Origin of the sequence: Sphingobacterium ginsenosidimutans (genome assembly GCF_039536865.1) — a bacterium.
Taxonomy (GTDB): Bacteria; Bacteroidota; Bacteroidia; order Sphingobacteriales; family Sphingobacteriaceae; genus Sphingobacterium; species Sphingobacterium detergens.
Map to the genome: position 1 here is coordinate 570,475 of NZ_BAAAZK010000007.1, position 115,343 is coordinate 685,817.

Annotated in this window: 109 protein-coding genes and 2 pseudogenes (1 of these 111 running past the window's edge); 61 read left to right on the plus strand and 50 right to left on the minus strand. The window is 40.3% G+C overall.

The annotated features are described in order from the left end of the window. The coding region (locus tag ABFX33_RS14730) for a hypothetical protein (protein ID WP_346086630.1) at positions 1-378 on the minus strand (378 nt) is incomplete at its 3' end. Between the two features lie 188 nt (positions 379-566). Here ABFX33_RS14730 and ABFX33_RS14735 point away from each other — a divergent pair. The 6 genes and pseudogenes from ABFX33_RS14735 to ABFX33_RS26745 all read left to right on the plus strand — a co-directional run. Next, positions 567-827, plus strand: coding sequence for a hypothetical protein (locus ABFX33_RS14735; RefSeq protein ID WP_257098097.1), 261 nt, complete (start codon positions 567-569; stop codon positions 825-827). Then, entirely contained in the window at positions 743-1,024 is a 282-nt protein-coding gene (locus ABFX33_RS26740) for an FAD-dependent monooxygenase (protein ID WP_428835656.1), read from the plus strand. Before ABFX33_RS14735 ends, ABFX33_RS26740 begins: the two co-directional genes overlap by 85 nt. A 382-nt stretch (positions 1,025-1,406) precedes the next feature. Further along, entirely contained in the window at positions 1,407-1,979 is a 573-nt protein-coding gene (locus ABFX33_RS14740; RefSeq protein WP_346086631.1) for a Crp/Fnr family transcriptional regulator, read from the plus strand. Between the two features lie 89 nt (positions 1,980-2,068). Then, on the plus strand, positions 2,069-2,590 hold the full coding sequence (locus tag ABFX33_RS14745; RefSeq protein ID WP_077433804.1) for a YceI family protein: 522 nt from the start codon (positions 2,069-2,071) through the stop codon (positions 2,588-2,590). 10 nt (positions 2,591-2,600) lie between these two features. Next, entirely contained in the window at positions 2,601-3,668 is a 1,068-nt protein-coding gene (locus ABFX33_RS14750; protein WP_346086632.1) for an NAD(P)H-dependent flavin oxidoreductase, read from the plus strand. 181 nt (positions 3,669-3,849) lie between these two features. Continuing rightward, a pseudogene (locus tag ABFX33_RS26745) lies at positions 3,850-3,939 on the plus strand (SHOCT domain-containing protein); the annotation flags it as partial. Between the two features lie 499 nt (positions 3,940-4,438). On the opposite strand, the gene ABFX33_RS14755 reads toward ABFX33_RS26745, so the two are convergent. Both ABFX33_RS14755 and ABFX33_RS14760 read right to left on the minus strand, forming a co-directional pair. Further along, positions 4,439-4,894, minus strand: a complete 456-nt coding sequence (locus tag ABFX33_RS14755; RefSeq protein ID WP_346086633.1) for a GNAT family N-acetyltransferase — start codon at positions 4,892-4,894, stop codon at positions 4,439-4,441. 17 nt (positions 4,895-4,911) lie between these two features. Then, positions 4,912-5,490, minus strand: a complete 579-nt coding sequence (locus ABFX33_RS14760) for a hypothetical protein (RefSeq protein WP_346086634.1) — start codon at positions 5,488-5,490, stop codon at positions 4,912-4,914. Between the two features lie 230 nt (positions 5,491-5,720). Here ABFX33_RS14760 and ABFX33_RS14765 point away from each other — a divergent pair, with 230 nt between their 5' ends. Then, positions 5,721-6,950 (plus strand): alpha/beta hydrolase-fold protein, encoded by a 1,230-nt coding sequence (locus ABFX33_RS14765; RefSeq protein WP_346087898.1) that lies wholly within the window; start codon positions 5,721-5,723, stop codon positions 6,948-6,950. A 134-nt stretch (positions 6,951-7,084) separates the two neighbouring features. Here the strand turns inward: ABFX33_RS14765 and ABFX33_RS14770 are convergent, their stop codons facing one another. Further along, the gene (locus ABFX33_RS14770; protein WP_346086635.1) at positions 7,085-7,864 is read right to left on the minus strand and encodes a helix-turn-helix domain-containing protein; all 780 of its coding nucleotides are present in this window, start codon (positions 7,862-7,864) and stop codon (positions 7,085-7,087) included. A gap of 30 nt (positions 7,865-7,894) precedes the next feature. Continuing rightward, positions 7,895-8,866 (minus strand): aldo/keto reductase, encoded by a 972-nt coding sequence (locus ABFX33_RS14775; RefSeq protein ID WP_075993033.1) that lies wholly within the window; start codon positions 8,864-8,866, stop codon positions 7,895-7,897. 641 nt (positions 8,867-9,507) lie between these two features. Here ABFX33_RS14775 and ABFX33_RS14780 point away from each other — a divergent pair. The 5 genes and pseudogenes from ABFX33_RS14780 to ABFX33_RS14800 all read left to right on the plus strand — a co-directional run bounded on the left by ABFX33_RS14780 (position 9,508) and on the right by ABFX33_RS14800 (position 13,952). Next, positions 9,508-9,915, plus strand: a pseudogene (locus ABFX33_RS14780) (serine hydrolase). Beyond that, positions 9,888-10,268, plus strand: a complete 381-nt coding sequence (locus ABFX33_RS14785) for a serine hydrolase (protein WP_346086636.1) — start codon at positions 9,888-9,890, stop codon at positions 10,266-10,268. The pseudogene ABFX33_RS14780 and the gene ABFX33_RS14785 overlap by 28 nt, the downstream one beginning before the upstream one ends. Positions 10,269-10,376: 108 nt before the next feature. Beyond that, the gene (locus ABFX33_RS14790) at positions 10,377-10,844 is read left to right on the plus strand and encodes a hypothetical protein (RefSeq protein ID WP_346086637.1); all 468 of its coding nucleotides are present in this window, start codon (positions 10,377-10,379) and stop codon (positions 10,842-10,844) included. A 485-nt stretch (positions 10,845-11,329) separates the two neighbouring features. Continuing rightward, entirely contained in the window at positions 11,330-13,552 is a 2,223-nt protein-coding gene (locus ABFX33_RS14795; RefSeq protein ID WP_346086638.1) for a glycosyltransferase, read from the plus strand. Between the two features lie 277 nt (positions 13,553-13,829). Then, a complete protein-coding gene (locus tag ABFX33_RS14800) occupies positions 13,830-13,952 on the plus strand; it encodes a hypothetical protein (protein ID WP_257090543.1) in 123 nt (40 codons plus the stop codon). Positions 13,953-14,274: 322 nt separating this feature from the next. Here the strand turns inward: ABFX33_RS14800 and ABFX33_RS14805 are convergent, their stop codons facing one another. Next, the gene (locus tag ABFX33_RS14805) at positions 14,275-15,453 is read right to left on the minus strand and encodes a GAF domain-containing sensor histidine kinase (protein WP_346086639.1); all 1,179 of its coding nucleotides are present in this window, start codon (positions 15,451-15,453) and stop codon (positions 14,275-14,277) included. A 383-nt stretch (positions 15,454-15,836) separates the two neighbouring features. Between ABFX33_RS14805 and ABFX33_RS14810 the strand changes: the two genes are divergently transcribed. Together ABFX33_RS14810 and ABFX33_RS14815 are read left to right on the plus strand one after the other, a co-directional pair. Next, the gene (locus ABFX33_RS14810) at positions 15,837-16,421 is read left to right on the plus strand and encodes a YciE/YciF ferroxidase family protein (RefSeq protein WP_346086640.1); all 585 of its coding nucleotides are present in this window, start codon (positions 15,837-15,839) and stop codon (positions 16,419-16,421) included. Positions 16,422-16,575: 154 nt separating this feature from the next. Continuing rightward, positions 16,576-16,947, plus strand: coding sequence for a response regulator (locus ABFX33_RS14815; protein ID WP_121124830.1), 372 nt, complete (start codon positions 16,576-16,578; stop codon positions 16,945-16,947). Positions 16,948-17,190: 243 nt separating this feature from the next. On the opposite strand, the gene ABFX33_RS14820 is transcribed toward ABFX33_RS14815, so the two are convergent. The 6 genes from ABFX33_RS14820 to ABFX33_RS14845 all read right to left on the minus strand — a co-directional run bounded on the left by ABFX33_RS14820 (position 17,191) and on the right by ABFX33_RS14845 (position 22,489). Continuing rightward, the gene (locus ABFX33_RS14820; RefSeq protein WP_346086641.1) at positions 17,191-19,749 is read right to left on the minus strand and encodes an AAA domain-containing protein; all 2,559 of its coding nucleotides are present in this window, start codon (positions 19,747-19,749) and stop codon (positions 17,191-17,193) included. 44 nt (positions 19,750-19,793) lie between these two features. Beyond that, complete coding sequence (locus tag ABFX33_RS14825; RefSeq protein WP_346086642.1) at positions 19,794-20,324, minus strand: hypothetical protein; 531 nt, start codon at positions 20,322-20,324, stop codon at positions 19,794-19,796. Positions 20,325-20,372: 48 nt separating this feature from the next. Further along, positions 20,373-21,011 carry a hypothetical protein gene (locus ABFX33_RS14830; protein ID WP_346086643.1) on the minus strand — a complete coding sequence of 213 codons (639 nt, stop codon included), beginning with the start codon at positions 21,009-21,011 and terminating at the stop codon, positions 20,373-20,375. 4 nt (positions 21,012-21,015) lie between these two features. Then, positions 21,016-21,321, minus strand: coding sequence for a hypothetical protein (locus tag ABFX33_RS14835; RefSeq protein WP_346086644.1), 306 nt, complete (start codon positions 21,319-21,321; stop codon positions 21,016-21,018). A gap of 270 nt (positions 21,322-21,591) precedes the next feature. Continuing rightward, entirely contained in the window at positions 21,592-21,921 is a 330-nt protein-coding gene (locus ABFX33_RS14840) for a hypothetical protein (protein WP_346086645.1), read from the minus strand. Continuing rightward, positions 21,908-22,489, minus strand: a complete 582-nt coding sequence (locus ABFX33_RS14845) for a hypothetical protein (RefSeq protein ID WP_346086646.1) — start codon at positions 22,487-22,489, stop codon at positions 21,908-21,910. Before ABFX33_RS14845 ends, ABFX33_RS14840 begins: the two co-directional genes overlap by 14 nt. Positions 22,490-22,715: 226 nt before the next feature. On the opposite strand from ABFX33_RS14845, the gene ABFX33_RS14850 reads away from it, so the two are divergent. From ABFX33_RS14850 to ABFX33_RS14865, 5 genes are all read left to right on the plus strand, one after another. Beyond that, positions 22,716-23,216: a hypothetical protein gene (locus ABFX33_RS14850; RefSeq protein WP_346086647.1), complete on the plus strand. Its 501-nt coding sequence runs from the start codon at positions 22,716-22,718 to the stop codon at positions 23,214-23,216. A 21-nt stretch (positions 23,217-23,237) separates the two neighbouring features. After that, positions 23,238-24,002, plus strand: coding sequence for a hypothetical protein (locus ABFX33_RS14855; RefSeq protein WP_346086648.1), 765 nt, complete (start codon positions 23,238-23,240; stop codon positions 24,000-24,002). 108 nt (positions 24,003-24,110) lie between these two features. Next, positions 24,111-24,614, plus strand: coding sequence for a hypothetical protein (locus ABFX33_RS14860; protein ID WP_346086649.1), 504 nt, complete (start codon positions 24,111-24,113; stop codon positions 24,612-24,614). 148 nt (positions 24,615-24,762) lie between these two features. Further along, on the plus strand, positions 24,763-24,855 hold the full coding sequence (locus ABFX33_RS26750; RefSeq protein WP_428835657.1) for a hypothetical protein: 93 nt from the start codon (positions 24,763-24,765) through the stop codon (positions 24,853-24,855). Next, a complete protein-coding gene (locus tag ABFX33_RS14865; RefSeq protein ID WP_346086650.1) occupies positions 24,852-25,475 on the plus strand; it encodes a hypothetical protein in 624 nt (207 codons plus the stop codon). The genes ABFX33_RS26750 and ABFX33_RS14865 overlap by 4 nt, the downstream gene beginning before the upstream one ends. Positions 25,476-25,561: 86 nt before the next feature. Here the strand turns inward: ABFX33_RS14865 and ABFX33_RS14870 are convergent, their stop codons facing one another. After that, positions 25,562-26,071 carry a dihydrofolate reductase family protein gene (locus ABFX33_RS14870; RefSeq protein WP_346086651.1) on the minus strand — a complete coding sequence of 170 codons (510 nt, stop codon included), beginning with the start codon at positions 26,069-26,071 and terminating at the stop codon, positions 25,562-25,564. A gap of 89 nt (positions 26,072-26,160) precedes the next feature. Between ABFX33_RS14870 and ABFX33_RS14875 the strand changes: the two genes are divergently transcribed. Beyond that, positions 26,161-26,502: a winged helix-turn-helix transcriptional regulator gene (locus ABFX33_RS14875; RefSeq protein WP_346086652.1), complete on the plus strand. Its 342-nt coding sequence runs from the start codon at positions 26,161-26,163 to the stop codon at positions 26,500-26,502. A gap of 344 nt (positions 26,503-26,846) precedes the next feature. Here the strand turns inward: ABFX33_RS14875 and ABFX33_RS14880 are convergent, their stop codons facing one another. The 9 genes from ABFX33_RS14880 to ABFX33_RS14920 form a co-directional block, all read right to left on the minus strand. Next, a complete protein-coding gene (locus ABFX33_RS14880; protein ID WP_346086653.1) occupies positions 26,847-27,992 on the minus strand; it encodes a TlpA family protein disulfide reductase in 1,146 nt (381 codons plus the stop codon). Positions 27,993-28,016: 24 nt separating this feature from the next. Then, entirely contained in the window at positions 28,017-30,077 is a 2,061-nt protein-coding gene (locus ABFX33_RS14885; protein WP_346086654.1) for a DPP IV N-terminal domain-containing protein, read from the minus strand. Next, positions 30,068-31,531 (minus strand): RagB/SusD family nutrient uptake outer membrane protein, encoded by a 1,464-nt coding sequence (locus ABFX33_RS14890; protein WP_346086655.1) that lies wholly within the window; start codon positions 31,529-31,531, stop codon positions 30,068-30,070. The genes ABFX33_RS14885 and ABFX33_RS14890 overlap by 10 nt, the downstream gene beginning before the upstream one ends. 11 nt (positions 31,532-31,542) lie before the next feature. After that, entirely contained in the window at positions 31,543-35,283 is a 3,741-nt protein-coding gene (locus ABFX33_RS14895; RefSeq protein ID WP_346086656.1) for a SusC/RagA family TonB-linked outer membrane protein, read from the minus strand. A gap of 121 nt (positions 35,284-35,404) precedes the next feature. After that, on the minus strand, positions 35,405-36,610 hold the full coding sequence (locus ABFX33_RS14900; RefSeq protein WP_346086657.1) for a FecR family protein: 1,206 nt from the start codon (positions 36,608-36,610) through the stop codon (positions 35,405-35,407). A 129-nt stretch (positions 36,611-36,739) separates the two neighbouring features. Continuing rightward, on the minus strand, positions 36,740-37,351 hold the full coding sequence (locus ABFX33_RS14905) for an RNA polymerase sigma factor (protein ID WP_346086658.1): 612 nt from the start codon (positions 37,349-37,351) through the stop codon (positions 36,740-36,742). 538 nt (positions 37,352-37,889) lie between these two features. Then, positions 37,890-38,429 (minus strand): ankyrin repeat domain-containing protein, encoded by a 540-nt coding sequence (locus tag ABFX33_RS14910; protein ID WP_346086659.1) that lies wholly within the window; start codon positions 38,427-38,429, stop codon positions 37,890-37,892. 191 nt (positions 38,430-38,620) lie between these two features. After that, positions 38,621-39,343 (minus strand): MBL fold metallo-hydrolase, encoded by a 723-nt coding sequence (locus ABFX33_RS14915; RefSeq protein ID WP_346086660.1) that lies wholly within the window; start codon positions 39,341-39,343, stop codon positions 38,621-38,623. A 138-nt stretch (positions 39,344-39,481) separates the two neighbouring features. Then, on the minus strand, positions 39,482-39,856 hold the full coding sequence (locus tag ABFX33_RS14920; protein ID WP_346086661.1) for an SMI1/KNR4 family protein: 375 nt from the start codon (positions 39,854-39,856) through the stop codon (positions 39,482-39,484). A 323-nt stretch (positions 39,857-40,179) separates the two neighbouring features. Between ABFX33_RS14920 and ABFX33_RS14925 the strand changes: the two genes are divergently transcribed. Beyond that, positions 40,180-40,647 (plus strand): HAD domain-containing protein, encoded by a 468-nt coding sequence (locus ABFX33_RS14925; protein ID WP_346086662.1) that lies wholly within the window; start codon positions 40,180-40,182, stop codon positions 40,645-40,647. 309 nt (positions 40,648-40,956) lie between these two features. Here the strand turns inward: ABFX33_RS14925 and ABFX33_RS14930 are convergent, their stop codons facing one another. Further along, the gene (locus tag ABFX33_RS14930; RefSeq protein ID WP_346086663.1) at positions 40,957-42,015 is read right to left on the minus strand and encodes a hypothetical protein; all 1,059 of its coding nucleotides are present in this window, start codon (positions 42,013-42,015) and stop codon (positions 40,957-40,959) included. After that, positions 42,012-42,296, minus strand: a complete 285-nt coding sequence (locus ABFX33_RS14935) for a hypothetical protein (RefSeq protein ID WP_346086664.1) — start codon at positions 42,294-42,296, stop codon at positions 42,012-42,014. Before ABFX33_RS14935 ends, ABFX33_RS14930 begins: the two co-directional genes overlap by 4 nt. Before the next feature lie 428 nt (positions 42,297-42,724). Here ABFX33_RS14935 and ABFX33_RS14940 point away from each other — a divergent pair, with 428 nt between their 5' ends. Continuing rightward, entirely contained in the window at positions 42,725-43,762 is a 1,038-nt protein-coding gene (locus ABFX33_RS14940; RefSeq protein WP_346086665.1) for a sensor histidine kinase, read from the plus strand. 19 nt (positions 43,763-43,781) lie between these two features. Next, positions 43,782-44,483 (plus strand): LytR/AlgR family response regulator transcription factor, encoded by a 702-nt coding sequence (locus ABFX33_RS14945; RefSeq protein ID WP_346086666.1) that lies wholly within the window; start codon positions 43,782-43,784, stop codon positions 44,481-44,483. Here the strand turns inward: ABFX33_RS14945 and ABFX33_RS14950 are convergent. Further along, on the minus strand, positions 44,480-47,563 hold the full coding sequence (locus ABFX33_RS14950) for a lantibiotic dehydratase (protein WP_346086667.1): 3,084 nt from the start codon (positions 47,561-47,563) through the stop codon (positions 44,480-44,482). The genes ABFX33_RS14945 and ABFX33_RS14950 overlap by 4 nt on opposite strands. A 9-nt stretch (positions 47,564-47,572) precedes the next feature. Then, positions 47,573-47,941 (minus strand): response regulator, encoded by a 369-nt coding sequence (locus tag ABFX33_RS14955; protein WP_346086668.1) that lies wholly within the window; start codon positions 47,939-47,941, stop codon positions 47,573-47,575. A gap of 852 nt (positions 47,942-48,793) precedes the next feature. Between ABFX33_RS14955 and ABFX33_RS14960 the strand changes: the two genes are divergently transcribed. The 8 genes from ABFX33_RS14960 to ABFX33_RS14995 all read left to right on the plus strand — a co-directional run bounded on the left by ABFX33_RS14960 (position 48,794) and on the right by ABFX33_RS14995 (position 56,954). Further along, on the plus strand, positions 48,794-49,060 hold the full coding sequence (locus ABFX33_RS14960; RefSeq protein WP_346086669.1) for a YbjQ family protein: 267 nt from the start codon (positions 48,794-48,796) through the stop codon (positions 49,058-49,060). 37 nt (positions 49,061-49,097) lie between these two features. Next, the gene (locus tag ABFX33_RS14965; RefSeq protein ID WP_346086670.1) at positions 49,098-50,381 is read left to right on the plus strand and encodes an SIR2 family protein; all 1,284 of its coding nucleotides are present in this window, start codon (positions 49,098-49,100) and stop codon (positions 50,379-50,381) included. Continuing rightward, positions 50,371-52,236 (plus strand): ATP-binding protein, encoded by a 1,866-nt coding sequence (locus tag ABFX33_RS14970; protein ID WP_346086671.1) that lies wholly within the window; start codon positions 50,371-50,373, stop codon positions 52,234-52,236. Before ABFX33_RS14965 ends, ABFX33_RS14970 begins: the two co-directional genes overlap by 11 nt. 8 nt (positions 52,237-52,244) lie before the next feature. Next, the gene (locus ABFX33_RS14975; RefSeq protein WP_346086672.1) at positions 52,245-52,454 is read left to right on the plus strand and encodes a KTSC domain-containing protein; all 210 of its coding nucleotides are present in this window, start codon (positions 52,245-52,247) and stop codon (positions 52,452-52,454) included. A 5-nt stretch (positions 52,455-52,459) separates the two neighbouring features. Next, positions 52,460-53,440, plus strand: coding sequence for a PIN domain-containing protein (locus tag ABFX33_RS14980; protein ID WP_346086673.1), 981 nt, complete (start codon positions 52,460-52,462; stop codon positions 53,438-53,440). Between the two features lie 246 nt (positions 53,441-53,686). Next, entirely contained in the window at positions 53,687-55,594 is a 1,908-nt protein-coding gene (locus ABFX33_RS14985) for an ATP-dependent nuclease (protein WP_346086674.1), read from the plus strand. A gap of 1 nt (position 55,595) precedes the next feature. Beyond that, positions 55,596-56,636 (plus strand): hypothetical protein, encoded by a 1,041-nt coding sequence (locus ABFX33_RS14990; RefSeq protein WP_346086675.1) that lies wholly within the window; start codon positions 55,596-55,598, stop codon positions 56,634-56,636. 129 nt (positions 56,637-56,765) lie between these two features. After that, on the plus strand, positions 56,766-56,954 hold the full coding sequence (locus tag ABFX33_RS14995) for a hypothetical protein (protein ID WP_346086676.1): 189 nt from the start codon (positions 56,766-56,768) through the stop codon (positions 56,952-56,954). A 324-nt stretch (positions 56,955-57,278) separates the two neighbouring features. Here the strand turns inward: ABFX33_RS14995 and ABFX33_RS15000 are convergent, their stop codons facing one another. The 4 genes from ABFX33_RS15000 to ABFX33_RS15010 all read right to left on the minus strand — a co-directional run bounded on the left by ABFX33_RS15000 (position 57,279) and on the right by ABFX33_RS15010 (position 62,637). Further along, positions 57,279-57,545, minus strand: coding sequence for a hypothetical protein (locus ABFX33_RS15000; RefSeq protein WP_346086677.1), 267 nt, complete (start codon positions 57,543-57,545; stop codon positions 57,279-57,281). 152 nt (positions 57,546-57,697) lie between these two features. Then, positions 57,698-57,988: an RNA-binding domain-containing protein gene (locus ABFX33_RS26755; RefSeq protein ID WP_428835658.1), complete on the minus strand. Its 291-nt coding sequence runs from the start codon at positions 57,986-57,988 to the stop codon at positions 57,698-57,700. Between the two features lie 100 nt (positions 57,989-58,088). Continuing rightward, complete coding sequence (locus tag ABFX33_RS15005) at positions 58,089-61,865, minus strand: nSTAND3 domain-containing NTPase (RefSeq protein ID WP_346086678.1); 3,777 nt, start codon at positions 61,863-61,865, stop codon at positions 58,089-58,091. 253 nt (positions 61,866-62,118) lie between these two features. Next, positions 62,119-62,637, minus strand: a complete 519-nt coding sequence (locus tag ABFX33_RS15010; protein ID WP_346086679.1) for a hypothetical protein — start codon at positions 62,635-62,637, stop codon at positions 62,119-62,121. A 585-nt stretch (positions 62,638-63,222) separates the two neighbouring features. On the opposite strand from ABFX33_RS15010, the gene ABFX33_RS15015 reads away from it, so the two are divergent. Genes ABFX33_RS15015 through ABFX33_RS15025 form a run of 3 tightly spaced genes read left to right on the plus strand, consistent with a single transcriptional unit; the run spans position 63,223 to position 69,248 of the window. Next, positions 63,223-66,603, plus strand: a complete 3,381-nt coding sequence (locus tag ABFX33_RS15015; RefSeq protein ID WP_346086680.1) for a SusC/RagA family TonB-linked outer membrane protein — start codon at positions 63,223-63,225, stop codon at positions 66,601-66,603. A gap of 10 nt (positions 66,604-66,613) precedes the next feature. Further along, on the plus strand, positions 66,614-67,972 hold the full coding sequence (locus ABFX33_RS15020) for a RagB/SusD family nutrient uptake outer membrane protein (RefSeq protein ID WP_346086681.1): 1,359 nt from the start codon (positions 66,614-66,616) through the stop codon (positions 67,970-67,972). 19 nt (positions 67,973-67,991) lie between these two features. Continuing rightward, entirely contained in the window at positions 67,992-69,248 is a 1,257-nt protein-coding gene (locus ABFX33_RS15025; RefSeq protein ID WP_346086682.1) for a TlpA family protein disulfide reductase, read from the plus strand. A 75-nt stretch (positions 69,249-69,323) separates the two neighbouring features. On the opposite strand, the gene ABFX33_RS15030 is transcribed toward ABFX33_RS15025, so the two are convergent. From ABFX33_RS15030 to ABFX33_RS15040, 3 genes are all read right to left on the minus strand, one after another. After that, positions 69,324-69,548 (minus strand): hypothetical protein, encoded by a 225-nt coding sequence (locus tag ABFX33_RS15030; protein ID WP_346086683.1) that lies wholly within the window; start codon positions 69,546-69,548, stop codon positions 69,324-69,326. Positions 69,549-69,920: 372 nt separating this feature from the next. Beyond that, entirely contained in the window at positions 69,921-70,481 is a 561-nt protein-coding gene (locus ABFX33_RS15035; RefSeq protein ID WP_346086684.1) for a cyclic nucleotide-binding domain-containing protein, read from the minus strand. A 95-nt stretch (positions 70,482-70,576) separates the two neighbouring features. Then, on the minus strand, positions 70,577-71,008 hold the full coding sequence (locus tag ABFX33_RS15040) for a hypothetical protein (RefSeq protein ID WP_346086685.1): 432 nt from the start codon (positions 71,006-71,008) through the stop codon (positions 70,577-70,579). 353 nt (positions 71,009-71,361) lie between these two features. Here ABFX33_RS15040 and ABFX33_RS15045 point away from each other — a divergent pair, with 353 nt between their 5' ends. Then, positions 71,362-72,390, plus strand: coding sequence for a hypothetical protein (locus tag ABFX33_RS15045; protein WP_346086686.1), 1,029 nt, complete (start codon positions 71,362-71,364; stop codon positions 72,388-72,390). Positions 72,391-72,429: 39 nt separating this feature from the next. On the opposite strand, the gene ABFX33_RS15050 is transcribed toward ABFX33_RS15045, so the two are convergent. Beyond that, positions 72,430-72,624 (minus strand): hypothetical protein, encoded by a 195-nt coding sequence (locus ABFX33_RS15050; RefSeq protein ID WP_346086687.1) that lies wholly within the window; start codon positions 72,622-72,624, stop codon positions 72,430-72,432. 603 nt (positions 72,625-73,227) lie between these two features. Between ABFX33_RS15050 and ABFX33_RS15055 the strand changes: the two genes are divergently transcribed. From ABFX33_RS15055 to ABFX33_RS15095, 9 genes are all read left to right on the plus strand, one after another. After that, entirely contained in the window at positions 73,228-73,983 is a 756-nt protein-coding gene (locus ABFX33_RS15055) for a hypothetical protein (protein ID WP_120257626.1), read from the plus strand. Positions 73,984-73,992: 9 nt separating this feature from the next. After that, the gene (locus ABFX33_RS15060; RefSeq protein ID WP_346086688.1) at positions 73,993-74,397 is read left to right on the plus strand and encodes a DUF5675 family protein; all 405 of its coding nucleotides are present in this window, start codon (positions 73,993-73,995) and stop codon (positions 74,395-74,397) included. A gap of 518 nt (positions 74,398-74,915) precedes the next feature. Then, a complete protein-coding gene (locus ABFX33_RS15065) occupies positions 74,916-75,140 on the plus strand; it encodes a hypothetical protein (protein ID WP_346086689.1) in 225 nt (74 codons plus the stop codon). Then, a complete protein-coding gene (locus ABFX33_RS15070) occupies positions 75,127-75,300 on the plus strand; it encodes a hypothetical protein (protein WP_346086690.1) in 174 nt (57 codons plus the stop codon). Before ABFX33_RS15065 ends, ABFX33_RS15070 begins: the two co-directional genes overlap by 14 nt. 192 nt (positions 75,301-75,492) lie before the next feature. Then, complete coding sequence (locus tag ABFX33_RS15075) at positions 75,493-76,080, plus strand: RNA polymerase sigma factor (RefSeq protein ID WP_346086691.1); 588 nt, start codon at positions 75,493-75,495, stop codon at positions 76,078-76,080. A 42-nt stretch (positions 76,081-76,122) separates the two neighbouring features. After that, on the plus strand, positions 76,123-77,280 hold the full coding sequence (locus ABFX33_RS15080; RefSeq protein ID WP_346086692.1) for a FecR domain-containing protein: 1,158 nt from the start codon (positions 76,123-76,125) through the stop codon (positions 77,278-77,280). Between the two features lie 259 nt (positions 77,281-77,539). Beyond that, positions 77,540-81,040, plus strand: coding sequence for a SusC/RagA family TonB-linked outer membrane protein (locus ABFX33_RS15085; RefSeq protein ID WP_346086693.1), 3,501 nt, complete (start codon positions 77,540-77,542; stop codon positions 81,038-81,040). Positions 81,041-81,071: 31 nt separating this feature from the next. Continuing rightward, positions 81,072-82,490: a RagB/SusD family nutrient uptake outer membrane protein gene (locus tag ABFX33_RS15090; protein WP_346086694.1), complete on the plus strand. Its 1,419-nt coding sequence runs from the start codon at positions 81,072-81,074 to the stop codon at positions 82,488-82,490. 5 nt (positions 82,491-82,495) lie between these two features. Continuing rightward, positions 82,496-83,956, plus strand: coding sequence for a TlpA family protein disulfide reductase (locus ABFX33_RS15095; protein WP_346086695.1), 1,461 nt, complete (start codon positions 82,496-82,498; stop codon positions 83,954-83,956). A gap of 390 nt (positions 83,957-84,346) precedes the next feature. Here ABFX33_RS15095 and ABFX33_RS15100 read toward each other — a convergent pair whose 3' ends face one another. The 3 genes from ABFX33_RS15100 to ABFX33_RS15110 all read right to left on the minus strand — a co-directional run bounded on the left by ABFX33_RS15100 (position 84,347) and on the right by ABFX33_RS15110 (position 87,047). After that, entirely contained in the window at positions 84,347-85,144 is a 798-nt protein-coding gene (locus ABFX33_RS15100) for a helix-turn-helix domain-containing protein (protein ID WP_346086696.1), read from the minus strand. 124 nt (positions 85,145-85,268) lie between these two features. Continuing rightward, positions 85,269-86,261, minus strand: coding sequence for an SDR family NAD(P)-dependent oxidoreductase (locus ABFX33_RS15105; protein WP_346086697.1), 993 nt, complete (start codon positions 86,259-86,261; stop codon positions 85,269-85,271). Between the two features lie 219 nt (positions 86,262-86,480). Continuing rightward, on the minus strand, positions 86,481-87,047 hold the full coding sequence (locus ABFX33_RS15110) for a hypothetical protein (protein WP_346086698.1): 567 nt from the start codon (positions 87,045-87,047) through the stop codon (positions 86,481-86,483). Between the two features lie 250 nt (positions 87,048-87,297). Here ABFX33_RS15110 and ABFX33_RS15115 point away from each other — a divergent pair, with 250 nt between their 5' ends. The 5 genes from ABFX33_RS15115 (at position 87,298) to ABFX33_RS15135 (ending at position 90,545) form a co-directional block, all read left to right on the plus strand. Beyond that, positions 87,298-87,873 carry a Crp/Fnr family transcriptional regulator gene (locus ABFX33_RS15115; RefSeq protein ID WP_346086699.1) on the plus strand — a complete coding sequence of 192 codons (576 nt, stop codon included), beginning with the start codon at positions 87,298-87,300 and terminating at the stop codon, positions 87,871-87,873. A gap of 66 nt (positions 87,874-87,939) precedes the next feature. Further along, the gene (locus ABFX33_RS15120) at positions 87,940-88,383 is read left to right on the plus strand and encodes a carboxymuconolactone decarboxylase family protein (RefSeq protein ID WP_346086700.1); all 444 of its coding nucleotides are present in this window, start codon (positions 87,940-87,942) and stop codon (positions 88,381-88,383) included. Between the two features lie 224 nt (positions 88,384-88,607). Then, the gene (locus tag ABFX33_RS15125; RefSeq protein ID WP_346086701.1) at positions 88,608-89,519 is read left to right on the plus strand and encodes an oxidoreductase; all 912 of its coding nucleotides are present in this window, start codon (positions 88,608-88,610) and stop codon (positions 89,517-89,519) included. Positions 89,520-89,532: 13 nt separating this feature from the next. After that, on the plus strand, positions 89,533-89,712 hold the full coding sequence (locus tag ABFX33_RS15130; RefSeq protein ID WP_346086702.1) for an NAD-dependent epimerase/dehydratase family protein: 180 nt from the start codon (positions 89,533-89,535) through the stop codon (positions 89,710-89,712). 29 nt (positions 89,713-89,741) lie between these two features. Then, positions 89,742-90,545 (plus strand): helix-turn-helix domain-containing protein, encoded by an 804-nt coding sequence (locus ABFX33_RS15135; RefSeq protein ID WP_346086703.1) that lies wholly within the window; start codon positions 89,742-89,744, stop codon positions 90,543-90,545. Positions 90,546-90,798: 253 nt separating this feature from the next. On the opposite strand, the gene ABFX33_RS15140 is transcribed toward ABFX33_RS15135, so the two are convergent. Continuing rightward, the gene (locus ABFX33_RS15140) at positions 90,799-91,137 is read right to left on the minus strand and encodes a winged helix-turn-helix transcriptional regulator (protein ID WP_257090611.1); all 339 of its coding nucleotides are present in this window, start codon (positions 91,135-91,137) and stop codon (positions 90,799-90,801) included. Positions 91,138-91,240: 103 nt separating this feature from the next. Between ABFX33_RS15140 and ABFX33_RS15145 the strand changes: the two genes are divergently transcribed. Next, positions 91,241-91,987 carry an SDR family oxidoreductase gene (locus tag ABFX33_RS15145; protein WP_257090612.1) on the plus strand — a complete coding sequence of 249 codons (747 nt, stop codon included), beginning with the start codon at positions 91,241-91,243 and terminating at the stop codon, positions 91,985-91,987. A gap of 141 nt (positions 91,988-92,128) precedes the next feature. Here the strand turns inward: ABFX33_RS15145 and ABFX33_RS15150 are convergent, their stop codons facing one another. The 5 genes from ABFX33_RS15150 to ABFX33_RS15170 form a co-directional block, all read right to left on the minus strand. Further along, the gene (locus ABFX33_RS15150) at positions 92,129-93,187 is read right to left on the minus strand and encodes a serine hydrolase domain-containing protein (RefSeq protein WP_121123290.1); all 1,059 of its coding nucleotides are present in this window, start codon (positions 93,185-93,187) and stop codon (positions 92,129-92,131) included. A 257-nt stretch (positions 93,188-93,444) separates the two neighbouring features. Further along, complete coding sequence (locus ABFX33_RS15155) at positions 93,445-94,197, minus strand: SDR family oxidoreductase (RefSeq protein WP_346086704.1); 753 nt, start codon at positions 94,195-94,197, stop codon at positions 93,445-93,447. 29 nt (positions 94,198-94,226) lie between these two features. Next, entirely contained in the window at positions 94,227-94,652 is a 426-nt protein-coding gene (locus ABFX33_RS15160; protein WP_346086705.1) for a YybH family protein, read from the minus strand. A 154-nt stretch (positions 94,653-94,806) separates the two neighbouring features. Further along, positions 94,807-95,673 (minus strand): helix-turn-helix domain-containing protein, encoded by an 867-nt coding sequence (locus tag ABFX33_RS15165; protein WP_346086706.1) that lies wholly within the window; start codon positions 95,671-95,673, stop codon positions 94,807-94,809. An 86-nt stretch (positions 95,674-95,759) separates the two neighbouring features. Then, on the minus strand, positions 95,760-96,743 hold the full coding sequence (locus ABFX33_RS15170; RefSeq protein WP_346086707.1) for an aldo/keto reductase: 984 nt from the start codon (positions 96,741-96,743) through the stop codon (positions 95,760-95,762). A 105-nt stretch (positions 96,744-96,848) separates the two neighbouring features. Between ABFX33_RS15170 and ABFX33_RS15175 the strand changes: the two genes are divergently transcribed. The 6 genes from ABFX33_RS15175 to ABFX33_RS15200 all read left to right on the plus strand — a co-directional run bounded on the left by ABFX33_RS15175 (position 96,849) and on the right by ABFX33_RS15200 (position 104,212). Beyond that, positions 96,849-97,190, plus strand: coding sequence for a winged helix-turn-helix transcriptional regulator (locus ABFX33_RS15175; RefSeq protein ID WP_346086708.1), 342 nt, complete (start codon positions 96,849-96,851; stop codon positions 97,188-97,190). Between the two features lie 247 nt (positions 97,191-97,437). Beyond that, positions 97,438-97,806, plus strand: coding sequence for a hypothetical protein (locus ABFX33_RS15180; RefSeq protein ID WP_346086709.1), 369 nt, complete (start codon positions 97,438-97,440; stop codon positions 97,804-97,806). A gap of 100 nt (positions 97,807-97,906) precedes the next feature. Then, a complete protein-coding gene (locus ABFX33_RS15185; RefSeq protein ID WP_346087900.1) occupies positions 97,907-99,274 on the plus strand; it encodes a TolC family protein in 1,368 nt (455 codons plus the stop codon). A gap of 6 nt (positions 99,275-99,280) precedes the next feature. Beyond that, complete coding sequence (locus ABFX33_RS15190; RefSeq protein WP_346086710.1) at positions 99,281-102,454, plus strand: efflux RND transporter permease subunit; 3,174 nt, start codon at positions 99,281-99,283, stop codon at positions 102,452-102,454. Positions 102,455-102,599: 145 nt separating this feature from the next. After that, positions 102,600-103,709: an efflux RND transporter periplasmic adaptor subunit gene (locus tag ABFX33_RS15195; protein WP_346086711.1), complete on the plus strand. Its 1,110-nt coding sequence runs from the start codon at positions 102,600-102,602 to the stop codon at positions 103,707-103,709. Between the two features lie 146 nt (positions 103,710-103,855). After that, the gene (locus ABFX33_RS15200; protein WP_257090625.1) at positions 103,856-104,212 is read left to right on the plus strand and encodes a YidH family protein; all 357 of its coding nucleotides are present in this window, start codon (positions 103,856-103,858) and stop codon (positions 104,210-104,212) included. 50 nt (positions 104,213-104,262) lie between these two features. Here ABFX33_RS15200 and ABFX33_RS15205 read toward each other — a convergent pair whose 3' ends face one another. The 3 genes from ABFX33_RS15205 to ABFX33_RS15215 form a co-directional block, all read right to left on the minus strand. Further along, positions 104,263-105,747 carry a DHA2 family efflux MFS transporter permease subunit gene (locus ABFX33_RS15205; protein ID WP_346086712.1) on the minus strand — a complete coding sequence of 495 codons (1,485 nt, stop codon included), beginning with the start codon at positions 105,745-105,747 and terminating at the stop codon, positions 104,263-104,265. Between the two features lie 76 nt (positions 105,748-105,823). Beyond that, positions 105,824-106,735, minus strand: a complete 912-nt coding sequence (locus tag ABFX33_RS15210) for a helix-turn-helix domain-containing protein (RefSeq protein ID WP_346086713.1) — start codon at positions 106,733-106,735, stop codon at positions 105,824-105,826. Between the two features lie 64 nt (positions 106,736-106,799). Then, positions 106,800-107,603, minus strand: a complete 804-nt coding sequence (locus ABFX33_RS15215; protein ID WP_346086714.1) for an SDR family oxidoreductase — start codon at positions 107,601-107,603, stop codon at positions 106,800-106,802. A 257-nt stretch (positions 107,604-107,860) separates the two neighbouring features. Between ABFX33_RS15215 and ABFX33_RS15220 the strand changes: the two genes are divergently transcribed. Next, the gene (locus ABFX33_RS15220) at positions 107,861-108,121 is read left to right on the plus strand and encodes a hypothetical protein (protein WP_346086715.1); all 261 of its coding nucleotides are present in this window, start codon (positions 107,861-107,863) and stop codon (positions 108,119-108,121) included. Between the two features lie 30 nt (positions 108,122-108,151). On the opposite strand, the gene ABFX33_RS15225 is transcribed toward ABFX33_RS15220, so the two are convergent. The 3 genes from ABFX33_RS15225 to ABFX33_RS15235 form a co-directional block, all read right to left on the minus strand. Further along, positions 108,152-108,763, minus strand: a complete 612-nt coding sequence (locus ABFX33_RS15225) for a flavin reductase family protein (protein WP_346086716.1) — start codon at positions 108,761-108,763, stop codon at positions 108,152-108,154. Positions 108,764-108,779: 16 nt separating this feature from the next. Continuing rightward, positions 108,780-110,198, minus strand: a complete 1,419-nt coding sequence (locus ABFX33_RS15230; protein ID WP_346086717.1) for an SDR family oxidoreductase — start codon at positions 110,196-110,198, stop codon at positions 108,780-108,782. A 145-nt stretch (positions 110,199-110,343) separates the two neighbouring features. Beyond that, complete coding sequence (locus ABFX33_RS15235; RefSeq protein WP_346086718.1) at positions 110,344-110,643, minus strand: hypothetical protein; 300 nt, start codon at positions 110,641-110,643, stop codon at positions 110,344-110,346. Between the two features lie 168 nt (positions 110,644-110,811). Here ABFX33_RS15235 and ABFX33_RS15240 point away from each other — a divergent pair, with 168 nt between their 5' ends. Further along, positions 110,812-111,450, plus strand: a complete 639-nt coding sequence (locus tag ABFX33_RS15240) for a peroxiredoxin-like family protein (protein WP_346086719.1) — start codon at positions 110,812-110,814, stop codon at positions 111,448-111,450. A gap of 53 nt (positions 111,451-111,503) precedes the next feature. On the opposite strand, the gene ABFX33_RS15245 is transcribed toward ABFX33_RS15240, so the two are convergent. Further along, the gene (locus ABFX33_RS15245; protein WP_257090637.1) at positions 111,504-112,208 is read right to left on the minus strand and encodes an NUDIX hydrolase; all 705 of its coding nucleotides are present in this window, start codon (positions 112,206-112,208) and stop codon (positions 111,504-111,506) included. Positions 112,209-112,520: 312 nt separating this feature from the next. Here ABFX33_RS15245 and ABFX33_RS15250 point away from each other — a divergent pair, with 312 nt between their 5' ends. The 3 genes in view from ABFX33_RS15250 to araA are tightly spaced (at most 42 nt apart) and all read left to right on the plus strand, a layout consistent with a single transcriptional unit that may run on beyond the window. Then, entirely contained in the window at positions 112,521-114,209 is a 1,689-nt protein-coding gene (locus ABFX33_RS15250; protein ID WP_346086720.1) for a ribulokinase, read from the plus strand. Positions 114,210-114,225: 16 nt separating this feature from the next. Then, entirely contained in the window at positions 114,226-114,918 is a 693-nt protein-coding gene (locus ABFX33_RS15255; protein ID WP_346086721.1) for an L-ribulose-5-phosphate 4-epimerase, read from the plus strand. A 42-nt stretch (positions 114,919-114,960) separates the two neighbouring features. Beyond that, a protein-coding gene (gene araA, locus ABFX33_RS15260; RefSeq protein WP_346086722.1) for an L-arabinose isomerase crosses the window boundary here: on the plus strand, positions 114,961-115,343 show its start. The gene runs 1,120 nt beyond the window's last position; the window shows 383 of its 1,503 coding nt (coding positions 1-383); its start codon is at positions 114,961-114,963; the stop codon falls past the right edge of the window.

The window sequence follows — 115,343 nt, forward strand, 5'->3', positions numbered from 1 at the left end:
TACCATAAATGATTTCATCTCCAAACCATCGAATTTCATTGTACCTTTAGCCTTGGTTCCATAGAATAAATTGTGCTGATTACCATTTAATTCAAAGCAATTGCTCATTCCGTTCTGTACTATTGAAGTTCTTCCTTGCAAATTAAAGTGCATGGTTACCAGTTCTGAATCTCCTTTCCAATCCAATTCTGTCGGTTTATCAAGATCAGTTTCGGAATATAAGATCTTAATACCATCGAAAAGCCATTGTTTAGCAGTTAATTGTCCAAAGGGAATATTCGTTTTAAAGATATTTTCTTTAAAACCATGACTACCAAAATCATTCTCATCAAAGGCTATTTTAAAAGCCTTTTTATCATTTTTCAGTTCAAATCCCATTGCGCCCTAATTTACCAGTTTAACTCCATTTTTTGCAAGCGCATTTTTTGATCGCGCGCTACTTTTGTCAAGTGAGATAATGTAAGAAATAAATTTAAAAAGTATAGAGAAATGAGAACATTAAAAGTAAGCACACTACGCAGGATTAATATAACAGAAGGCTCAAGGAAGATTATACTCACGGTTCAATGAAGTTTTTCAATTCTAAAGGAAAGCAAATAGCAAAACACGATACGGCCTATCAGAAACAACAATATGGTGTGGAAACAATTCAGATCAAAAGAGCAAACCTCAAAGTCGTCATCAAATTATTGCATATCCTATTTATGATGTGCCTAAGCTTTTGCAATGGTATAAAGGCAGGGTGTGTCTTATTGGAGATGCGGCACACGGTATCTCTCCACATATTGGGCAGGGAGCCTCATTGGCATTGGAAGATACGATTGTAATTGCTGAATTGTTAAAATTAAACATAGGCTATACACAAGCCTTTCAGCTTTTTCAGACCGACCGCCAGCCTAGAGTAGAGCGAGTAATAAGAAGTGCAATGAAAGTAGGGAGTACGAAAACAAAAACCAATCCAATAACAGTTTGGTTTCGTGATCGTTTAATCGTTTTTTTTATTAAAAAATTATGGGTTAGATGATTTGGGAGCTTGTGGTGCAGAATTATCATCATTTATTGAAAATATTAAAGTTGACAATTTAGTTTTATATCAAGAAGAGGATGGAAAATATAATTGGATAGAATCATTTGAATTTGAAAACCTCGATAATTGTAAAATGTTTTCATGGAAGATTAATCGCGACGTCACATCATAGCAGTTTTTTCCCTTCCACCCGAATACATACATTTGAAAAAATAATACGGTTGTCATTATCGAAGAGTGGGTTGATCTGGAGTATTCGTGAGGCTGATAACAATATCTGATGAGCTAACGCATCATCATCATCCTGATTCTTTTTTTCAATAATGGAATATTTCATCATCTTGACAAGACGATGAAAGATATAAATGTAAATTTGGACATGAGTAAAATTTTGCGAGAACAGTTCCGAAAATATATCGATATAACAGATGTCGAGTTTGATTATATCTTGAGCCATTTCAGCTTTAAGAAATTCAAAAAGCATCAATTCCTCATACAGGAAGGTCAGTTCGTATTAAATGATTATTTTTTGCTCTCTGGCTGTGTGAAATCGTATTATACTGACGAGATCGGGAAAATACATATTCTTCTTTTCGCTATTCAGGATTGGTGGATCACAGATTACGAAGCCTATTATTATCAAAAGAACGCAAAAGTAAATATTGATTGTCTGGAAGATACCGAAGTGCTATGCCTTAGCAATGAAAACAGAGAAAAGCTCTGTCGCGAATTCCATCAAGTCGAACATTTTTTCAGAAAGAAAACAAACCGCAGGAATGTGGCGTTGCAAAACAGAATCCTATCGTTATTGAGCAGCTCTGCAAAGCAACGTTATGAAAAGTTTGTACAGGAGTATCCATCGTTGGTGCAAAAGTTGCCAAAGCACATTTTAGCTGCTTATCTTGGTGTAACAAGAGAAACACTGAGTCGCTTAAACTCGCCAAACAATTGATCTACCTCACATTTTTTTTGTGAGGTACGTCCTTTCTATCTTTAAAGAATACCCTGAATTTTGTCTTGTCAAACTAAAAATCAAGCACAATGACAACATTTAACATTCAAACAGAAAGCAGCACTGTCAACTGGACAGGGAAGAAAGTTCTAGGCTTACACACGGGAACTATTCAAATCAAAAATGGTTTTTTGAGTTTTGAAAACGATGAGATCATCGATGGAGAAATACATATTGACATGACTTCAATTGTAATCACCGATATTTCTGACAAATCTATTTACAAGGAGTTTTTTGATCATTTAAACCACGATGATTTTTTCTCGGTCGATCAATTTAAGACAGCATCTTTGAAAATCAACAATGGAAGAAAGGAAAATATGCATTACATCATTAGTGGCGATCTGACCATTAAGAATATTACACAGCCCATTCATTTTACGGCAACTGTAGAAATATTCAGCGATTTCTTGCATGCATTGGGCGAAATCAAAATTGACCGTACGTTGTACAATATTCGGTATGGTTCCGGAAAGTTTATTCCGAATCTAGGTGACAAGTTGATTTACGATGAGTTTGTACTACAGTTCAAATTAGTTGGGCAACGCTAAATTTATTCATATGTGGACAAAAACAAAATTCACCAAACTTCTTGAGATAGATTTACCCATCGTTCAAGGTCCCTTTGGTGGAAAATTATCCTCGGAGGACCTTACAGCACTAGTTTCAAATAAGGGAGGATTAGGGTCTTACGGTGGGCAGCCTTATGGTGCTGCCGAACTTATTTCTATTTCTAGAGGCATCAGAAAATTGACCTCAAAACCATTTAACATTAATCTATGGGTTAATGATCAAGATGCTACGGCAGGAGATTTTGATGAAAGGGATTTTCAGCAAGTTATCAAACTTTTGGAGCCATACTTTGAAGAGGTCGGTGCAGAACCACCCACATTTCCTTTGCCAGGCAGTCCTAAGTTTGCGGAGCAGATTGAAGCTATTTTTGAGATAAAGCCAGCGGTTTTTAGTTTTGTTTATGGCATACCCTCTGAAACAATTTTGGAGAAATGTAGGCGCTTAGGAATCATAACGATAGGAACTGCTACTACGTTAGATGAAGCTATCGCTATAGAACATGCAGGAGTAGATGCCGTGGTAGCCACAGGATTTGATGCAGGTGGGCATCGGGTTTCATTTCTGGATAAACCTGAGGAAAGTTTAATAGGAACGTTTTCATTGATTCCGCAAGTCGCGGATACCGTAAGAATCCCTGTCATAGGCGCTGGCGGTATTGCTGATGCCCGTGGAGTAAAAGCGGCAATGGCATTAGGTGCCGATGCGGTACAAATAGGAACTGCTTTTCTCGCTACACGGCAATCTGGTGCAAGTAAAATACATCGTGAAAAATTATTCTCAAAAGAAGCCCGTTATACAACATTGACCAAAGTTTTTACTGGAAGGTTGTCACGAGGAGTGAAAAATCGCTTGACAGAGGAGTTGAAAGAATTTCAAAATAGTTTTGCCCCTTATCCATTACAAGGAAAAATTGTTGGTAAACTGGGAGCTTATCCTGCAAATTCCGAATCGAATCCTGAATTGAAATCGTTTTGGGCAGGTCAGGCAGCCTCTATTCTCCAATATCATGATGCAGAAAAACTGATTGCAGCTATTATTGCTGAAATGGAAAGATAGTATGCCAACTACGGTCGGGATTTACGTATTCCTATCGCCGTTTATTGGACTCATATTCAAACTGGTGTCTAAATCAGACGATCAGGTTAAATTTGAAACAGAATTGCTATCCAATGCGAAAAAACAAACGCAAGGGTTTTTAAAAGCAAGTGATTAGTCTTTTACAGATGAATTATATAAACTTAAGAGTTTGCTCGATTCAGGTTTGATTACCAGGGAGGAATTTGAAATTGAGAAGGAAAACTTAAAAAGATGTATATATGCCCGTTGATATGAGCCTCGCCCATTAGTTTTGATTTATTATTCTGGTGTTAGATCCAAGCAGTAAATAGAATTTGCCTTGCAAATACATTCGATAAGATCAAAAGAAACAATTTGATTTTGAAACTCATCTATTCTAGGATAGGTGAGTTTATTTTTAAAAAGCTCCAATTGTCAGATCAAGTAGTGGCTATTATATTTATATCCCAATTAGACTGGTTTGGCTTCTTTTCCATTCCTTTGCCTTTTCAGTTAATTTCAATAGAAGACGATATTTTTGGATTAAAAAAAATCCTATTGATTAATTATAGTGTATATGAGCACAACAGTGCATATTTGAATTTTTCTAAAAAGACTTAACTATTTAAATGATTTGCCACAAGAGCTAAAGTCAAGAACCTTCTTATATCGTATTGACGGCAATGGACTTGCCCAATTTGAAAAATATGCTCAACAGGTAAAAACTAATGACGCAAATAATTATCGATACTTTATACATTTTACAATATCTACTGTTTAGACACTCTTTTTTCAAACAACATCAGGTAGGAGTCATCAGTCTCGGCAACAATCTTGAAACCCACGCTTAAATATAGACCCTTAGCTGGATTGGTTTTTAAGACACTTAATGTGATCGTTTTCTCTGATTCAGTAGCTTCCTTTATCAAATCATTCAAGATTCTCGTACCGATTCCTTTGCCTTGATAGGAGGGAGCCACCTGAATTTGTATCAGTTCTATGTTATTTGCTTGTCTGTGAACCTTTAATAGACCTATGGTACATTTACTTATTTCAATTATTGTGGCGTGTACAAATTGATATTCAATCCTTTGTAAATGTGCCTCATCAGAGACCGGTAAGGAGCTTGCAATTAAATGCTGATTCATCGTCTGTATCCTGAGATCAAGCAGAAACTTCAGATCACTTTTTAATGCAGGTCTGTATTTTATTTCCCATACGTCCATAGCTATATAAAATTTAATCAAAAATTAGTAGCGGTCAGATAGCCCGATGATCTTAATCTTTCCAGGATGTGATTTGCCTCAGCTTGATCCATATCATTTGCAAATTTTATGGTTTTAAAACCATATTCAAATCGAATAGTACCTCTATTTCTAAAAATACCTAAACTATTCCCTTGGTTCCAAAAAACAAATTCAAAATGTTCTTCCTCAACATGAAATCTCTTCGCTTCTTGTAGATCATAAATCTTATGCCTGAATAGCATATCGTTTTTTCTGGAAATACTTATTTGATCGCGATCTATTGTAATGATTTCTTTTCCAATAAGGTACCACATTAACGTTTTCATTACGAATAAGCCAGCTGCCGTCGAGAGGATCCACCAAACTATAAAAAATATAACCTCAAAGCTTAAACCTCCGTTTGTATCGTAAAAGTTTTCGAGTGTCGGGGCAAAAAAAATAATTGATTGTATCCAACCAAACAGCCATAAACTAAAAATAATGATAATAGGTAAATGCTTCTTTGCCGGGACGATAATGGAATATCCCGTTGGAGTTTCGTAATGGGTTGCAATACCGCTATATGGCCTTTCCATAGTCAATTTGTTTTATAGGTTGTACCAATTCAAATGGTCTAATTTTCCGCTGGCTAATATGCAATTAAAAAAACGAATTTCAATATGATAAGGTTTAGAACAAACAGAATGCTGCGTTCTTTCCCCAAAATCATGCATGGAGATATTATAAATCTAAAACTTTTCCATAAATTTAAAGCTTACTTGTAATGATAAGATCTATTTAATCCTTTTTAATGGCAACAATACGGATGATTTCCAGCATTAGACTGACGAGCCGAACTATAACCACAATAATCTGTTTCTTTATTTTTAGCCTTAGCAATTCTTTTGCGCAATCACTTGACAATTTTTTAGTGGTTGGACAGCGCTATACGATAAACTCTAAAATACTTAATGAAAGCAGAAATTATTCTGTTTATTTACCGGCTTCCTATAAAAACAATGTCGACAAAAAATACATCGTTGCCTATGTTTTAGATGGGGATAGGAGTAAGTTTTTGGAAGTGTCGGGGATTGCACAATCGATGCATTCAGATGCAAATCTTAAGTTGCAAATCCCTGAACTCATTATTGTTTCAATAGAAAACACCGATAGAACAAAGAATTTTACTCCTACAAATTCATTGAATTATTTGGATAGAGAGGATATTTCTGCATTTAAAAGTAGCGGAAAAGCGGATGATTTCATGCGTTTTATGGAGGATGAATTAATGGTGGAAATAAATAAATCTTTCAGAACCGTCCCACAAAGCATGATTATCGGCCACTCATTGGGTGGACTATTTGCCTTACATTGCCTATTAGAAAAACCGCAGCTGTTTAGTTATTACTTACTCATCGACCCCTCTTGGTTTTGGGATCATAATTATATTGGGAAAAGAAGTAAAGAAGTATTGGCGAATCGAGTCGACCTAAAAGCTAGGATATACATTGCATTAGCCAATAATATGCAGGAGGATAAGAGGCATTATCAATGGGGAAATCAATTTTATAAATTACTGAAAGAGAATAAATCTCCAGATCTGAAGGTAGACTTTAGATATTTTGAAGACGAAAAGCACTTAACAGTAACAATTCCTGCCACATATTATGGCCTTCGATATCTCTTCGAGCCATATACTATTGATATAAATGAAGTAACAAAGGACCCCAGTGTATTGGTAAATTACAGTGCAAAAATAAAAAAGGAACTTTTCTTTGATACTAAACCGGACCAAAGTTTTGTAAATACAATTGGATATGTAGCCCTTTATGATAGGCAACTACCTGATATAGCAATTTCTATTTTTGAGCTGAATACGAAAAATTATCCGCAATCAATCAATGTATGGGATAGCTTAGCCGAGGCCTACACAGTCAGGGGATATATGGATAAAGCAAAAAAGTGTTATGAAAAAATCTTGACACTTTCTCCAGCTAATAATATCGCAAAAACTAAACTTGAAGAATTAAATAACAAAATAAAACAGAGAAACTAAATGCTGGACATCGGGAAGCTAAACCAGCATTTTGTACCACTTCGCCCGCAATATATAGTGTATATTGGGCTTAAGTATCAACATTTCCCGATTGAAAAGTAGCAGTTAATAATTCAATTAAAAGATTGGGAATACTATCCACCTACAGTCGGCGCTTTGCCAAATTTCTTCTTAAAGGCGGAAGAAAAATGGGACAGGGTCTCGAAACCAAGATCGAGATAGATAGCTGATGGTTTTTTGTTTTTTCTTTCAATTAAATGCCGTGCTTCATTCAGCCTTTTATCCTGTAACCACTTACGTGGCGGCATCCCGAAGGTTTTCTGAAAATCTCTTTTATATCCTGAAAGGCTTCTTCCGGTGAGTTGTGCAAACTTTTCAATAGGGACATTGAAATGAAAATTGCTCAGCATAAATTTTTCTAGATCCATCTTATAAGGCGCTGCGAAATCAAACAAAAAGTTACGCAGTGCCGGAACAGCTATCAGTATCAACTTGATTCCCTCTTTCACCTTTAAAAGTCCCATCTCGTCAGTCATTTCATGACCAGCGCTTCGCGCATAGGGAATGACCGACTGGAAATAACCTTTGATAAACGCATTATTGGGGAGGCATATGTTCGGAAGGCCAGTGTATTTACCCTGAGCTTCCATTTTTTCCTCTAGTGCTATCTGACGCATCAGATCTTCTTGCAGTGATATGACGATAGTTTCATAGTGACCACTTGGCCCGGGGGTTTTAGTCAAGGTTCCCAGCTGATTTTTGTGAATGAGCAATACTTCCCCGGCAGATATGTTTACATGCTGCTCAGCTGTTTCCAGAACCATCTGGCCCGAGACCTGTAATACTAGGGTATGGTGGTTCCAGACGCATGCTTTCTCTTTCTTCAGAGAAGAAAGGTAAGAATAGAATATCACGCCGGGAAGTATTTCTGCTGGACTTTCCATTTATCTTTGTAAATAAGTGCCACCTTTGATAGTACCTATTGCAAATGTAGTGTTTAAAATATTCATCTCCTCTGGGGTAAATACAATTTCCATCGCAGCAATATTTTCGGGTAGTCTTGATCTGCGGCTCATACTCACCAATGGCATGATATTGTCGCCCTGTTCTTTTACCCATGCAATCGCAAGTTGTGTAGGGGTGACATTTTTACGTTGAGCAATTTCTTTTAATACTTCCACTTTCTCAAGATTATGGATCAGGTTATTGCCCTGAAAACGGGAAAAGTGATTTCGATGGTCATCCGCAGGAATTGGCGCTTGTAGGTTACCGGTTAACAGTCCTTCTGCCGTATTGGCAAATGCCACGACACCGATCCCTAATTCTTTAGCCGCAGGCAACAGCTCATTTTCGATCTGACGGTCAGCCAAAGAATAACCGATTTCCAGTGCACTGATGGGATAAATGCTGTTGGCTTTACGGAGCTGATCGGCGGTTATTTCCGATACGCCGATATGACGTACTTTTCCTTGATCTATCAGGTCGGCAATCGTTCCGATGATGTCTTCTATTGGCACACTGCCATCCATTCTACAGGGTTGATATAAGTCGATAGTTTCAATGCCCAGACGGGTCAATGAATAGTTGACAAAATTCTTGATCGCTACAGGACGGAGATCCAAACCGATCCATTGGCCGTTGTGGAAGATAGCACCAAATTTTACACTGATGAAAGCATCATCCCGTCTTCCCTTAATGGCTTTGCCAATAAGCATTTCGTTGTGGCCTGCACCATAAAAATCTCCCGTATTCAGGAAGTTGATCCCGCTGTCCAAAGCTTGATGGATGGTTGCAATACCTTCAGTTTCATCGGGAGTTGGGCCACCCCATATTGATGACATCCGCATACATCCCAGACCAAGCTTTGAAACGGTGGGGCCGTTTTGACCCAATTGAATTTTAGTGATTTTTGACATTTGATTGATTTAATTTTATTATCCAAAGGTCTTGATTTAATAACCATATTGCTTTCTTCTACGGCTCAATTTACTTGTCTGTATGGTTCATCTGTTCCTGAATTGAATGGTCATTGGTTTTCGAATCCGGACAGCCCATGTTAATCAAGATCACTGGTCAACAAATTGATCGTGTCAAAATTCCATTTAAAACCCTTCGTTTTTTGGCATATTTTCCCATCTCTGATTAACACCTTCAAAGTTTTCGGCGCTCGGCGCCATAATATAAAAATTAACTGAACTGTTTGCGAATTTGTAATGGTATGTGTACATGAGCAAATCACATAGACCTCTTAGTGGAGGTAAATTAGTTTGGCGAACTATTAGGAATGCTGGAATTATTTACACGGCGACTATCGCACACGGACCAATTTTTTGCCTGCAATTAATGAAAACTTCGAAATTGCTTACTATTTTGTACAGGAAGTGAGAAAAATTGTGAAAGATAGTAATCTTTTAAAATAGATTTATTGATGAACAAACTTTTATTATTTTTCTGCATTTTTTTGTTTTCAGTTCACTCTTTTGCACAACAAAGTAATAGCCTCCGTAAAGAACTTCATCAAATCATTGCAACAAAGAATGCAACAGTCGGTATTTCAATGAAGGGAATTGAAATCAAAGACACATTAAGTATTAATGGACATTTAAATGCACCATTAATGAGTGTGTTTAAATTTCATACCGCCTTGGCGACCTTGAACTTGGTTGATCAGGGTAAACTTTCTTTATCACAGAAATTTTTTATTAAAAAAGAAGATCTGCACGCAAATACCTGGAGCCCAATTCGGGACTAATTTCCGAACGGAAATATGGATTTAACTTTGGACCAACTATTGCGATATACCGTTTCGCACAGCGACAACAATGGTTGTGATATTCTTTTAGACTTGGGGGGAGGTCCGGAACCCGTCCAAAAGTTTATCCATAAACAAGGAATAAAGGATTTTACCATTAAAGTCAATGAACAAGAAATGCGAATTTGGGAGAATCTATATATCACAATATAACAACGCCATTAGCGTCCACCGAATTATTGGAAAAGTTTTATGCAGGACAGGTTCTTGAAAAGAACACTACAAATTACCTCTATCAACTCATGGTAGAATGCTCGAGAGGCCTTACTTGGATGAAAGCAGGGCTTCCCGAAGGAACAGAATTAGTGCACAGAACTGGAATTTCAGATAGAAATGAGAATGATTTAAGAGCAGCGATGAACGATGTAGGTATTTTTAAACTTCCCAATGGAAATCACATCGTTCTTTCTGTTTACTTAAAAGATATCACCGAAGAACGAGAGGTCACTGAAAAAATTATTGCCGACATAACCAAATCTATCTGGAATTACTATACGAAAAAATAAATATTTATCCAATGAGGAAATAAGCGTAAACAGTGAATGGTTGAAAAAAGAAACCCTATAAATCTATATCGCATACAGCATTACTAATATTATTAGTAATGCTGTAAAATGAAACCGCTAGAAATCTTTTGCCGAAATCGGGTAATGTACGCTCAAATTACCGTGCATGATAAAAGCATGGGCATGAAAGATTATCATCTTTACAACAAAAATGGTCTTGCTTTTTATGTTTTCAGGAAATCTCAGGGAGAGTGGCAATTGGCATTCGGTGTACTCGCCGATGACATCAAGGAAGCGTGCATTGACGCTCTTATACTTCGCTTTGATACGGATGTGCCTGCGTTGTTTTATCATCATGGAAAACGCCAGGTAGTGGAAGTTCGGGCCAAGAAATACAGCCTTTGGCATATTTATCTCAATAATGCTTATGTTGGAAGTATGCAATATTACACCTTCACTAAGCAGTTCAATTACCACCTTGAAGATAATGGCTTATTAACCGATGATCACGTGCAAAAGTATATAGCCCTAATACAACGTGGGGAATTAAAGTGGATAAAGGACGATATGCGATGAAAAACAATATAAAAAGAATAAAAAAACCTTGAGTCTGGGAGGATCTCAAGGTTCCTAATTACAACCTATTTTGAAAAGTACTATTAATACAATATTGAATCCTGTTTGGTTTTTAAAAAAAGTTTTCTGTTGGAGGCCTTTTTGTTTACTTTATTGGCTTATTAAAGCGGTTAAGTAAATCGACTACGGTTTCCTGTACCCAATCTCGCTTCCAAACCAATACCTTAGCCTTACAGTTTTTACTTAAGAGATGAGCAAGCCGTTGCTATTTTTTATAACGCTTCGTTAGAAGGCAATTTGACAAATACGGATAAAAAAGTGTTGATATTCAAAGTTTAACATATCATTAATAGTTTTTCAGATATAACATTCCAGTTAGCATTTCTCTCATTTTATTTTTGTAGATTTATAAACCTCCCTACGTGTAGCACCTTGTCAAAGATACAAGAAGATCGTATGCAAGGACTTCACTTAAAAAATCCAACATGATTTCAAAAACAAAAAAAGGAGTTGCGTTCCTTTCCACTTTTCCTCCACGCGTCTGCGGTATTGCAACCTATACAACAGATCTGATAAATGCTATCGCGAGTAAATTTGAAGAGTCGTACCGGCTAATTCCCATACCGATTGTAGATAATAATACATCGCAAGATGATGGCCCATTGGGGAAGCTAGATATTTTAAATCCGCTTTCATTCGATAATATCCTTCAAAATATCCTGTGTGATCTGGATATTAAATTAATTTGTGTCGAACATGAGTTTGGTCTCTTCCTTGGTCAGGAGGCTAAATTCATATCTTTTCTTTCGGATCTCAATGCAGCACAACTTGCTACTGTAGTCACTTTCCATACAGTGTTGCCAGCACCTGATCGCACTATGCTCGAACATGTATCTGCCATTGCTTATCATTGCTCGCAAATCATTGTGATGACCCAGGGATCTGCCGATATCCTTATTCATAATTACAAAATTCCTACCAGTAAAATAACTGTAATTGCGCACGGCACCCATTTAGCCCCAGCTAAGGATAAACATGCCATTCTTGAGTATTTTAACCTAGTGGGCAAGAAAGTCCTCAGTACATTTGGTTTGCTGGGGCCCAGCAAGAGTATAGAAACCACACTTTATGCACTTCCATCTATTATCGAACAAAACCCAAATGTGATATTCCTTGTTTTAGGAATGACACACCCCAACCTGCTGCGAAGTGAAGGAGAGTCGTATAGAAACGAGCTTGAGGCAATAGTTGATGAATTCGGTATTTCAGCTCATGTGCGTTTTATTAACGAATTTCTTTCCACTGAAGACTTATTAGCCTATCTATCTATAACCGACGTGTACCTTTTTACGTCAAAAGATCCGCTACAGGCCGTTAGCGGTACGTTTTCTTATGCGCTGAGCTCCGGATGCCCCATCATCTCTACGCCAATCCCTCATGTGAAGGAGGTTTTAAAGGAAGATATGGGCACCATAATAGATTTTCAAGCTTCTGATCAGCTCGCAGCTGCTGTCAATCATATTTTGGATGATGAACTTCAATTAAGCAAGATTCATCATGTTAACCTTGAGAAGATGGTCAAGACTTCCTGGCAAAACGTTGCTATAGCTCATGTATATCTTTTTGAGCTTCTTATAGATAAGAAAGGGAAAATGATCTACTCCATTCCACCGATCAATCTGGACCATATCTTTCGGATGTCAGAGGAGCGCGGCTTTGTTCAATTTGCTGATATTTCCACGCCGGACCTTTCAAGCGGTTATGCTTTGGATGACAATGCAAGAGCGCTTGTAGCTATGTTACATCACTATAAATTGTATGGATCCTATGAAGACCTTAGTCTGATCCAGAAATATTTAGATTTTATAGCTTATTGTATGCAAGAAGATGACACTTTTCTAAATTATATAGACAGATACGGAAATTTTACAACACAAAACCAAGTAGAGAATCTTGAGGATGCCAACGGTCGAGCAGTCTGGGCCCTGGGCGAAGTGGTGGGCATGGCCAATCTTTTGCCGGAAAGAATAGTTAAGCTTGCAATAGAACTTATGGAGCGAGCCTCCAAACATGCTTTAGTGTATTTTTCGACAAGATCGATGGCCTTCACGATTAAAGGTCTGAGTTTTATGACGGGCAAAAATTATAAAGCTATAATCCAAGTACTTGCAGATCGGTTGGCAGCCATGTTTGAACATGAGAGCACCGCAGATTGGCAATGGTATGAATCATATATGACCTATGGCAATAGTGTAATTCCCGAAGCCATATTGATCGCTTATGAGGCTACTGGAGATAGCAGATATAGCGACATCGCTTATCAATCCTTTGATTTCTTATTGAGCAAGATTATTGTTGACGATGAGATTCACGTGATTTCCAACAAAGGGTGGGCACACCGTGGCCAACCGACAACCAAGGCTAAAGGTGGGGAGCAGCCCATTGATGTTGCCTATACTATTATTGCGCTAGATAGGTTTTATAAGTTCACAAGAGATGAGCAGTATAAGAGAAATATACGAATCGTATTTGAATGGTTTCTGGGACGGAATCATATTCGGCAGATTGTTTATAATCCTGTTACCGGTGGATGTTTTGACGGTCTGGAAGAGCACACGATCAACATCAATCAAGGCGCAGAATCCACTATAAGTTATTTAATGGCCCGGCTTAAGATGGAGGATTACATGAATGAACCTGTGCGTTAGTTTATTTTAAAAACTTGATGCCTGATTGTCAATTATTATGCGTACATTTATTACTGCGATCTGCTATTCATCTTAACCCATTCAGTAGATCCAATATGATAAATACACTTGTTTTATCTTTAAATTCTCCACGATATACCTTTCGGAAATTTTCAGTTCAACAACTAGCAGCTTGCGTACTTCAAAGAGTAAATACGATTCAGCTTAATATTATTCCTTCCGATCAATCATAGCTATTGAAAGTAAAAAGACCATCACTTTATAAAATCCATACATCATGAGTAAAGACATTAAAAAGGAAAAAAGCACCAAAGAGAAAGCACAATCTTCTTATCAAAAGGAAAAAGATGTTGTCTCTAAAGACGTAACGGATAATGTCTTCCGTAAAAAAAAGAAATAGGCGATTGAAACGGTAGCTTATTTTTTGCACTTGCACAAAGGTAGATTAATTTGAAGCGGGTACAAAGTCTGGATTATTAGACCAGGCTTTTGCTCGCTTTTTTAATTTGCAAAGCTGAATTTGATTAACGTCCCTATATACTAAACAATTGTAGAGAATGTATTCCACAAAAAAGCATAACAGTTTCCTGTTATGCTCTTGGAAGACAGCGTAGCCATCTTCCAAAATTGACTATTCTACTTAATTATGCCTTACGTACATTAGTTGCGTTAACGCCTTTTTTAATATCCCCGAAATAATAGATTAATCATGATCAGAGCATTTATTCTATTGGGATCCAAAGGCTAAATACCACTTTTTCATCAAAGCATTTGACATGGATATCACCTTTATGTGCTGTGATTATCTGTTTGGAGATGTAAAGGCCCAACCCCAATCCACCTTCATTCTGATTTTTTCTTCCAACAAAAGGTTTAAATAGATTATTTAATATAGAATCTGCTATCTTATTTCCATCATTTTCTATCTGGAAGATAAATTTCCCACTTTCAATGGAAGAGTTTATAACGATTGTATTTTCTGCAGATCCATGGCGAAATGAATTTCCTATAAGATTTGAAAACACCTGTGCCATACGTTCATGATCACATTTGACCGTAAGTTTTGCACCAAGATGTGTAAATACCTTTCTTTCGAGCGAACTTGTTTGGATCTCACGCAGAGCCTGTAGGATCACCTGATCTAATTGGACCACATTTTTGTTCAGATGAATACCCGTACCTAGCTTACTGCGTGCAAAGTCTAGGATGTTATCGATTAAACCTTTCATTCTGTACGAAGAATCGTATATAAGCTTGGCCGTCTGTTTATGTTTCGCATTTTCGAGTTTGTCGGCGAGATACTGCGACAAGGTAATGACAGCACTCAATGGATTTTTCAGATCGTGCCCCAAAACTGATAATAGGGTATCCCTGCGTTCAGAGTATTCCAATTCCTCACCCAGCAGTGCTTCTGTATTTTTAATCTTGGCGATTGAACCCAAATGGAAACTTATCAGTTCAGATAGAAGTTCGAATAGTGGTGCTATCCGCTCAGTATCGATAGTTACTGGTTTATAATCTATCGTACAGAGCGTTCCAAAGAACAATCCGTCCTTGTCGACTATAGGGAATGCGATATAACTTTTAAAACCTTTTGCATACAATTTTCGTTTCCAATCTTCATTTTCACAATAGTCGATATCCGGAATAATGATAGGCGCGTGTTTACCATGTGCTTCATCTCCTAACGTATAATGTAATTCCAGCTGCTGGCCAACAGATACCCCGACCCCCAGCGAATCACGTACAGCACAGGCTATCCATTGATGGCCATTGTGAGAGGTCACCAACCCTAGATCCATGCCTGTATACAAACATATTGTGTTCAATATATTCTTTACTGCAGGGATATCTTCGATCCGCATAAGCAGATGGGAGATTGAATCATTATTTTCTTTCATAACTATTGCTATCTGGTAAAACGAAATCACATTTAAGACTAAAAATATATGGCTTTGTACCGGCTAATTAGCTAAATACAAATTGTGTGGATAATAATGCTGGATTTTCTGTCGGAATCTTGTTAGCGAATCTTTTGTATAAATATAAGCAAAATTTTATCAGTTTTTCTAAGCTTTTCGCGGGTGATAGGGAGGTGAATCCTAATTGCAGATGCTTTATACTTCTATTTAAGGAGAATTAGAGTTCAATGCAAAAAAGATGTTTTAATACGCCTTCGTCGGAATATACACGTGAAGTACAAGCAATCTCTCTGTTAGTAGAACCAAAACTGTTCGAAGGATGTTCAATTTCAAAAAGCTTTAGAGCAGTAAACTTACTAAACATGGCAACAACAACTAAAAGTAACACAAGTGAAAAGTCTGAAAATGGAACGATGACCAAGCAATCCACAGACAATACAAAAAAACGCGTAGCATCGGATGCCGCAAAAGATTTGGCCGAGCTTTTTGAAGATGGGCTCAAAGACATTTATTGGGCAGAAAAGGCATTGACAAAAGCATTGCCCAAAATGGAAAAAAATGCTACCGCCAATAAGCTAAAAAAGGCAATTTCCAAACACCTTTCGGAGACTGAAAATCATGTGAAACGCTTAGAACAGTGTTTTGAGAGTTTAGAGTTAAAGCCCAAAGCAGAGCGATGTGCAGCGATGGCCGGACTGATCGAAGAGGGCGAACACATTATCGAGGAAACCGAAGAAGGAACTGTTAGAGATGCAGGTATTATCGCCGCTGCCCAAAAAGTTGAGCACTACGAAATTGCTACTTATGGCACACTCGCAGCATTTGCTAAGGTGTTGAAATACAACGAGGCACTGGACCTGCTGCTTGAAACTCTTGCAGAAGAAAAAAAATGTGATACAGATTTAACTGCTTTGGCGGATACTAACCTCAATACGCAAGCTAAATAAAAGAGATTAAAAGAGCCTGAGAGGAGAGCAAAGTTCTGTGCAGCTCCGACAGAAAGACAAAAAATGGATGGATCTTACGTCTGTAAGATCCATTTTTTATAAATGATGATCTTTGACAAGTTATCTCTGATCTATAATAATAGAAAAAATCAAGATGAAAAAGAAAATTGTGGTGTGTGATGATGATAAAGAAATACTAAATGTATTTTCCTTGGTGTTAGAGAATCAGGACACGATTGTTATAACCGTTGTAAACAGTTTGGTTCTGATGGAAGTGTTGGATAATATACATGCTGATATACTCTTTTTGGACATTCATATGGGTGCACGGAATGGTGACCTTATACTGCGTGATCTCAGGAGTTCATTTAAATATGATAAGCTGCCCGTGATTATGATGTCAGGTCATATCGACGGAAGGAACATTTCAATTGAATGTGGAGCCGACGGCTTTTTACCAAAGCCTTTTGAACTTACTGATCTGGAAAACTATATACGAAGATTTGTTTATGAAAGTGAATCGTAATACCGTGTGTGGTTTTAAGCTATACGAAATTTTGGGACAATTACATATACTGGCGAACTCGTTAATTCTGTGGAGGTAAGACAACTCTATTGCAATGGGAAATCGACAAAGGGAACCATCGATTTAAGCAAGTATCGTAGGTAATGGTCTTCCCATAATTGGAGATTTTGGTACTGTTGATTATCAAGTTTCGAAAACTGATGACCATTCAATTCGGAACAAATGAATATTAAGAATCCCTTTCTATTTCATAATCTCCTCCAACTTCCTCACCAACCTTTCCCGTTCACCGCTTCCTGTGGTCGAAAAGCGGAGTAGGGGAAGGCCATATTTTTTCAGAATGGCATCTTTCATCGCGTCGCGTTCCGATTGTTTTCCTTCGACGGCGTGATAAGCATAACCATCCACTTCGATCGCCAGGACCGCGTTCTTGCCAAGTTTATTGTAGATCAAAAAGTCCAGGTGCGTCATGTGATGGCCTGCATATTTTGCTTCAGCAGGCGTCAAGAGTAAGTAGTCGTCAATCAGGCTTCGTACTGGAAAATGGAGGAGCACATCGTATTTTGAAAACCTGTCATCAGATAATACAGAACGCACCAGCGTATACATCAGGTTTTCACTGTCAAATACCGATTTGATACGCTTCTGCAACAAGATCCTGCGACGCTTTTCCTCATAGCCTTTATACAGATAATCAAATATAGAGTGCAGCTTACTCTGTATGATCGTGAAGTTGTTGTATTCGATATAGCGGATCAGGTCGGTGATATTACTTTCGTTTTCGGAGTCATTGCCATGCACCAATAAGATCAGCTGATCTTTGGCCCGTGAAATTGCCACATTTAGTCGGTTGGAGTTATCTGTAAATTCGGAGATTTCATTGTCGACCGTTGAGAGGATAATCACATCATTTTCTCTACCCTGAAATTTATCAACCGTGTCAGCTATAATCTCCGTACCCGCAAATGTACCCTGCATGGCATTTGTCTGATTACGATAGGGCGTCACAATACCCAGATCAACCGAAGCAAGCTGCTGTTGTGGAATGATCTCCTGTAGGATAACATCGATCTGCCGCTGATTCATCCGTGCCCGCGCATGGTTACCGGCCACTGTACGATAGACCAGTAGCGGTTCGCGCTCTGATGTTGGCTCAGATAGGATAATGAGCTGATCATTGTAGAATTTACGGTTACAGAATTCAATGATCTTTGGATGGCAACGGTAATGTTCTTTCAGCAGTGTTTTATGGACATCAGGGAATAACTGTGTGATGGATGCTAGTAAACTGTTTTTCGCATAATGATAAGGTTCAGACAGCTTGAATGCATGAAAGATCGCATCTGTCTTTTGGGCCATTGTCGCATCCACTACATTCGGCAGCTGTTTGAGATCACCGACAATAACGGCACGTTTTGCGCATGATAGGGCCAATGCACCCGTTGCCAGATCCACCTGCGAAGACTCATCAATGATTACATAGTCATAGACCGTATGCTCAGCCAGGCACCTTCGCAGCGAATAGGTGGTACTCATGATGACAGGATAGTCTTCGATGAAACTGACGGACTTACCACGCAGATCAGCCTCCTGATATATCGGACGATCCTTGTGTTGATACCTGTTGTAAAGTACATTTTTAAAAAGCCGCATCGCGATTTCCGTATACTCGCGCATCTTTGCATCGAAGGAGAAGTTATGTAAAGCCTTTTCCAATGACCCGATACGAGATGCCAGTTCCGCAATCTTGGTTCGGTAATAAGCCGATTGAGCGATCCTGATCATGTCCCAATGCGATAGGGTATAAAAGCCCTTATCTTTGATACGGTACCTGAAACGATAGATTAGTTTCTTCCACCAGTTAAACTGTTTGCCAGTATGTTCCTGATCGGTGACGGAATTCCAGAGTGCCAGTAGCCGATCTGATGAGAGGTTACTATTCAGTTTAAATTCTGCTATTGATTTCACAGTATTCAGAAAATGCTGCTGTTCCGTTCTTATGTTTTCAATAAGGAGTTTCAGCCTGGCCAGCTCGTTCTTCTGTGCTAGTTCTTCGGTGAGTTGTAGCAGGAGCGCGTTATTCTGCTGTTGTAACTGAGTCAGTTGCTTCTCCGTTAACTGAAACCTGGATAGGTCAGGAATGTCCGATTGCGATTCTATAAATTCCCTTTTATTCTGGTTGCTTCCCAGCAAAGCAGCGATAAAGGAGAGACCATTCTTATGAAATTTTTCATACACATTTTTCGTTGCCGAGTTATTGCTTGACACCACAGCTACACTTTGACCATGCATGACAGCATTGGCGATTATATTGAGGATCGTCTGTGTTTTACCTGTACCCGGAGGGCCCTCGATAATACTCAGTGGGTTGGCAAAGGCATTATTTACAGCCTCTTTTTGACTGAGGTTGAATCCAAAAGGAAAGATTTCAACAGGAGCGAGGAGATCACAATTTTTGGGTTGTATTTCATTCAGATAGTTGGATAAGATAGCATACTCTGGGATAAATGATATTCTATTATAGCTATCTTCAAGAATGTTTTTTCCATCTTCAGACTTAAGCCCTACAGCATCGGCAATCGCTTTTAGATAGTTGAATGTGGTCAGTGCTTTTTTGCCCTGCAAAGTAGATTTGATAATCTGAACTTTATCTCTGTTGTAGGTATATTTTTTATTACTGCTTTTGAATGTCACAATACATTTCTCGCCTATGAAAGAATAGGACTGGACATCGTTGGTCTTATCCTTTCCATCGATGTAGATGGCTTCTTTCTGCTGAAATGAACTGTTGGCATTATACATGTTGGAAAACTATTCTTTTAGATAGGATATTAAAAACTTTCCATTTAGTAATCTGATTGTTCAAAATCGAATATGACCTTTCTTATGATAGGTTGTAAGAATTCAATCCAATTGTTGATATCTGTTTCGTCAAAATATACAAACCAGATATCACTAGAATTTGTATAGGTGTTATCAACTTTCTCAAATTTTTTCTTGTACCAACGCTGTATGTTTTCATCCATACCAAAAATATCATGAGTGTTAGGTGGCAAACGCAGTTTGTCTTTAACTTTATTTTCGAGCTCGGTTACTCTGGCTAGATCGTCCACTGTTAAAAAGAATGGGATTCTTTCCCTGAAAATAGAAGGAGAACCGATGTCATTGGTCTTGCTAATCTGTACCTCAAAGACAAATTTAGAACCAGCATAAGCGTCAAAACCTTCTTGGGAGCATTGAAACCAGCATACAAGATAATGTTCCTTTAATGCTTTGAAAAATTCCAGCATTCCGCTTTTAGTTTTTTTAAACCCTAAACTTTTTAATTCGGGAAAGATAATTTTATTGATTATTCGATATACTTCTGTTGATTTCATTTTAGCTCAATAAAGTTTTCTAAGTATTTAGCCTCTAATTTAAATAAATTAGTCCTTCTTTTCACCGATAATTGACCTGAGTTCCTCTTCAGAATAATTTTCTATAATACCGTGTTTGGTTTTTAGATAATCAAAGATGGCATGATTGTCGAGCCAATGTGTTTCCCGAAGTCCATCAATAATTGTTTTTAAATAGGCATTGCTGGGTTTAGTCGAGGATTGTGAATCTTGTTCATTTGTTATCGTAAAAATAGGGAAGCCGTTATGCTCACCCAAGTACAATAGGTTACCATACCAAGATGGCTGTTTAAAGATATAAGAGCCATTTTTAATTGCCTTTTCAAATTCAATTTCCAAGCTGGCACTTGTATTCGTCTCCTGTCTAACAATATCTATCAATTGGCCTTTTGTTATCAAATATATTCGTCCATAAGTAGATGCAGTAGGAGTAAATGTAGTTCTGATAAAGGCAATACCTCCGTTCCAATTTCTCGAGACCTTTGCGAAATATAGTTCTGCAGAAATAGACATTTCTTCACTGTCGATCGGCGGCGTCTTATCCTCACATCCACTATAGAATGTGTGTGCACCGGCGGGCTGGCCGCCTTGTATATAGCAAAGAAACCTCTCTTGTAGCAGGTTGGAGCCATAACAAGCATACCAAACTTTTTCGTTTAAATTTTCCATTTCTTTAATGTTTTCTGACCCCTTTCAGATGCCAGCGCAATTCCTCAGGAACTAATGCAAAGGAGAAGCTAGAGATTCCAAAATCTTTTGAGAATAGTTCCCTATCATTTTGCCAAACAGTTATTTGATCCCAATAAGCGAGGAAGAAATCTCCTTCCTGAATAAAGTCCATCCAACCATCGGCTTTAATTGATGCTTGTTTGTTGATCAATATGATACCCGAGTAATTCTCCAGGCTACCATCCAGAAACATTCCATCATGCCCTTCTATACAGGATTCTGACCAGTCAAAATCAAATTTAAAACTCATACCCAACAAATTATTTAATTCGTTAGCAAGCTGGCTTTGTACTAGTTCCCTTAATTTTGGTCCCATAACCCTTGAAAGGCCATATTTATCGCAATTATCTTCCATAGATTCCTATTTACGTGTTGAAAGTACTTTTTTCAATTTAAAGCTAGTATATCCAATCAAGGGAAATATGGCAGAGAGAATAACATAGCTGCATTTCGCTTGAAATTGCCAATTTATATTCAATGGGAGCGGGATTTCCTTGATGAGATGAGCTATCAAAACATCCTATGTTATGTAATAGGCCTCAGGAATCAGCCATAAAATCGTGATATTTATATTGGTATTAAACTGATAATTTCCCGTGATGAGTACACACAATATAAGTATGATCAACCCAATCCATGCTGGCCAGAATATGGAGAATATCTTTCTATTTCTTTGCGCCTGTAGGTATCCTGCATAAATAAGTCCTGCAACTTGCAATCCAAAAATAATCAGGTTAAAATTTAAACTCCCCGTAAAATACCTCAGCCAATCACCGTCTGTTAATAATGCATAAAATGTCAAAACCATAAAACTGAGGTGTACAAATAGGGGAGCGTTAATTCTCTTCATTATCTATATTACGTTTATGGAATCTCAATGTTTTTATCGCTTTGAGAAGATCCTCTTCTGTTTGCGTTTTTAGATCTGTTCCATGGAGATTAAACCGGACTTTTGAAGAGTCTCCCCATAGGCTGCCGATATACACTCCGGTGATTCCTTTTCTGGATATTCTCGGAAATACGATTTTCGCTCTTCTGTTATCAATGGTATCCCAGGATACATTTTGTTTTCTGTACAGATCTGCATCAATATTCATCGACATGATATCTTTAACAACAATGAAATCGGAGGAGTCCAAGTTATTTTCCTCCATCATTTGCCTTGTAATTACCTGAATATTTGGTTCTGTCAAACTATTTGAATACATGCCCAGATCAAAGTAAAGGGTATCCGCGTTGTCTACAGCAATTGCGCCAACATAACTGTCTATACCATCTTGTTTGACCTGCTGCCACTTATAAGGAACTTCAAGCGTAAATAGATCAAAATCCATTGTCTTTGTGCGCGATGGATCTTTGCAGCCGACAATGAGGATAGTAAGGGCAGAAATGTGGGATAGTTTTATGAACTGTTTCATGCTATGGCTTATGCATTGAATTTACAAAATTAGGCCGGACTATCCATCTATGGCAAATATTTTTTATTATTAAATCGCAAACGAGTGGAGTAGAAGTGCTAAATTAGTATTGACATCTTCTTATATCGGATTGACTGAAAAGGATCTTCCTAAATTGGAGACCATACAAAATATTATAGCTAGGTTATTATATTAAAACATCAATTTTTATCACCTTTAAAATGTAATGAGAAAAGTAGTATTTCAAAACATAGACGAGAAAACAAAAAAACTTATGCTTTGTCAGGCAGAAGGCGGAGTTTATCTTTTTGGTTATTACAGCTTACAGGATAGTTCTGCAGATTGGGATCATTTCTCTTACACTATGGAAGATGCAATGGAATGCTGCTTTGAAGAATATGGTGTTAATCGAGAGGACTGGATAATAATTGAAGATCAACCTAAAAATTGTCAACAGGACTTTATTATTCCAACAAAGATAAAAGGCAGAGAAGATGGAAATCCTGTGTTCGGACAATTACAACAATTCATTAAAGGACAGTGGGTAGATTATGAAATACCAGCGAAATGTATAAGTTTTGATGGACTTACAGGTGACCAGAGATTATTGACCACCGGACTTGTATTTGAGTATGAGAAGGCTTTAATTGAAGATAAGGAAAAAGCAATAAAAATTTTGACAGCATTAAACTTTGAAAGACCTTCGATTGATCCAATTATTGGATAAACATAACACGAACCAGCACCTATGAAATTAAATGAGATAAAAAATATACAAGATTTCCAGAGTTTTCTATTCCAACAAAAGAATGAAAATTTTGTTCAACCAGATGATTCTGATTATTCAAAAACAGTCTGCGGAACTGATTTCAGATCTGAAATTCTGTATATTTTACCATCGACTCAAACATTGGAAAATATCCGGTTTTATGACAACCTGAAAATTATCACCATCAATAACTATAAGATTGACCGTAAAAATCTTGAGATATTGAAAAAGTATAAGAATAATTTAATAGATGTTAGCCACTTACATATTTGGAACATCAAACAAAATGATTTGGATTTAATTTCATTGTTTCCAAATTTGACACATTTATTAATTTCACATGTCAAAAAAGCTGACTTTTCATTTAACCGCTTAGATGAACTAATGAATTTGACTACGCTTTGTCTTTTAAGTCTAAACAAAGTATCAGACTTCAATTTCTTGCCAAACGCTTCAAAATCCAGAATTAAAAACCTTTCATTAACTTATACTTCAAACCTTAAAAGCTTGAATGGAATTGATAAGTTCGAAAACCTTGAACACTTATCCCTCTTTGCATCAACAACAGAGAGCAACAAAAAAGTGGACCTTGAAGATTTATCAGGAATTGAAAAACTATCAAAACTTAAAACATTTGAAATTGGTTATTTTCGGTTTAACAATACGGAAATGGCCAACAGACTTTCGGTTTTAACGGAATTAAAAGAGTTTGTTATTGATAATATCAAATATGCAAATAAATAACAAATGCGTTTGAATGAAATTACTGGACTTATCTAGCGGTTATGAAGTATAAAATATAGAGCTACCAACCCTTAAAAAGATAACCAAGATATGAAGATACAATTGACAATGATTGTCCTGCTGACAACATTAACACTGAACAGCTGCGGACAAAATAATGATCATAAATCTGTATATAGCTCGGCAGATACCACTTTTATAAAATCATTGGAAGAAAAGCAATTAGGGAAAAGTAAGTATTCTATTTCTTTACCCACAGATTATGCTATAGGTGAAACCAATGGAGAAGATTTTTCCGTTTACTATTTTAATCCTGCTGACACTACAAATCATACTGAATTTTCGGGTGGCCTATATTTCGGTAATCATCCTAGCCAATTTCCAGCTAAAAGCAAAAGTTGCAAAACCGAGCATCTGAAAAATGAAATATTTGATCAAGATGTAAGCTGGACCATTTATAACTGTAATGGAGACTATTCAATTCAAAGCATAATGTATAGTAAAAGCGGCGAGGGGTGGAATGAATTGATTCACATTTTTGGTAATGCAAAATCAACTATAGATCTCGACAAATTGCTGTTTATTTTTACGACAATGAAAAAAAAGGAATAATATGCATTACCGTCCGCACAAGTGATATTTGTGAAATACCATTTATTGGAATGTCAAATGAAGAAGCTATTTTTAAAAATAGAACCTTTCAGAATTTATTGAGGGGCTTACCTAATGTCTAGAAACAACTTAAAGTTTAGTTATATGGATAAATAGACATAAGTTATCAGGAGTTTTAACAGCATATCCAATTGATGAAGGAGTGTCCAACAATTTATTTCCGCAAAATAAGAGCTTATGAAAGAAATCAAAAAACATCACAATATGCGCGCTATAGCCATTGCACTATTTTCGCTGGTATTTATTTTTTCATGCATCTCTTGCACTTCCATATCGCCCAAGTATTTAGCACAAAATACTGCGGCACATAGCGTTTCGAAGGTAGAATTGAAGGTGAGATACATCTTTGATAATTATCCCCAGAAGATAATAGGCCATAATCATGGCAGTCAGCAGAAGAGTGCAGCCTATAATGAATATTGTTTATGGAACTATATCGAACCAAATTACTATAAAACTGATAGTCTGCACTATCTTTACAAAACTTCATTGGAGCTCACCAAAAAAAATAAAATCCATTTCAAACTAATTGATACCTTAGGAAATGTCGTGCGTGAAAGAACGAGGAAAGTAAAGCCCGAACCGCAAAACTTTGTTTCTTTCAGAAATACCGACCTTGACATCTATCTATTAGTCAATAGATTCTTTACCAAAACTATTTGCTTTGCACTAGATAAACATGGTGATTTAGTCGTGCCCAGTGAGTCGACAGCAGCCGGTTTCCTTATTCTCTTTCCGCTCGCCGGCGCCCTTAACCATGATGCATATACTTATCGTCGTGTGGATACAGTCGCCAATTGAAAGATATAGATCCGAAAGAAATAATTTTAGCGGATTTGTTTCCGTCATTCAACTATTTTTGAAAGACATTTTTGGTCTGTCGTTATTTAGTATTCTTTAGTTAGATGCAATTGAAGAAAACCGTTTTTAAGCGTCTGTGCTTTGTACTTGAACGTTGAACTTAACTCCTCATTGTTTGCTAAAATTGCTCCAGCACCAGTGATTATAGGGCTAACGTTAAAATAGATATCTGTAATCAAATCCTTGTCCAAAAAAGCGTTGAAAGTACCTGCTCCGCCTCCGATGGCTATTTCCCGTACCCCTTTTGCAGACATATATGCAATTGCCTCTTCAGGACTTGCTACAGTCTTGTAGCCATCAGCCGTATAAGATTTATCGGCCAATATGATGATTTCTATTCCATTAAAATGTTCTTTTACTTGATCTGGAAAATTTAGAAAATTTTCGAATGTTTTCAATCCTATTACTACATTTCCAACCTGCCTTACAAATTGTACGTAAAATTCCATTGCTTCCGGTGGTAGTTTATGATGCGGGTTATCGGATATCAAAATTCTTCCATTAGCTGAAATATTTGCGATTACTGTTACTTTCATAATGATTTTCCTTAAATTTCTGTTCAACAAAACTATTGGATATTCAATATATATTTACTATTCATTACCTTTAGGAAAGTAACTATCTGATGAGCAATAAAAATATTGATAAAGAAACGATATTGGCATTAAAAGATGGCATTGAATTGCTCAGTGGTAAATGGAAATTTTGTATCCTGCACAATTTGCAGAAACACGGCACAATGCGGTTTAAAGATCTGCAAGAGATGGCTCAGGGAATATCCCCAAAAGTTCTATCCAACGAACTTCAGGGACTAGAAGATAATTTACTGATTAGCAGAACAGTTAATAACACCAAACCTGTGACCGTTTCTTATGCGCTTACCGCCTATGCTAAAGAAACGGAGGAAGTTGCCAATGCTTTAATTAAATTTGGTCTAAAGCATAGAGATAAAATTAAAGCAAAATGAGATTTCTATTTTAACAGCTCATTTTTTGACTTTAAACCTCATAGAATGGTGTATTCTCGTCTCTCTCCAGAGAATATATTGTTCAAAAGCTTGATGATATATGTGTTTCCAACTGCTCAGTACTCAGTTATTTTGAAGCAGTACCTTCCCCTGTACTTCAAGCTATAGTTGTAAAACTTATAGGTGTTCGTTTATAAACCGATGGAACTGAATTCTTATTCTCCGGGGGAACCGGAACCGGTAAAAATGGTTAACAGCCCCTATAACGGTTTTTAGGGGCTGTTGTCATTGGCTTATAGCACAGGTTTAATGAGCTAAGCTGATAAACATATGATTTATTTTTTTTAAAAGATCTTCGCCAATTGCTTATCCAGATCGTCACCTTGATCTCCGACCCCCTTCCAGATAATGGTACCATTGGGATCTATCAATATTTTTGTTGGGAATGCCGTGATGCTATATTCCTTTATTAAATCTCTTTGTTCCTGCAATTGGTTGTGTAAAAGATGTATCCATTGAATATTATCTTCTTTGACAGCTTTTTCCCACGAGCTGATTGGGTCTGCACCGCGTTCTTTTGCTATACCGACAATCTCAAATCCTTTCGGCTTGTACTGATTGTACAGTGCCAATAGATGTGGATGGCTTTTGCGGCAGGGTTGGCACCAGCTGCCCCAGAAATCGAGTAATACATATTTGCCACGAAGTTCTTTGCTGTCAAAATCCTTTCCAGCCAAAGTTTTGCCCTTAAAATCTATCATGGGACTCTGAATACTGGATTTGGCTTCTGCCGTCATAAAATCACGAATCTTTTGACCATAGACTGTACTTTTCAAATCTTCCGGATAGCGTTCGAATAAGTCGCTGATCTCCTTTGGCTGCAGCCCACCCATACGTTGCGAAAAGAGATAGAGCGAGAAAAGATCAGTGTGGTTGACAATATAGTCTTTTAAGATCGCGTTCTTTTGTCCAGCGAGCTTACTTAGTTCCTCACTTTTTTTGCTTACCTCGGCTTTATTGTCGTCATTCTTAGCTATTTGACGCTGCGCGGCAGCGGCAAAAATTTCACCGCTGATCGGTATGATTTTTTTGTTAAATGCAGCCAGCTCCTTATTGAACATTCCGCCACGTACATCTGCCGCCCACATTTTCATGGCGTCCCCGGTCAGTATGATTTCGTCGCCAGGTGCGACAAATAAAAAGATCGGCGGAGCGACCAGATATCTCTTGCTTTGCTTTAATTGTATAGCATTGGCGAAATATTTCGCGGGATAGATATTGATTTCCTGTGCATAATCGATAGGAACTGAGGCTTCAAATGTGCCGTTGCTGCTGGCAACCTGAATTTTCTTATTTTTTCCGCTCTCCGTGTAATGGATATTGATAGCGTGGTTGTCCAGATTTTTTAAGCTTCCTTTGATTCGCACCAGACCTTGTCCTATCGTCAATTGTACAAGAAACAATAATATGGAGGTTACTAGTAATTTCATGATCGTTTAATTAGGTGTATTCAATTATTTGTTATACAGGTATTTATAAGTAAACTGTTTTCTTTGGTCCACGGTAAATGGGATCTTTGGCCCCTTCCAGCCATGTCGTTCGGTGGGGTATATCATCAGTTCGAATCTTTTGTTTTTACGTTGCAATAGATCCACGAGTTGGTAGGTATTCTGAACATGGACATTATCATCCATTAAGCCATGGCTAAGCATCAGCATATTATTTTTTTGCTGCTGATATTGATTGATATGCGTCAGGACAGCCCCATAAGCATACCCGGTCGGGTTGTCTTTGGGTAGCCCCATATAGCGTTCGGTATAATGACTATCGTAGAGCCGCCAATCGGTTACGGCATAGTCGGCGATACCATAGTTAAAATACGTTGCACCTAAGGTCAATGCCATTGCGGTGAGATAACCACCATAACTACCACCCGAAATAAAGATCCTGTTGGTATCCACGGCGGGGTTTTCCCTCAATTTTTTGACCCAGTTAATATAGTCGTGTATTTCCCATTTCCCCAGATTTCCGTAGAGCATGTTTAGTCCCTGCTTACCGTTGTTCCCGGATCCGCGGTGTTCAAAGACAACCTTGATGGCCTCTTCGTCTTCGCTCCCCAGAGAAGGAATGGTCCAGTTGTCGGTTACAATCTGGTGTTTCGGTCCACCATAAACACGGATGATCACCGGATATCTTTTCCCCGCATCTATCTTTATGGGCCATGTTACGCTAGCTGGCAACTCAAATCCTTCCGTTGTCTTTATCCATAGGATCTCTTTTTTACGTAGCTTTTTTGCATCAAATTGTGCTCCTTTCGAGTCTGCGATATCAAGGATACGATGTGTTTTGCTATTGACCAAAGCCGTCCGTGTAGGGGTAGAGGAGTTAGAATATTGGGTAATGAATTTATCGCCCGTCGGTGACAGTAGAATTTTGGCATGGGTGAAATCACCGAATGTCAATCGCTGCTGGTTCTTACCATTCCATTGTACGCGGTACAAATCAGTACGTACCGAATTCTCGGCATTGGATGTAAAAAATAGTTCCTTTTTCTTTTCATCAATACGAATAGGCTGTAAGTTCCAGTTTTTGCCACTGCTCACCACATTTTTTAGCTGACCATCGTGACCGTAAAAATAGATCTGTTCCCAACCGGAGAAATCACGGATCAGAAAAAAGCCCTCTTTCACCCAGTAAATCTTTTTTATCCAGTCGATCCAGGTATCCTGGTGCTCCCTATAGATTATTTTGCTTTGCCCGTTAGCGGGATCTACCTCCAGTAATTGGAGGTTATTTTGGCGGCGCGGCATCCATTGCACCAATAGTCCTGTACCATCGGGCCTCCAAAATGGCGTTCCGAGGTAATGGTCCTGCTTGTCAATCTCCGACCAGCGCACCTTTTTATCCGCTACGGAAGCAATCCCAAGCTTCACTTCGGGATTTGGGTCACCAGCTTTTGGATAATGTGTGATTTCCGTAAATCCATGCTGGCCGATAGGGTTATAAAGTGCCGTCACGGGAACTTTGCTGTCGTCAAACCGATAGAATGCGATGTGTTTGCTATCCGGAGACCACCAGAATGCTCGGTATTCACTTTCTCTTTTTAGGATTTCTTCATAGTATACCCAGGATGCATACCCATTCATTAGTGTGGGTGAACCATCTTTGGTAAATTGTATTTCCTCTTTTGTAGCAAGATTCATCACATAGAGATTGTTGTTTCGCAGGAAAGCAAGGTATTTTTTGTCCGGGGACAAGAGAGGAAGCACCGCACCCTGAAGGGTAGGCTTAATCTCCTTTTTTTGTGATGGTTTTACACGTTCTTCACTGATGATGCGGCCATTTCTACAGTCTACGACCTGCAGTAATTGTTCTCTTCCCTGGTTTTTTGATATGATATAATGCGTATTGTCCTTCCAACCCGTGATATTGGGGAGCGGTTTGATCAAGGTGGTGTCATACCTTATTTGGCCGTTTATACGACCTCCAAAAACGAGGAACAGCAGAAGTAGTAAGTATTTGCTCAGCGTTCTTTCAGTAATTTTGCCCATGATACTTTTATATTTTAGTTCCATGTGTTTGAAGTTAATCGTGGATCATTTTCAATAGCCTTGCTGGGAAATGGTAGTATATACAGCGGTGAGCGCACCGGTAGCGTGAAGTTTTGTTGCGGCACATTGGGGGTGGCAACAGGATCAGCCGGAAACAATCTTGATATCGTTTTTTGGTAAGCAGATTCCGTATTGAGACGACGTAAATCCAGAAAGCGATTAATCCCTCTGTTCAGTTCTTTTCTACGCTCCCCGGTAACGAATATAACGGCATCCTCCACGTTGTTCGGTAGACTAAAGCTACTGTGGTCGTAATTTTTGTAACGGCTCGTCAAGTAGGGTTTAAGGTACTCTTTTGCAAGTTCGTACTGTCCCTTACGTGCATAGCACTCTGCCAGCATCAGCATAACCTCAGTGGTTGTTATTCCCACGGTATTGGGGGCATATTCCTTACTGTTCGGTACCCAGGCCAACATGGACTTGTAGTCCTTAATGGTTGCAGCGGGCTGCTTATAGAGGTTTAGCCTAACGTCGCTAACATTGCCTGATTGGCCATTGGCCTGCAATCCCGTTTTGTAGAGGTCAATGAGCTCCTGTCCGATATAGATATATGAGATAGTCGAAGCGGCAAAAAAGAGGTTTTCCTCACCGGTGGCGTACAGGGGGGTAGAGGGCCTATTGGTCGATGCACTGACAAGATTCACCAGGTCATAAACCTGATGGTTGAGCTGATAAGACTGTAGTGCGGCGGCGATGCAGGCATCATATTCTTTTTTGAATAGGTATACCTTTGCTTTTAGGGCATAGGCTGCCGCCCTGTTGAAACGATAAGGTGTTTTAGCATTGGCATTTAAATCAGGTATGGCCTCATCGATATCCTTCTCGATCTGCTGGTAGACTTCGGCAACAGTAGATTTAGCAGGCTCAGGTTGCGTCTCAATATAGGGATCCAGCTTGAGTGGCACACCACCATCGTTGGCAGCGGTAGCTTTGTCATAGGGTTTGGCATATATATTTATCAACAGAAAATAAGCATAGGCGCGTAGCATCTTTGATTCAGCGATGACTGTTGCTTTTTCCGCTTCTGTACCGCTCATGTCATCTTTTTCATAGATAATGGTGTTGGCTACACGGGCGATCCGCTGGTAAAGCGTCTGATACATGGTTGTTCCATTTGTTCCCGAGTTTCCGTCTGCATTTAAGCTACGGTCATAACCCGTGAGGTAAAGAAAGTTGGCTGTAGTGAGGTTTGGAGCACCCCATACACTGGCGACGGTCTGGGCATTCACCCAACCTTCGTCATTGAGGTAAGCGATGTCCGAAATACCGTATGAGGTAATATTGTCAAATAACATACCGTATTCCTCGGCTGAGGTGAGCAGAATTTTCCCTTTTGGTTGGAGATCCAGCCACTTATTGCAGGAAGTGAACAGGCCCAAAATGGTAAGAGTTGAAAGGATTATATGTTTTGATTTCATGTGATTCAAGATTAAAAGGTGACATCCAGGCGGAGAAAATAGCTTTTTGCAGTTGGTAGAGCCCAGTTACTGAGGGATGTACTATTGCTTGCGGTAGCTTGCACCTCCGCATCTATGGCATTGCCTGCGGCGCTCCATATCCAAGGATTATTGACCTGTCCGGCTATTTTCAGGCGATCTACTTTTAAGTATTTCGCCAGTTTTTGTGGCAGTGTATAAGATAAGGATACATTTCGCCAGCGAATAAAATCGCCCTTAGCAACGTTATCTGTCGAGCGGATATACATTCCGCCCAAGGATCCGACATTGACAACGCTGATTCCGGGTTCGTAATAGATCAAGGCTTTCGGTATTTCACTGTCCGGATTTTCGGGTGTCCATGATTTTGCGACCCAATCTTCATTGCCATCGGTCAGGTTGAAAGCAAAACTTGGCTTATAAATCTTATGGCCTCCGTAGTACAGGAACATCGCGGAGAGTTCAAAATTTTTGTAGCGGATATTCTGGATTAAGGAAGCATTGACCAAAGGAGTCTTTGTTCCCATATAGCGCACATCCTCGGGTTTCATGGAGGTAGATCCATCCAACAGAAGTGTGCCATCCGTTTGGAAATGATGCATTGTTGTGCCATCCGAGCGAAGTATGATGGGCACACCATTTTGGTATTCTGTACCGCCGCTTGTTAATCCTCCGTATTGATAGGCATAAAGTGCATCAAAGGGCTTTCCATCCACCAGATATCCCCCAATGGCCAAATGAGAAGCCTGGGTCGGATTATAATAAGCCCTGGTCACGGTATTTTTATTGTAGGCAAACATGATGGTCGACGACACCAGCCAGTCGCTGTTGCGTAGCCAGGGGGATGAGACTGTCAGTTCAAGCCCCTTGTTGCTCATCGATCCGGAATTGACGCGCTGTGTGGTGTAGCCTGACGTGAAATGCACCTCTTTGGAGCCCAGCAGGTCTTCACTTTTCTTGTAATACAGGTCCACTTTACCGGATAGCTTTCCTTTGAGCAAGCTATAATCAAATCCGGCATTATACGACGTTGTCTTCTCCCAGCGCAGCATAGGGTTTGGCGCCGAAGATATACTGGTATAGGGGATGGATTGAGCGGTATAGATGGATTGATTACCGAGACTGGCCACCAGAAATGGGGTAGTGGTCTGATCCACATTTCCAGTCAGTCCATATGAAGTTCTGACATCTAGCATATCGATCCATGGCAGCCGCTGCATAAACGTTTCTTTCGATAGATTCCACTTTAGCCCTGCGGACCACAATGGTCTATAGCGGTATTTGGGATCCGTACCAAACAAGTTGGTCTGATCAATGCGCACACTGGCTGTGGCACTGTATTTCCCGAGATAAGTATATCCCCCGACAGCATACACACCCACATATCGGTTTTTGAGTTCGGTCAGGCTCGGATTCATATCCGAATCTGCGATTCTGATTCCGTTTCCATCCGCAACGGCACCCGGGAGTCCTGTATTGTTGTTGTAGATATAGGATGTCCGATAGCCGATGTTATAGATATCATAATTATTGAGCTGTGTATACGTCAGGGCAACGGGATCGTAACCATAATAAAGCGAACTTGTCGGGATGCTGGCGGCAATTTCTCTTAATTCCACACCGCCTGTTGCTGTGACCTGATGATCAGTTCCAAAGTTGCGGTTATAGTCCAGCTGGTTACGCCATACCCAACTATTTCGGGAGTTCTCTTCCGTGGCCATCCGGCCACCTACCGGAATAATGGCGTTGATGGCATCTTTTGTGGCAAATTTATTCCGCAAAAAGCGATAATAATAAGAATCGCGCGAGCGGAATTCCTCGGTCTTCCACTTTCCAAATTCGTATTCACCACTGGTTGAAAGACGTAGTCCCTTACCGAGATTAAAATTTAAACGGGTAAAGCTCCGTACCGAGTAATAGTTTTGTTTGATTTTATTGTCATTTAGTTCATCCAGGATATTAAATCTGTAGGATTCAAACTGTGGCAGCCCTTCAATGGCGGAGAGGACCTTCGGGTTAACGTGAAGTCCTCCTTGCATGCCCGTGATATCTACATAGTCACGGTATACCTTATTGCCATTATCATCCAATATAGCCGTATATGGCTCCAATAGATTGAGGTTGTTATAAACGTTATTGATATTTTTGCGACCGTTATATTGGATATCTGAGCCAATGTCAAAAGAAAACCAATTGTTTAACACCTGTTTGGACTTGATATTCCCCTTTACATATTGGTTACTGTTGTACTTGTTTTGCTGTCCGTCGTTGATATAATTCAGGGAGGCAAAGGTACTTTGGTTTTTACCTGAGCTATTGATCGAGAGGTTGTAGCTTTGGCGCAGCGGTGTTTTCCAGGCGAGGTCCATGTATTCTTGCCTGTAGTCTTTTGCATACCAATCGCTGAGCTGGTTTTCATACTCAGCTTGTGGCATTTCACCTTTAAGATATTGCAGTCGCGCCATTTGTAACGGGCTGTAATAATTGATGGAATTGCTTGTGGTGCCGGCTTGCCCGATACCCCGCAGCTTAGATTCGAGGTTGTCCAGTTCCGAGAGATTTGCTTTGCGCGCATCCCGTTGGAAAGTAGCGAGCTCATAGTCGATAAGCCCCTTTGTTGTAGCATAATGGTAATCCGACAAGGCGGGGTTCTCATTCCAGCGAAGGTCGGAGGTGAATTGAACCGACGTTTTATTTTGCTCAGTCAATCGGCCACCTTTTGTCGTAATGACGACGACCCCATTTGCTGCCCGTACACCGTAGATCGAAGATGCTGCTGCGTCCTTCAATACCGTAATCGTTTCTATATCGTTGACATTAATGTCATTGAGACTTCTTTCGGTCGGAAGGCCATCGATGACCAGGAGCGGCTCGTTGCCTATATTGCCGGAGAAGGTACTTATACCACGTACGACAGGGCTACCTTTGTAGGCACTCACACCCGCAGCCTGTCCTTCCAGTATTTCGGTGACATTGGTGAATACGCGTTTCTCAATCTTGCTTTTGTCGATAACATCAAAAGCGCCCGTTGACCGCTCACGGCTTAAAGTTTGATAGCCCGTATTGACTTCAACCACCACTTCATCACCCACGATGGTTTTGGTCTTTAATGTGATAGCCCCCAGACTTCTCCTTTTTTGGAGCTGGAATTCCCGCGGTTCAATGCTTACCCCGGTAAACAGCAATATGGCTCCATCTTCTACATTTTTGAGGGTAAATCGACCATAGTTGTCCGACGCTGTGGCATTTTTTGTGCCCTTCTCCACGATTGTAATGCCAGAGAGGACTTCGCCCTTTTCGTTGACCGTTTTACCAGAAATATCTTCTACCTGAGCGCTTTTCAGCGAGTAGCTGTCCATAGGTCTGGGCTTGACGACCACCGTATTGCCAATGATGGCATAATCAAGCGGCTGATTGTCAAAACATAATTTCAGTACATCTCTGAAATCACTGTTCTTAATGGATAGGGACACGGGATGTGCCCTTCGCAATACCTCCGGTTCGTAGAAAAACTGATATTTGGTCTGTTTTTTTAAGGCATCCAGGACGTTTTTCAACGAACCGTTTTTTTGGTCAATTGTTACTTTTTGGGAGAAGGCATTTGCATGGACAAATAATGTTCCCGAAAGCAGGAAAACAGTGGTTAGTTTCATTGCAAGCTTGTTTTTTAGTAATGACTCCCTAACAGGCGGAGCCAATTTCCATCCAACGACGGAAATCTGTTTTAATTTCATAAATTTGTTGAGTTAGGGTTATAAATTCACTATTGTACACACAAGAAGACTGATGACCTTTACATTTAGCCGTTTCGTCTCGCACACGAAACGGTTTCCTTTTTTCAAGTCGGCCTTCCAGCTAATTATAGATGACTAGTTTATTATCCTGTAGTTTACAGTTGATATTGCTTTCATTTAAGATCTTGATGACCTGTTCCAGACTTGTCTGCCGTTCAAAACCGCCGCTAAACTTACGGTTTGGCACCCCGCCACGAAATACGACCTCGATCGTATACCAGCGGGAGAGCTGTTTGAGTACTTCTTTGATATCCGTATTTTCGAAAGAAAAGAGGCCATTTTTCCATGCGACGATTGTCGAGGCTTCCTCAGGAATAGTTCGTTTAAGATTACCGTTGGCTTTGTCGTATTGACTCTGCTGTCCCGGCTGCAGGAAGAGTTCATTTGTTCCGTTATTTACTTTTACGGCTCCCTGTAGCAAGGTGGTTTCAATGTTTTGGTCATTTGAATATGCCTTGACATTGAAATGTGTTCCCAATACCTCAACCTTTAAATCGGGCAGGGCGACTGTAAAAGGCTGGTTTTTCCGGTGAGCAACTTCAAAGTAGGCTTCACCTGTCAGTTCCACCTGGCGGTTTTTACCGGAAAAAGCGGCCGGGAATTTTAAGGACGACCCCGCATTGAGCCATACTTTGGTACCGTCTGCCAATACGATGCGGTACTGTGTTCCGTTGGGGGTAGTGAGGTTATTGATGGCATGATCAGCTTCATGATCCGCATTACCGGCCATGATCTGAAGGCCTTCCTGATTATTCAATAATTGGGTTTTGCCGAAAAGCGAAACGGTGTCACGTTTATCGGCGTCGAGTACAACTTGCTGTCCATCTGCCAGGGTCAGAATCGCTTTATCCTTGCCGGGGGTAAATTTTGTGATGGCATTTGCCGCTTGCGTAGGTCTGGAATCAACCAATAGGTTTTGCTTCCATATCAAGTAACTCGCAAACATAAAGAAGAGTAGTGCTGCAGCCGCTATGTAATATTTCAACCTATAAATCTTCGTTTTGACGGCTGCTTGTGCAGGGTATAAAGTAGCGTTGGGCTCATGTAACATCGCATCCACATAACTGTCGGTTTGTAGCAGTACTTTGTCCAGCATGCGCCGAAATACAGGATCTTCAGGTATACTGTCGTCTTCGAGCATGGCAGTTATATCAGTAGCCAAAGGCGAATGTTCACCATGATTTGCAAAATGGTTCAGGAGTTGCTGGAGCTCCTCCTCCGAACAAGTTCCGGCTAAAAATTTGCTGTATAAATGTGTTGGATTCATGTTGTATCTGTATCGCTATTGAAACCTTATACCCATAATACGGAGCAACGGTAAAAAGTATCCATATAAAGTTCAACTTTTTTTGAACGCTCATGACCGCACACATGAAAGTCAGCTTTCTAAAGGAGATCAATTCGGGAATCCAGTTATGTAATGCAGGATTATCGGGAGAAGTATTAATCTAAATAGATGCGGGGATTTTAGTACCTGTTCCTTTATGTTGCGCGAGGCCTGATAAATATGTTTATTGATCGTGCTAGGAGAGATCCCCATCAACGTAGCGATTTCTTTGTAACTCTTACCATTCAGTTTGTGCAGTTCAAAGGCGCGACGCTGTTGCTCCGGCAGTTTCGCCAAGAGCGATTCAAAAATTTGTTTGTTTTCCTTTTTGATCAATTGTTCTTCGATAGGATCGTACCAATTTGTCTTTTGAAGTAGAAGCTCACGCAGCTGTCTATCGGATGCGGCCTTACGATAGTAATCGATGGCGAGGTTTTTTGCGATACGATAAAGATAAGCTTTGAAGGATTGACCGGGGTCTATCGCCGTACGATTATTCCATACTCTTGTGAAAAGTTCCTGCAAAGCATCGCCGGCCAGATCATCGTCTTTAAGTAGTTTGAGGAAATTAACGGCAAGCTGCTGTTTGTAATGATGGTAAATCAATTCGAATGCACCATGGTTCCCATCCTTTAATTGTTGGAGTAATTCGTGTTCGTTATCTAAAGGAATATGTGACATGCGGTAGACTTTGTTTACGAAGTAAAGAAAACTTTCGGAAAATGTCAACTTTGAATAGTGTGGTTCTTGAAACAAGAAGCGACGGTGACGTTAGGATGTTTATCGACTCGCTGAAGATGGGACTCTTGTCAAATTGGTATTAGGTGATGTACTTTGGGAATTGCATCAGATCTGATTCAAATTTTATTTTCGGATATACTACCAATTAACATCTCATTTATAAATTGTTCTGTATATCGCTGCAACCCGGCTTCTTTTTGGTCAAAGTAAGCCTTTATTTTTGAACAAATTTTAGGGTCGTAGCAAAACTTGACCCGCAGGTTTTCAATCCATTCGCCCCGGATTACTATAGTAATCAATCTTTTTGTATCACGGGCCAAGCCAATTACGGTAATCTAGGAGCATTAGCTCTGAGAAAAATGTCATTTTAGCGGCGGTGTGTAGTAAGCTTTGCTCGGTAGTCTCCAGTTCGTAAAGATTTCTTTTCAATTTTTGCTGCTATTTTGGGTAGTATTTTAGTTGAAATATTGTAGTGTGTTTATTTTAGCAGGTGTCTCAGATCCCATTCCTTTTTGTTATGCCCCGCATCGATTCCGCCACCGATAGTATTTATAATATCCCTGACAGAACGGTCATGATAATTGATTAAATCCAGCGAAGCGCCTTTTGACACAAGAAGATTTATTATTTTGATCATATTCTCCTGACCACGGTAATTCATAACAGCTATCCATAAAGGTGTATTCCCATTTATTTCACGGATATCAATTTCTGCACTGTTATCAATTAAGTGGCTTACAATTCGATAGTTCATTTTAGAAACTGCTATGTGCAGCGCTGCAAGTTCACCGCCACGTTTATTCCGCTTATGATTTATGTCAATACCACAGTGTAAAAGAAAATCTATCAGATCTTCCGGTTGATACTTTTTGTCATATCCGGAACCCACATATGCTATTAGTAGATTGTTCTGATCATAAACATCGGTTTTGCAGAAATCAACACCTTCTGACCTTGCTTTTTCTAATGTATCAATGTCATTTTCGTAGATCAGTTTAAATAATTCTGTAAATTCCATCTTTAAGTCTTTTAATGGTTTTCCTCCCTTTTAAATTTAGTAATTCGTCACCGAATTTTCTACTTTTAAATACTCCAGTTTTTTGGGAGGAGGTCAACCAAAAATATCAGCTAATTACACGTTGGGATAAAGATACAGAATACAAGTATCTGAAATACCACGCAGCTTTATGTAAAAAATTTTGTTAATTATTAGAGGGTAATTATTTCATTTTCAATATCATGATAAAGAAGGATCTTCCATTGTTCTTCTTTTGCTCTTTTCTTCCAAATGATTCGTTCTTCCATCGTTTTTTTGCCATCATAATCAGTTTTAAATGCTATTTGATAGTTTAAATATCCCATTTGAGGAAGGTTGTCTGCACCATAAAAAGCTGTCTCTCCATTTTCCTTAATCCAAAAAACCTGATGATAAGGAGTATGTCCGCCAGTAACTTCGAAATCAATTTCTGAAGTAATACATCCTTTATCAGAATCCATCCAGACAATATTGGCATTCTCAACAATGAACTTCAAAACATCCAAATCAAAAGAAGGGCTGCCATCTTTTGACAGCGCAAAATCATATTCACGCTTTTGTATGTAAACTTCGGCATTTGGAAAATTAAACGTCCAATCATTTTTCTCACTATTCACAAGTCCGTTAATGTGGTCTTTGTGCAAATGAGAAAGCATAGCTAGCTTGACATCTTCTGGTTTAAAACCTGCTTTTATAATGTTATCGTGAATTTTTGGAATTCCGTTTTCCATCAAGCCTAATCCTGCATCTAGCAATACTAGATTACCAGCTGTTTCAATAAGGAAAGGCTGTACAGCCATTTTTAAATTTTTATCGTTTTCAGTATCTTTCAGATAGGTGAAATTTTTATTCCTATCGACACTGAAATCACCGTCTTTTAAAGGATATATTTTCATTTGTTATTGTTTAATTTCATTTATTCTATTGATTGATAAAACGTAGGATAACAAAACTAAACATCCCAAAAACAAAATAGTAAAAATCTTCTTTTTTTTGAATTAATTACTATTTCCCGTATAGATATCGGCGAAATTTCAAGATATAATACCCAATTCTTGATGCCACTTATATAATCCCCCAGGGTCGAAGACATTTCCTTTTAAAAAACGTTGCAAAAATTCTGTAAGTGACGAAGTCATGCCAATTACGGGATCCGATGCATTAAATATTTCATAGCAGCTATCTCCTAAATGCCTTAATCCCCACATGTCTGAATAAATCATATATTCTGAAAAATAAAACCAATTAACTCCATAATGGTCTGGGTATTCCATTATTCCAGAGAGCGGTATAATATTGAAAATATCTTCATTGCAGCCAAATCCATTACATAAAAGATAAAATCTTCTAAACTCATCAGGCAAAGGGAACCCAATCTTTTGTTCAAACGCATCGATATCCGACAGCATAGCTCCAGGATAGATGTCAATTCCATTTTTCTCGTGCTTTTTACTATAGTCGTAATTAATTGTCTCATTCCTGTATTACTTATCACTGGACATTTCTTTCATCTATACACAATTGTTTCTTTCTTAGTTTTGTTTAGGAGCTTTTCAACCTTTAAACCTAGTATATCCTTTTGGTCGATCAATTTCATGTTATGGCTTGTATTTTGAATTTACAAATTTGAACTGAAGAACACAAGATTCTATCAATTAAAGACACTGCTTTGATTCTTATATCCCGAATTGATGGCTGTAAAGTTTCAAATTAATTATTAGCTTAGTATCATATGATTTTCTTTCTCGACATAGATGGTGTCATGGTGCATGCTAATCCACATAGGAGGGTAGCGCAGGCAACTGATGGCTTTTATGTATTTAGCAGCGCTGCTGTAGAAATATTTAATACTGTGTTCATTGCAAAAGAAGATCAGGTAATCCTCTCTACCTCGCATCGATTTAGATATAGTTTAGAAGAATGGAAAAAGCTTTTTGCCGCTCGGGGAATTCGAATAGATTCACTTACGCTGTTGGAAGATGTTGTACCGAAAGTCAACCATCGTTATTCACGCAAGGATGAAATATTAGGTCAGATTGTGCGTCAAAATATCCAGCCAGAGCAAATGATCATTATAGATGATGACAAATCATTAAATGATTTGCCGCAAGTACTAAAGTCAAGGCTAGTATTGACAACTTCATATATCGGATTGAATGAAATGGATTTGACCAATTTGAAAAATATACTCAACAGCTAGTTTCAGGCAATAATTTCATTATATCGTCAATCAGATAAAAACTGGGAAACTGGATAATCTTTCAATTTGACGAAATCAAATCTGTAGTAACAATTCCAATAGCTTACTATTCTACTTCGAATTGTCCTTTCGTATGATATGTTTTCAGTAAAGAAGTCATTTATCCAAAGTTTTTGCCGTGGGGTGGAAAAAATACTTTAAAATCAAGGATCCATTAGCGTTAGACTATCTACCTAAGTTCTTGGGAAAAGGAGAGGCTTGATCCAATAGTAAAAGCCTAGATTATTGGTCTAGGCTTTTAGATTAAAATTAATCTTCAAGTCTTGGGTCTCTATCATTTACGAATTTTATCGTTTTCGTAATATAATTACTAGACAGTCCACAGCTACTAATAGCTTGTGCAGATATGGTAATATTTTCTGACCATCCCTGTGGAACACTACCTGTCGTACTTAACTTAATAGAAGTCGGTGAAAGTTTAGTCCAGGTGACATTTGGATTATAAGATACCGACCAATTATAATCAGTGTTTCCATTTAAAGCTAATGTATAGGTTCGCGATTCGCCTAATGGAAGAGAGGCATCACCACTTATTGCCCCTTTAGCAATTGTACCAATTTCAATCTCTTTATCGAATGTTTTACCATTATAAGTTGATCTCAGTTTCACAAATCCACTTGCAGTGCCAATTCTTTTAATTTTCCATTGACTATTACTAAGTTGTGTTAATGCGGCAATACCATCTGCATTTTCCAATGTTACAGTTCCTGGGTTGACTATGGAATAATTTGCTTCATCACAAATAGCATTTGGACCATTGATAGATGTTTCAGGATCAGCCAGTGTAATTTTATATTTCTTATCGTGTATAAACCATTCTCTATTAAATGTTACTTGAGGTGCCCATCCAGCTGTTTCTTGATTTGGTATTCCTACAGCAGGATTGAAGTAATATTTATAGCGAACAATAACTTGACTATTTTTATACTTAGAATAACCGAGTGTCGAGTGAAGGGGAAGTGATAGAGTGAAATCTTTATATGTTGAATTGTTATAAACAACACCACCGATAGTGAAATCAGATCTATTAAAACTAGGTCCATCAACTGAAGCTAATATCTCTCCAGATGAACTTACCACTACAACACTAGTTTTAATATCACTAAAGTATGGTTTGTACATGCCGCTAACAGTTATTCCAAACGATCCTTTAATATAACTAGGAGGGATAACTACCGTATTATTGACGACAGCGGGACTTATGATGTTAAAATTATTCGGATACAGTGCGTTCCCTGAATCATCACTCTGTGCTTTTGCAAAAAATGCAAAACAGATTAAAAGTAATATAGTTAGTGCTTTTTTCATTTTACAAGATTTTTCTTAAGTTCTTTCAAATCTTCAATAAATGGCTCAATTTTATGGATATGTTCGATATTCTTATATCTAAATCCTAAACTATCTTTAACAAACGTCAGATCTTCTTTTGGGAGGCCTACCAACATGCTAAATAATTTTTTGGTTTCTTCAATATTGAACTGCTCATTTTTAAGCTCGAAAGTGTCTTGGTTAGGCTCGGCGGCCTGCTCTTTCTTACACGCGCCAAAGCCTAGCCCTAGCAGTGCAATAAATAATAAATATCTTTTCATTTGGTAATATAATTAGTCAATAAGATAAGCATTAATTTGTGTATTTTCTTAACAATAGGAAAATTACACAAAAGTGTAGGTTGGTTAAAGGGAACTTTCTTCGTCTTTAAGTGACTTAGCTTTCCAAAGCAAATGTAACTCCAATGTTACAGTGAATTTAAACACATTAATTTTGAAAACAGTCCAATGCCTTTTCCAAAAGATTCTTATAATCAAAATATTAAGTATATTTTGATCTAATTCCGTTGTTGGGAAGCATTTTTTTATCGAATTGATGTATTTATTCATAGCGGAACTTAAAGTATATCTTTATATTTAGGCCTGATATAACAAGGGGGGATATGATATCGGTAACTGAATTCTTTCAGAATTATAATCCAGTGAAGCGCTTTTTTTTTCACTCGTGCTTCTGGTTTATTGTTTTAGGTATGCAGTTTATTAGTTACCAACGGATTGACCCTCATAATTCCTGGCTGCTTTTTTTAAAAGATGTCTTTTCGCTTTTATCGATATTCTATGTCACCGCTTATATTATCATACCCCGTTGGTTTATCCGAGGAAAGTTTTTGCTATGCCTGTTATGGCTGGTCATTATTTATGCCTGGTGGTCCGTACTGACCTATTACAGTGCAGTATTAACGCTACACTTTCTGTCCCCAGCTGAGCGGTTGACGGATTATTTGCAATTTATGATTGATAAAGGAATCCTTGGGGCATTCCGTATTTCTTCCATCACCGATTATCTGTTAGATTTTATCTTTCTGGTTGCTTTTCCTTTGACTGTTAAGATTGTGCAGTCCTTTATGAGCATCAGAAATGTAAAAGTCAACCTAGAACTTAAGAATGCTGAACTTGAACTCAATAATGTACAGCTCGAACTGGCCTTCCTCAAACATCAGATCAATCCCCATTTTCTGTTAAATACACTCTATAGTATCTATGTTCTGGTATCAGACAAGGATGATCGGGGAGAGCAGAGTATGATGCGTCTCAGTGGTATGATGGTCTATCTGCTCCACGAAAGCAACCAACCAGAGATCGAATTAAACCGAGAATTTCAGTTGATCCGAGATTATGTCGAGTTGGAAAGAATCCGGTATAATGAATCACTCCAGATCAATGTTAACCTTGAGACAGATGATGCGCATTGTACTATTGTACCGTTGATTTTTTTTCCATTCGTGGAGAATGCCTTCAAACACGGACCACGGACCAGTGTCTCCAATGCCTGGGTGAAAATAAACATATCCGTTAAAAATCATATTTTGTATATGCATGTATCCAATGCCTATCGGGAGTTACCTAAACCTCAAAATTATGTTGGTGGACTTGGTATACAAAATGTTCGGAAGCGACTGGAGCTTTATTACCCAAATCGCTATACCTTTAAAACCTCTTCGGAGGCCGGAATATACAGTACCGAACTTCGGGTGGACTTGTTAGAAAAGGAAAACAAAGATCAGTGACACAAAGAATTTAATCGTTATGTATAGCATAAATACTATTCTTATAGAGGATGAACCAATTGCTCGAATGCGCCTCGAAAAACTAGTCAAAAAGATTGGTATCATTAAAGTTGTGGGCGTTTATGAAAATCCAACGCAAGCAATTGAACTATTGAAACAGCATAAGATCGATCTTATCCTATCTGATATCGATATGCCTGAGATGGACGGAGTGGCATTCCTTAAAGGTCTCTCTCATCCGCCTTTTGTGATCTTTATAACCGCCCATTACGAGTATGCTGTTGATGGATTTGAACTCGATGTCATTGATTATATCCTAAAGCCCTTACTTACTGAGGAGCGCTTAATGAAGGCTATCGAAAAAGTTCAGAAAGCCATGATGTTTTCACGGGGAGGCCAGGGAGAGCGCAAAGCGATCAAGGTGAAAGATCGAAACAAGACCATATTTATTGATGCCAATGATATCTATTACCTAAAGGCCTGGGGCGACTATATCCAGATCTATTCAGCCGAAGGAATGCAAACACTGCTTTGTACTATGAAAGAGATGGAGACGACATTGCCCTGGGATATGTTTGCCCGTATGCACCGTTCTTACATTGTTAATCTGAACCATATCAAAGGGGTGGAGGCGAGTAAAGTTATACTCAAAGACGGTACCGAAATAGCTATTGGATTGCAATATCGTAGCCAGTTATTTACCCGAATGGGTCTTAGTTAAGCATAAATGCCTTTAGACTGATGCGCTCCATATTTGCCGATCTGCATCCGGTAGAAGTTCGTCATAAAGTGGTAAATCGCAAGCTCATACATACGCTGATCGCTTAAAAACAATCTGTTCACAAACATGTGAATATAACTCGATAACAAAGGTTGAACAGCCTCTACAGGTCCCAACTCAGGTTCATTCGACTTTATCAACCTGAATATTTCACTTTGGACCTGATTCAAATCTATCTGATCAGTGAGCGGGTTGCTGTTTAAAGTCAGCATGTCAAACCAATGTTTTCGCACCTTAAATTTTTCATTCAGCTGTATCCAGATCTGTTTCTCGTTACCAAATTCATTGAAGTATAAGCCGTACATCTTTTCGCAGAAATCCCGCTTTTCTACCCATGTAAATCCCGCATTTTCAAGGATACAATCGATATATTCAAAGGCCAGTTTCCACCGTTCATTGATCGCTGAGGATCCCTGTATTTTTTGTATGATTAGTTCACTTTCGAGATAGAATAACTCTTCGCTTTTTTCCATGCACAGTGGAGTATACCGTTCGATCTCACGTATATAGGTATCATAGGAGAGTGCCGCTATCTCTTCGTTTTCTAAGAGATCGCTCAGATTAGCGTTCAAACAAGATATCACTTGTTGATAAGTCTGATGGTCAAACAACTCCACACGGAATCTTATGTGCGGGCTGGGATCATCGTAGCGTATAAAAAACCACTTTTTCACAATCTGCTCCTGTTTGAGCGTTGCAATTATTGCAGGTATATAATCCCTTAAAAGGCTGTCGGCCATGCTGTGACCGCAAAAGATTTTTGCGTACAGCCAGCTGCTTCCCAAAGGAAAATTTCGTCTGAGCGCACTCGCTGCCGGAGGGGTAGGATCTTGTTGTATTATTGCAGTGGAATGGAAGGGAATGATCAGTTCATTTGCATAAGACTGCCCAGCGAGATCTTTGACCGGCGACTGATAATGGTCAAGCAAGTTTTCGGTCAGGATAATGCTGTTCTTGGCCAGCTCTTCGAATAGTATCTCGATGCAGAGACTATTATCCAGATTAAGCAGTAATTCATTGTCGCCATTGGTCAGGACAACATGGACAGGCAACTTATGCTTTTGTCTGATTTCAGCTAGGAGCAATCTCTTTTCCAAGGCTGTTTTGTGCTGCGTCAAGATCTTCGGAAGCCGCCATTGCTCACGGCTGAGTATAATATTTTTATAGCTCACCCGCGGTAGTCGCGGCTGATCTTTCAATATACCCCAGTTCCAGGCAATATCCAGACGATGCTGCTGAAATTGAAAATCCGACAAAAACTTGTACAAATTCATGCCATCGGAAAAATCATGGGCCGAGGTCAACCGCGGCTCAATAATCTGTTTAAAAGTTTTAGACCACAGGTACAATTTTCCAGCTTTCGCAAATAGGTACAGATCATTGAGGGCAACCTGCTTTTGGACCGGGCTCGATCCTGCAGTCAAGCGGATTGTTAGTCTACGGATATCAGGTCGCTGCAGGATATTGCCAACACGAGCATCCGGTAAATAAGCGATTTCCGCCAATTGTGTCGTCCCATAGCATTCCTGTTCCTTAGCGGCTGATTGATGCAATGCCGCGGATAGGTTAGCATCCATATAAGCAAATCGGGCTAGCAGATTGCCCGATGAGGAACCACCCAGATTTCCCAGATGAAAGAACATTTCTGCCTCCGTTTCCTTCTGTAGTAGATTCCCAAAAGCATAAAAAGACTTGGGAATAAGCTGATCCGACGCTGTTCCAATACCCTGTAGGTCATTGTCACGAATACTTATCTCCGAGAAATTGTTCGTCGCACTCTCCAGGAATTTCTCCATGACGAATTGCTGATAACGATGCGGTTTGTCCTGTCCAGCTATTGGATGGAAGCCGTTTAAATTAGCCAATATCTCATCCATCATGCGATAGGTACTTTCGTTGTTGCCGTAGCCTATGCCCGTATCCACGTCGAGCGCATGCAAAAGTGAAACCATACGGTCGCCATATCGTTCCTCAAAACCCCTGCTGAATCGCTCAAAATCTGCCATTGGGCGAGGATCATTCAGTACCAATAAGTTTTGGAGCTGCTTCTCCAACCTGTTAACCACCGCATAGGGTATCTGATTTTCCGCCATTCCGAGCAACAAGTCCCCCTGGATCAGCTTGTGAAAATCCAAGGTCGAAAAATGCATTTTAAGCTGTTCCGCCACCTGATCATTCGCCTGTTGTAGTTGGGTATTCTCCTGCAAAGTCCTTGCAACCGACAGCATTGTTGGCAAATACTTATTCTTTGTATCCACCCTGCGTAGTACCCGGATGAGCTGCTCAAGGTAAACCTCGCCAATTACATCGAGCTGCAATTCAGAGGATATCAACCCCAGCTGCAACAGCTTATGAATATATTGAGTAGCCTGTTCCACTGTGGCACCACAGTCTTGTAGCGAAGTGAGTAACCTATTATAGCTCACCTTACCCTGACTTTGATTAACCAATGTCAATATCCGATCTAGTACCGGAGTTGTACGTACCTGTTTTAATGTATTTTTACCATCCGTCTGTTGATAGTATTTATACCAATTGCCCTGCCGATAAATTGTCGCATTGCTATGATAACTTAGTGCTTTTATAATTTCGGGATCATGTGAGATCAGTTCAATTATTTCCATCAAACTTTTGGTATCTAGCCGCAGCATAGCCCGATCCGTTTGGTCTCTGGTCAGCGCAAGCTTAGCCTCATTACCCTTTCCGATGCTTCCTAATGAAACGCCTGCAAATAGCCCGAATGGCGTGCTGCGGCTGGCCATTCGGATCGTGTATTTAAAAAGCGTGCTAAGGGCTTTACGCTGTGGTTCACTATCCTCAACCAACCATTTATCTACCTCGTTCAGAAAAGCAGGGCTAGCCAGATAGACGGCATCCCGCAGACGGCGGTCGCTATAGATATCACGTAGTTGCGATAGGATCGCGTCGCCATCCGACAGCTCCATCAGTTTAGTGATTTGTTCCAGATTCAACAGGGGAGAGCGGAGTAGGAAATAATCGTCGTTAGTGAACGCAGTCATGGGCAACGATCAATGCATGTTAAACAGCTCAGCGATGCATTCTCGAAACATCTCGGGCGATATAGGTTTCTGGAGGGCATAGTGGTTGCGCTCTTTTACAAAGGAAGGATAATCCCTTTTAGAGATCGCCGAGGTAACGATCAAAAATGGTATTTCGGCAATATGTTCCTCCAAAGTCTCTATGGTTCCTCCACTGACGACCAAGTCTAAGAAAAGTATATCCGTAGCGCGCAGATCAGTGGCAAAACGGGCTGGATCTTCAATATCCCTAATCGTACCAGTAATGGAAAAACTGGGGAACATCCGAATATATTCGCTTATTTTCTTTATTGCCAATGGTTCGTCTTCGATAATAAGACATTTGAGGTTGTGTGGCATATAAACGGGGGCTAATATGAAATTCCGGATTAAAAAATGTTGTGAAAGTGCCTACCAGTTCACTTCCACAACGCACCCTACTATAAAATTATTCTTGATGATGTTACAGTTCTGATCGTCCCTCTTACCTGATCTCCATCAGCGCTTGTAAACGAAACTGGTTCTACAACAGCTATTGTCTGTACATCCAGTGCAAAATCTTCAGCTATGAAATTCTCGATATAGTCCATAATTTTGTTTTGAATCTGATACAAATGTGTTTTTTACGTAGAGAAAGAGAAAAAGATATCGATAGAATTGGAAATGAATTGGACGAACATAAATCTAGGTCCGACAAAAAAATACGCGAGTACAGGTAGCATTGGTATATAGGCGCAGTTTTTTATCATAACGATTTAATAGAGCAGCAAGCATCACATTGTACCTACCTATTTTGGCCAGCGTACCATAGACCACAGGTACCACAGCGCTAGTACCTAATCCTATAAAAAAATAACCCAGCAATATAATTGTAGAATAGCCTAAAGAACTTGAATATAAATTGTTTTTAAATTTCGACAGAATCGAAATTTGACCCGATGAAATGAGCATCCTGGGATTGTAAGCTCATTTTATGTTACCTATCTTCGTCCTAAGCTAATACCTATTTGTTGAAGTAAGAGATAAAGAAGAGAGCGTAAGCTATTTATGTTTGTACGGTTTCCCGTAAGCTATAGTTTTTTTGACTAGCTATCTTAGCCTTAAATACGATGTAATAATCTAGGTAGTTGATATTGATAAACACATTAATTCAAAATAAATAACGGTGTTCGGTGTAGGTATTAACCTAGCCCGATTGAAAAGAATAATGCCATGATAGTAACCACAACCAATTCCTTCGAAGGAAGGGAGATTTTACGATATTATGATCCAATAGCTGCCAATGTAGTTATAGGTACCAATATCTTTAGTGATATAGGGGCGAGCTATGTCGACTTCTTTGGCGGTCGATCTACCAGCTATGAGAAGAAGATGCAGGAAATGTACAAGCGTGTTACCGAAACGCTCAAGCAACGTGCTCAGGCTATCCCGTATTTTTTGCTAAGTAATTGTGAATATTTTTCCATCAGAAAATTTTAAACTTAACTTCATTATTAATCTACAAAGCCATTTTATTATGAGTTACCATGACCCTATTCGCCAATCTAAATATTTAAGACAAACCCTGTCTCAGGATAAAAAGCCTGTAGGTTTTTTCATTTCAGCCGGATGTCCGTTGGCTGTTACTATGCCTGAAGGAAAATGGCCATTAATTCCTGACGTAGCCGGTTTGACAAAATATATTAAAGATGAAATAGACAAAGAAACAGCTGTTATTGTTGATGCGTCACGATGTTTTGCAGATGCATATACTCAACTTATAGAAGAAGTGGTAAAAACAGGAAAGACTAATCCAAATATCGAGGATATTTTGAGCTTTTTGAGGGGGATGATGCAAGTCTCAAGAGGTTCTACCAACATTAGAGGATTTTCTGAAGCTGAATTACAGAATCTTGAAAAGGTAATTTGTCAGAAAATTGCTGAGAAATTGAATGTGGAATTACCGGATAATAAAACACCCTATCATAAATTAGCTAAATGGGTAAACAATATTGATCGGGATACCCCTATTGAAATATTTACTACTAATTACGATCTATTATTAGAGGAAGCATTCGAGTATTTAAAAGTTCCATATTTTGATGGATTTGTAGGTACGCGATTTCCTTTTTTTGATTTAAGGGCTGTGGAGGATAACTTGATACCCAATCATTGGACAAGACTATGGAAAATTCATGGATCTATAAACTGGTATCTTAAAGATAATAAAGGCGTTTATCGTTCCACTAGTTTAGAAGAATGTGATTCTTATATCATCCACCCTTCGCATCTTAAATATGATCAAAGCCGTAAGATGCCATATTTAGCATTAATCGATCGCTTGAATAAGTTTTTAAGACAGAATTCAGCGGTATTAATATTATCTGGCTATTCTTTTAGTGATGATCATTTAAACGATACGATATTGAATGCACTTAGAGCAAATCCCACAGCTATAGTAATTGCGTTACTGTTTGGAGATTTAACTAAAACCACACAAGAGGAGGACGATGGAGGTGAAATAATATCCAAAACAATCATTAACTATGAAAAGGCTCTTGAGTTGGCAGAAAATAGATCTAATCTAAGTATTTGGACTTTCGATGAGGCTGTGATTGGTGGACTTCGAGCAAAATGGAAACCGATGAAATCAGACTATGATGCAGAGGAAAATATCGGTAATGCTGTAAGACCAATTAAAGATGAGGATCAAAATATTGTTGGTTACAATTTTCATCTTGGAGACTTTGCTGTTTTAGGGGACTTTCTTCAAGAATTAATTGGCAAGGAACAATTTAAAATAGAACAGTATGGCCTTTAAATCTACTTATTTAGGAACAATTCAGGATGTTAGTGGTACTTCCTTAAGTGTTTCTTTAGATAATACTGCACCATCCGGGCTTACTTATGTGGATGGAGAAGGATATCGTATTGGACAGATTGGCTCCTTTGTGAAAATACCTATTGGTTATATTGATCTGTTTGGTATTGTCACACAAGTGGGAGCTAGCGCGGTTCCAGAAAATCAAGTCTTAGCCCAACCTTATGGATATCGATGGATAAAAGTACAATTGATTGGTGAGGGACAGCGGAACGGTTCTTTTCAAAGGGGAATATCTCAATATCCTACAATCAGTGATGAGGTACATCTGGTCTCAGAAAGTGACTTAAAGAAGATTTATGGACAGCCGGATAGGCCATACTTCGTAAAGGTAGGCCACATAGCAGGAGCGGAATCCATCCCAGCACTAATTGATATCAATAAATTGGTTACTCGCCATTCTGCTATTGTCGGTACTACGGGGTCGGGAAAATCAACGACCGTTGCAAGTATTTTAAATGCGATTTCTGATCCGGTTAAATATCCATCAGCTAGGGTAATAGTATTTGACTTGCATGGTGAATATGGTCACGCCTTAAAAGACAGGGCAAATATTTTCAAAGTAAATGCAGATAAAACGGCCGGAAGTATTGAAAAGGATTTATTTATTCCTTTCTGGGCATTAAACTTTGAAGAGCTAATTGGAATTAGTTTTGGACAATTTAGTAATGAAAAAGACTACAATTCAGTTTTAGAAAGGATAACGAATGCTAAATTTAAAAGCCTAGAAACCTATCCAAAAAATGGAATAGATACTGATTCAATGAATGTTGATTCTCCTATTCCATTTAGTTTAAATCATCTTTGGCATGAACTATATACTAAAACATTAGGCAAATTTTATCCAGATAGAGCTGGTAAACCATTAGCTTTTGAACTTGATGATGACGGTAAAGAGATGAAGGGAGATCCGATCAAAGCTATCCCGCCAGTTTTTAAACCTGTAAATACTAATACTGCTAACGGAGACCGTGTGCAACATCCTACAGATTCACCATTGGCGAATAGTCAACAACTACATTCTTTAGGTTCAAAATTAAGAATTCCTCGATTTGATTTTTTATTTAAACCAGGCGATTGGACTCCTGCCGAAGATGGTAAAACAAAGAAAGATTTAGATTCTTTATTCCAAGAATGGATTGGAAGCGATAAACCTATTACAATAATGGATTTATCAGGTGTTCCGAATTCTATCCTTAACACCATCATAGGAGTTTTATTGAGGATCATTTACGACGGACTTTTTTGGGCGAGAAACTTGTCACAAGGAGGTCGAAACAGACCATTGTTGTTATTAATGGAAGAAGCGCATAACTATCTGAATAACGAAGGTAGTGCATTGCCGGTAGTCCAAAAAATAGTCAAAGAAGGTCGTAAATACGGGATTGGAGCTATGATTGTAAGCCAAAGGCCTTCAGAGGTAAATTCCACCATTCTTTCTCAATGCGGGACATTCTTTGCCTTACGATTGGCGAATGCCACAGATAGAGGGCATATTACGAGTGCTGTAACAGATAATTTAGAAGGATTGACAAGTATGTTGCCGATTTTGCGAACAGGTGAGGCTATCATACTTGGTGAAGCTGTAAAACTCCCTATGCGGACATTAATTGATGCTCCACCTAAAGACCGGCGACCCGATAGTCAGGATCCAATCATCTGCGACGAGCAAGGAGATGAGGATTCTATGCATCCCGGAGGATGGGGAATTAAAATGGAAGAAAACCCTAATTATGAAGAATTTTTAGAGACTTGGAGAGCCCAAAGTCCATTTGTTAAACGTATCATTAAATAATTAAAACTATGAACAGACAGCCGGTTACATCGTCAAACATTGCATCGATAGGATATGATGCAAATTCACAAACATTAGAAATTGAATTTTTAAACGGTGGCATATATCAATATTTTGATATACCTCAACACATTTACGACGGCCTAATGAGTGCTGATTCACATGGACAGTATCTAGCCCAAAATGTTAAAGGAGCATATCGTTACTCTAAAATTTAATATTTATGTCGTGTGTTTTTATTGATGCAAATATTTATCTGAGATTTTTTGATAGTAACCAAAAAGAGTTTAAGAAACTTTTGGAAGAATTGGAAAAAATCAAGACTAAAATCTTTGTAACCCGACAGCTTGTATCAGAGGTTAATAGAAATAAACTAGATGTATTTGCTAGTTCAATAGTAAATTATACCGCTGATGTGAAAATAAAAAAAGTACTAATTCCAGAGCATTTCCATCAAGAACATCATAAAATTGATGTTCTTGACTGGAATAATAATAGAATTGAATTGTACAGTTCTAATTCAAAATTAATGGAAAGTCTAGATTTATTTTTTGATGAAAATTTAAAAGAAATCTCAAAATCTTCCGATGCTGTATCTCAAAAGTTAAAATCAATTTTTTTTAATGTTTTAGATCCGGATGAAGATGTTATCACCTTAAGCAAAATTAGAAAAGAATTAGGGAATCCCCCAGGTAAAAAAAATGATCCACTTGGAGATCAGATTTCCTGGGAGCAGTTCAAAAAGAATGTTAAGGATAAAAATATTAATGAAATTTGGATTGTATCTAATGATGCAGACTTTTTTACAATATACAATAAGAGACTGCATTTAAATCCCTTTTTAATGGATGAGTTATTATCTATCAACGATTCGTTAAAGATCAATCTATTTCAATCTTTAACAGACGGCTTGAAAGATTATGCTCAGAAAAATCCAGATGCAAGCCTCATTAGTAGTGACGAATTAGAGGCAATTGGAGTAGAAGAAAAAAAATTTACAAGAACAAGTGTATCTTCTTCAAATATCGCATCGATAGGTTATGATGTAAATTCACTGACTTTAGAACTTGAATTTCTAAATGGGGACGCTTATCAATATTTTGACGTGCCACAGCACATCTATGAAGGATTATTGAATGCAGGCTCACACAGTCAATATTTTGCTCAAAATATTAAAGGAATATATCGATACTCTAAAATTTAAAGTTTAAAATTATTATGGAAAGATACAGAAATTCAGGAAGAGGTGCAGGCGTCTCCTCCTATTGAATAGGTGCTGATTATATTACTTTAAAGTTTTCAGGTTCTTTTCGAAGTTATCGATACAGTTACCGAAAAGCAGGAAAAAACCACGTAGAAATTATGAAAAGACTTACCCAAAGTCGTAGTGGTTTGAATAGTTACATTAACCGAAGTGTGAAATATTTGTACAACTAATAATACCATCCCTATGCATATAGCAAACATTATCATTTTCAATTACCGTAGTTGTAAATTTCTGGACCTAGAATTATCACGAGAGCATCCTAACGTGTTTATAGGGTTAAATGATTCCGGTAAATCTACAGTTCTACAAGCATTTGACTTATTATTAGGTAATAAGCCTAAATATAGTTCATATGGAGAGGGAAGTTACAAAAGTGATTTGTCTAATTCATTGATAAGTATCGAGAAAATTAATGCTATTTTAGAGAATAAAGACTTGCCTTTATTTGGTTTTTCGGACGATTCCACATTGATAATTGGTAAATTAGTTTATAGTGATGATGAAGTTGAAAAATATATAGATCTAAACCTGACCGCTGCATTGAAATGGTCGATTGAATGCAATCCTACCAATGTATTATGGATTGCAAAAAGATATTATAACAATCGAGTCCAAACATACTTAATTTCTTCAGAGGCAGATGAACCCTTAGAGCTCTGGAATGCTACACAAGCGACAATAAATGGAAAAATTAGAGAATTAGCTATTACCAATGAAGAGATCGAAAATGAAAACAGAAGAGGAAGATTTTCAAACTTCGAAAAAATAAGAGCTGTTTATGGTAAATTGAATTGCTCACTAAAATGGGTAGATTATAACTTTGGAAAGAGCGATAAAGATGTATTTCCGTCCTTCAGCTTATTTGATTGGCATACATCACTTGAAGAAATTATCTCTACCGCAAACGCGATAATGCAAGAAGAAATTAATGAGCACATAATACCCATCAAACAATTGGCAAATGATTCCGCGAGAAAAGCTGAGGAGGCAATTAATCAAAAGTTCGGAGAAATCAGTTCGATTATCAAGGAAGTTGCTAAAGAAGTAGAAGGCATTAGTTCAAAAGTACATTTTGATGTCAAGGAAAAAATTTCGGATATAATGGTTACTAAAACCAATAGTGACGGCCCAATTCATCTCGAAAATCAAGGTGAAGGATTAAAACGTCAAATATGGTTTTCTTTGATTAAAGCGAAAGCATCCACCCAAGAAGAAGGTGAAACTAAATTTGTTTGGGCGTTTGATGAACCCGAAACGCATTTATATCCAGGAGCACAGAGAGAGTTTTTTGATATTCTAAACAAGATTTCGCTTGGGAATGTACAAACATTAATCAGTACACATTCAACTATTTTTATTGATAAATCTAATCTCGACAAAATAAATAGTGTCAAAAAAGAAAACAATGGTTATACAGAAATCAACTTTTGTAAGGATATTGATTCGATATTCTTATCATTAAGTGTCAAGAACAGCGATTTTTTATTCTATAATAAATTTTTAATTGTCGAAGGCGACACTGAACTATACTTGGTACCGCAACTTTATGAATTATATACTGGTAAATCTCTAATAGCAGATAATATTCAGTTATTGAATATTCAAGGGAAGAATAAGTGGAATGAAAACAAAAGAATCATAGATAAAGTATTAGGGGATTTTAAGAAATCAGAAGACCAATTAATTTTTTTGTTTGACAATGATATGAGTTTTGAAATTGGGAGAGGTGTAGTTACTGAAAATATGTTTTTTGTGGGAGAGCAAGACATTGAAGATTCCATTGGTGATGAGGTGTGGCTTAACATTCTCAATGACTATTATCAAGGAATATTAGAATTCAATTTGGAAGAGATCAATAGTTGGAAAGAATCAGTAGCAAAAAATGCTAAGTGCAATGATTATGAAAAATTTTATCCAATCCTTAAAAAGGCAATAAAATTAAAGTGCGAAAACTCAAATATTGAATATGATTCTGTAAAAAAAATACCGTCAAAAGGAGCTGAATCTGCTGAGTTCCTTCTCAAATTTATGAACACTGAAAATACTATTCCTTTAAAAATAAAGGAAGCATTCGATAAATTAAGAGTTTAATATGTCAACAATAAAGATAAACCAACAGCTTAAACGCTTAGAAATAAAAGAATTTGAAATCGAAAATCAAATCGTTTTCAACTATTTCGACAATCTTCCGGCGACAGAACGGGACGAAAAACTACTCCGGGCCATATACATCGGAGTATTAGCACTAATGGAAGACCGTATGTCTGCGTTTCTTTCCAAAACCAGTAATGAATTGGGAACAGAACTGGAAAGCCTCAAAATGATCTTTGATATGAAAAAGGAGCTGTTTTACAAGTCCTCTATCAAAGGAATATTGGCGGAGGATGAAATAGCGGATTTTCTCAATAGATATTTTGCAGAGAAAAGATTAAAAGACCGTGCAATACTAACTGGAAATACAGCAGGAACTATTCCGAGAAATAAAACGGGTGATATCATTTGTGAAGTAGATGGTAATCCCAATCTTAGAATTGCTATAGAATGTAAATTCGACAAGAGCGTTCGGTTAGGAGATATTGAAACTAAAGATTTGTTCACACGGAAAACCGATACCGCCTGGAGCCAATTGCTCGAAGCCCAGGCCAACAGGGATGCTAAAGTAAGCCTAATGGTTTTTGATATTTCCTTGGTAGATAATTCTATTCTACGGGAATTTGAAAACGTGGGATATATTCCTGGTGTGGGGTTGATTGCCATTATCAACTCTCAAAAAGGCGATTACTCCAATTTGGCAATTGCCTATATGCTAGCGAGAGACATCGCTTTAAATGCCAAACAAGTGGAGCTGGATAAGGATTTGTTGGTGATAATGGTCAATCGTGTTATAAAAGATATCAACGAAATAACTACGATAAGAAATCTGGTCCATAATAACATTGAGAATAATAAAGCTATCCTGAAACAACTGGAAAAAAGTATATTGTTAATGGAATTTAATCAACAATACCTTAAAAAATTCCTAAACGATGGTACATTGACAAAAGAGGATTTACTGAATTATTATCAGGGCGAAGATGTAAAAGACAGGTTTAGGTATATAGAAAAAGAAATAGATAGTCTTGGTAAGATTTAATCAATGAAGGTATGTTTAAAATGTTCAATTATCATCTAATGACGATTTAAAAACTGAATGGGGAAAATTTGAATATAGCATCCCTAGCTAAAATCGAAAAAAATGTCTCACGCCTAAAAAAGATTAAAGATGGCAGAAGAAACTCATGACCGCTTTATAGTATCAAGCGAAGCTCCAAAGAAACTCTTTGAATTAGATAGCAGTCACCGAAAAACAGTTATTATAAAAGATCTTGACTTTGGCCAAAAAGCAAGAATTTGGACTTTTATATTTTTTCATACTGGAAGCGAGCGTAATATTGCTTTATCTGATTCATAAAGATTGGATCGACGGACTTAGTGTCGTTAAATAAATCTTTTTCGCGCTTGGCCATTTTTCCGAAGGTTGTGGGAGTGAGTTTAATAATCTCATACAGGCGTTGACTAACATGGTGTTCAAATGCTTTGGATTCCAGCACGTCTTTGAAAACTAGGAAAGGTGGTTCAGTCATTCTTCCTGACGAAAAGGAACCATTAGTTAAAAACTTTAGAACAATGCCACTTATTTCATCTAGAGAAAAATAATAATACCATCCTTCAAAACCATTTTCCGAAACATAAGCTATTTCTGGAACGGGAAGATATATACGCATTTCATCGCAAGTCATATATTCTCGCTCAAACAAAATGGTAGATTGGTAATAAAATTTTGCAGTACCGAGATATGCAACAGGGCTTGGGTAGAAGTAGCAATAGGCTTCGGTAGAATGAAATTTCTCGGGTTGAGAAACTTTATCTTATACTCTGGATGGTTGTTGTTGTAAGCACATTCGGAATTGCCCAGATCCTTTGTCCACTCATGTGGAGACGAAAGAAGGTATTTCATCTTCTCGTAGGGACGGACACCAAGGTAAAATCGTTCTCGCCACATGTATTATATATTGAGAAGGTCTACGGAGGAGTCAATAGGGATATTACCAATACGAGTATAAATATGGTTTGCCCTCACATTTCTTTTGCCGTCCGGGTAAGTGGTCGTTAAATAATATGGTTTGCGAGGCTGATCGATTATCTGTAGCACATCTATCTCTTTTTGGTCGATGATGTGTGTATAATATCAGGTCTAACATGACCTGCAAAAGCTTTACCACGTAGAAAGTCTATAAACTGTTGTTGATTTTTTCGGTTTGGCATTCCAGGAGATAAGCCCACTACATTTGACCCCGTGCTCGGGTCTGATACTCCATAAATCAAATATCGATCACCTTTATGCCTGGCATTTGCCAAGCACAATATGTCGTGTAAGAGACCTGCATTATTATCGTGGGGGATTTCTTTAAAATCCCAGTAATTCCCCTCTTTTCTGCTATTAATAGGTTGCCTGGATTATTTCTACCTGCTCCAAGATTTTGTGGTTAAATTTTATACTGTCAATTACTTTTGCGCTTAGAAATTATTTGGGATGATAATACGATTAATAATACTCATCCATAAAATCCCTTTTCATTTCCCTTTTAATATCTTCTTTCTTCCACGCTATGAGTTGTTCAAAGTAAGCTATGTGTTCGGCGTAGTTAAGGAGGTCGGGGAGTGTGTTTATCATGTTTATGATGCTTTGATAAAAATCTATTCTGCGCTGATACACGGGAACCCAACTTCCATACGTGCTTCCACTTCGGCCGAAGTCAATTTTTTTGGTAATCTCTATATCCTTACGCAGCAGAAGGAAATCCCTGTAATAAGGAATTATCCATTCGTTATAATTTTTATAGACCATCTCCATCAGTATCAACAATACTTTATCGTTTTGAGCGTGCGTTTGGGTCAACTTAATAATCAGTGATTTTGCCTTTTTCGTACTACTCTCGTCAGCGTTTTTTAAGCTGAACAAATTGAAGATTGCTTTTTCGTAAGTCGAACTGAACAGTTCTTTATCTAGAACATCTAACAGTAGATTCTCCACCAGTTCCTCATATTCAGGGTATTCCCATAATAGGCTGGTGTTGATGTTACTAAGGTCTATCCTGGCTGAGTATCCTACGCCTATAGCTCCGTTGGTAAAGCTCTCGTGGATGAATTTTCTATCCAGATCCAGCATTGTCCTTAGTTCCTTGTCTTCATAATCAAAATCGGGATCAATTTCATGCTGTGCCCAATACGCACTTTTTAGTAGCTCGGTATGGTTGGAAAAGTATGATGCGCATTCTGAGAAAAAATCGTAACCAAAAGGATCACTTGTCCGATTTTTTCTCGACAGTATAAGGTTCGTGAGATAAGTAATGATATTATGGCTGCCTAATTCGAGGTCTTTCGCCTTATAATTTTCAAAAGCCGTCCAATATTTTAAATAGTCGTGCATGTGATGGACGTTGACAGATTTGTTACCATTGCTAAAGAGTGCCAAAAGGAGTTTTAAGAAATGCTCGTTTATCTGTTGTTCTGGTAAAGACGTCACCAATACAGATTCCCAGAAAAACCTGTCATCGAACTCGTAGCTGTCCACGATGCTGAAGAGTTGTTCTCCTGTGATAATCTCTTCTTGTATCGGAATATGGAAAACCAGTGAGGTCAACGGAAAATGGACTTTTCCGCTAAAGTGCAGTCGTAGCGCATTTTCAAATTGAGCTTTATCCTTTCTTGCAATAGCGATATAAATATTTGTCGCAGGGGCCTGTATATACCTGGCGGAACTGCCTTGTTTTTGATTGTACAACGAATTAACATTTAGAAGCAGTTGTTCTAAATCTGGCCAATCACTCCCGTTTACGACGTCATTTATTTTGTTTAACCTTTCTTTTTGGCGTTCTTCCAAAGATTTACTTTTTCTGTCTTTCCAATCCGGCTTTAAAAGATCAGACAATTTCTGTATATCCGAATTGATGAAATCGGTCCAGCTTTCAGGAATTGCTGTCGCTACTTTTTCCAGATGTTCTGAGAGAGATGTTACAAACTTACAGTGGGAAGATTGTCGATGATCCAATTTATCGGAAATAATTTTTTCATAAATCGGCAGTTCATCTGCGTATAAACTTTTATCTATATCACCTCCGGGATGAACGATTTTCATCAGTACTTTAGCACACTGTTTATTTTCAATTTCAAACAAATCGTAAAATTGAGCAAGAATGCGCATTCTCAGATATGATAAAGCCTCTGATTTATACAGATCGAAATTGTAAAAGTTAAATTCATGCCCTTTGGTAGGGCCATGTTGGGTATAGTGCCATCCCAGCAATGCTTCTGACAGACGAAGGAAAATACCATTTACAATTGTTTTTTGCGTATCATTCCATTTTTCGTCCAATAGGACATCGAAAAGCATATTCTGTCTTATATATCGGTGTTCTAAGTCTTCTATCTTATATTTGAAATCCTCATTAATAGATTTTGAAATTTCAGGCAACAGACTTGGTTGACGTTCTGCAAGTTCTAAGGTCAGTTTCAGAGACGGGTTTAAATACTCGTTAGGATGGTTCCAAAAGCGTTTTAAGAGTTCGAAATGTCTTGTGTTAGACTGAAGACTATTTACGCTATCGAAGTTAAGAGCGTCTGGATGCTCTTCCTTAGGCAAGCTCTGTATCCATTTTTTTAAGTACAAGAGGCAATCCATTCCCTTATAGATCCAAAATAGATCATAGAAAGCATATTGCTGCTCGTCATGGGACCTGATTTGCTCGCTTACCTTATTCAGGTGAGGCAAAACCAATTTCTTAATATGGTGATAGGTGAACGTGTTATTTACGTCGACCAGCGTAATACGGATTCTGTTGGCATGCTTTTCAATAAAAGTGGCAATCCAATCCCCATAATTAATCACAGCGGTCTGGTCATCGATAAAGCATTTATATAAAGCGTAGGTTGACAAAACCTGGTCTGATACCTTTACTATTTCATCAGCGTATACATCTACCAATTCGTTGTTGTGCAATTCAAGGATAGCAGACCAGAGTTCATTCCAGTCAATTCCAAATTTATCTTCAAGATCAGCCTTCAGTTTTTCGTTATTTCTGTCCAGAACACCAAAGAAAGAAACAATAGCAAGAGATTGTAGAACTATTGCATTATCAAGAATGCCAATTTCCTCCGATATCTTTTTGAAATACTTTTCATATAGCATTACAGGGCTATCCAAATAGTTCGTTTCCGAATTAGGCGTGACTGAATAGGTGGCCATCAGGGCCACTCTCGCATTTCCTTTAGCCAGATCGACTATTTTTTGCTTTATCTCACGATGATATTGGAGATTGGGGAGCGCTGCGATAATTATGTTCTCTATTTCTGCGTCCTTGAATTCAGGAATATTAAACTCCTTATAGGACCAATCTTCCAAGGCAGCTGATACCTGTTTTTTCACGTAGTCCCGGGATGTAATGACCAATTTTGCTGCGTACGATTTTGACTCCCTGAGTTTGCTGAGTAGGTAGTTTAGATTGTTGACAGACTTGTTGGCATCGTCAAATAATATAATGTACTGCTTGCTCGGTAAAAAAAGATGCTGATAGTCGTCCCACAGCGGTACACCTGAACTTTGAATGACTATGGGTATGTGGTCTGCTTTTGAAAGCTCATCCAGTATCTTTATCGCTAATTTCGATTTTCCTACACCGGCACCACCTGACAATAGTAAGATGTCGTGCTTCTTTAGTGCTGCAATCCCGTTTTTTATTTCTTCTTCTCTGCCAATAAATTCATTGGTGAGTGATGGCTGCAGTCCGGTCTTTGTTTTGAGAAGAAAATCCTCAAGTGGATAAATATCTCCCTTTAAAATTGAAATCTCTAAATACTCTTCCGCCAGTTTAGGAAACTCATAGATAAGCATTGGGAGATTCTGAATATTTAATACCTCGAATTTAGCTTCGACATGGTATGACTTTACTTTGGCATCTAACAAACCATGTTCTTCGACGGTGATTTTCTCGTTACATGCTAAAACTACTTTAGCCACTTTTTTTTTATTGATGGCTGTCTTGCCTTCTTCAAAGCAATGGTCTATATCATTGCTGAGCTTCTTAAAGAAAGTTTTAGCGTCTTTGATTTTTTCTTGCGTAGTACACTCGACAAATATGTATTTGTCGCCATCAAAAAAGAAAGAATCCGGAGTCCCTTTACTTGTTTTTTCTTTGCCCACGACAGCACCAGGTGCACCTATGAAATTATTTCCCTGCAAATACAATAAGTGATTTACTAGCGTTTGAAATTTTGCTTGATCTATTGCCTTTAAAGCATTTTCAATCTGGGTAAGTGTATTCATAGGTTACCTTATATTATTTCTATAAATATATAAAATACTACGCACTTTACTATGCGATTGGTAAGCAAAACCCCTCTTAGCGGCGGGTATTAACTTATATAAACAGTATATCCCACTTCGTAAATTTATAATTTGATGTTTTATTAAGTGTTTCTAGCTTTTGATAATTCCTTTTTTCTTTAGTGTTAATCCTAAGATCGCTAATGCTTCGCCCTAAACACTTAAACATTTTAGAGATTTCAAAAGAACAAAATTATTTGGATTTATAGATATTTACTTCATTGCCATCAACTATCGCAGTACCAGCGACGGTAATGTATTTACTGTTCCTCCTCATGGAACTAGATATATATGAGCTAGAATAATTCCATCCCAAAGATTCAAAAAGCCTTTTGATTTTATCGACTATCATACCTGTTGAACAAAACTCTTTGTTATTCAACAGGTGATAGGTTATCGCATAAGTGATGCTTGGTCGTTTTTCTAACAAGCTAGAATATGCAACATTATTCTTATGGATTTGTTTTAACTTATTACGAGAATCAACTTCTATCACCATGTATTGTTTATTAAGTTCTATTAACGATTTGTCAAAAAATGGGCTTGCCACATTAATTGCATCTATGTCAAATAATGACTGTCCTTTCCTTATCCTAGATAGTGTTCTAGTTGATTTCTCAATGAGATTTGCAAAATCATTATCTTCAATGCCATTACTGTCAATTAGCTTCAGGATATTTTCAGTAATTACTTTTCTATTTATACTGGTCATAAGTCAAATATGGCGCGCTATCGAATTACAAAAAGTGACATTTAATTCTTTTTTTGTAATTTGTTTCTTATCTTTGGTTTAGGAAGAGAGCACATGCTTTCGGAAAGAACTTAGGTATTTAAAACAAAGAGTCTTGCGGCTACATTTTCTGACGCCGTAACGCAAGGCAGTAGTTATGGATACCCATTGTCTATTCTTATATAAAAGCTTTTATTATATTTGCTTAATAAGATAGATATGGGGCTACTGTTAGTCTGTGTTACGTTAGGCGTCAGAAACTTAATTTGTAGCCACAGCATGTAGCCCTATATTTATCAAGCTACCTCCTGAAACAAGACTCGTTTAACCAATAACGAGTTATGATTATTAAAAACAAAAATTCAAAAAATCCCAATCCACCTTAGTTCTATTAAGGCTACAGGTCTTTATGACCTTCCGAAAAAAGTGTCATTGTAAATATATCATCTGCTTTGTGTAACCAATTAGAGACTACTATATCGGAACATTTTTACGAGTTATTCTAATGACCTGATCCAGCGTCTCCGCGAGGAAAGGGGAAAATTATGACCATTTTAAAACCTTAAAATGAACAATTTTATAAGGACTGGGGAAGGTATTGCCTGTTCGAAACAGGCAGCCCAGTATGTAAATTTAATAAATGCACAACCTACGTGTATTGAAAGTAAAGCATATAGCTTAAGAGAACTATTAACCATAAAGACTCTTTTAGTAATTGCTACTGTATTTCATATGTTTAGTTTGTCGGCTCAGACGCCCCGCAAGGACAGCGGGACCGATGGGCCTACTCGACATGAGTTAAAAGGGCAGGTTCTATCTCATGATGAAAAGCTATTACAAGGGGTGTCCATCCGTTTGGATGCTGAGAATTTACAGATTAAGAGTGCCAATGATGGCACTTTCCAACTACTGGTCAAGGATCGAAAAGGCAAGATAAAGTTCACTTATGTCGGCTTCAAAAGCCAAGAGGTCAGGTACACCGCTGGCACCGATCTTGTGATCAGATTGATACCCGAAGAGAACCAACTCGAAGAGGTAGAAGTGGTCTCCACAGGATACCAAAAGATTCCCAAGGAAAGGGCTACGGGTAGTTTTGAGTTTGTGGACAATAAACTGCTCAATCGAAAGGTATCCACTGATTTCGTCAGTAGGCTAGAGGATGTGGTGCCCGGCTTTACGTCCAACAAAACTGGAAATAGCCGGGGTAGCTACTTAAATGTAAATGTGAGGGGGCTGAGCACACTCTTCTCTGAAAAGTTTCCCTTGATTGTTATCGACGGTGTACCTTACGATATCTCAAATCCAGGGCTCGGACCGGGGATTTTTACCAATATTAATCCAAATGATATTGATAATGTCACCGTACTAAAAGATGCCGCCGCCGCATCTATATGGGGTGCCCAGTCTGGGAATGGTGTTATTGTGATCACGACAAAAAGGGGTAAGTTCAATGAGCAGACCAAGCTTTCGTTTAACTCGAATATCAGTATAAAAGCAAAGCCCGATCTATATTACTACCCGCAGATGAGTAGCTCAGATTATATCGATGCACAACAATACATCTTTGATCAGGGGAAATATAAAAGCTGGTTTAAAAACAAATTTAGAAATCCTCAGCCTGTCCTATGGTTAATGTATGCTAGGAAGAACGGTACACTATCTGAAGCCGATTTTGACGAGCAGATAGGACAGATGAAAGCTGCTGATCTGCGGGACGATTTCCTGAGATACATCTACCGTCAAGCTGTCAATCAGCAGTATAATATCCAGTTGCAGACGGGGAGCGATAAGGTAAATACGCTATTTTCTGTTGGCTATGATAAGAACCTGAACGACGTGGTTACTTCTTCCTTTAAGCGACTGAACTTAAAGTCCAATACGCAGATCAAACCTGTCAAGAACATGAACTTGGATATTGGTCTATCGTACACAGACTCCAAAAACGAGAATTCATACTTTTCGGTAGCTTATAACCGTATGGCAAAAGGGGTAAAGAATTACCCTTATATGCGGCTTGCGGATGCAAATGGCAATCCATTAGCGGTAGATATCAGTGGGTTGAATCCTACATTCAGAGATACGATAGCCGGCGGTAGGCTATTGGACTATTCTTATGTGCCACTCGACCAGTTAAATGACTCTAAGGAGACGCAACAGATACGTGAGTTCTTCACTAATATCAATGCAAGCTATTCCTTTGACTTTGGGTTGAAATTAAACTTGTTATATGCATATCAAAGGACGATGAATCCAACGGAAATATGGAAAGGTATAGGCACCTTCCAGCTGCGGGATGAGATCAATTCTTTCGCAAGTTGGAATAACAATGCGGTTACTTGGAATCTGCCGGTAGGCGACTTTTTGGGAATCGTAAACTGGGATAGCTACAACCATCAGAGTAGGGCGACAGCAGACTACAGCAAAAAATGGAATGAGAAGCATGAGATTTCGCTGTTTGCCGGTGTAGAGGTACGCAAAAATGAGCAGAAGGTAACCTCAAGCCAATACAGTGGTTATGATCCAGAGACCGGCGCATTTAAATCTGTGCCTTATGGCATTCAGGTGCCCATGTTGAATGGTCTATTCGGAACCTCCACGATAACGGATGTAAATGTATTTAAGCGGTTCCGTAATAACTTTGTGTCTTACTTTGCCAATGGAGCTTATACCTATGCCAACCGCTATTTGCTGAGCGGCAGTTTTCGTAAAGATGCATCAAATCTATTTGGGGTGAAAAGTAATGATCGCGGTCAGCCATTCTGGTCTGTCGGTGCTGCCTGGATCTTGTCAAACGAACCGTTAATAGCTAATGGTGTCTTTAACTTCCTAAAGCTCCGGGCTACCTATGGCTATAACGGTAATGTGAATAATTCGGTTTCAGCATATCCCATCATGTCGATACAGAGTGAAGCACATTATATGACCAATCAAAACTATGGTATGATCATGACGCCACCTAATCCCAGACTACGATGGGAGCGGATAGGGATCACAAATGTGGGGCTTGATTTCTCCCTCCGGAATAATAGCTTATCAGGTAGTATAGAGTATTATGTGAAAAATGCGAAAGACCTGATTGCGCCGGATCGTATTGACCCGAGTACAGGCTTCTCTACCCTGATGGTCAATAGTGGTAATATCCGCACCAAGGGCTGGGATATCTCACTTAATAGTATGCCACTACAACTAAAAAACTGGACATGGTCAAGTAATCTGGTCTTCTCATACGCGCGCACAAAAGTGCTGAAATCATATGTCCAAAATGAAAATGGAAAGGATTTTATCAGTTCAGCGCAGTCTGGAACCATGACACCTATCGAGGGAATGGATCTGTATAGCCAGCTGGGTTATAAATGGGCTGGCTTGGATCCCAGTACGGGTGAGCCTCGTGCGTATATCAACGGGGAAATCTCCAAAGACTATACGGCGATATTGGGCCTTAATGTCAGAGATCTTGAAAACTATGGATCCACGGTACCACTATATACAGGTGGATGGCGGAATAGCGTCCGTTATAAAACGGTGGAGCTGTCATGGAATATTTCTTATCAATTGGGACATAAGTTTTTGAGAAATTCATTTGACAATAGCCTGTTCTTAAATAGTGATATCGGACATACGGATTATGCCTTGCGTTGGCAGAAACCGGGAGATGAGCTACATACCGATGTACCAGCATTTAAATATCCGGCGGATCTGGGCAGTCAGGTCTATATGCGCTCATCGGCGCTATTGGAGAATGGGGGGCAGATCAAACTGCGCGATATTCAATTGTCCGTTAGCCTGCCGTCGCTATCCCGTTTCAAAGTACACAATGCTAAGATCTATGGGTATATACAAAACGTGGGGACGATATGGCGTGCTAATAAATTCGGAATTGATACGGAGTATGGCTTTAATATTCCTGATCCGATGATGTCCGCGCTCGGTCTAAGTTTTAATTTTTAATCCGATTATTATGAAAACACTATATTTCTCTATTGGCATGTTCACCATGATGATGTTGGCTGCCTGTAGCAATTTTTTGGAAGAGAAGCCTGATATCAAAATGGTAATCCCCAAAAGCTTAAATGATGCTGAGCTATTGCTCAATGACTATAGTACGATGAATGCAGCATATCCTGCTGTGGGCGAGTGGGGCACTGACGAATACTATGTCACTGCAGAAACCTTTGATGGAATGATGACCGTGGATCAGCGTAATGCTTATATCTGGAAAGATGAGCCTTACTTTGATGTAACACAGTGGCAGGGCCCCTATAAAACTGTCTTTAACGCCAATCAGGCGCTCGAAATCATAAGCAAGCTAGGAGAGGAGGTCAAAGGTGAAAAAGGACAGCAGTTAAGTGGAATTGCACATTTCTTTAGGGCATTTGCTTTCCAGCAGCTGGCAGAGGTGTTTGCACCGCCCTACAATGCTGCAACAGCTTCGTCGGAACTAGGCATCCCGTTGCGTCTGGATCCGGGTATCGATGCCTCATCTGAGCGGGCGAATTTAAAGCAGTCCTATGAGCAGATTATTGCGGATTATAAAATTGCCGCCTCTTTATTACCGCCAAAGGAGGCTATACCCGGCCGTCCCTCAGCTGCAAGCGCTTACGCAGGTCTATCTAGAGCTTATCTTTATATGGCTGAATATGAAAAAGCATACCAATATGCTGATTCTTGTTTGAGACTACATGCCGAATTAATAGATTTTAATAATCTCAATACGGGTGTCGAGCTGCCTATCGGACGATTTAATAGTGAAGTTTTATTTGCCGCAATCGCGAACAATGCGGGGCCTATGAGTCTAAACAATGGATTGGTGGATTCCAATTTATACGCTAGTTATACTGCTAATGACCTTAGAAAGCAGTTGTATTTTAGGAACAACGACTATCCCAAAGATTCGTATAGTTTTAAAGGAAATTATGATCAGTCCTTGGCAACTCTTTTTGTAGGGCTAACGACAAATGAGATATATCTTATCAAAGCCGAATGTGCCGTCCGTATCGGGAAGGTAAAAGAAGGATTAGCCGCACTAAACGCATTGCTAAAAAATAGGTTCGATAAAAATAGCTTTACGGCAGTGACCCAAACTGATGCCTATATCCTGCTATCTAGTATACTGCAGGAGCGTCAGAAAGAACTATTGTTTCGGGGAAGGCGTTGGTCTGACCTGAAACGGTTAAATCCGGATCCAAGATTCCAGAAAACTATACAAAGAAATATCCGAGGGCTAACGTATAGCTTGGCACCTGATAGTCGGAAATATGCTTTCCGGTTACCGGAGCCAGCAGTCCTTATAGGGAAAATACCTCAAAACTTACGCTAAACAATTAACACTTTAAAACATGAATCATTTCAAACAACTATTCGTTTCATTTATCTTATTGATCCTGACGATTAATACCTTTGCACAGACTGCTGAAAATATAATATCCAAGGAGGCTTTAAAAATCGGGGATACCTTTGTACCCCCCAGTGCTATCCAGCAAATGCGCGGAACAGGAAAACCGTTGGATCTTCAAAAGCTAGCAGGCAAAGTGGTAATATTGGATTTTTTTGACACCTATTGTGGCACTTGTATACAGTCTATGCCCAAATTGCAAAAGCTACAGGACAAGCTGAAAGATAAAGTTCAGATCATCAGTGTAACTTGGCAGGATAAAGCAACCATCGACAAGTTCTTCGCCGGGAACAGTTACCTTAAAGAAAACAAGGTCAACTTGCCCGTTATCTATGCCGATGTTTATTTAAAACAGCGGTTCCCGCATCAAAGTGTACCGCATGTGGTATTTCTTTATAAAGGAAAGGTTAAAGCAATAACGAACTACAAGTCTGTAACCGAAGAAAATATACTGGAGCTCTATAAAACAGAATTAATAGAATTGCCCTTAAAGGATGATTTTGGTAAGGGGGACCTGATGGGAAAAAAAATGGAGGAAACTGAGTCTGTTAAATATGGTGTTTGGATCGCTGGTTATCAAAACGGCGCCCCTTTCGAATCCTTAAAAATAAAAAAAGACAGCCTGACAAATATGATCAAAACCTCTTTTTACAATGCCTCGATCAGTAGCGCCGTTAAATTTATTTGGGCAAAAATAAGTCCGGCTGACTATGTGCCAAGGCCGGAAAGACTCGTATTAAAGGTTAAAAATCTGGATCAATACCAAGATGTTGAAGCTAAGGGAGGCGTATGGTCGCGGGAGCATGCGCTGTCCTATGAACGATTGGATAAAATATCAAGACCGGATTCGGTACAGGCGAGATTGGTACTGAATGACCTCCACAGTTTTTTAGGGATACGATCGTATAAAGTGATGAAAAAGATTCCCTGTCTTATATTGCAGCCCTGTCCTGTACAGCCTACCCCGAAAGATACGCTTGCAAAAGGAATGGTATATGAAAATAGTGCTGTCTTGGCGGTCATGACGGATCTAGGCGGAAAATTTCCACCTGTTTTAGACCGTGTCAATAGCAAAGAAAAAATACAGATTGCATCCTATGAAACCCTGGCGGAATTTAACGCACAGCTCGCAGCGTATGGCATTGAAGCAGTACTGGGCGAGGAGGAGATGGAGGTATTGGTGATAGAAGAAATAGAGTAGAGCGCAAAAAATATAGGGTATGAATTTTCATACCCTATTACTTAGCTAGCTAACGCTGATGTCTTAACGATATTCCTATCGCGATTTTAATCGCACATTTGTACCGTTTACCTGATTTTGCAATGAGTTAATGATTTCATTTTTCAATGCATCAGTGATAACCGGTGAACCTGCAGAATTTGTCGCCTGAAGGGCACACATCTGTTCGGTAGGTGTTGGACATGATGGTGGAGTTTCTCCGGCCAATGTATAGTGTGATGGTTGTGATGGGTCTGAACCCGTAAAGTTGAACCAACTCATGATTATGTCGGCTTTTACATGATTTAAAAGCCATAAAATTTAAAGTTCCTAATTTTGTTATATGAATATTCCGTATATTCATAAGGGTTATAATTGATCATCTTGTATATAACAGGATGGCCACATAAAAGCTTCCATACAATGGAGGCTTTTATTCCTAAAGTGGTCTTTATTCCCTTACCCATGGAGGGAAAGACTGCAAACTTGCGACGGTATCTTTTAATACCTTTTTCTAAATTGCTCATGACTCATTTGTTTATTTTCCTTAATCCTATGATTTTTTACTGTTTAGCACTTTTATCCCAGTTGTCTATTACAAAGGAAAGGACATTAAAAATCGAAAAATCGGGTCTGACGGTAGTATTTCAACTTTTATTGATTTCTTTTGCTTTCATATATTGTCTTTGGATCTATGTACAAAAATTGGCTCAGCAATTTATTGTTCAGACTATGGAACAGCACAGGCATCAGCTCCTTGAATTTTGCATATCTGGCCATGGAATCTTGGGCCATAATAAGTCCTTTTTTATTAAAAAAATCTGATTTACGCTGCCTCATGATACTCACAAAATGATGCATGCTTGGATACCGGTCTTGCATCTCCTGCAAAACTGTTAAGGGTATACAGGCAATTTTACTCTTTTTGAGAAACTGAATATTCAGATCCTGGCTATTAAAACTATACTCATGCTTGGTACCGGTAAAATAATGCCCTTCCGTGGCGATCCAGTGGAGATAGGGCTTTCTGAGTTGAAGCTCATATGCGCCCACCATACCCTCGAGCACATAGCACCAATAGGGACGGCTCTCGTCCTCCCGGCAATAGATCTGCCCGCGCTTACCTTGGCGTACTTTAGCATGTCGGATCAGTTCATGGCGACAGGGATCTTCTACATTGAAATGTGCATTTAAATGTTTGATAAAACGCTTCACCTTTAATATGTTGTAAATGAATAGTTCATGAAAAAGAAAAAAACGCCATGAGAGAGATATGGCCCATGGCGTTTTGTTAAATTATTTTAGATCATCTAAAGAAGCGTGTAGTAAATCCTGACGATCAAATGCCCCTCTAAACGGCGGCTGAAGATCTCATTTGCTTTAGATTCTACTGGTATCTCAGGTGTATCTGACTGGATTTTGTTTGACTCATATTCGGTTACCTTGACCGAATCCCGAGGGAAGGTGCTGGTGTTTTTTTCATTAGTCTGCTTTTCCAACGTGATGTCTGCCTGATTGTTGATGGCAAAGGCGATCTCTTGGGCAAGATTATTTTTGAAGTCTGATGACAGCGATATCAGATACTCAACCTGGCTCTCCGAAAGTTCAAAACGCGACATAAGCCAGCTGCGTAGGCAGAGCAGGATCAGCTTTTGCTCCATCATCTGGAGTTCGACGGTTGAGCTGTACAACTGTCTGAGCCATTGTTTGACTCCCATCTCATCAAATGTGTATTTGTTCATTCTGTTTAGTTTGTCGGTGATTGCTAGGCCTCAAAGGATATAGCGGCATGCCAATGCTATACATCAGGCAACTAGTATGCACCGTTGTTAAAAATTTAAATTAGTTTTATAATTCGATCGAACAGCGAATCTAAAACCAAATCACTAAAAAGCGAAGGAAACAAAGGCCGAGATCGGCGAAAACGAAATTGGTGTCGTCGAAATATGTATGAAACACGCTTGAATGCTACTTAAACGCATTTGCAAAGTCTACGAAGGGATAAATTAAATCTATGATAGCATGTAAAGGAAACGTTACCTTAAGTAATCATACATATTATTAACTTGCAGGTTAATCTTATTGTCAACCTATTATGATAACAATTAAATCTTTCTTTCGCTCCTGGTATGGAACTTTGTGGATAATTTTATTATTAGCAGCTATTTCATCTTGTTTGATCACCTTTTATACGACTAAAGAATCACCATTTTCGAGTATAACCAGGGAAAAGCATCTTTTGATATTTCTTTTTAGTTTGGTATTAATGCTATTGGCGATAGTCCCTGTTGCATTCGTCATATACAAACTTGACTCGTACAAATTTCTGGGGCAAAATGAAATAATACGCTATCTGATCCAATTTGCATTACTCGTTTTGGTTTTGGGGGCTGTGGCCTTAAGAATTGTTTACAAGGTCTATTTAGTGGTATTTGGACAAGATCTTCAAAAAGGTGATTATTTTGAGCGGGATTTTGTCGTGGTCATGTTCTGCTTTATCATGGTTCAGTTCTATTATGCCTTTCGAAAGAAAAGAAAGATTAATAACTATAAAAAAAAGCGGGTAAAAGTAATGCAAAAATGGCTTCTGCAGAAAGATGAGCAGATACGAGCGGAGGAAAAAAAGAGTAATGAGCTTCGGATGAATTATGAGCATGAATTGAATGAGCTAAGAAATCGGAAGCAACGACTGCGCGCCAACCACGATCGTTTGAGCAGTGACGAAAACAGATTGAAGGCTTGTCTCAAAGAGGTCAGCCAACAGATTGAGGTAATGATAGGTGCTGTCAATGAATGGGTGAGAATACCTCAGATTGCGTATTTCCATCTCAAGGAAGGATCCGCTAGATCCAAGTTGGTCGATGTACGTTTGCTGGATGGCCGGGAGGGCACTGTTGATATAGACTCGCTGGCAAAAATTGAAAAATTGTGGCCTAATGTATTTTTCCGCGCCGGTCGGGGGCTATTGATCCAACAGCTGGCCATAAAAGACCAATACAAGGAGGGCAATGATTATATTGTGCAGCTACTTGGCATAGATCAGGAGCAGTTGAAAGTGCCGGCTGAGGCTTACGATAGACTACTGAAAATAAGGGAAGAATGGGCATTGGTAAATGAAAGATAAGAGTTAGGGGGCGGGCTTGCGCCCCCCAATTTTAGAAATTTAAAGCCGATCAATAACTTCCGCTAGGGGTAAGTCATAATATGCTGCAAATTCATGTATGGTAAGTTGCTGGTGCTTGGCCTTTCTATAGGCATCTTTTGCCTGCTGATATTTGCGCTGTGCCTGCCTGGGACTGAGATCGAGTACCAGGGCAACATCTTTTGGATTGATACAAAGTCGATATTTTTTGCTCATGTTTATCTGGGCTGATGGAGCGCTGTGGGGCATAATATGGTCATGCCACAGACAATCCATAGGTGGTACCATGATTTTCCTGTTAGCTGGATACCTCTCTGCCGATAGATGCACGATGCGCACTTTTAACGACAGCCCTTAAGAAAAAAATTAATAATTCTACTTTAAACGATTCAATCCATATTTTGTTTTAAATATTTGTATAACAACATTTTGATATTTACCAGTTAATCTATTACATACGCTAATATCAGCCCCTTTTTGATCTTGGCTATTGCTCCGGTACCATCCTACGGGGCTATTGACAGGAGGCTACCATCCCCACACATTTTACTTACACGCAGTCTACGGATTGCTGTAACTCTTTGGTAGCTTTTCAGTAGCTTTCCAGTACCTTTTTGGTAGGGTATTGGTACCTTTTCAGTACACTCGCGGTACACTAACAGTACTTAAATACTAGCCCATGATGGACAAATAGTGCCATATACTGCCATTCCGAGCCTAATACTGACTATTTAAGCCATGTTGGCCATATCGGGTCATTTTGGACAGTGGGGGTTTTAATGCTCATCATCTTTGTGTTGTCATCAAAACTTAAATATCATGGCAAAACAAGAAAGTTTAATCAAGTTTAGAGGGAAGGTCGGGGACCTTTCTTTTAGCAAACACCGCAGTCGCGGTTATGAAGTCCGCATGAAAGGCGGTGTGGACAAGGCCCGGATCCAGACGGATCCCAATTTTCAGCGAACACGTGAAAATATGGCCGAATTTGGTACTGCCGCAGGTACCGCCAAACTCCTACGTATCCAGCTGAACAATCTGCTGCGCACATTTGCAGACAATACGATGCGCAACAGGCTGACGTCGCTGATCCACAGGATACAAAAGTCGGATTCGGCAAATGCACGTGGCGAGCGGATCTTTCTAGAGGAAAACAGTACAATGCTCAAGGGCTTTGAGTTTAACCAAGCCAGCAGCCTAAAAATGCTGCTGGGTGAAAAACTGGAACCAACCTATGACCGTACCGCCGGTGAGGCCACACTGATCATTCCGGAGTTCAACCCACAAAATGATGTCATGCTGCTGAACGGGGCGACGCACATGTTGTTTACACTGGCCGTTGCCGAGCTGAGCACTGATGAAGTACCTCCGCGTCCCGTGATGGTCAGATCGGGCTACATTCCGCTGATTGGTGTGCACGTTGAGGAAACACTACAGGCACCATTGGTCGTAGATGCTGCAAAAGTGGTATACATCATTGTGGGTATTTCGATGTATCAGGAGGTTAACGGGGAATTCTATCCACTCAAGAACAACCCTTATAACGCAATGACCATCGTGGACGTAGACATTCCATAATTGCCTGTCATGAACAACAGACACACCCTCAAGCTCCTCCGGAAATATGGGGCTGAGGGAACAAATGGAACGATCACGTACAACGGTGAGCATATCTGCCATACCATCGAGCTGCCTGACCGCAATAACATCAAGCGGATCAGCTGCATCCCGATCGGTCAGTACAAACTGGAGAAGGTCCGTTACCAGCGGCATGGTGAGCAGATCGGTATCCCGCATGTGCTAAACCGTGAAGGAATCTTGATCCACGCGGCTAATAATGCCAAGAACGAATTGCTTGGCTGCATCGCTCCGGTCACCAGCCTAACCGGTGAGGGACAGGGTGTCGCAAGTGGGAAGGCCCTGGCCAAGCTGAAAGCGCTGGTGTATTGCCTGTGGGATATGGGTGATGAAGTGTATTTGAGTATTCGATAATAGATGGAAGGGCGGGAATAGATCATGGCTTTCTTTTGTGTCATCTTTTTAGTTATCTGGCTATATGAATCAAACTCGCTGCGCTCGGACAGTGATTCATATTTACGCCAGATTCCGTCAAAGCTTGACAGTCAGAAAGCCATATTTTCTATTCTTTGCCCTTCATGTTTATCGAAAGGTGTAGTGGAGGAAGGGGATTGGTAGTCGGAACGCTAGGCTTTCAATTCCACGATCTCCTTAGCTTAACGAAAAGTGTGTGTTGGAGGATGGGGAAACAATGTCACTTATTCTTTGCCCTTCATATTTATCGAAAGGTGTGTTGGTGGTAGAAAAAAGACAGGATGATTGGTCATCCGCTATATTCCTTGGTGCAATTGCTATTGTCCAATGGCTGAATGAATTCAAACTCACGATGTTCAAACGAGAATTCATTCTTAACGCCATTCGGCTTCATCAATTTGCAGTCGGAATATAATGCTATCAACCACTCATCCTGTCTATTGAAAAACGCAAAAAGGATGAAAAAGATCTTTAACAAAATAGGACAGGTGCTGCAGCTGGTGCTGGCGGCGCCTGTCAAACTACCGGATAAGGTGGGGAATGTATTAAAATACCTAGCTTTGGGGCTAGGGATCGTGGAGACAGTATTAGATCGGGAGGAGCCTCCGCCAGAGGCTGACGGCATAACAGAGAAAGGCTCGAAGGAAGCGTTGGAAAGGAGCAAAGCCGATGAAACTGAATGATCTCCGTATCTCCACTATCGGTGGAACAATCTGTTCCATCTGGGCCAGTATCTCGCTGGGTGATGTACTACAGACTGTCCTCACGGCTGCTTTGGGTACATTGATTAGCTTTGGAACGAGTAGGCTACTGGCGAAATTATGTAAGCGGAAAGTGAAGTAAGGCGAATAAGGCGCACGGTATTGTGCGTCTTATTTGTTATAAGGCATATCTTCCTTTAACCTTTTAGTGCCAAACGATGTTCAGGAAAACTGTTAATTTTAACAAAACGGCGAAGCGGCGTCAGCTATTTGTATATTTCGAGAAGACTTGTATATTTACTTTCATAATAAACGCTACACTCGCTTTAATTGATTGAAAACGCTGGATACCAATATTGATCTTAACCTTTTGTCTCGATTACGTCAATCGGACCAAAAAGCGTTTGATAGTATTTACTCAAAATATAGCCTTCCACTTTATCGCACCTGTGTTAAGCGCTTGCTGGATACGGAACTCTGTAATGATATTGTTCACGATATATTTCTGGCATTATGGGAAAACCGGGATAAGTCAACTATACAAAATCTAAAAGCTTATCTTTTTCAGGCACTTCGGTTTAAAATTATTGATCATATCCAAAAGAAGGGGCGGAAAGAATCGCTGCTGACGGGCTATGTTCATCAGCTGCAAAAGGATTATATCGGTACCGATCATGCTGTTCGTACCAAACTCATGCAGGATCTGATAGATCAAGAAGTCAAAAAATTTCCTCAGAAGATGCGCATGGTTTATCTGATGAGCCGCGAAGATAACCTCAGTTATGCGGAAATCGCCCGAAAAATGGGTATTTCCGAACAGACTGTGCGTACACATATCAAACATGCCCTCAGAAGACTACGCATCAGAATCACTTTTTTTATTTTTATTTTATTTTTCTTTACCCTCTACCTGTTCAAATAGCGACTTCTATAGATAAGAGGACTTTTGCCTCGTGATAAATTTATGAATCGTAAAAATAAGTTCAGTACTATTCTGTTAAAGAAGTACCTCGATGGTCAGTGTACAGATGTGGAAAAAGAGTTGGTCGAACGTTGGTATAAAGAAATGAATGCCGGACCGGTGTCTTTGGATACGGTGCAGATCAATGAAAACCTCAACATTATCCGGAACAGACTTGCTGAACATATACATTCTGATGTTCCTGTCGTTTGGTACCGCAGGCGCTATTCGATGGTGGCATCGATTATACTGGCGCTTTCGTTATTGGCTGGCCTGATTTATTTCCAGAGCGGCGGTTCCGCTCGAAAACCAAAACCTACACTGGATAAGGAAAAAGCATTTATGATCACTGCTGAGGGTGATACGGTGAACCTAATGGAAATTGCTGCTTCGCAAGGGGAACAGCTGAATGGCATATTGATCGAAAAAGATGACAAAGGGCAGATTTATTACAGTACACTCGACAATGTAGCCCCTAGGAATATCAAAATCGTTACTCCTGCGGCCGGCCAATATCAATTCGTACTTCCTGATGGGTCAAAAGTCCACCTCAACGCAAATTCCAGTCTTGTATTCAATAGTCATTTTTCGCAGGGAGCACGAACCGTACAGCTCAATGGTGAGGCTTACTTTGAGGTCAATAAACAGGTCAATAACCGGGGACAAAAAAATCCGTTTATAGTGACTAGCAAGGGGCAGATCATTACAGTACTTGGAACGCACTTTAATGTCTGCGCCTATGATGATGAGGCATACAGCCGTACGACACTGATAGAAGGATCTATCGAGCTCCGAGCGTTATTGGGACAGCAGGCTTCGTTGATCTTAAAACCGGGTCAAAAAGTTACTTTGAATAATATACAAGGTACCATTGCACCTGAGGGTATAAGAAAAGAAACAGCTGTAGACTGGACAGCAGGTTATTACAAATTTGAAAATGAAAAACTGCCACTGCTCCTAACACGTATATCGAGATGGTATGATGTCGATATTGTGCTTGATCCATCGTTGACCGAATTGACTTTTGGTGGACGGATATCACGGAAAGATGATCTGACCAAAGCGATAGAAATCCTTGAGATGACCGACGAGATCAGTGTGCAGCTGCAAGAGCAGAAACCTAGGAACAAATTAATTATTAAACCCAAAACAGAAAAGTGAAAAAAATAATGAAAAGAGCTCCCTAACCCGTTCAGGGCTTTACAATAAAGCGGAGGTGTTCGAGCACCTCCGACAATAAAAATAAAGCTTCCTGTAATTCCTGGAAAAAGTATTAACATTCGAAACCCTATCTATGAACAAAAATATAAAAAATCATTTGTCTGGGACAGCTATGTGCGCTGATATTTTATCGGAGACGATATTTTGTCAAGGGCGACAGCGATTCTGGAAAGACCGAACCCGCATAAAGTACCTTCTTATGAAAATGCAATTGATAGCTGTCTTTATCTGTATTTTTCTGATGCAGGTTGCAGCCAGAACGAACGGGCAGACTGTCAGTGTTTCTGGAAAAAACCTGAAATTGACGGTAGTATTGGACAAACTGAGCGAACAGAGCAATTTTGATATCCTCTACAATAGTAAGGATATGGAATCCGCGGGGACGGTTTCCATTGAAATGAAAAATGTCAGCCTGAATACGGTATTGGATTACTGTCTAAAAAACCGCCCCTTTCGGTATCAAATCAAAAATAATACGATCGTTATCCAGTCAACCAAAGCAAATAACCGCTTACAGCGCTCGATTTCGGGACGTGTGCTGGATGACAATGGAAAACCGCTTGCCGGAGCGGGAATTATCTTACTGGATTGCAATATCCGTACGGCTACTGACCAAAACGGCTATTTCCGCTTGACCAACATCCCGGGGGAAGTGAGCAAATTACAAGTGAGCTATGTCGGTAAACGGCGTGTTATCCTCAATATCAAGCCGGAGATGGGCGATATTGTCCTGGAGGGCAACAACTCGGAGCTTGATGAGGTATTGATCAATACGGGATATCAGCGGCTTCCCAAGGAACGGGCTGCCGGTGCGTTTGATATTATTTCAGGAAAGAAAATTGAAAATAAGATTCAGACGAACGTATTGGAACGTCTGGAAGGAATGGCACCGGGCCTTATGCTGATCAACGGTAGGGATGGGAGTGGCGACGCACTTACGATCCGTGGTGTATCGACGTTATTTGGTACAGCCAGGCCCCTAATTGTTGTGGACAATTTTCCGATAGAAGGTGATATCAATAGCATAAATCCCAATGACGTCGAAAGCATTTCTGTATTGAAGGATGCCGCTGCAGCATCAATCTGGGGGGCACGGGCAGCAAATGGCGTTATTGTTATCACAACTAAAAGAGGAAGAGCAGGGGAAGCTCAATTTCAATACACCAACAGTTTTCAATTTGAGCCTAAACCCAATATCGACTATCTAAACCGCCTTGGTGCTGCAGATGATATTGCGATTGAATCCAAACTGATCCCTCGGACTGCAGCTTTTGAACAGAGCCTTCGCCGCGGATATAGAGATATCTCCAAATTCACGCAGTTATTGATGGATTCACTGACTGGGCGAATTTCCGCCGGTCAGTTTCAGGATCAGGTCGCTCTTCTTGCGGGACTTGATAATACGCAGCAGATAAAAGATCTGCTAATGCAAAAACCATTTCTCCAGAACCATAGTTTGGCGGTGAATGGCGCAGCGGATAAGTTTAACTATTATGGTTCGATAAACTTTACCGACCGCAAGGGATACGATCTCAAGGAATGGAGTAAAAATTATAGCATTTTCCTGAAAACAAACATTCAGCTAGCCCGTAAGCTTCAGCTCGGGATCAGCAGTAACTTCACCTTTGGAAATGGCTCCCAATCTCCGGTACCGGCACTGGGTATTTTTGGGCTTAAACCCTATGAAATGTTGCAGAATGATGAAGGTTTGCCATTGGCTATCAACCGAGCCGCGGGAAGTGCTGGACAATCCCCGTCCAATAGTTATACCATTGCACAGCGAAGGGCCTGGGGATTAGAAGATGAGGCCTATTACCCCTTGCGGGAGCTAGATCGGACTGAGCTCTCCAACAGAAATAATAATAGCCGTATCCAGGCTGAACTTAATTATAAACTGGATGGAGGAATTGGTTTTAATGTAAGCTATCAGCTGGAGAAAGGAAATGCCTACAACAGGGAATATGCACATCCTGACCAAGCTAATCTGGTCAAGGTCATCAATGACTATGTGACTCCGGTATTGGGCGCAGACAATCAGGTACGGGTGAATCCCGATGGTACCTTGTTTACGCCGGTTTTTAATATTCCGCAGGGGGGCAAATTGGATGAAACACGAACAGACTACAATAGTTATGTGATTCGGGGATGGATGGATCTGAATAAGACCTTTGGTGAGCATCAGGTCTCAGGGATCTTAGGATTGGAAAATCAACAAGTGCAGACTACAGGAAGTACCCTGACAAAATACGGCTATGATGACAACAGCCTTAATTTTGTCCAATTGGATTACCAGCGGCTACAACAGGTCACCCCGATATTGCAGACAATCAGCGGAGTACAGACAGACTTCCCTTCACGTGATGCCTTGAGCTATTTGGAGAATAGATTTGTATCCGCTTTTGCCAATGCTTCATATACCTATAAAAATAGATACACTTATACGGGTAGTATCCGTTTGGACCAGACCAATTTATTTGGAACGGACAAGAGGTATCGATACAGTCCCATGTGGTCTTCTGGTCTAAGCTGGAATATCGGTCAGGAGGACTTTATCAAATCCATGCCTGTCATAGATGAACTGATCCTCCGCGCGACTTACGGTATTAACGGAAATATTCCAAAGAATTCAGGGCCATTTATGATTGCGCAGGCGGACATACATTTTAGAACATTATTGCCTAGCCTGAATATTACTGTGCCAGAGAATAATGCCTTGCGCTGGGAAAAAACAGCGGTAACCAATTTTGGAATAGATCTGGCCATGTACCGTCATCGGATCCGATTAAAAGCGGATTATTACCTACGCCGCAGCAGTAACCTGCTTGGCGATGAACAGATCAATCCGACCTATGGTTTTGAAACCGCCCAGCTGAATACAGCCAGTATGAACAACGATGGTTTCGAAATATTGTTGACGACACAAAATATCAAAAAGCAGAATTTCGGCTGGACGACGACCTTTATGTTCGCACGAAACAACAATAAGATCACAAAAGTTCATTTGAGCAGCAGTTATACCAACCCACGGACTATTGCTTCGGGTACACCTTATTTTGAAGGTAGACCTTATGGGGCCTTGTACAGTGTTCGTTATGGAGGTCTGACAGCAGATCGAGGGCAGCTTCAGATTCTGAATGAACATGGCGAAATTGAGCCTGACCGATTGACTGATAATATCGCATTGGCCTACTATTCAGGAAATCGAAGACCGGTAAGCAATGGGGCATTCACGAATAATTTCAGATTCAAAAGCTTTGAGCTGAACGCCATGTTTATTTTTTACTTAGGTCACGTCATGCGACAGAATATGCCTGCAGCTTATTACGGTACGGAGTCAAAGGATGGACGGCTGGCGGATGCATGGAAGAAACCCGGCGATGAACAACATACCATCATTCCGAATGTTGTGCTCGATAATGCAAACTACTATACCTATACTTATTATAGGAACTTTTTGGATGTCAATGTTTTTGATGCGGGTTATGCTAAATTGAGAGAGCTGATCCTAACTTACAATATGCCCATGAAATTATTAGGGAGACAACGGTATATCAAAGCGCTGCAGATCAATCTTCAGGGACGTAATCTTTGGACTATCCGAAAGAATAAACTAGGCATTGATCCGGAAGCTTTTTCGGGTGGTACGCGCACTTTGCCCATATCGCCGACATATGCATTTGGTGTGAACCTCAAATTCTAAAAACGTGAATCTTAAAGTACAATTTTTGACTATGAAAAAATATTTATACACGACGCTCTTGGTCGGCATCCTGAGCTTGCTGAGTTCATGCGAGAAGTACCTCGATATCAAACCCAAAGGTTATGTGATACCACAGACGGTGGAAGATTATGAGCGTATTTTAAATGATATATCATTGACCAAAATGCTGGCTGACGGCCTCGAGAAACTTTCGGACGATTATTACGATCCGGCACTGGTAGAGGGGACAGATGTCACTGCAGTAGATTACCGTTTATATTTTTGGCTGCCAAGTCCTTATTCCCAGCCAGATGATTTTATGTACGCTTCCTATTGGAACCTGTTGTACAATCAGATCTATCAGTACAATGCGGTGATCAATGGAATTGATGGAGCCAGTGGGGCCACGGAGCAGCGAAAGAATATTGCCCGGGGCAGGGCACTGGTAGGGCGCGCGATCTGTTACTATTACCTTAACAACATCTATGGCCAGATTCCCAAAACGGCAGATGATCAGACTGCCCTGGGGGTGCCGCTGGTGGTAAGCAATAAACTGACTGACCATCTGCCAGCACGTAGTACTACATGGGGTACTTTTGATTTTATTGTCAATGATTTATTGACGGGTATTTCGCTTATCCCCGCAAGTTCGCCGAGCAATTATCAAATTAATCGAATGGGTGCATATGGCTGGCTTGCCAGAACTTACCTGACCATGAAGGACTATAAAAAAGCACAGCAAGCTGCTGTTTCTGCGTTGGAACTCAATAATACCTTGCTGGATTATAACAGCCAGTATGAAGTACAACGTACAACAGATGGTACCAGTTTTTACGTCCCGAAGACTGGGGCTTCGATTATGACTCCCCAGCTCAATCCAGAAAATATGCACATTATATTTTTTAGTTATACACGCGGTATGGCATTCCAACAGCTGGCAAAGCAGACTTTAGACGCATTTGATACGCATGATTTGAGGAGAATAAACATCGTACCCTCGTATAGCACGACTGGAGATGTTAAAAATTGGGATGGGCGCTTCATATACATGGGAGTTAGAAGTTACGAATATAGTGCTGGGCCAACGACGGCCGAGATGTATCTTATACTTGCGGAATCACTGGTACATGATCAAAAATATGCCGAAGCCTTGGATAAGATCAACCTGTTGCGTAAGAATAGGATTGAACAGGCCTATTATCAACCTCTTGTGCATGAAAATGCCCGGAAAACAATGACTTATATCCTGAAAGAGAGAAGGGCTGAGCTATTATTCAAAAGTGTACGCTGGTTTGATATGCGCCGGTTTCAGAATGATCCCGAATTTGGCTTTACTGCTGTCCATGAACTAGCCAATGGCCAGCTGATCAAATTAGCCCCCAATAGTCCCCGATATACAATGTCAATACCTGATCGCGCGATCAATGATCAGATTACCCAAAACCCTTAAAAACAATGAAAGCAATGAAAATAGACAGAAATATAATGCTGGTCGTCCTTTTTATAGGATTTTTAAATTTTTCCTTTGGTCAAGACAAAAAGTTGAAATTAACAGTTTATGCCCCTAAAACTTCAAATCTGAACGTCAAAGTCACCTCACCGGTCGAAGGCTATTATTTCGGAGGCAATACAAACGATTTTACATTAGGCGAGCAGACACACAAGGGTGAATATTCCATGTCTGTTGGTCCAGGACAGCAAATCATTCATGTAGAAAATGATTATCAGGATGCTAAGCTTATCGTAATGGAGGGTGACAATATCACAATCACTTTCCAGGGGAACGATAGCCTATTGGTAAGTGGAAATAATGCTGAAGGGCAGCTGTTGTACAATCATCTTACAAAAGACGATACCCGGTCACGGTTTCAGGAGCTTGATGTGTATTCAACTGTCGCAGAACGTCTCCAGATGATTGATCGTATGCAAAAGAAGGATGAGCAAGAGATAATAGGCCTGCTAAAAAGCAAAAAAATAACACCGGATTTTGCGGATCTTTTTAAAATAGAGTCGAAAATGTACTATAAACTGCTCTGGTCTACGGATCTTTTTTTTACCTGTAGGCCCCTTGTATATGGTGAAGACCCGGCCACAGCGAAGATCAGTCCACAATTTGTTGAGGCCTGGAAGAAATTGTATGCAGATATGACCGTAGATTGGGCGAAATCGCCATTTTACCCCTTGCTAATGTCCCGTTACAGTAGCCTTCTGTCGATTGGAAAACCTGAAAGTAATGATCCTTCGAAGCCCTATGCGCTTAGTCAGATTGAAAAGCTAAAAACAGTGCTGAAAGGCAAGGCTTTGGAATATGGCTGGGCCAATAGTATTACTGAAGGATTAGGTCGGAATGAGAATGAAAAAGTTTGGTTGACAAATTTTGAAGACTTTAAAACCTATTTTTCAGGTAGCCCACTTATCCCAATTTTGAATCCAATGATCAAAAAGGTTGAAGATTATCAAGCTAAATTATTGATAGATACTCCAGGAGTGATTTTTTTGGAAAACACCGAAAAGTATTCCAGTTTAAAAGCGCTATTTAAAGATATTAAAGGAAAATTCTATTATGTCGATCTTTGGGCAACCTGGTGTAACCCCTGCAGAGCCGAATTACAGTTTAGCATCAAATTGCATGATGAGATTGAAAAGATAGGTTATACGCCACTCTACCTATCGATTGATAATGAAAAGGCGAATGCTGCTTGGAAGGAGATGGTCAAAGGATATCCGTTAAAAGGGCTAAATGTGCGTGCAGGGGAGTCTTTACAGAAAGAAATTAATCAAGAAGTACCCAAGTTTACCGGAATACCGCGCTATCTGATTGTAAATGACCAGGGCGAAATTGTTAATTGGGATGCGAAGCGACCGAGCGATGGCATCGAGCTTATTAAGCAACTGTCTTCCTATCGTAAACTATAAAAAAGATGAGATACCTTGCGCAATCCAACAAAAATAGCTGCAAAAAACGGCCTATCCGATTCACTTGCTTGTTGGCGGAAAAAAAAATGTAGATTACAAATTGATGATCTGTACTACTGAATTATCTTTTATACAGTAAGACTCGATAACTCAGACAGATTATTATGGCATCTTAATGAAAAGAAAATTTGAGTACACAACGGCAGGACCATGACCAACAGGCTATTGCTTTTGGCAATAGCCCGTTGGTTTCGGTGAATTAAATGCCTTTGAGTGGACAGTTTTGCGACCAGTCGTTTGCTGGGACGCTACAATGAGCGAAGACGTCCATAAATAATGGTAAGACGCACCCAAACGGTCCGCCTTGCTCATTTAGATAGGGCTGAAATTCTATAGCTGACTTGGGGCTAATCCAAATTGCTTTTTGAAAGCAAATGAAAAATGGGAGAGATTTTCAAATCCTACATCATAACAGACTTCCAAGGGTTTTTTTTTCTTTTCTGTAAGCTGATAATAGGCAAGTTCCAAACGTTTATGGGTTAACCAGCGTTGTGGAGTCATGGTGAAAGCCTTTTTGAAGTCCCGCTTAAAGGTTGTCAGACTTCTGCCAGTCAGGTAACCAAATTTTTCCAGTGGAAGATTGAACATAAAATTCTTTTCCATATAATCGACAAGGTTGATTTTTCCGGGCTCTTCAAAATTGGCAAGGACCTGATCGATCTCTTGGTTCAGCGTTCGGAGAATACTGATGGCTTCGGTAATTTTAATGGAGGCAATATCTGCAGGAATGTCTTTCATGTCGAAATAGGGGATAAGTGATGCCAGGCAACTTTCCAGGAGCGGGTGATTATTGAAACAAAAAATCTTCGGTGAATTTTTGGGTTGGGGATTTATATTCTTGCCTGCATAGAAATTTCTTAATGTTGCTAATGATAAATGCATGACAACAGTTTTATGAGGTTCACCGTCTTTAGGATAATTAATAATAGTTGCCAACTGATTTCTGGGAATTAGAAAAATATCCCCTTTTCCAAATAGATAGGTAGCATCAGCCTGTACAATCTTGGTTTCTCCGGAAAGAAACCAGACCAGCATATGCTGGTCAAACATAATATCTGATTTGAAAAACTTGTCTTCGTAGCTTGAAAGCTTTATATCTTGGGTAATGTATCGGGCTTGGTATTCCATGATTTTTGCATTTTTATAAGGGAAATCAATAACCTAAAGATAAGAAATAACAGCATTTACTTTGTTTAAAAGTTCATTGCTAAATTGGGGCAAAATGCAGATCCTGCCCCAGTTGTAAGCTGATTTACGGATTGAAGCGAATACCCGTCATCTCTTCTGTCAGTTTCCATAGTTTCTTCGCATTGGTTTCATCAAGTGAATAAGGATGTACGCCTTTTTGGTCTGTCATAGCTGATGATAATACTGCGATGTCTCCATCCTCACAATATACTCCTCCAATATGCTCCAGTAAAGGGCTTGTAGCGCACCATACTGTTGTAGCGGCTCCTTGTGGGATCGTTTTTAATGATGCCGCTACCTCAGGCAACATGTTGCCATTTACATCCACAAAACCCATTTTTTGAAATAGTTCCAGTGGGGCTTCTCTGCCTAATTCAGTTCCACCGATAGAACCTGGATGAACGGCATAGCTTCTGATATGGGCAGATTGTCCCCGCACATCCAGTTCCATTGAAAAAAGATTGACAGCGGTCTTCGATTGTCCATACCCCTGCAACGTTTCATATGCGCTGTGGAGGAAATGAGGATCATCAAAATTAAAAGGCGCAAAATGATGACCGTGTGAAGAAACATTAATCACGCGTGCTCCATTGGCTTTTTGTAGTGACGGCCATAATCTGGCGCTGAGCTGAAACACAGCTAAATAATTGGTTGCCAGCTGGGATTCTATACCCCGTGCATCTCTGCGAAGTGGTACCCACATAATACCTGCATTGTTGATCAGTAAATGTAAGGGTCTTCCTGACGCGATAAAGTTTTCCGCGAAAGCATCAATAGATGTGGGAGACATTAAATCCATTGCGACAATTTCGACATTTCTAATTCCTTGCAGATTCTTCTTTGCCTTTTCAATATCGCGCGCAGGTATGATTACTGTAGCTCCAGCTGCGGCGAGAACTTTGGTGGTTTCCAACCCAATTCCTGTGTTGCCGCCAGTGACAATAGCGATTTTCCCGGTAAGATCGATGTTTTGAATGACATCATTGGCTGTTGATTTTGCATTGAAGCCCGAACCGATAGGTTGTTGTTGAACTCCCTGATAATTATTCTTTTCCATTTTGAACATATTTAATTGTTATTACTGAGACAAAATTAGGACGGATTAACATGCGCCGTTTTGTTCAAAAGTCCTAATTAGCTTTGTTCAAAAGGGCAGGTGATTTTATAACAATACCAGTAGTTCGTTTTTCTTTGTTTTGGTTAGGATAATCCTCATTCTGGCAACGTAAGGTGTAGCTATTTGGGAGCAACTATGGTGTACCACACTTAATAGGAATTATTCTTGCCGGTAGACCAGGTCTTTGCTGATGCAATGTTCTTCCCAGGGCATTTCTATAAGCCGGCTATGCGCGTTTTGTGGAATGATACTTTTTGATGTCGGCAGGTAAAAATGGGTTTTATTTCCACTTCTTAACGTATCGCGTAAATCGGGGATCTTTTTGAGGGTGCGTTGCAAGGCCGCAAAAAAGGCTTTTGAGGATTTGTCAGCTTGCTTCATGATCTGCCGCAGGTGGATGATTTCTCTTGTACGATCAGTTTCATAACCACCACTTCCTGCGATTGTATATTCGGCTACAGGCGAATCGTAGAAGAGACCGGAGCTTGTGATTGTCTCCTGATCTGAAAAGGGATAGGTAGACAGAAAAAAACCATAATAATCCGCCGATGAAAAGCTTTCCAAAAACGCCGACTGATTTTCCTTGTTATATTTCACATAATTACGCTTGCCTGAACCGCGGTTTATCGTTTCAATATAGGCGTGCGCACGATGTTTTTCCATCGTTTCTCCGCAATACTGAAAAAATAGCTCTGCAGGTATGGCAATCCAAAAGTATTGGCTCATTTTTTTCTTGTATTTAATTTAACTAATATAGGATAGTTACTCTTCCGTATCATCATTGTAACCAATGGCCAAAGGCTTTTGACCATCCACAACATAAGCTTCGTAACAGGTAACGCCTAATTTTTTAATGCCCTGAATGTAGGCAGGCAAGTAAATATACTAAAAGAATCAGACCAAGTATGTTAAGGTTACATAACTTATTTTTTACTATCTTAATGGCACTAAAAATGATGAAAACAGATTTAAAATAATGCTTGAACAGTTCAAAAAACACCTGGATAAATTTATAAAGGTTTCCGATGATGAATTTACCGACATTACTGGATATTTTGAGCCCCAGACGCTTAAAAAGAAAGAAAACTTATTGACCGAAGGGCAGATCTGCAAAGCAAGTTATTTTGTACTGGATGGAATTATAAGAAAATTTTTCATCAACGAAAAGGGTGTTCAGCAGACTACTGAATTCGCGATCGAAAACTGGTGGATGACAGAGACGTTCTCTTATATAAATCAGACGCCCACAGAGTTTTATATTCAGGCTGTACAGCCAACGGAAATCCTGGTCATTCGCCAGAATGCCTTCAATGATCTAATGGAAAATCACCCGGTCATGGAAAAGTATTTTCGCATGGTGTACCAGAAAGCCTATGCCGCTGCTCAGATGCGTGTCAAGATGCTTTACGAACACTCTAGGGAAGAGCTATACCGTCAATTTCTCAAGAATCAACCTGCATTTCTCCAACGTGTACCGCAATATCTCATTGCTTCCTATCTAGGCTTTACACCCGAGTATCTCAGCGAAATCCGCAAAAAAAATTTTTCTTAAACCCGTTTAAATTTTTCCGGCTCTCTATTATCCAATTTTGTAGTATCAAAATAAAAAATAAGAAAAATGGAAAAACGAATCAACATCAGCACAACAGAACCACAGGCATTCAAAGCAATGTTAGGATTGGAAGGCTATCTGTCAAAAATTGAGATCTCGCAAACGCTTAAAGAACTCGCCAAAATCCGTGCTTCACAGATCAACAACTGTGCTTACTGTATTAGCATGCACACCAAGGATGCCATCAAAAACGGTGAAAGACCAGAGCGTATCTTTTTGTTGAGTGCCTGGAGAGAGGCTACCAAATTTTTCACCGAGGAAGAGCAGACCATACTGGCAATGACGGAGGAAGTAACCCTTATACACCAAAACGGATTAAGTGAAGAAACCTACAACAAGGCATCCGAGATTTTCTCCGAAAACCAGATCGCTCAGATCATCATGCTCATCGTCACCATCAATGGCTGGAACCGTATTGCCTTGAGTACTCATCTGGAAATAGAAGATTAATACGTACGTTTATAGGGAGCTGTGGAAATGGACCAGAAGTATTTCATAAGCTCCCTTATTCTGATAAATCCTATAGCAAAGGCGATGTAACGCGGCCAGCAAAAACGAGCAGTGGCCATCAGATTATAATCAACAGAGTTGACCTTCACAACAAAGGAAATTTGAACTCCACAACAAAACGACATAACAGCAATTCGACGAACTTTGTAAAAAAATTAAAGGTTATGTGGACAAAAAATAACATCCCTGATTTATCGGGGAAAATAGCAATCGTTACCGGATCAAACACCGGTATAGGGTTTGAAACAGCAAAAGCGCTGTATGAAGCAGGTGCACATGTGACCATTGCCGCAAGGGATTTCCAGAAAGGAAAAGATGCTATCAAAAAAATTCAGTCCGAAACGGCTGGGGTGGAAACATTGGACTATGGAATGCTGGACCTCGCAAACATCGGCCTGATTCGGGAATTTGCAGATCACTTTATGCAAAAGCATACAAAACTGGATATGCTCATCAACAATGCCGGAGTGATGGTTCCTCCAGCTGCTAAAACGGATGATGGCTTTGAAATGCAGTTCGGCGTAAACTTTATGGGGCATTTTGCGCTGACAGGATATTTGCTGCCGCTCGTTAAGCAGACCGCCAATGCCCGAGTAGTGACACTTTCCAGTGGGGCGGCTACTTTGGTGGACAGCATTGACTTTGACAACCTCAGACTGGAAAAGAACTATGATGAATGGCGTGAATATGCCGTAAGCAAGCTGGCAGATATCTTGTTTAGCTACGAGCTGGACCGGAGATTCAAAAATGCCCGTATATCGGCCATTTCTGTGGCGGCGCATCCCGGCGTCACGCGAACCGATTTACAGCGGAATATCCCGGGTGAAAATCTGGAAGGTATGGTTGCTGCATTTGATCAGGTGATGGAGCCGTGGCAGGGTGCCCTGCCAAGCCTGTTTGCAGCAACAGATCCATCCGTTGAGGGTGGTAAATTCTACGGCCCGGACGGTCCGAAAGAATATGCGGGATATCCGGCCTTGTCCGGCCATCATACAGCAGCCATGAACGATGAAGCGCTTGCCAAAAGGCTCTGGGAATATGCCGAAAACGCCATACAATTGACTTACAAATTCTAATACTTGATCCGAAATGAACAATCAAACAGTTTTAGTAACCGGCGGTACTGGATTTTTGGGCGTAAATATTATTCTTGCATTACTCAAAAAAGGATTTACCGTAAGAACAACACTGCGCACGCTCTCCCGCACCGGAGAGGAAGCGATACTTGCAAGTGTGGACAGCTACAATTTCAGTAACACGCAAAATTAATCTGTAGGGATCAGTATATTTGGTAAACCATGAAAGTTAACAACATCCAATCCTGTCACCTCGGCCCGGAGATCTCTCCCGAGAACTATATACCGGAAAACTATTTTCTATACTTATTGAAGGGCGATATGAAGGCTTATGACGGCGAGAAAAACTACACAATGAAACCGGGCGACTATTGTATCGCCCGGAAAAATCATTTGGTACGTTATACGAAATACAAGGACAATGATGCTTTTGAAAAAATCATCATCACCCTGGATGAAGCATTCCTGAAGCGCTTCCTTGAACGGCATGTTTATGACGTCCGGCCATCAACCATCAGTGACTCCTTTATTTTTATACCGGAAAACAAGCTCATCCAGAATTTTATAATATCACTGGAACCTTACTATACCGGTGATCTTGAGATCAGTGCGGATTTTGTTGACGTAAAGAGAGAGGAATTATTGATTATTCTATTGAAATCGAATCCTGACCTGATTAACATATTGTTCAATTTCTCGTTACCTGATCGGATTAATTTAAAGGAATACATGAACAAAAATTTCAGGTTTAACATCAGCCTGGAGAAATTTGCATTTTTTACGGGGAGGAGCCTATCGACCTTCAAGCGGGATTTTCAACGCATATTCGGAACGACCCCGGGCATCTGGCTCAAGAAGAAAAGATTGCAGGAAGCTTATTTTCAAATCGCCGAGCAATCCAAGAAACCAAGTGATGTCTATCTCGAAGTAGGTTTTGAAGACCTGTCGCATTTTTCCTACGCGTTCAAGAAAGAATTTGGAAAGACGCCAAATGAGATAGCAAAGCCAGTTTCAAATCGCATTTAATAACAATTAGCAAAAGTTCAACTAAAAATCCATTTGACTGTGAGGTTAAACCAAAAAAACTATCCTGGGTATTTAATAGCGCAACGGCCATGATACATATTGTTATTGTTCTTTGTGTATAGGGAATAATAATCTCTGTTTAATTCATGGCTTTACAGGATGACCTATTTCCTTAAAGAACTTTGTAAGCATTTCATATGTACTATCATCAGCGGCTTTTTAGCCGAACAACTGTAGCACAAATAATACGATTCTAAACCTTATCCTCCACAATCATTTTTCGATGTTCTCTACCCCAAATAATCATTTCCGAAATAATAGTCCCGAAAGTCCTGCAATATTCAGTGGGTTCATATTCAATTAAAACAGGAATATCGGGATAAACAGTTCGTTTAACCAACTTATTTAACTCCATATCTTTCAGTTCTTTTGAAAGCATTCTTGTCGTAATCCCGGGGATACTTCTTTCAATTTCGCGAAAACGTCGGTTGCCGTTGCAAAGCGAATTAATAACAGGAATTCGCCACTTTCCTCCAATGAAATAGAGTGTGTCCTGCAAAGCTCTAAGTTCTTCTGTCTGATCTCTTTCCATGATCACAAAGTTAAATGATATAATTGATGATACTGATATACTCCGTTATACTGATAACAAAAGTATACCATTTCCCCTATAACTTTGTAAAAAAATCAAAGAAATGAATAAGTTCAATAACAAATTAGCCATCGTAACAGGTGGAAACAGCGGAATAGGATATGCAACCGCAAAAGAATTAATCGCAGAAGGAGCACAAGTAATTATCACCGGAAGACGAAAAGAAGCCATTGAAAAGGCTGCTGCAGCGTTAGGGGCTATTTCTTTTGTGGCAGATCAAGGGAAATTGGAAGATATTGAAAATTTCAAAACCCAAGTTGAAAAGCAATTCGGAAAAGTTGACATCCTGTTTATTAATGCAGGCATCACTGGAAGTTTAGGTCCGATCGAAAATATGAGTGCCGAAAATTTTGACGATGTAATGGGTATTAATTTCAGAGGAGCTTATTTTACCTTGAGCAAATTTATTCCCCTGTTGAACGATGGTGCTTCAGTGGTATTTCTTTCATCCAACGTCGCGACCACATCTAAACCAAATAGCTCGATTTACCAGGCAAGCAAAGCAGCATTGAATTCCATTGCGAAGACCGCTGCTGCAGAACTGGCACCAAGAAAAATCAGAGTAAATTTAGTGAGCCCGGGGCCTACAAAAACGGAGATTATGACCAAAGCAGGACTGGATGAAAAAACATTGGAAGGTCTTGATGAATGGTTAATCAGCGGAATCCCTTTACAAAAAATGGGAACTGCGGAAGATGTAGCCAAAGCTGTTATTTACCTGTCAGATAACAATGTGGCAAGTTTCATGACCGGAACAGAAATCCTTATGGACGGTGGAATGGTTTTATAATTGGGGCTTCATTTTTTGGAATGTGGGTGCTGGAAGCTTGAAAAAATTCCAGCACTTTCTAATGATATACACCAACTACTTAACGTATCGATCTTTAGGAAATCCAGCTCAGCAAAGGGCATCTGGAACATGAGGAAAAACTTACTTAAGTTCTGGAAGTTTAACCTCTCTATCATAAAGAACATTAACTACATTTTTTATGAAATCTTCCTTTTTGATCCGTTCACCGTTGGTATTATAAGCAATTGAAATATCGGCTTCTTTATTATAAATTAGAACCGCATGGGATCCCAGGGTATCCCCACCATGTCCATAAAATATGGTCCCTTCAAAATCCCAGACTGCGATTCCTCTTCCCCAATCTTCTTTTCCTATTAGAGGTTCCATTAACTGAAGCGTTTCCTTTTTAATAATATTGTTGTGGAACAAATTGTTCACGAAGACATTTAAATCATACGAGGTTGCAGCAATATCGCCGACGCCTATAACATTAAGAAAGTCGAGATCTTTATCTAATAGATGCCAAGAATTATCATTATAGCGATAAGGTGGATAAACGTTTTTTTGATTGGGCCTGAAAGAATCTAAATTTTTTAATCCGAGCGGTTTTATAATTTCATTTCTAACAATTTTTTGATAGGACTTTCGGTATTTTTCTTCAAGGATTTTTGCAAGTAGATAATATGCGGAATTTGAATAAGCGACCTTTTCATCCGGTTCAAAATTTTTCCCCTGTTGGATGATCAGGTCCATGATTTGTTTATCAGTTGTTTTTTCAGTTACCCATACTTCGCCATCTTTAACAACATAACTGCCTAGTCCGCTGGTATGGCCAAGAAGATGTTTTATGGTTATTTTATCCGAATTGGGAATTTGAGGATAGAACTCAGCAAGTTTATCGGTCAAATGTAATTTGTTATCCTCGATTAACTTAAAAATTAGAACTGCTGTAATCATTTTGGTAACAGAGCCAACCTGATACTTTGTACTTTGATTGTAGATCAATCCAGGTATATTTTTTTGACCAAAATGTTTGGTATAGACTTCTTTCCCATTCTTAAATATAGATAGACTGCCGATCCCTAGATTTTTATTTTCAATTGAATTAAAATAAGTATCAAGTTTTTCGGAATTAATATTTTGTGCAAATAGAAAGGTTGGAAGGATAGCAATTAATAGAGCGGCTAGTTTATTTTTCATTTTAAATCTGTTTTTTCTAATATTCGTATGACAATCAGCTATTGACATATATTGCAATATCGTGTTATTTACTTTAGGAATGATAAGTTTTGGCAAAATCTAGTTTGGTAGTACTCAAAAGGAAACAACTTACTTGGAACAATATTCAAAGGCTGATCTCGATAGCGATCAACAATAAATGCAAGTCGACACCGACCTGCATTTAAGGATAAAAGAACTACGAAAGAGCATCTAGCGAAGTGATCATTTTTAACGGCTTAACTTACCACAGTATTCAGCGCCCAGTCCTCAAAATGAATCTTGCCAGCATTATATTGCCCAGCAGGAACAAGCAGGGATTTAGGAACAGCAAGATGCATATATTTGCTATCCTCGTCAGAAACAACCTTTATAGGCTTTCCGGATATCTCGATATATTTCGCGACAAAATCATCCATATTTGCCCTTGTTGGCCCCGCAATCTCTACCTTACCATTTTTAGGCTCTTTGAGTGCAAACTGTACAATGTAATCTGTGACATCTTCCAGGGCAATGGGCTGATAGTCGATCTTCGAAACAAATACCTCGTCACCCTGTCCCTGAACGGCAATGATGGCATCAGTATGCTCATAAAACTGTGTTGAACGAATGATTGTATAAGGTATTCCCGAGTTTTTGATGTTGTCTTCCTGATGTTTCTTTGCGCGAAGATATCCGATCTCCAGCGCATCGTCTGTTCCGACAATGGAAAGTACGAGGTGATGCCTGATGTTTGCAGCCAGCTCCGCTTTTACCAGATTCTTTCCTGCGGTCTGAAAAAAGTGGATTGCATTTTCTTCTTCAGGAGAGGAGGAATTGGATAGATCGATTACTATTTCCGTATTTTCCAGTGCTTGCGAAAGACCTTCTCCGGTCATGAGATCTACTCCATGTGAAGGTGAACCAATGATCACCTGATGACCAAGGTTTGCCATTTTTTTTGTGACCAGCCTTCCAGCAAGACCTGTACCACCGATTACTAAGATTTTCATATCTGAACTATTTAAATTTGTAAAATTGATTAAAATAAGCTGCGCACCTGTACGCCGAATGGATTTCCAAACCAGCATCGCCAATATCCGTCCCGTCCTTTCTTTGCGTAATCGCTTGAAGTTCCGGTAATATTTACTTTTTCGCCGTTATTTCCTGTCCCAGTGATTCTCCAATGCAGGACCAATGAGGCCAGATTATCCGTCGAATAAATATTCCTGGCAACAATTTCTATCGGCAATCCAAATCCGAAGGACTGCTGCAGCTCATGGGCGATCGCTATTTTTCCGCGTTTGGGCTCACCGCTGGTACTGATAACGACTGCATCATCCTCATAGAAGCCGAGCATGGTTTCAATATCCCTAGAATTAAAATGAACCAAAAGAGAATCGACAATCCCTTCAGGGGTGGTTGATAATTTATAAGTTGGATTATCTGCTAAATTATGATCTTCCATAAGACCTAAGAATTTATATTATGCGATATACTATACCGTACAGTGTATCTATAGTGCAAAATTGATCAAAAAATGAATGCAGGAAAACTGACAAACAAAGGTAAAAGGTGGACAAAAAAAGAAGCAGTGTTTGAGTTGAATAGGATAGGATCGTCTAGTCCAGGTCTGGATTTGAGCGTAGTGTCTTTCTGTAATCACCAGGTGATCGTCCAGCTTTTTTTGTGAAAAGCCTGATAAAATACTTGGTATCTTTATAACCTAGCTGGACCGCAATTTCCTTAATACTTAATTGCGAATAATAGAGCAGGCGCTGTGCTTCGCTTAGTATTTCCTTCTGGATCAACGCGGATGCGGATAAGCCCGTCACCATTTTAACGACATCGTTTAGGTGGGCCACGGAGATATTTAGCTTCTGGGCATATGCTGCGGGGCGTTTAAGGCTGCGGTAATCACGCTTTACAAGATTTCTGAATTCGTTGGTTATACTCATAACCCTGGGGCTGTGACTTATGGACCCAGCGGCCGATCTGCGATCGTGACAAATTACCGCCTGCGTTATAAAAGCTGACAGCAAGGGCTGTTGCACTTCCTTATTTGCGGTATTGTTTATACTGTCCAAATTTTTCAGGGAGTCTAGGATTGCCGTAAACCATTGTTGCTCGGGCGCTGAGAGTGACAATATAATGGTTTCATTTAAAGATGCATCAAGTATGTCCTTGGCTGACCTGGTCATATGATGACCTTCAAAAGAAATGTAATAACCAGATGCCCCAACAGTCCCGGTGATCTGATGTACCTGGTGCGGTGGGCAGACAAAAAGTGTTCCTGCAGGCATGGTCAGCTGTTCAAAATCAAATAAGACTTCCAACTGCCCAGCTTCAACAAGCATGCAGGTATAGTGGTCATGCCGATGTGGATTCAGCGCTTTTAGGATGCCCGGAGTTGAACCATCCCATAGGCCAACAGCCATACCGCTGCTGGAATCCATGCTGTTCACTAAAATAGAATCTCTTTTTGGCATGTGGCGCAATTTTAAATTCAAATTTAGTTTATATACTTTAAGAATTGCTATAGATTACGTTTTATGTTAATTCTTTCGTATTTGTATTAGTTTGAATCTTTCAAAAATGAACCACGTACCGTATTCAACAGATCGTGCGGATACCCGAGGCTAATGGAGCTTAAAGCATCTAGTTTGGCCAGCTCCTCAGCTGTCAAATTAATTTCAGTAGCGCTAATACTTTGCTCAAATTGATTGAGATTTCGCGCTCCTAGCAATGGGAATGCCTCTTTTGATAAATTCCATGCAAACGCAATCTGACCGGGAGTTGCTTCATATTTTTCCGCGATTGATATCAGTTCATCAATGACCAGTTTGGTTTTCTCGTCTTCCGTATATTCAGTGTCATTAGAATGACTGATGCGTCCCGCTTCGCCCTTTCTATACTTAGCGGTGAGCAGTCCGCCCGCCAATGGCGAGTACATCATGACTCCTAAACCAAATTCCTTAGCCATCGGGATCAGTTCACGGTCTGCGGTACGTTTCAATAAATTATATTCAATCTGTAAAGCAGTGAGTTTAATTGCTGATGCAATGGCCGACGCCTTCCATGCCGGGAAATTCGTCAGTCCCGCATACAGTATTTTTCCTTCTCTGATCAGATCCTGTAGCCCTATGGCTATTTCTTCCAGCGGAGTTACCCCGTCATCATAATGAGGCATATATATGTCAATGTAATCAGTCTTCAATCTTTTCAGACTTTGTTCAACAGCCTGACGCATGGATTTACGGTTATTTCCAAAATTACTGATTGCAGGGCTGGGGTCGCTGCTTCTGGTATATTTTGAGCAGATAATAAAATTGCTTCGCCGGCCTTGTATAAAATTACCAACGATTTCTTCTGCTTCTCCAAATTGGTAAACATCAGATACGTCGATAAAATTACCACCTGCATCTGCATAAGCTGTTAAAATCTTTTTTGATTCCTCAGGATCGGCTCCGTAGCCTTTTCTTGTTCCAAAATTGGCTGCTCCCAATATTATTTCACTGGCATGCAGTCCTGTTTTTGATCCAAATAACTTGTATTTCATATTTTTATATTTACTTTGTTGCAAAGTTAAGGGCATAAAGTAACCGTGTCAATTACGGATAAATTTATCTATACTCACTTTATACCTTCGTAAAATATATCAGCTATGTACGAAAAAAAGCTTCCGGTCAATTTAGATTGTGGTTTACATCTGTTTTTGCAGGTTGTTCAGGGAAAATGGAAAATAAATCTGCTCTGGGCAATACATTCAGGTATCAAGCGTCCGGGTGAGCTGCAGCGGAAAATCCCCAATGCAACCCGTCGTGTTCTTGATGCGCAGCTTGGCCAGTTGATTGAACACAGATTAATCAATAAAGTCGTCTTTGATCAGCTTCCGCTGAAAGTAGAATATGAACTGACTGGGTTAGGTGAAAGTCTTATACCGGTCATCGAGGTAACGGCCCAATGGGGCGAGGATCACAGAAATGAATTGGAACAGTTTTTTTAAGCCTAGTCATAACCTATAAAGAATCACGGTGGTGTTATCGGCGTGGAAAGTGAGGTAAGATAGGGAGCAACGTTCTGGTTCAAATTGCCCTTGTAGCTTTGTTGGATATCTGAATGGAGCAATGTGATTGCAACATCATGTTTACAAAAGGTTTCGTTACGTCAATGTTACATTCGCCTACTGCGTCATTGTTTATATTTATAGCGTACACAAATCAAAATGCTGTGCTTTAGATATCAAACAACCTATGTTAAGACGAGTTATATTTCAATTTCTCTTACTGATAAGTGCGATGCTGCTGATCGTGAAGCCTTTGATCGGATTTTCACTTTATCATCAGGCAAAAACGCAGGGCGAGAATGAGTTTATCACCGTTATCAAAGCCTTTAGTAAACGAAAACAGGAATACCTGGATTGGGTTGATGTAAAAGATGTTGTCTGTCTGACGCTCTCGCCGCTTCGTCACTTTGTCGCTAAGGTAAAGGAGTTTTTCATTACTCATTTTTTCAATCTATTCTTTCCGAATTCGAGCACGTTTTCGATTGGTAACTTCTTTTCTAAAATAGTATTGCCACTCGAACGGCTATACCTGCGTAATCTTCAGCTGACTTTATGATAAAAAAGCGATTTTAATCGTATTGAGTGGGTCCCAATGGGACTGCAAACATTCATTTATTTTAAAATAAGCTTTTTATATGTTTCAGAAACTTGTCCTTATGGGGCATGTGCTGCTCTGCTGTAGCTTGTTTAGCTATGGACAGGAGAGTCATGTGCCTATCAAACTCAACCAGCTGCTGTCGTCGGTAACGCAGCATGCGCCATCCTTACGCACCGACTATGTCCGTACAAAGGTGCAGCAGGCCCGCGCCGCAGAAGCCAAAAACAACCGTCTGCCGAGCCTACAGCTCTCGTATCAGGCAGACGTCGGCTCCAATAATAATGTGCCGGGGCCTTACTTCGGATTTGGTCTCGTGCCGACCAATAATGGTGGTATACGTCCCAATAATAATTATCAGGCTGTGAGCAGCAATCTTGGCATTGCGGCCTTCCAGTGGGAGGTCTATAATTTTGGTCAATTCAATGCCCAGGATCAGCTCGCGCAGGCGGAGGTGACCGTGGAGAACCGCCGTTTTGAACAGTCGAAGTATGACTTACAGTCCTTCACGATCTATAGTTATCTGCAGTTATTGAAGTTGCATGACCTGATCGGAATTCAGTCGCGCAGTATAGCCCGTAATCAGGAAATACGTCAATCGATCTTTGCGCTGGTCAAAAGTGGAATTCGTGCAGGGGTGGATACCAGCATGGCGGATGCTGAAATATCGCGTAGCCAGCTTGGCCTCATCGAACTGGATAACCAGCAACAGCAACTGCGGATTCAGCTGGCTACTGTGGCGGGTATGTCCCCAGCACAGATTGTGGCGGATACCACTGCAGAAAAGATTCTTTTCGAGCAGGTAAAGAACGCGCCCATTGAACTCGATGGCGGCCGTCAGCATCCTATGATCGCCTACTATAATGCGTTGTTCGACAAGACGAAGATGGAAGAGAAGCTGGTTGCCAACAGTTACCGTCCCAAGCTGTTTCTATCTGGCGCAGTCTGGGGAAGGGCATCCAGTGTACATAGCGATAATAGTTATGGTTCGCTCGCCGATGGCTTTGGGCTGCAACGTGGTAATTACCTTGTTGGTCTAGGGATCAACTACAACCTGTTTGATCTGCGCCGCAAAAAGGTAAAACTCAATACGCAGCGTCTTAGGGTGGACGAGGCTGGTCAAAAGCTACAGGAACAACAGGCCAACATCGCCATGAATATAGCACAGTCGGCCACTGAAGTGGCAACTGCAGAAAGACGTCTGAAGGAAATTCCGCGTCAGACCAAGGCAGCAAATGCCGCCTACCGCCAGAAGTTTTCCTTGTATAAGAATGGGCTAATTGATATCGTGGAGGTCAATGTTGCCCAAAATATGCTTAATCAGGCAGAGCGCGATTACATCACCGCCAAGTATAATTATTATCTGGCATTGTTTCACCAGGTGGTGGCACAGAACAATGTCGATGGCTTTCTTCAACTTTTTAACTAATCACTTATGTCACTAGTCACAGCTGCTTTACGAAGGCCGATTACCACAGTGATCATCACCCTGAGCCTGCTGCTCTTTTCGGTACTCGCTGTACTGAAAATACCGATCGATATATTTCCGCAGCTCAATTCACCGACAATTTACGTCATTGAATCTTACGGCGGGATGTCCCCACAGCAGATGGAAGGTTTTTTCTCCTCCCGGATGCAGGATCAGTTTCTCTATGTCAATGGCATTAAAAATATATCCGCCAAAAATATCCAGGGGCTTACGCTCCTGAAACTTAGTTTTTACGAAAATACCGATATGGCCGAAGCTTCGGCGCAGGTGGCGCTGCAGGTAAACCGTGCCATGAAGTTTTTTCCGCCGGGAGCATTGCCACCGCAGGTGGTCCGTTTTGATGCTTCCTCTTTGCCCGTAGGTCAGTTGGTGCTTTCTTCAAAGACAAGAAGCCTCAAGGAGATTTACGATATGGCGAGCACGCTGGTACGCCCCATGTTCTCTGCTGTACCGGGCCTCTCCGCGCCGCCACCATTTGGCGCCAATTCCAGGACGATCACGGTAAATGTGGACCCCAATAAATTGCGGAGCTACAACCTGACCGCCGATGAGGTGGTGATGGCGTTGTCCAAATTTAACGTGATGTCGCCATCCGGTAACCTGCACCTCAACAATACAATGTATGTAACCACCATCAATTCACTGATCAAGAATGTTACAGATTTTGCTGATATCCCAATTCTGACAAAAAATGGGATCCCGATTTATATCAAAGATGTCGCACGCGTATCGGATGCCTCGGATGTGACGGTAAGTTATGCACTGATCAATGGTCGGCGCTCTGTTTATATTCCTGCCGTTAAGACTTCGGATGCATCCACCTGGGCAGTGGTCAGCAATCTAAAGGCCAAGCTGCCGGAAATCCAGAATCTGCTGCCGGAGGATGTGAAGGTGTCTTATGAATTTGACCAGTCAGTAGCGGTTATGAACTCGGTGCAGAGTCTTTTACACGAAGGTGGGCTCGGCGCTTTGCTTACTGGTCTCATGGTACTCTTGTTTCTGCGCGACTGGCGGAGCAGCCTGATCGTTATCGTCACCATACCGGTATCCATCCTGATCGGCGTCCTGCTGCTGACATTGTTTGGCCAGACCATCAATATCATGACCTTGAGCGGCTTGGCTCTGGCCATCGGTATCCTTGTCGATCAGGCCACGGTAACCATTGAAAGCATACACCAGCATCAGGAACAGGGTACACACAAGCGTAAGGCGATCTACAATGCCTGTCAGGAGATTGCCGTTCCACTACTATTGATTCTGTTCTGTATTTTGGCCGTATTTGCACCTTCCTTTATGATGACGGGGATTCCCCGGGCGATGTTTCTGCCACTTTCGTTATCCATTGGATTGACGATGATCGCTTCGTACTTTATGGCACAGACCTTGGTACCTATTTTATCCAACTGGTTGCTCAAAGAGCATCATATCGGTCATTTCAAGTCGGACTCGCCGGGCTTTTTCGATAAGATCAAAAAGCGTTATCGCTTCAGCCTATATCGCTCCATGCGCCATAAGGGTAAAGTCATCATCGGTTATCTGTTGCTCACGCTGGCGCTTGCGGCAGTGGCATTTGTGTACATCGGCAAGGATATGATGCCCAAAGTCAACAATGGGCAGTTTCAATTACGGATCAAAGAGCCCGATGGAACCCGGCTGGAGCGTACCGAAGAGTCCGTCAAACAGGTGCTGCAGGTAATCGATAGTACGGTCAACCATCAGGTCGCCATCAGTTCGGCCTATGTTGGTCTGGTGCCCAGCAGCTATGGGGTCAGCAACCTCTATGTATTCAATACCGGGACGCATGAAGCCGTGATCCAGGTGAACCTGAATGCGGACTATCACGTCAATATGGATAAACTCAAAGATGTCTTACGGCGTAATATCCATTATAAATTACCCAAATTGCGCCTGAATTTTGAGCCTATTGATATGACCGAAAAGATTATGAGTCAGGGAGCTGCAACGCCGATCGAGGTGCGCATAGCTGGAAAGAAAATGGACGAACTGAAGGTCTACGCGGATCAGGTAGTCAGCTCATTACGGCACATCGACTATCTGCGTGATGTGCAGATCGCGCAACCGCTCAGGCTGCCAACCATTTCTATTTCGATCGACCGGCTCAAAGCCTCCCAGCTTGGTCTACAGATGGATGATATTGCTCGTTCGGTAACGGCCAGCACTTCATCGAGCCGATTTACCCAGAAGATCCAATGGCTTGACGAAAACAATACCTATACCTACCAGGTACAGGTGCAGGTGCCTGAATATGTGATGAATACAATGGACGAGCTACGTGAAATTCCGCTGGTGAAAGGGCAGCTTACACCAACTTTGGGCGATATCGCTACTTTCAATACACAATATTTACCAGGTGAATATGACCGGCAGGGGCCAAGGCGGTATTTGACAGTGATGGCAAATATCCATAAGAAGGACCTGGGGACAGCAACAGCTGACGTGCAACAAGCTATCCGCGAACTTCCGGCTCCACCACGCGGTGTTGTGGTGGAAATGAAAGGGATGTCGACACTATTGCTCGATACCATGGGTAGTCTGCAATTAGGTTTAGCCTGTGCAGTGGTTGTTATATTTCTGCTGCTGGCGGCGAACTACCAAAGTGTGAAGCTTTCGCTGACCGCATTGGTCACTATTCCTGCAGTGATCCTAGGGTCGTTGGCCATGCTATTGCTCACCGGATCTACGCTCAACCTGCAATCGTACATGGGTATGATTATGTCTACTGGGGTCTCCGTAGCCAACGCCATTTTGATCGTATCCAATGCTGAAGCGCTACGGCTGGACTTCCGCAATGCCAGGACTGCTGCCTTGGCCAGCGCGACAACGCGGCTGCGGCCAATCCTGATGACCAGTATGGCGATGATTGCCGGTATGATTCCCATGGCCATGGGAATGGGAGAGACGGGTGAACAGGCCGCGCCCCTGGGGCGGGCCGTTATTGGTGGTCTTTTTGCCTCCACTTTTGCGGCCCTCTTTATTCTGCCGCTCCTGTTTGTGTGGATGAAGGAAAAATCAACGTTCGATTCCGAATCACTGTTGCCAAAGGACGAGCCCGATCATCGAAAGCCGCTGATGGAAAAAGACGCGTATAGTGTAAACTAAAAAACTTAGTGGGCTTTCCGAATCGAAATCCAACAGTAGGAACTGCGATGATAAAGAAAGAATGTACCATTGAACAATATAAGAATCGTATTTAAAGATATAACCGCCAAAGGCAGCATGCATGCCTTAAAGACAAAATTGAGTAATGAATAAGAAAATCAAACGGATGAAAAAAATAGGCTATTTATTATTTTTGACAGGCTTACTTTCCGCTTGCGGTCACACTGAAAAGCCGATTGACCTGACGCCGAAAAATCCGGCTAAGGCCAGTACCTATCAGACAACAGTCATACAAGAGAAAGTCATGTCCAGCAGTGTACGTTTACCCGGTAAGCTCAAACCCTTTAATGAGGTAAATATATATGCCAAAATGAACAGCTTTGTTAAGCATATCTTCGTAGACAGAGGAGCGGTTGTCAAAAAGGGGCAGCTGCTGATGCAGCTGGAGGCACCAGAAATGCTTGCTGCGGTACAGGCCGCACATTCGCGTTTTGTACAGGCACAGGAGACCGCTTCTGCGAGCAAGGATAAATATAAAAGGCTCAAAAATGCCGCACAGGAGGAAGGGGCTGTATCGCCGCTTGATCTGGACAATGCGCTATCAAAGATGAAAGCTGACGAAGCGGTAGCCATGTCGGAAAAAGCGAATGTGGAAGAAGTTGAAATGTTGCAATCTTATCTGAATATCAAAGCGCCTTTTAATGGTGTCATCGTGCAGCGTAACGTTTCTGAAGGAGCACTGGTGGGACCGGGAAAAGGAAATGATCAACCCCTGTTGATCCTGCAGGATCTCAATAAATTACGGTTGGAAGTGCAGATCCCCGAAACCTATGTCGATAAAGTAGACCTCTCGAAAAAGGTCGCTTATCGTTTTAATAACACCCCGAATAAGGTGTTTGAAGGGATGATAGCCCGTTCAGCAAATTCGTTGGGTGCCATGCAGTCCGAAGCGATAGAGGTCGATGTCGCCAACTCAGATAACAAACTCAAACCCGGTTTATACTGTGAGGTCGATATTCCATTGTCTGCCGGAGCCAATTCTTTATTGGTGCCATCCAATAGTATTGTACGTTCGACAGAAAGGCAGTATGTGATTCAGCTCATAGATGGTAAGACACATTTTGTGGACATCAAAGAAGGGGTATCCACGCATGATTCTACCGAAGTTTTTGGTAAGCTGAACAGAAGTGATCAGATCTTGCTGCATGCCAATGACGAAATCAAAGAAGGAGTCAAACTTCCCTTGGATAAGTAGGTATACTGTCCATTTTTTTAGATGAAAGGTCTTTCCGGACCTTTCATTTTCTTCATAGTAATCTATTCAGTCAATTTTTTAAAATCCCTAACTTAGTTATTGAACAAAATTTATTTTTATATGGCAAATAGTATTGTGCAAAAAAAGTGAGTGACCACCTTGCTAACGAAAGGACGTTTTTGGCGTGGATCCGAACAAGCCTCGGCATAATGGGCTTTGGATTTGTGGTTGTTAAGTTTTCGCTCTTTATTCGTCAGATCGAGTTGGTTCTGAAAACCGGAGCAGTCCCACAATCACATCATGGATATTCGGGCGTTGTGGGTGTAACCATTGTGATTATCGGTGCATTGACAGTCATATTGGCCTTCTTTAAGTACCGTAAAACAAATAGGCAAATCGAAGATGAAAATTTTGCTCAGGGCTCCTTCGGGATTACCATTACAGCAGTACTGATTTTTATTATCGGGATTATTTTGAGCTGGTATCTTATAGATAGTTTATAATGTCTTATTGATCCGACCTGAGGAATAGTCCCAAATTTTGTTGATGTAAGCTAAGCGGCTTTCTGGATTTCTTTGCTTGACGGTAGTCCCCTTAAATTACGTCCGTCGCTCGGTTTAATTTTGAAATATTCGATTAAGGATAGCAAGGATAAAGCGGCAATTAACTGCAAGGCCAAGCTAAAATCCCGCATCTGATAAACGCTGTCCTGATAATAACTGCTTGCCAAGTGAAGTGTTACTGCTCCTAAGGCGATCCCCATACCAAGTGCCATTTGTTGTGCGGTGTTATACAATGTATTCGCGTTGCTCATCTGTTCATTTGGTACGTCTGCGTAGGCCAAGGTATTTAAGCTTGTAAATTGGAGCGACCGTGTAAGGCCTGAGAAAAAGAACACAATCGCCACAAGCCAGATCGGAGTTTGTATTGAAAGCAGGGAAAGTCCAGCGGTTACAAGTGTTAAAATAATACCGTTTCCGATTAAGACCTTACGGAAGTCAAATTTTCGTGTGATCCACATGGCTACCGGTTTCATACTCATACTACCCAACATATTGGCCATATAGAGTAGACCTGCATGAAATGGGCTCAGTCCAAAACCCAACTGTAACATAAGGGGCAATATAAAGGGCGCGACATTGATCACCATTCGGGTGATCGAGCCTGAATATACCGTAATCCGGAACGTTTTTACCTTGAGAATACGATAGTCGATCAAAGGATACTTGATACGTTTGGAGTGCCAGACTGCAACTGCCATTAGCGCAAAGCTTGCTGCAATAGCCACAAGTGGTTTTGCATAATTGCCTTTGGCTGCGCTGATCATTTCAGTACCCAGCATGATTCCGGCAAGACCGATACCGCTGATAAAAAAACCGATAATATCAAGCGGCCGGTTATTTTCTGAGTCCATGGCTGGAATAAATTTATTTACTGCCCACAGCGCAAATACGCCGAATGGTATATTGATAAAGAAAATCCAGTGCCAGCTAAAATATGTCGTAAAAAATCCGCCCAGCACGGGGCCGATAATAGGGCCCAATAGCCCAGCCCAGGCAATATAACCGATCGCTTCGACCAGATCTTTCTTTTCGGTATGCTTGAGCACAATGAGACGGCCTACTGGTACCATGAGTGCCCCGGCTGTACCCTGGCAAATACGTGCTATGACAAATGCTGTTAAGTTGGTACTTAGTCCACATGCGATTGAAGAAAGTATGAATCCCATAATTGCCAAATTGAAAACTTTTTTTGCGCCGTAGCGGTCGGCAATCCAGCCGCTGATCGGAATAAATACGGCTAACATGACGGTGTAGGAGGTAATGCCCGCACTGAGCTGTACAACATTACTCTCAAAATCATGTGCCATTTTGGGTAAGGCCGTCGATATCGCCGTGGTGTCAAGCATTTCCATAAGCAGTGTGCCACCTACAATGAGCGATATGATGCGTGATTCTTTCTTCATTCTGCTCTTCTTAAATCCCGTACGGGAGACATTTGCGACAAAAGTAAGCCTATCTAAAAGAAGAAAAGTCATAAAAAGGCAATTAAAAGTAGATTAATCTGGCCATTAAATACAGGAACAGGAAATCGAGTGGATGGCTGAGGAGCGGTCAATTAAAAGATTGTCTGAATACTAGAGGGGAAACATTGGTTTTTTTCTTAAACAACTTATTGAACGATTGTGGATGTTCAAAACCGAGTTGGTAGGCAATTTCTGCAACGGAAAGACTTGTCGCCGTAAGTTTTTCCTTGGCTTCTTCAATTAACTTATCGTGAATATGCTGTTGTGTGTTTTTACCGGTAACTGAACGTAGTAAATCGCTTAAATAACGTGCTGATACATGAAGGCTTTCTGCTAAATGTTCTACAGTCGGAAGCCCTTGTTTTAATGTTTCTTCGCTGTCGAAATAATCATCGAGCAATTTTTCCAATTGTGTCAGCAGCGCATGGTTAACCGCTTTTCGTGTGATAAATTGACGCTCATAGAAACGGTTGCTGTATTGCAAGAGAATTTCAATTTGCGACAAAATAATACCTTGAGTATGTTTGTCGATATGCTGATATTCTCTTTCGATTTTAAGAAAAATCTCTATAATGTCTCTTTCTTCCCGTTCGGAGAGATGTAATGCTTCATTAAGCGCATACGAAAAGAAATTGTAGTTTTTTATTTTGGTGGCTAGTGGGTGTGTATACAAAAAATCAGGGTGAAATAGAAGCATGTAACCTTTTCCGCATTCGACATTCATCTTTCTGATTTCAGCAATCGTCAAAGATTGGATCTGCTTGGGAGCAATAAAATTCATTGTTCCTTTGTCGAAATCGTAATAGTGTTGTCCGTATTTTAATTTTGCAGTAACATCTTTTTTAAGTGAAATACTATAGAAATTCACGTAGAACTGCTCCCAAATGTCGCTTTCATCGGGTTTGATTCCAGATACATCAATGACACTTACCAGTGGATGTAATGGGGCGGGCAAGGACAATTGCCTATGAAATTCGGATATGGAATTGATACTATGCATCCTGTTTTTGTTTTACAAATTTACAAAAAACAACTGCCCGGAGAGACAGTTGCTCTTTTAAAAATTATGCCTCAAATTGTTTTGCGATTTCTTGCCTGAAAGCTTCTTTCCCGATTTGTAGTCGTCTTTCATAGAGCGCATGTGCATCTTCGCCTGCCAGATAACGTATTTGATCTTTATTGTCCGTTGCAGCTTCATACACCACTTGGGCAATTTGCTCGGCCGTGGATGCATTTTGCATCATCAGACCCATTTGTTCGAACAGTTTGTCTTCAATGTCCTGATAGTCGGAAGTTCGGTTCACATCCAAAGAACGGCTAGCAAAATCTGTCGCTATTCCGCCCGGAGCAACTGTTTTGATCGATATTCCAAACTTTTTCAATTCAAAGGACATGCTTTCGCTCCAGCCCTCCAAAGCGAATTTTGTCGCATGATACATGGAATGTAGTGGGAATCCCATAAATCCACCAATTGATGTGGTCGAAATAAATAAACCACTTTTCTGTGCTTTAAAATGGGGAATAAATGCTTGTGTAACGCGCAATACCCCCAACAGATTCGTGTTGATCTGGCGAAGTATTTTTTCGTCACTCAATGTTTCAAACGCTCCCATTAACCCATAACCCGCATTATTGAAAACGACATCAATTTTGCTTAAAGAGATTGCTTTTGCTACAGTTTCTTTGATCTGGGCAGGATCGGTAACATCCAATTTTAATAATGTAATGTTTTCGATCTCGCTAAGTTCGGTTTCATTTTCGGGATTTCGCATGGTTGCGATCACATTCCAACCCGCCTGTTGAAATAGTTTGGCAGTTGCTTTTCCCAGACCGGAAGAAGCTCCTGTAATGAAAATTGTCTTTTGCATCGTGTTATTGTTTGATTCCATACCACAAATGTCTAAAGAAGGCGTAGCGTACTTGTTGCCAAATTGAGCTTGATTGTAGCCAAAATGACCAAATCAAATTGAAAAAAAAGATCATCGACTTTGGCACGATTATTTGTTGATATTCGTTATAAAAAGTATGTGCTGTTAGGCTGGTTTTTCGATCGATTACAATACTTTTTAGTCTATTCGTATTGGCGTAATTGCTGTATTTTAAAATTTTTAGAAAATCTATATTTATGCAAGTCACAATGGAAGGGATAAGCGGGGAACAACACCGTTCGCAGGTGTTCCGCTTAACTTACAAAGGGCAGGATTACCAACTGGTGTTATTGAAAAAGTCTTTATCAAAGCTCGATGCGGAATTGCCGATTTTGCTCGACGGAATTGAGCAGAAACTAGTAAAAAGAGGCGACTACTGGTTTTTTGAAAACAGGCATTCAGATCAGCACTTTGCGACAGAGATTTGGCGCAATTTATCGCTTCGATATCGCCTTTAATGGAAAATGTAAATTCCCGCTAAAGGTTGCCTAAGGCTTCGCATAAGGCAATCTTTCAATTCGAGATGTCGTATGATAACTATCAAGTCCGCTTGAGGTAACTGTCCCGGCTTCTTCGATATCGATATAGCCATCATCTTTTATATAGTTATCGGGCACAAAAGCTGTTTTAATTTGGCCGATGATCAATGTTGTACCATTCAGCTCAAGGGCTGTTTTCTGAACAAAGCTGCAGGCGAATTTTATTTTACTTTCTTGGACAAAAGGGACAGGAATATTTTCCAGATATTCAGGGGTAAGTCCAACCTGTTCAAATTCGCTAACACCTTTTGGATATTTTGCACTACATTGATGCGCCTTATACACAAATTCGGGTGAGATATGATTAATTGTATACCATTTCTGCTCCAAGATATTATCCAACGTACTGCTAAACATTGTCGCTGGCCGAAGTATAATGCCGCAAAGTGCAGGATCTGCGCCCAGGTGGAATAAACTGCTCAACGTGGCTAGATTTTCACTTCCGTCGCTGTTTTTGGTCCCAACCAATACCAAGTTTTTAAATCCACCCAACGAGTTGATAAAATTAGCTCTGTATCTTCTTTCAAATGTAGCAATTGCGTTTTCATTATAAACCATCATTTATCAATTCTTATTTTTAAGGTTTAGCTATTCTGTTTATCATGCCCCTAAATATGAAGCCATGAAAAGGCCATACGGCACACCAATAGAGCCGTCCGGCGATGCCTAAGGGCCTAAAGGTCGCCGTCTGTAGTAGCATATTATCTTCAATCTTAAATTCTAGCCAAGCTTCTCCCGGAAGCTTCATCTCCGCGTACAGCAATAATCTTTTCGTCTTTCTATCGGCGATTAATACGCGCCAAAAATCAAGTGCGTCACCTGCCGCCAGATCGCTTTTATTTTTTCGCCCCCTTCGCATACCCACACCTCCGACCAATTGATCCATGAATCCACGGATTTTCCAGAGCCAATTGCCATAATACCAGCCAGAATTCCCTCCAATAGACCAGATTTTGGTCAATGATGCTTCACTATTCTGAAGCGGAGCCATACGGATATCCTTAAAGCAACCATAACTGGGTACTTCGAGTAGCCTGCTGAGCCCGACCGATAAAATTTTACTGGTCTGTGCGTCTTTCCAGCTGGACACCACATTGTCGCTTTCAATTTTTTGAAAAGCTAATCGGATGGATTGTCTGTAATTTATCAACGTAATACCGAGTCTGTCCGCTAGATTATTCGGTTTACAGATCACTTCTACTTTCATACTATCGACCAGGTTTTTGGCCAGGTTATAGGACGTCGATGTTACAAAATAGAGCCAGTAGGAAGAGAGCCTCGGTGTCATCAACGGAATAATAAAGATGTGTCGCTTGAGTTTTCGTTCAGCAGCATATTGCAGCAACATCTCTTTATAGCTAAGGATATCAGGGCCTCCGATATCATAACTATTGTTAAATGCATGTGGGTTAGCGATCACACCGATCATAAATTCGATCACATTGCGTATGGCGATGGGTTGACATTTTGTCTGCAACCATTTGGGTGTAATCATAACCGGGAGTTTTTCGACAAGATCACGTATGATCTCAAAGGATGCGCTTCCCGAGCCCACAATAATACCAGCGCGTAGGGTAGTGATGGGAATTCGCCCACTACTCAGGATGTTTTCAACGTTTCTTCTCGAGTCGAGATGCTTCGATAAGTGATCTGAATTAATTATTCCACTCAGATAGATGATCTGTTGCGCATTGGTCTTTTCAATACAGTTTTTGAAATTGGTCGCACATTCAGTCTCCATTTGCTGGAAGTCGCCCGACTGTGTAGCCATGGAATGGATCAGGAAATAAACAATATCAATTTCAGATGGGATATTTTTTAGTGTCTTTTGATCGAGGAAGTCAACTTCAACTACTTGAATAGGGGCCGAGATTGCCGATGTATCAAAACGATTTTTATCTCTTACACAGCAAATGATTTCATGACCCTGTTCCAACAGCACAGGCAAAAGACGTTTTCCGATATATCCGGTAACCCCGGTTAAGAGAATTCTCATATCCTGAACTGTTTATTTCAGATAGCAATTATTTGATATACAAATATACCAAAATATAAGGATAATTGTTTCATTTGGTGTAATATTATTCCATTCACACTAAAGATTGGTACAGTTGTTCATTAGGTGTTCTCAAAATATGTTTTTAAATATCGTCGAGCTGGTAATCATTGCGGTTTACGGAAACAATATCGGCGCCCTTGTTTACCAACAGGCGTACGGCCATTGCTGTCATATCGCTGTCTGTTTTTAATTCGATCGAAAGCCCGTTTATAGAAAGATCGCGGAGTCCGGGCAGCGTCTTTAATGCTTCTTCAAAACGTTTTGTACCACCCTGAGCTTGCCCAAGGGTAATGACTGTGCTGCTACCTTTCTGCTGCCGCAGCTTCAGGTCGCTAAAATAATAACGCAAAGATAGCGCTTTAAGTCTGCTAATTGACAACATAAAGCAGACTGATGGCATTCACAGTAAATTCTACTGGACATTTTTTTTCTTTCTTTGCTCTTTTCGCTATTCGCATAAAAGTGACTTTTTTAACCCATAGGGATAATTATATGCGGTATTGTGGATGTAAATTATCTTTTAAAACTTTGCGGAAATAGAAAATAAGATATGAAAAATTTAAAGCAGCAAATTGACGAACTGAACCGGGATTTGGCAGCTCAGCTACCGGCCGCGGTTTTGGAGGTATTCGCACAATCTATTCAGGATTTGAAAGGGAAGAACATCGAAGGGAAAAGTGTCGGCATAAACGCGATATTTCCTGATTTTAGTTTACCAAATACCGCAAATGAAACTGTACAGCTCAAAACACTGCTGAAAAAAGGAAAAGTGGTGCTTGCTTTTTTTCGCGGCAGTTGGTGCCCTTACTGTAATCTCGAGTTAAAAGCATTGCAACATCATCTGAAGCAGCTCACGGACAGGCAGGTAAGCCTTGTCGCCATCTCCCCACAAATGGCCGATTACAGCAAAGAATTAAAAGCCGATCAGCAGTTGGATTTTGACCTATTGACAGACAAAAACAATACCTTGGCCAAACAGCTCGGGATCGACTTCGGACTGCAGGAGGAGGTGATTCCTGTTTATGAAAGTTTGGGGATAAAGCTGCCGGTCTATAATGGGAACGACAGCAATGAATTACCTGTTCCGGCTGTTTTTGTCGTTGACACAGGGGGTAGGATTACCTACAGATTTGCGGATGCCAATTACATGAACCGCTTAAATATCGATGAGCTGCTCGAACAGTTATAAATAAATAGAAAAGGACGCACAGCAGCAGCGGACTTGCCACTGTTTTTCCCGGATTAGTTTTCGGGAAACCAGCTTGGTAAATAGCGCAAAAATGACATGATCTTCTCCTTGTAGATGGCTGTATTCAATTTAAAATAAAAAGCACCTTTCTTGGAGTTTTCCTTATCCTTTTCGTCCAGTTTGATAATGAGGTCGGAGGCGAGCAGCTTACGGCTAAAATTGCGTTTATCAAATTCAATATTGTATACCCCCTCGTATAAAGCGGCAATCTGGGGAATGGTAAATTTCTCCGGCAATAATTCAAACAGAATAGGATAGAGCGCTGCTTTCATCCGCAGGCGATGCTGTGCCGAAGCAATCATCTGATCGTGATCAAAGATTAACGTCGGATAGTTTTGCAATGGAAACCAATTGGCCTCATATTCCTCACTTAAAATATGCGTATATTTTTGCGTATCAATTAACGCAAAATAACAGATACTGACAACTCGGCTGTTGGGCTCACGTTTTGGATCACCAAAGACACTGCATTGCTCCATGTAAACATTTTCCAACCCCGTCAGTTTTTTTAATACCCTGCTGGCAGCTAATTCAGGACTTTCGTCCGGTTGAACAAAACCTCCCATCAAACTCCATTTGTTCCGCTCCGGCTCAAAATCACGTTTTATCAATAATACCTCCAGGGATTCGCCGTTAAATCCAAAGATAATACAGTCTACTGCTAAAAGGATTGCGGAGTCTTCTCTATAATATTCCATTATCTATTGTTTTGTCTCTCTTTTGACTTAATCTATTTTTTTGATAAACCTAAACAGCTGATCAAATGCATCGTACAATGTGCACTCCCGCTTTTGAAAGCTGGAATTACCCCGTACCCATCAGCCTTGGATTTATCTTGTTTCGATGAGATGAAGATAGTTCAATTTTTTAAATATGAAAATTTTCTTTCATATTTAAAAAAATAAATGTTAATTTGACACTAATTAATTTTGGGCCGATTATCCTGCTGGACAAACACCAAAAAGTAAGCTTTAAATCGAATTATAGATTATAAACCAAATTCAGTTAAAATGAGTAAATCATATGTCATCGGGGTGGATTATGGCAGCGATTCTGTCCGTTCAGTCTTGGTTGATGCAAGTTGTGGGGCGGAGATTGCGTCTTCCGTATTTTATTATCCGCGCTGGAAAAGGGGTGAGTTTTGCAATGCCGCCCGCAGCCAGTTCAGACAACATCCCCTGGATTACATCGAAGGCCTGGAGGCCACTGTAAAAGATTGTTTACAAAAATCCGGAATACAAAATATTGGGGAGCTGGTAAAAGCAATTTCGGTGGACACCACGGGTTCCACACCGGTTGCTGTGAACGAAGCGGGTGTGCCGCTGGCATTACTGCCGGAGTTTAAGGACAATCCCAATGCCATGTTCATCCTCTGGAAAGATCATACCGCTGTCAAGGAGGCCAAAGAGATTAATCGGTATACCCAAGGCAACGCTGTTAATTACCTGAAATATGTAGGGGGCATTTATTCCTCGGAGTGGTTCTGGGCCAAATTGCTCCATACCGTTAGAGTAGATCCGCAGGTGCGCCAAGCAACATTTAGCTGGGTGGAACACTGTGATTATATTCCTTTTTTGTTAACAGGTGGAAAACAGGCCAGCGCAATTAAACGAAGCGTTTGCGCTGCTGGGCACAAGTCGCTCTGGGCCGCTGAGTTTGCGGGCTTGCCTCCCAATGATTTCTTCGCGGGTATCGATCCCTTGCTGGATGGCTTTGTCGACCGGCTCTTTTCACAAACCTATACTTCGGATATGCCTGCGGGCAAGCTCTGCCCGGAATGGGCCGAACGTTTGGGTCTTTCGACCTCCGTTGTCGTTGGTGTGGGCGCATTTGATTGCCATATGGGTGCCGTGGGCGGACAGATTGAACCTTATTACCTGAGCAAGGTGATGGGCACATCGACCTGCGATATGCTGGTGGCGCCAAAAGAAGAGCTGGCGGACGTTTTGGTCAAGGGGATCTGTGGGCAGGTGGACGGTTCCATTATCCCTGGAATGATCGGCATGGAGGCCGGGCAGTCTGCCTTTGGTGATGCCTATGCCTGGTTAAAGCAGCTGCTGTTATGGCCGGCTTATAACCTGCTACCGGAGCTGGAGGACCTTAGCGACACGGTGCGCGAAAACATCCTGACGGCAATGGAGGAAAAATTACTGTTGCGATTAAGCGAAAAGGCGGCCGCATTACCGCTTACTGTGGATTCGGAACTGGCGGTAGACTGGCTCAATGGCCGTCGGACGCCGGATGCGGATCAGTCGCTCAAAGCGGCAATCATGGGATTGCAGCTTGGTACGGATGCGCCAGCGGTCTTTCGGGCGATTGCCGAAGCGACCTGCTTTGGGGCCAAAGCCATCGTGGAGCGCTTTGTGGATCAGGGCATCCCGATAAAAGGCTTGATCGGCCTCGGGGGCGTGGCCAAAAAATCGCCTTTTATTATGCAGATGATGGCCAATGTCATGAACATGCCGATTCGTATCCACAAAAGCGAGCAGACCTGTGCGCTTGGTGCCGCCATGTTTGCAGCCACGGCTGCCGGATTGTACGATCGGGTGGAGGATGCCATGCAAGCCATGGGCCAGGGCTTTGAATGCACGTATGAACCTCAGCAGGAATGGCTCTCCATCTACGCCGAACGTTATGAAAAATACAAGGCCCTCGGTGCCTTTGTAGAGCATAGGGTATCAATGCCTGTTACTGTTTAATCACAAAATGAGTACTATGTATAATTCAATTAAAGAAGAGGCTTACCGCTGCAATATGCAACTGCCTCAGTTGGGACTCGTGCTTTTTACCTTTGGAAATGTGAGTGTTGTCGACCGTCAGCAGGGCGTTTTTGCGATTAAACCCAGTGGTGTGCCCTACGAAGAACTGTCGCCAGAACTGATGGTAGTGGTGGACTTTGAGGGTAGGGTGATCGAAGGTAATCTGAGGCCTTCCTCGGATACCAAAACGCATGCTGTGCTGTACAAACATTGGCCGGAGATCGGTGGCATTACGCATACTCACTCTACTTATGCCACGGCTTGGGCGCAAAGCCAAAGGGATATCCCCATTTTCGGAACGACGCATGCCGACCACTTAACCTCGGATATTCCCTGCGCGCCGCCAATGGATGACGAGATGATCGCTGGCAACTATGAGCATGAAACGGGCTTTCAGATCATCAATCACTTTGATCAGCAGCAACTGGATTATAAAGAAGTGGAAATGATCCTTGTCGGAAATCATGCGCCATTTGCCTGGGGTAAGGATGGAATGAAGTCTGTGTACAACAGTGCCGTGCTTGAACAGGTGGCCAAAATGGCCTGGCTGACGGAGCAGATCAACCCGAATGCCGCACGCCTGAAACCGTCATTGATCAAAAAACATTACGAGCGCAAGCATGGTACAAATGCCTACTATGGCCAGTAACCTGCTGCTTTCCAAAATCTATAACGAAATTAATATTGAAAAATGAATATCAATCTAAAAGAACTCGAGGTCTGGTTTGTCGTTGGCAGCCAGGATCTATACGGTGAAGAAACATTAAAACAGGTCGCAGCACATGCGGAAGAAATTGCACATTATCTGAATGCCCAGACCCTGATTCCGGTAACGGTCAAGTATAAACCGATCGTAAAAAATACGGATGAAATCTATGCGACGCTAACGGCCGCAAATAGTACGGCAAATTGTATCGGTATCATCACCTGGATGCACACGTTCTCGCCGGCGAAAATGTGGATACGCGGTTTAAAGGCATTGCAAAAGCCTCTATTGCATCTCCATACGCAGTACAATCGCGACATCCCCTGGAGCGGCATCGATATGGATTTTATGAATTTAAATCAGAGTGC

Bases quoted from the DNA above. Each gene is read 5' to 3' on its own strand.
- ABFX33_RS15110 (WP_346086698.1), bottom strand. From the start codon at position 87,047: ATGAGCCAATACTTTTGGATTGCCATACCTGCAGAGCTATTTTTTCAG.
- ABFX33_RS14910 (WP_346086659.1), bottom strand. From the start codon at position 38,429: ATGGAATTTACAGAATTATTTAAACTGATCTACGAAAATGACATTGAT.
- ABFX33_RS15205 (WP_346086712.1), bottom strand. From the start codon at position 105,747: ATGACTTTTCTTCTTTTAGATAGGCTTACTTTTGTCGCAAATGTCTCC.
- ABFX33_RS14745 (WP_077433804.1), top strand. From the start codon at position 2,069: ATGACAACATTTAACATTCAAACAGAAAGCAGCACTGTCAACTGGACA.
- ABFX33_RS14885 (WP_346086654.1), bottom strand. From the start codon at position 30,077: ATGGAACTAAAATATAAAAGTATCATGGGCAAAATTACTGAAAGAACG.
- ABFX33_RS15050 (WP_346086687.1), bottom strand. From the start codon at position 72,624: ATGAGCAAAAAATATCGACTTTGTATCAATCCAAAAGATGTTGCCCTG.
- ABFX33_RS15065 (WP_346086689.1), top strand. From the start codon at position 74,916: ATGAAAAAGATCTTTAACAAAATAGGACAGGTGCTGCAGCTGGTGCTG.
- ABFX33_RS15105 (WP_346086697.1), bottom strand. From the start codon at position 86,261: ATGGAAAAGAATAATTATCAGGGAGTTCAACAACAACCTATCGGTTCG.
- ABFX33_RS15015 (WP_346086680.1), top strand. From the start codon at position 63,223: ATGAACAATTTTATAAGGACTGGGGAAGGTATTGCCTGTTCGAAACAG.
- ABFX33_RS15230 (WP_346086717.1), bottom strand. From the start codon at position 110,198: ATGAGAATTCTCTTAACCGGGGTTACCGGATATATCGGAAAACGTCTT.
- ABFX33_RS14865 (WP_346086650.1), top strand. From the start codon at position 24,852: ATGAAAGAAATCAAAAAACATCACAATATGCGCGCTATAGCCATTGCA.
- ABFX33_RS15115 (WP_346086699.1), top strand. From the start codon at position 87,298: ATGCTTGAACAGTTCAAAAAACACCTGGATAAATTTATAAAGGTTTCC.
- ABFX33_RS15145 (WP_257090612.1), top strand. From the start codon at position 91,241: ATGAATAAGTTCAATAACAAATTAGCCATCGTAACAGGTGGAAACAGC.
- ABFX33_RS14735 (WP_257098097.1), top strand. From the start codon at position 567: ATGAAGTTTTTCAATTCTAAAGGAAAGCAAATAGCAAAACACGATACG.
- ABFX33_RS15215 (WP_346086714.1), bottom strand. From the start codon at position 107,603: ATGCAAAAGACAATTTTCATTACAGGAGCTTCTTCCGGTCTGGGAAAA.
- ABFX33_RS14840 (WP_346086645.1), bottom strand. From the start codon at position 21,921: ATGAAGAGAATTAACGCTCCCCTATTTGTACACCTCAGTTTTATGGTT.
- ABFX33_RS15025 (WP_346086682.1), top strand. From the start codon at position 67,992: ATGAATCATTTCAAACAACTATTCGTTTCATTTATCTTATTGATCCTG.
- ABFX33_RS14775 (WP_075993033.1), bottom strand. From the start codon at position 8,866: ATGTCAAAAATCACTAAAATTCAATTGGGTCAAAACGGCCCCACCGTT.
- ABFX33_RS15250 (WP_346086720.1), top strand. From the start codon at position 112,521: ATGAGTAAATCATATGTCATCGGGGTGGATTATGGCAGCGATTCTGTC.
- ABFX33_RS15080 (WP_346086692.1), top strand. From the start codon at position 76,123: ATGAATCGTAAAAATAAGTTCAGTACTATTCTGTTAAAGAAGTACCTC.
- ABFX33_RS14870 (WP_346086651.1), bottom strand. From the start codon at position 26,071: ATGAAAGTAACAGTAATCGCAAATATTTCAGCTAATGGAAGAATTTTG.
- ABFX33_RS14935 (WP_346086664.1), bottom strand. From the start codon at position 42,296: ATGAAAAGATATTTATTATTTATTGCACTGCTAGGGCTAGGCTTTGGC.
- ABFX33_RS14750 (WP_346086632.1), top strand. From the start codon at position 2,601: ATGTGGACAAAAACAAAATTCACCAAACTTCTTGAGATAGATTTACCC.
- ABFX33_RS14975 (WP_346086672.1), top strand. From the start codon at position 52,245: ATGAACAGACAGCCGGTTACATCGTCAAACATTGCATCGATAGGATAT.
- ABFX33_RS14900 (WP_346086657.1), bottom strand. From the start codon at position 36,610: ATGAATCCAACACATTTATACAGCAAATTTTTAGCCGGAACTTGTTCG.
- ABFX33_RS15060 (WP_346086688.1), top strand. From the start codon at position 73,993: ATGAACAACAGACACACCCTCAAGCTCCTCCGGAAATATGGGGCTGAG.
- ABFX33_RS15235 (WP_346086718.1), bottom strand. From the start codon at position 110,643: ATGTTGTCAATTAGCAGACTTAAAGCGCTATCTTTGCGTTATTATTTT.
- ABFX33_RS14835 (WP_346086644.1), bottom strand. From the start codon at position 21,321: ATGAGTTTTAAATTTGATTTTGACTGGTCAGAATCCTGTATAGAAGGG.
- ABFX33_RS14795 (WP_346086638.1), top strand. From the start codon at position 11,330: ATGATTTCAAAAACAAAAAAAGGAGTTGCGTTCCTTTCCACTTTTCCT.
- ABFX33_RS14875 (WP_346086652.1), top strand. From the start codon at position 26,161: ATGAGCAATAAAAATATTGATAAAGAAACGATATTGGCATTAAAAGAT.
- ABFX33_RS15005 (WP_346086678.1), bottom strand. From the start codon at position 61,865: ATGAATACACTTACCCAGATTGAAAATGCTTTAAAGGCAATAGATCAA.
- ABFX33_RS15070 (WP_346086690.1), top strand. From the start codon at position 75,127: ATGAAACTGAATGATCTCCGTATCTCCACTATCGGTGGAACAATCTGT.
- ABFX33_RS14755 (WP_346086633.1), bottom strand. From the start codon at position 4,894: ATGGACGTATGGGAAATAAAATACAGACCTGCATTAAAAAGTGATCTG.
- ABFX33_RS15040 (WP_346086685.1), bottom strand. From the start codon at position 71,008: ATGAACAAATACACATTTGATGAGATGGGAGTCAAACAATGGCTCAGA.
- ABFX33_RS14965 (WP_346086670.1), top strand. From the start codon at position 49,098: ATGAGTTACCATGACCCTATTCGCCAATCTAAATATTTAAGACAAACC.
- ABFX33_RS14790 (WP_346086637.1), top strand. From the start codon at position 10,377: ATGAAACCGCTAGAAATCTTTTGCCGAAATCGGGTAATGTACGCTCAA.
- ABFX33_RS14960 (WP_346086669.1), top strand. From the start codon at position 48,794: ATGATAGTAACCACAACCAATTCCTTCGAAGGAAGGGAGATTTTACGA.
- ABFX33_RS14950 (WP_346086667.1), bottom strand. From the start codon at position 47,563: ATGACTGCGTTCACTAACGACGATTATTTCCTACTCCGCTCTCCCCTG.
- ABFX33_RS15225 (WP_346086716.1), bottom strand. From the start codon at position 108,763: ATGATGGTTTATAATGAAAACGCAATTGCTACATTTGAAAGAAGATAC.
- ABFX33_RS14805 (WP_346086639.1), bottom strand. From the start codon at position 15,453: ATGAAAGAAAATAATGATTCAATCTCCCATCTGCTTATGCGGATCGAA.
- ABFX33_RS14925 (WP_346086662.1), top strand. From the start codon at position 40,180: ATGATTTTCTTTCTCGACATAGATGGTGTCATGGTGCATGCTAATCCA.
- ABFX33_RS15240 (WP_346086719.1), top strand. From the start codon at position 110,812: ATGAAAAATTTAAAGCAGCAAATTGACGAACTGAACCGGGATTTGGCA.
- ABFX33_RS14930 (WP_346086663.1), bottom strand. From the start codon at position 42,015: ATGAAAAAAGCACTAACTATATTACTTTTAATCTGTTTTGCATTTTTT.
- ABFX33_RS15000 (WP_346086677.1), bottom strand. From the start codon at position 57,545: ATGTGGCGAGAACGATTTTACCTTGGTGTCCGTCCCTACGAGAAGATG.
- ABFX33_RS14815 (WP_121124830.1), top strand. From the start codon at position 16,576: ATGAAAAAGAAAATTGTGGTGTGTGATGATGATAAAGAAATACTAAAT.
- ABFX33_RS14985 (WP_346086674.1), top strand. From the start codon at position 53,687: ATGCATATAGCAAACATTATCATTTTCAATTACCGTAGTTGTAAATTT.
- ABFX33_RS14855 (WP_346086648.1), top strand. From the start codon at position 23,238: ATGAAATTAAATGAGATAAAAAATATACAAGATTTCCAGAGTTTTCTA.
- ABFX33_RS15130 (WP_346086702.1), top strand. From the start codon at position 89,533: ATGAACAATCAAACAGTTTTAGTAACCGGCGGTACTGGATTTTTGGGC.
- ABFX33_RS15095 (WP_346086695.1), top strand. From the start codon at position 82,496: ATGAAAGCAATGAAAATAGACAGAAATATAATGCTGGTCGTCCTTTTT.
- ABFX33_RS15155 (WP_346086704.1), bottom strand. From the start codon at position 94,197: ATGAAAATCTTAGTAATCGGTGGTACAGGTCTTGCTGGAAGGCTGGTC.
- ABFX33_RS14765 (WP_346087898.1), top strand. From the start codon at position 5,721: ATGATTTCCAGCATTAGACTGACGAGCCGAACTATAACCACAATAATC.
- ABFX33_RS14860 (WP_346086649.1), top strand. From the start codon at position 24,111: ATGATTGTCCTGCTGACAACATTAACACTGAACAGCTGCGGACAAAAT.
- ABFX33_RS14945 (WP_346086666.1), top strand. From the start codon at position 43,782: ATGTATAGCATAAATACTATTCTTATAGAGGATGAACCAATTGCTCGA.
- ABFX33_RS14845 (WP_346086646.1), bottom strand. From the start codon at position 22,489: ATGAAACAGTTCATAAAACTATCCCACATTTCTGCCCTTACTATCCTC.
- ABFX33_RS15255 (WP_346086721.1), top strand. From the start codon at position 114,226: ATGTATAATTCAATTAAAGAAGAGGCTTACCGCTGCAATATGCAACTG.
- ABFX33_RS15220 (WP_346086715.1), top strand. From the start codon at position 107,861: ATGCAAGTCACAATGGAAGGGATAAGCGGGGAACAACACCGTTCGCAG.
- ABFX33_RS15185 (WP_346087900.1), top strand. From the start codon at position 97,907: ATGGGGCATGTGCTGCTCTGCTGTAGCTTGTTTAGCTATGGACAGGAG.
- ABFX33_RS14740 (WP_346086631.1), top strand. From the start codon at position 1,407: ATGAGTAAAATTTTGCGAGAACAGTTCCGAAAATATATCGATATAACA.
- ABFX33_RS15135 (WP_346086703.1), top strand. From the start codon at position 89,742: ATGAAAGTTAACAACATCCAATCCTGTCACCTCGGCCCGGAGATCTCT.
- ABFX33_RS15140 (WP_257090611.1), bottom strand. From the start codon at position 91,137: ATGGAAAGAGATCAGACAGAAGAACTTAGAGCTTTGCAGGACACACTC.
- ABFX33_RS15160 (WP_346086705.1), bottom strand. From the start codon at position 94,652: ATGGAAGATCATAATTTAGCAGATAATCCAACTTATAAATTATCAACC.
- ABFX33_RS14820 (WP_346086641.1), bottom strand. From the start codon at position 19,749: ATGTATAATGCCAACAGTTCATTTCAGCAGAAAGAAGCCATCTACATC.
- ABFX33_RS14920 (WP_346086661.1), bottom strand. From the start codon at position 39,856: ATGCTGTCGGATATCGATGCGTTTGAACAAAAGATTGGGTTCCCTTTG.
- ABFX33_RS15120 (WP_346086700.1), top strand. From the start codon at position 87,940: ATGGAAAAACGAATCAACATCAGCACAACAGAACCACAGGCATTCAAA.
- ABFX33_RS15245 (WP_257090637.1), bottom strand. From the start codon at position 112,208: ATGGAATATTATAGAGAAGACTCCGCAATCCTTTTAGCAGTAGACTGT.
- ABFX33_RS15180 (WP_346086709.1), top strand. From the start codon at position 97,438: ATGTTAAGACGAGTTATATTTCAATTTCTCTTACTGATAAGTGCGATG.
- ABFX33_RS15165 (WP_346086706.1), bottom strand. From the start codon at position 95,673: ATGCCAAAAAGAGATTCTATTTTAGTGAACAGCATGGATTCCAGCAGC.
- ABFX33_RS14760 (WP_346086634.1), bottom strand. From the start codon at position 5,490: ATGGAAAGGCCATATAGCGGTATTGCAACCCATTACGAAACTCCAACG.
- ABFX33_RS14830 (WP_346086643.1), bottom strand. From the start codon at position 21,011: ATGGAAAATTTAAACGAAAAAGTTTGGTATGCTTGTTATGGCTCCAAC.
- ABFX33_RS14940 (WP_346086665.1), top strand. From the start codon at position 42,725: ATGCAGTTTATTAGTTACCAACGGATTGACCCTCATAATTCCTGGCTG.
- ABFX33_RS15195 (WP_346086711.1), top strand. From the start codon at position 102,600: ATGAATAAGAAAATCAAACGGATGAAAAAAATAGGCTATTTATTATTT.
- ABFX33_RS15175 (WP_346086708.1), top strand. From the start codon at position 96,849: ATGTACGAAAAAAAGCTTCCGGTCAATTTAGATTGTGGTTTACATCTG.
- ABFX33_RS15190 (WP_346086710.1), top strand. From the start codon at position 99,281: ATGTCACTAGTCACAGCTGCTTTACGAAGGCCGATTACCACAGTGATC.
- ABFX33_RS15055 (WP_120257626.1), top strand. From the start codon at position 73,228: ATGGCAAAACAAGAAAGTTTAATCAAGTTTAGAGGGAAGGTCGGGGAC.
- ABFX33_RS15045 (WP_346086686.1), top strand. From the start codon at position 71,362: ATGATAACAATTAAATCTTTCTTTCGCTCCTGGTATGGAACTTTGTGG.
- ABFX33_RS14810 (WP_346086640.1), top strand. From the start codon at position 15,837: ATGGCAACAACAACTAAAAGTAACACAAGTGAAAAGTCTGAAAATGGA.
- ABFX33_RS14880 (WP_346086653.1), bottom strand. From the start codon at position 27,992: ATGAAATTACTAGTAACCTCCATATTATTGTTTCTTGTACAATTGACG.
- ABFX33_RS14915 (WP_346086660.1), bottom strand. From the start codon at position 39,343: ATGAAAATATATCCTTTAAAAGACGGTGATTTCAGTGTCGATAGGAAT.
- ABFX33_RS15150 (WP_121123290.1), bottom strand. From the start codon at position 93,187: ATGAAAAATAAACTAGCCGCTCTATTAATTGCTATCCTTCCAACCTTT.
- ABFX33_RS14970 (WP_346086671.1), top strand. From the start codon at position 50,371: ATGGCCTTTAAATCTACTTATTTAGGAACAATTCAGGATGTTAGTGGT.
- ABFX33_RS14895 (WP_346086656.1), bottom strand. From the start codon at position 35,283: ATGAAATTAAAACAGATTTCCGTCGTTGGATGGAAATTGGCTCCGCCT.
- ABFX33_RS14955 (WP_346086668.1), bottom strand. From the start codon at position 47,941: ATGCCACACAACCTCAAATGTCTTATTATCGAAGACGAACCATTGGCA.
- ABFX33_RS14905 (WP_346086658.1), bottom strand. From the start codon at position 37,351: ATGTCACATATTCCTTTAGATAACGAACACGAATTACTCCAACAATTA.
- ABFX33_RS14990 (WP_346086675.1), top strand. From the start codon at position 55,596: ATGTCAACAATAAAGATAAACCAACAGCTTAAACGCTTAGAAATAAAA.
- ABFX33_RS15030 (WP_346086683.1), bottom strand. From the start codon at position 69,548: ATGAGTTGGTTCAACTTTACGGGTTCAGACCCATCACAACCATCACAC.
- ABFX33_RS15210 (WP_346086713.1), bottom strand. From the start codon at position 106,735: ATGCATAGTATCAATTCCATATCCGAATTTCATAGGCAATTGTCCTTG.
- ABFX33_RS14850 (WP_346086647.1), top strand. From the start codon at position 22,716: ATGAGAAAAGTAGTATTTCAAAACATAGACGAGAAAACAAAAAAACTT.
- ABFX33_RS14980 (WP_346086673.1), top strand. From the start codon at position 52,460: ATGTCGTGTGTTTTTATTGATGCAAATATTTATCTGAGATTTTTTGAT.
- ABFX33_RS14800 (WP_257090543.1), top strand. From the start codon at position 13,830: ATGAGTAAAGACATTAAAAAGGAAAAAAGCACCAAAGAGAAAGCACAA.
- ABFX33_RS15125 (WP_346086701.1), top strand. From the start codon at position 88,608: ATGTGGACAAAAAATAACATCCCTGATTTATCGGGGAAAATAGCAATC.
- ABFX33_RS15100 (WP_346086696.1), bottom strand. From the start codon at position 85,144: ATGGAATACCAAGCCCGATACATTACCCAAGATATAAAGCTTTCAAGC.
- ABFX33_RS14890 (WP_346086655.1), bottom strand. From the start codon at position 31,531: ATGAAATCAAAACATATAATCCTTTCAACTCTTACCATTTTGGGCCTG.
- ABFX33_RS15010 (WP_346086679.1), bottom strand. From the start codon at position 62,637: ATGACCAGTATAAATAGAAAAGTAATTACTGAAAATATCCTGAAGCTA.
- ABFX33_RS15020 (WP_346086681.1), top strand. From the start codon at position 66,614: ATGAAAACACTATATTTCTCTATTGGCATGTTCACCATGATGATGTTG.
- ABFX33_RS15170 (WP_346086707.1), bottom strand. From the start codon at position 96,743: ATGAAATACAAGTTATTTGGATCAAAAACAGGACTGCATGCCAGTGAA.
- ABFX33_RS15090 (WP_346086694.1), top strand. From the start codon at position 81,072: ATGAAAAAATATTTATACACGACGCTCTTGGTCGGCATCCTGAGCTTG.
- ABFX33_RS14825 (WP_346086642.1), bottom strand. From the start codon at position 20,324: ATGAAATCAACAGAAGTATATCGAATAATCAATAAAATTATCTTTCCC.
- ABFX33_RS15085 (WP_346086693.1), top strand. From the start codon at position 77,540: ATGAAAATGCAATTGATAGCTGTCTTTATCTGTATTTTTCTGATGCAG.
- ABFX33_RS14995 (WP_346086676.1), top strand. From the start codon at position 56,766: ATGGCAGAAGAAACTCATGACCGCTTTATAGTATCAAGCGAAGCTCCA.